The organism is Thermonema sp., from assembly GCF_026003375.1.
In the GTDB taxonomy this organism is placed as follows: Bacteria; Bacteroidota; Bacteroidia; order Cytophagales; family Thermonemataceae; genus Thermonema; species Thermonema rossianum.
In genome coordinates this window covers 248,186-361,729 of record NZ_BPHD01000003.1, presented here as the reverse complement: position 1 = coordinate 361,729, position 113,544 = coordinate 248,186, and the positions used below count along the sequence as shown (strand labels likewise).

Annotated in this window: 118 protein-coding genes and 2 tRNA genes (2 of these 120 only partly in view); 50 read left to right on the top strand and 70 right to left on the bottom strand. The window is 48.9% G+C overall.

What is annotated here, in order from left to right:
- Nucleotides 1-232: the 3' portion of an iron-sulfur cluster assembly accessory protein gene (locus QVE43_RS11260; protein WP_288007209.1), read on the top strand. It extends 77 nt beyond the left edge of the window; 232 of the gene's 309 nt are visible here — the last part of the coding sequence; its start codon lies beyond the left edge, outside the window; it ends in the stop codon at nt 230-232.
- Here the strand turns inward: QVE43_RS11260 and QVE43_RS11255 are convergent.
- Genes QVE43_RS11255 through QVE43_RS11245 form a run of 3 tightly spaced genes read right to left on the bottom strand, consistent with a single transcriptional unit; the run spans nt 229 to nt 3,055 of the window.
- A complete protein-coding gene (locus tag QVE43_RS11255; RefSeq protein WP_157630060.1) occupies nt 229-828 on the bottom strand; it encodes a DUF6913 domain-containing protein in 600 nt (199 codons plus the stop codon). The two genes, QVE43_RS11260 and QVE43_RS11255, sit on opposite strands and share 4 nt — an antisense overlap.
- Before the next feature lie 31 nt (nt 829-859).
- Nucleotides 860-2,146 carry a competence/damage-inducible protein A gene (locus tag QVE43_RS11250; protein ID WP_288007207.1) on the bottom strand — a complete coding sequence of 429 codons (1,287 nt, stop codon included), beginning with the start codon at nt 2,144-2,146 and terminating at the stop codon, nt 860-862.
- 9 nt (nt 2,147-2,155) lie between these two features.
- Entirely contained in the window at nt 2,156-3,055 is a 900-nt protein-coding gene (locus tag QVE43_RS11245) for a Ppx/GppA phosphatase family protein (protein WP_038030227.1), read from the bottom strand.
- Between the two features lie 112 nt (nt 3,056-3,167).
- Here QVE43_RS11245 and QVE43_RS11240 point away from each other — a divergent pair, with 112 nt between their 5' ends.
- The gene (locus QVE43_RS11240) at nt 3,168-4,508 is read left to right on the top strand and encodes a HAMP domain-containing sensor histidine kinase (RefSeq protein ID WP_288007204.1); all 1,341 of its coding nucleotides are present in this window, start codon (nt 3,168-3,170) and stop codon (nt 4,506-4,508) included.
- Nucleotides 4,486-5,709, top strand: coding sequence for a glycosyltransferase family 4 protein (locus tag QVE43_RS11235; RefSeq protein WP_288007202.1), 1,224 nt, complete (start codon nt 4,486-4,488; stop codon nt 5,707-5,709). Before QVE43_RS11240 ends, QVE43_RS11235 begins: the two co-directional genes overlap by 23 nt.
- On the opposite strand, the gene QVE43_RS11230 is transcribed toward QVE43_RS11235, so the two are convergent.
- Together QVE43_RS11230 and QVE43_RS11225 are read right to left on the bottom strand one after the other, a co-directional pair.
- On the bottom strand, nt 5,687-6,034 hold the full coding sequence (locus QVE43_RS11230) for a DUF6150 family protein (RefSeq protein WP_051633124.1): 348 nt from the start codon (nt 6,032-6,034) through the stop codon (nt 5,687-5,689). The two genes, QVE43_RS11235 and QVE43_RS11230, sit on opposite strands and share 23 nt — an antisense overlap.
- Before the next feature lie 139 nt (nt 6,035-6,173).
- The gene (locus tag QVE43_RS11225) at nt 6,174-7,448 is read right to left on the bottom strand and encodes an aspartyl protease family protein (protein ID WP_288007200.1); all 1,275 of its coding nucleotides are present in this window, start codon (nt 7,446-7,448) and stop codon (nt 6,174-6,176) included.
- A gap of 178 nt (nt 7,449-7,626) precedes the next feature.
- Between QVE43_RS11225 and QVE43_RS11220 the strand changes: the two genes are divergently transcribed.
- The 3 genes from QVE43_RS11220 to QVE43_RS11210 are packed head-to-tail and all read left to right on the top strand — an operon-like array spanning nt 7,627 to nt 10,831.
- Entirely contained in the window at nt 7,627-8,805 is a 1,179-nt protein-coding gene (locus tag QVE43_RS11220) for a 1-deoxy-D-xylulose-5-phosphate reductoisomerase (protein WP_038029976.1), read from the top strand.
- A gap of 51 nt (nt 8,806-8,856) precedes the next feature.
- Entirely contained in the window at nt 8,857-10,182 is a 1,326-nt protein-coding gene (gene rseP, locus QVE43_RS11215) for an RIP metalloprotease RseP (protein ID WP_288007198.1), read from the top strand.
- Nucleotides 10,183-10,198: 16 nt separating this feature from the next.
- A complete protein-coding gene (locus tag QVE43_RS11210; RefSeq protein WP_288007196.1) occupies nt 10,199-10,831 on the top strand; it encodes a phosphatase PAP2 family protein in 633 nt (210 codons plus the stop codon).
- On the opposite strand, the gene QVE43_RS11205 is transcribed toward QVE43_RS11210, so the two are convergent.
- The gene (locus tag QVE43_RS11205) at nt 10,820-11,719 is read right to left on the bottom strand and encodes a bile acid:sodium symporter family protein (RefSeq protein ID WP_038029981.1); all 900 of its coding nucleotides are present in this window, start codon (nt 11,717-11,719) and stop codon (nt 10,820-10,822) included. The two genes, QVE43_RS11210 and QVE43_RS11205, sit on opposite strands and share 12 nt — an antisense overlap.
- 111 nt (nt 11,720-11,830) lie before the next feature.
- On the opposite strand from QVE43_RS11205, the gene QVE43_RS11200 reads away from it, so the two are divergent.
- From QVE43_RS11200 to QVE43_RS11190, 3 genes are read left to right on the top strand one after another with little or no spacing between them, the layout of a single operon-like run.
- Nucleotides 11,831-13,078 carry an efflux RND transporter periplasmic adaptor subunit gene (locus QVE43_RS11200; RefSeq protein WP_288007194.1) on the top strand — a complete coding sequence of 416 codons (1,248 nt, stop codon included), beginning with the start codon at nt 11,831-11,833 and terminating at the stop codon, nt 13,076-13,078.
- Nucleotides 13,063-14,328, top strand: a complete 1,266-nt coding sequence (locus QVE43_RS11195; protein ID WP_288007193.1) for an ABC transporter permease — start codon at nt 13,063-13,065, stop codon at nt 14,326-14,328. Before QVE43_RS11200 ends, QVE43_RS11195 begins: the two co-directional genes overlap by 16 nt.
- A 50-nt stretch (nt 14,329-14,378) precedes the next feature.
- Entirely contained in the window at nt 14,379-16,505 is a 2,127-nt protein-coding gene (locus QVE43_RS11190) for a tetratricopeptide repeat protein (protein WP_288007191.1), read from the top strand.
- 7 nt (nt 16,506-16,512) lie between these two features.
- Here QVE43_RS11190 and QVE43_RS11185 read toward each other — a convergent pair whose 3' ends face one another.
- The 11 genes from QVE43_RS11185 to QVE43_RS11135 form a co-directional block, all read right to left on the bottom strand.
- Nucleotides 16,513-17,220, bottom strand: coding sequence for a M48 family metallopeptidase (locus QVE43_RS11185; protein WP_288007190.1), 708 nt, complete (start codon nt 17,218-17,220; stop codon nt 16,513-16,515).
- Nucleotides 17,221-17,349: 129 nt separating this feature from the next.
- Nucleotides 17,350-18,696 carry an acetyl-CoA carboxylase biotin carboxylase subunit gene (gene accC / locus QVE43_RS11180; RefSeq protein ID WP_288007188.1) on the bottom strand — a complete coding sequence of 449 codons (1,347 nt, stop codon included), beginning with the start codon at nt 18,694-18,696 and terminating at the stop codon, nt 17,350-17,352.
- An 18-nt stretch (nt 18,697-18,714) separates the two neighbouring features.
- A complete protein-coding gene (accB, locus tag QVE43_RS11175) occupies nt 18,715-19,206 on the bottom strand; it encodes an acetyl-CoA carboxylase biotin carboxyl carrier protein (RefSeq protein ID WP_288007186.1) in 492 nt (163 codons plus the stop codon).
- 52 nt (nt 19,207-19,258) lie between these two features.
- Nucleotides 19,259-20,260 carry a beta-ketoacyl-ACP synthase III gene (locus QVE43_RS11170; protein WP_288007184.1) on the bottom strand — a complete coding sequence of 334 codons (1,002 nt, stop codon included), beginning with the start codon at nt 20,258-20,260 and terminating at the stop codon, nt 19,259-19,261.
- Nucleotides 20,261-20,314: 54 nt separating this feature from the next.
- The gene (gene plsX, locus QVE43_RS11165; protein ID WP_288007660.1) at nt 20,315-21,256 is read right to left on the bottom strand and encodes a phosphate acyltransferase PlsX; all 942 of its coding nucleotides are present in this window, start codon (nt 21,254-21,256) and stop codon (nt 20,315-20,317) included.
- Nucleotides 21,257-21,326: 70 nt separating this feature from the next.
- Nucleotides 21,327-21,518, bottom strand: coding sequence for a 50S ribosomal protein L32 (rpmF, locus tag QVE43_RS11160; RefSeq protein WP_288007182.1), 192 nt, complete (start codon nt 21,516-21,518; stop codon nt 21,327-21,329).
- A 2-nt stretch (nt 21,519-21,520) separates the two neighbouring features.
- Entirely contained in the window at nt 21,521-22,129 is a 609-nt protein-coding gene (locus QVE43_RS11155) for a DUF177 domain-containing protein (RefSeq protein ID WP_288007180.1), read from the bottom strand.
- Between the two features lie 28 nt (nt 22,130-22,157).
- Entirely contained in the window at nt 22,158-23,207 is a 1,050-nt protein-coding gene (gene pdxA, locus QVE43_RS11150; protein ID WP_288007179.1) for a 4-hydroxythreonine-4-phosphate dehydrogenase PdxA, read from the bottom strand.
- A gap of 3 nt (nt 23,208-23,210) precedes the next feature.
- Complete coding sequence (gene murD / locus QVE43_RS11145; protein ID WP_288007177.1) at nt 23,211-24,587, bottom strand: UDP-N-acetylmuramoyl-L-alanine--D-glutamate ligase; 1,377 nt, start codon at nt 24,585-24,587, stop codon at nt 23,211-23,213.
- 61 nt (nt 24,588-24,648) lie between these two features.
- Entirely contained in the window at nt 24,649-25,359 is a 711-nt protein-coding gene (locus QVE43_RS11140; protein WP_288007175.1) for a YjjG family noncanonical pyrimidine nucleotidase, read from the bottom strand.
- A gap of 4 nt (nt 25,360-25,363) precedes the next feature.
- Nucleotides 25,364-25,774, bottom strand: coding sequence for a helix-turn-helix transcriptional regulator (locus QVE43_RS11135; protein WP_288007173.1), 411 nt, complete (start codon nt 25,772-25,774; stop codon nt 25,364-25,366).
- Nucleotides 25,775-25,861: 87 nt separating this feature from the next.
- Between QVE43_RS11135 and QVE43_RS11130 the strand changes: the two genes are divergently transcribed.
- The 4 genes from QVE43_RS11130 to QVE43_RS11115 all read left to right on the top strand — a co-directional run bounded on the left by QVE43_RS11130 (nt 25,862) and on the right by QVE43_RS11115 (nt 31,846).
- Nucleotides 25,862-26,290 carry a hypothetical protein gene (locus tag QVE43_RS11130; RefSeq protein ID WP_288007171.1) on the top strand — a complete coding sequence of 143 codons (429 nt, stop codon included), beginning with the start codon at nt 25,862-25,864 and terminating at the stop codon, nt 26,288-26,290.
- 139 nt (nt 26,291-26,429) lie between these two features.
- Entirely contained in the window at nt 26,430-28,349 is a 1,920-nt protein-coding gene (locus tag QVE43_RS11125; protein WP_288007169.1) for a tetratricopeptide repeat protein, read from the top strand.
- A gap of 108 nt (nt 28,350-28,457) precedes the next feature.
- Nucleotides 28,458-30,716 carry a DUF2339 domain-containing protein gene (locus QVE43_RS11120; RefSeq protein ID WP_288007167.1) on the top strand — a complete coding sequence of 753 codons (2,259 nt, stop codon included), beginning with the start codon at nt 28,458-28,460 and terminating at the stop codon, nt 30,714-30,716.
- A 2-nt stretch (nt 30,717-30,718) separates the two neighbouring features.
- Nucleotides 30,719-31,846: a hypothetical protein gene (locus tag QVE43_RS11115; protein WP_288007165.1), complete on the top strand. Its 1,128-nt coding sequence runs from the start codon at nt 30,719-30,721 to the stop codon at nt 31,844-31,846.
- Here the strand turns inward: QVE43_RS11115 and QVE43_RS11110 are convergent.
- The 3 genes from QVE43_RS11110 to QVE43_RS11100 all read right to left on the bottom strand — a co-directional run bounded on the left by QVE43_RS11110 (nt 31,843) and on the right by QVE43_RS11100 (nt 36,228).
- Nucleotides 31,843-32,394: a 2'-5' RNA ligase family protein gene (locus tag QVE43_RS11110; RefSeq protein ID WP_288007153.1), complete on the bottom strand. Its 552-nt coding sequence runs from the start codon at nt 32,392-32,394 to the stop codon at nt 31,843-31,845. The genes QVE43_RS11115 and QVE43_RS11110 overlap by 4 nt on opposite strands.
- A gap of 451 nt (nt 32,395-32,845) precedes the next feature.
- Nucleotides 32,846-34,999 carry a 3-hydroxyacyl-CoA dehydrogenase NAD-binding domain-containing protein gene (locus tag QVE43_RS11105; protein ID WP_288007152.1) on the bottom strand — a complete coding sequence of 718 codons (2,154 nt, stop codon included), beginning with the start codon at nt 34,997-34,999 and terminating at the stop codon, nt 32,846-32,848.
- 23 nt (nt 35,000-35,022) lie between these two features.
- Entirely contained in the window at nt 35,023-36,228 is a 1,206-nt protein-coding gene (locus tag QVE43_RS11100) for an acetyl-CoA C-acetyltransferase (RefSeq protein ID WP_288007150.1), read from the bottom strand.
- Nucleotides 36,229-36,599: 371 nt separating this feature from the next.
- On the opposite strand from QVE43_RS11100, the gene rplM reads away from it, so the two are divergent.
- From rplM to QVE43_RS11050, 10 genes are all read left to right on the top strand, one after another.
- Nucleotides 36,600-37,049 carry a 50S ribosomal protein L13 gene (gene rplM / locus QVE43_RS11095; protein WP_157630062.1) on the top strand — a complete coding sequence of 150 codons (450 nt, stop codon included), beginning with the start codon at nt 36,600-36,602 and terminating at the stop codon, nt 37,047-37,049.
- Between the two features lie 2 nt (nt 37,050-37,051).
- Entirely contained in the window at nt 37,052-37,438 is a 387-nt protein-coding gene (gene rpsI / locus QVE43_RS11090) for a 30S ribosomal protein S9 (protein ID WP_038030024.1), read from the top strand.
- A gap of 36 nt (nt 37,439-37,474) precedes the next feature.
- The gene (rpsB, locus tag QVE43_RS11085) at nt 37,475-38,272 is read left to right on the top strand and encodes a 30S ribosomal protein S2 (protein ID WP_038030026.1); all 798 of its coding nucleotides are present in this window, start codon (nt 37,475-37,477) and stop codon (nt 38,270-38,272) included.
- Nucleotides 38,273-38,410: 138 nt separating this feature from the next.
- A complete protein-coding gene (gene tsf / locus QVE43_RS11080; RefSeq protein WP_288007146.1) occupies nt 38,411-39,238 on the top strand; it encodes a translation elongation factor Ts in 828 nt (275 codons plus the stop codon).
- A 157-nt stretch (nt 39,239-39,395) separates the two neighbouring features.
- Entirely contained in the window at nt 39,396-42,167 is a 2,772-nt protein-coding gene (leuS, locus tag QVE43_RS11075) for a leucine--tRNA ligase (RefSeq protein ID WP_288007144.1), read from the top strand.
- 76 nt (nt 42,168-42,243) lie between these two features.
- Nucleotides 42,244-42,948 (top strand): polysaccharide deacetylase family protein, encoded by a 705-nt coding sequence (locus tag QVE43_RS11070; protein WP_288007142.1) that lies wholly within the window; start codon nt 42,244-42,246, stop codon nt 42,946-42,948.
- A 90-nt stretch (nt 42,949-43,038) separates the two neighbouring features.
- Entirely contained in the window at nt 43,039-44,538 is a 1,500-nt protein-coding gene (gene cysS, locus QVE43_RS11065; protein WP_288007140.1) for a cysteine--tRNA ligase, read from the top strand.
- 86 nt (nt 44,539-44,624) lie between these two features.
- Complete coding sequence (locus tag QVE43_RS11060) at nt 44,625-45,659, top strand: M28 family peptidase (protein WP_038030033.1); 1,035 nt, start codon at nt 44,625-44,627, stop codon at nt 45,657-45,659.
- Nucleotides 45,646-46,455 carry a DUF481 domain-containing protein gene (locus tag QVE43_RS11055; RefSeq protein ID WP_288007137.1) on the top strand — a complete coding sequence of 270 codons (810 nt, stop codon included), beginning with the start codon at nt 45,646-45,648 and terminating at the stop codon, nt 46,453-46,455. Before QVE43_RS11060 ends, QVE43_RS11055 begins: the two co-directional genes overlap by 14 nt.
- A 281-nt stretch (nt 46,456-46,736) precedes the next feature.
- Entirely contained in the window at nt 46,737-48,014 is a 1,278-nt protein-coding gene (locus QVE43_RS11050) for an amidohydrolase family protein (RefSeq protein ID WP_288007136.1), read from the top strand.
- Between the two features lie 868 nt (nt 48,015-48,882).
- On the opposite strand, the gene QVE43_RS11045 is transcribed toward QVE43_RS11050, so the two are convergent.
- Complete coding sequence (locus tag QVE43_RS11045) at nt 48,883-50,199, bottom strand: TldD/PmbA family protein (RefSeq protein ID WP_038030043.1); 1,317 nt, start codon at nt 50,197-50,199, stop codon at nt 48,883-48,885.
- A 19-nt stretch (nt 50,200-50,218) separates the two neighbouring features.
- Nucleotides 50,219-51,865, bottom strand: a complete 1,647-nt coding sequence (locus QVE43_RS11040) for a TldD/PmbA family protein (RefSeq protein WP_288007135.1) — start codon at nt 51,863-51,865, stop codon at nt 50,219-50,221.
- 206 nt (nt 51,866-52,071) lie between these two features.
- Between QVE43_RS11040 and QVE43_RS11035 the strand changes: the two genes are divergently transcribed.
- Complete coding sequence (locus tag QVE43_RS11035; protein ID WP_038030046.1) at nt 52,072-52,497, top strand: nucleoside-diphosphate kinase; 426 nt, start codon at nt 52,072-52,074, stop codon at nt 52,495-52,497.
- A 147-nt stretch (nt 52,498-52,644) separates the two neighbouring features.
- The gene (locus QVE43_RS11030; RefSeq protein WP_288007132.1) at nt 52,645-53,859 is read left to right on the top strand and encodes a hypothetical protein; all 1,215 of its coding nucleotides are present in this window, start codon (nt 52,645-52,647) and stop codon (nt 53,857-53,859) included.
- 66 nt (nt 53,860-53,925) lie between these two features.
- Here the strand turns inward: QVE43_RS11030 and QVE43_RS11025 are convergent, their stop codons facing one another.
- Nucleotides 53,926-56,208, bottom strand: a complete 2,283-nt coding sequence (locus QVE43_RS11025; RefSeq protein WP_288007130.1) for a bifunctional (p)ppGpp synthetase/guanosine-3',5'-bis(diphosphate) 3'-pyrophosphohydrolase — start codon at nt 56,206-56,208, stop codon at nt 53,926-53,928.
- A 104-nt stretch (nt 56,209-56,312) separates the two neighbouring features.
- Between QVE43_RS11025 and QVE43_RS11020 the strand changes: the two genes are divergently transcribed.
- Together QVE43_RS11020 and tig are read left to right on the top strand one after the other, a co-directional pair.
- Nucleotides 56,313-56,394: transfer RNA gene (locus tag QVE43_RS11020), tRNA-Leu, on the top strand.
- Nucleotides 56,395-56,530: 136 nt separating this feature from the next.
- Entirely contained in the window at nt 56,531-57,961 is a 1,431-nt protein-coding gene (tig, locus tag QVE43_RS11015) for a trigger factor (protein WP_288007128.1), read from the top strand.
- A 137-nt stretch (nt 57,962-58,098) separates the two neighbouring features.
- On the opposite strand, the gene QVE43_RS11010 is transcribed toward tig, so the two are convergent.
- On the bottom strand, nt 58,099-59,922 hold the full coding sequence (locus QVE43_RS11010) for an ABC transporter ATP-binding protein (protein ID WP_288007126.1): 1,824 nt from the start codon (nt 59,920-59,922) through the stop codon (nt 58,099-58,101).
- A gap of 123 nt (nt 59,923-60,045) precedes the next feature.
- Between QVE43_RS11010 and QVE43_RS11005 the strand changes: the two genes are divergently transcribed.
- From QVE43_RS11005 to QVE43_RS10985, 5 genes are all read left to right on the top strand, one after another.
- Nucleotides 60,046-61,890, top strand: a complete 1,845-nt coding sequence (locus QVE43_RS11005; protein ID WP_288007124.1) for an MBOAT family protein — start codon at nt 60,046-60,048, stop codon at nt 61,888-61,890.
- Nucleotides 61,891-61,901: 11 nt separating this feature from the next.
- Nucleotides 61,902-62,630, top strand: coding sequence for a hypothetical protein (locus QVE43_RS11000; protein ID WP_288007122.1), 729 nt, complete (start codon nt 61,902-61,904; stop codon nt 62,628-62,630).
- 159 nt (nt 62,631-62,789) lie between these two features.
- Nucleotides 62,790-62,880 (top strand) — tRNA-Ser (locus tag QVE43_RS10995).
- A gap of 522 nt (nt 62,881-63,402) precedes the next feature.
- Nucleotides 63,403-63,816 carry a hypothetical protein gene (locus QVE43_RS10990; protein WP_288007120.1) on the top strand — a complete coding sequence of 138 codons (414 nt, stop codon included), beginning with the start codon at nt 63,403-63,405 and terminating at the stop codon, nt 63,814-63,816.
- Nucleotides 63,761-64,639, top strand: coding sequence for an alpha/beta fold hydrolase (locus QVE43_RS10985; protein ID WP_288007118.1), 879 nt, complete (start codon nt 63,761-63,763; stop codon nt 64,637-64,639). Before QVE43_RS10990 ends, QVE43_RS10985 begins: the two co-directional genes overlap by 56 nt.
- On the opposite strand, the gene QVE43_RS10980 is transcribed toward QVE43_RS10985, so the two are convergent.
- Nucleotides 64,614-65,021 (bottom strand): DUF1987 domain-containing protein, encoded by a 408-nt coding sequence (locus QVE43_RS10980; protein WP_288007116.1) that lies wholly within the window; start codon nt 65,019-65,021, stop codon nt 64,614-64,616. The genes QVE43_RS10985 and QVE43_RS10980 overlap by 26 nt on opposite strands.
- A 65-nt stretch (nt 65,022-65,086) precedes the next feature.
- Nucleotides 65,087-66,466 carry an MATE family efflux transporter gene (locus tag QVE43_RS10975; RefSeq protein WP_288007114.1) on the bottom strand — a complete coding sequence of 460 codons (1,380 nt, stop codon included), beginning with the start codon at nt 66,464-66,466 and terminating at the stop codon, nt 65,087-65,089.
- A 205-nt stretch (nt 66,467-66,671) separates the two neighbouring features.
- Between QVE43_RS10975 and QVE43_RS10970 the strand changes: the two genes are divergently transcribed.
- Complete coding sequence (locus QVE43_RS10970; RefSeq protein WP_288007112.1) at nt 66,672-67,520, top strand: hypothetical protein; 849 nt, start codon at nt 66,672-66,674, stop codon at nt 67,518-67,520.
- An 86-nt stretch (nt 67,521-67,606) separates the two neighbouring features.
- Nucleotides 67,607-68,224: a peroxiredoxin-like family protein gene (locus QVE43_RS10965; protein WP_288007110.1), complete on the top strand. Its 618-nt coding sequence runs from the start codon at nt 67,607-67,609 to the stop codon at nt 68,222-68,224.
- Nucleotides 68,225-68,305: 81 nt separating this feature from the next.
- Here QVE43_RS10965 and hppD read toward each other — a convergent pair whose 3' ends face one another.
- Nucleotides 68,306-69,403, bottom strand: coding sequence for a 4-hydroxyphenylpyruvate dioxygenase (gene hppD / locus QVE43_RS10960; protein WP_038030064.1), 1,098 nt, complete (start codon nt 69,401-69,403; stop codon nt 68,306-68,308).
- A 179-nt stretch (nt 69,404-69,582) separates the two neighbouring features.
- Here hppD and QVE43_RS10955 point away from each other — a divergent pair, with 179 nt between their 5' ends.
- The gene (locus tag QVE43_RS10955) at nt 69,583-70,002 is read left to right on the top strand and encodes a hypothetical protein (protein WP_051633132.1); all 420 of its coding nucleotides are present in this window, start codon (nt 69,583-69,585) and stop codon (nt 70,000-70,002) included.
- Nucleotides 70,003-70,083: 81 nt separating this feature from the next.
- Here the strand turns inward: QVE43_RS10955 and QVE43_RS10950 are convergent, their stop codons facing one another.
- Nucleotides 70,084-70,596: a 3-hydroxyanthranilate 3,4-dioxygenase gene (locus QVE43_RS10950; RefSeq protein WP_288007107.1), complete on the bottom strand. Its 513-nt coding sequence runs from the start codon at nt 70,594-70,596 to the stop codon at nt 70,084-70,086.
- 145 nt (nt 70,597-70,741) lie between these two features.
- Between QVE43_RS10950 and QVE43_RS10945 the strand changes: the two genes are divergently transcribed.
- On the top strand, nt 70,742-72,922 hold the full coding sequence (locus tag QVE43_RS10945; protein WP_288007105.1) for a 7TM diverse intracellular signaling domain-containing protein: 2,181 nt from the start codon (nt 70,742-70,744) through the stop codon (nt 72,920-72,922).
- Between the two features lie 27 nt (nt 72,923-72,949).
- Nucleotides 72,950-73,738 (top strand): SDR family oxidoreductase, encoded by a 789-nt coding sequence (locus tag QVE43_RS10940; RefSeq protein WP_288007103.1) that lies wholly within the window; start codon nt 72,950-72,952, stop codon nt 73,736-73,738.
- Between the two features lie 69 nt (nt 73,739-73,807).
- Here QVE43_RS10940 and QVE43_RS10935 read toward each other — a convergent pair whose 3' ends face one another.
- Nucleotides 73,808-76,774, bottom strand: coding sequence for an AsmA-like C-terminal region-containing protein (locus QVE43_RS10935; protein ID WP_288007101.1), 2,967 nt, complete (start codon nt 76,772-76,774; stop codon nt 73,808-73,810).
- A 133-nt stretch (nt 76,775-76,907) separates the two neighbouring features.
- Between QVE43_RS10935 and rfbA the strand changes: the two genes are divergently transcribed.
- The 10 genes from rfbA to dapA all read left to right on the top strand — a co-directional run bounded on the left by rfbA (nt 76,908) and on the right by dapA (nt 83,426).
- Nucleotides 76,908-77,786, top strand: a complete 879-nt coding sequence (rfbA, locus tag QVE43_RS10930; protein ID WP_288007099.1) for a glucose-1-phosphate thymidylyltransferase RfbA — start codon at nt 76,908-76,910, stop codon at nt 77,784-77,786.
- A 58-nt stretch (nt 77,787-77,844) separates the two neighbouring features.
- Nucleotides 77,845-78,741, top strand: coding sequence for a M23 family metallopeptidase (locus tag QVE43_RS10925; protein ID WP_288007098.1), 897 nt, complete (start codon nt 77,845-77,847; stop codon nt 78,739-78,741).
- A gap of 33 nt (nt 78,742-78,774) precedes the next feature.
- Entirely contained in the window at nt 78,775-79,242 is a 468-nt protein-coding gene (locus QVE43_RS10920; protein WP_288007096.1) for a polymer-forming cytoskeletal protein, read from the top strand.
- An 11-nt stretch (nt 79,243-79,253) separates the two neighbouring features.
- Nucleotides 79,254-79,481, top strand: coding sequence for an AtpZ/AtpI family protein (locus tag QVE43_RS10915; protein ID WP_288007094.1), 228 nt, complete (start codon nt 79,254-79,256; stop codon nt 79,479-79,481).
- A complete protein-coding gene (locus QVE43_RS10910) occupies nt 79,478-79,852 on the top strand; it encodes a hypothetical protein (RefSeq protein ID WP_288007092.1) in 375 nt (124 codons plus the stop codon). The genes QVE43_RS10915 and QVE43_RS10910 overlap by 4 nt, the downstream gene beginning before the upstream one ends.
- A gap of 15 nt (nt 79,853-79,867) precedes the next feature.
- A complete protein-coding gene (gene atpB, locus QVE43_RS10905; protein WP_288007091.1) occupies nt 79,868-80,989 on the top strand; it encodes a F0F1 ATP synthase subunit A in 1,122 nt (373 codons plus the stop codon).
- A gap of 49 nt (nt 80,990-81,038) precedes the next feature.
- Nucleotides 81,039-81,287 carry an ATP synthase F0 subunit C gene (gene atpE, locus QVE43_RS10900; RefSeq protein ID WP_288007089.1) on the top strand — a complete coding sequence of 83 codons (249 nt, stop codon included), beginning with the start codon at nt 81,039-81,041 and terminating at the stop codon, nt 81,285-81,287.
- A gap of 119 nt (nt 81,288-81,406) precedes the next feature.
- Entirely contained in the window at nt 81,407-81,901 is a 495-nt protein-coding gene (locus QVE43_RS10895; protein ID WP_038030074.1) for a F0F1 ATP synthase subunit B, read from the top strand.
- A gap of 1 nt (nt 81,902) precedes the next feature.
- Entirely contained in the window at nt 81,903-82,445 is a 543-nt protein-coding gene (atpH, locus tag QVE43_RS10890) for an ATP synthase F1 subunit delta (RefSeq protein ID WP_288007086.1), read from the top strand.
- A gap of 99 nt (nt 82,446-82,544) precedes the next feature.
- Nucleotides 82,545-83,426: a 4-hydroxy-tetrahydrodipicolinate synthase gene (gene dapA, locus QVE43_RS10885; protein ID WP_288007084.1), complete on the top strand. Its 882-nt coding sequence runs from the start codon at nt 82,545-82,547 to the stop codon at nt 83,424-83,426.
- Here the strand turns inward: dapA and bshB1 are convergent.
- From bshB1 to atpA, 41 genes are all read right to left on the bottom strand, one after another.
- Nucleotides 83,406-84,164 (bottom strand): bacillithiol biosynthesis deacetylase BshB1, encoded by a 759-nt coding sequence (bshB1, locus tag QVE43_RS10880; protein WP_288007082.1) that lies wholly within the window; start codon nt 84,162-84,164, stop codon nt 83,406-83,408. The two genes, dapA and bshB1, sit on opposite strands and share 21 nt — an antisense overlap.
- A gap of 15 nt (nt 84,165-84,179) precedes the next feature.
- Nucleotides 84,180-85,196: a M23 family metallopeptidase gene (locus QVE43_RS10875; protein WP_288007080.1), complete on the bottom strand. Its 1,017-nt coding sequence runs from the start codon at nt 85,194-85,196 to the stop codon at nt 84,180-84,182.
- A 154-nt stretch (nt 85,197-85,350) separates the two neighbouring features.
- Nucleotides 85,351-86,301 (bottom strand): thioredoxin-disulfide reductase, encoded by a 951-nt coding sequence (gene trxB / locus QVE43_RS10870; RefSeq protein WP_288007078.1) that lies wholly within the window; start codon nt 86,299-86,301, stop codon nt 85,351-85,353.
- A 129-nt stretch (nt 86,302-86,430) separates the two neighbouring features.
- Nucleotides 86,431-87,294, bottom strand: a complete 864-nt coding sequence (locus QVE43_RS10865; protein ID WP_288007076.1) for an RNA polymerase sigma factor RpoD/SigA — start codon at nt 87,292-87,294, stop codon at nt 86,431-86,433.
- A gap of 209 nt (nt 87,295-87,503) precedes the next feature.
- Complete coding sequence (gene pnp, locus QVE43_RS10860; RefSeq protein WP_288007074.1) at nt 87,504-89,690, bottom strand: polyribonucleotide nucleotidyltransferase; 2,187 nt, start codon at nt 89,688-89,690, stop codon at nt 87,504-87,506.
- A 140-nt stretch (nt 89,691-89,830) separates the two neighbouring features.
- Nucleotides 89,831-90,100 carry a 30S ribosomal protein S15 gene (rpsO, locus tag QVE43_RS10855; protein ID WP_288007072.1) on the bottom strand — a complete coding sequence of 90 codons (270 nt, stop codon included), beginning with the start codon at nt 90,098-90,100 and terminating at the stop codon, nt 89,831-89,833.
- Nucleotides 90,101-90,242: 142 nt separating this feature from the next.
- Nucleotides 90,243-91,364, bottom strand: coding sequence for a glutamine-hydrolyzing carbamoyl-phosphate synthase small subunit (carA, locus tag QVE43_RS10850; RefSeq protein ID WP_288007070.1), 1,122 nt, complete (start codon nt 91,362-91,364; stop codon nt 90,243-90,245).
- 135 nt (nt 91,365-91,499) lie between these two features.
- Nucleotides 91,500-92,024 (bottom strand): 50S ribosomal protein L17, encoded by a 525-nt coding sequence (gene rplQ / locus QVE43_RS10845; protein ID WP_288007068.1) that lies wholly within the window; start codon nt 92,022-92,024, stop codon nt 91,500-91,502.
- Between the two features lie 34 nt (nt 92,025-92,058).
- Nucleotides 92,059-93,048 (bottom strand): DNA-directed RNA polymerase subunit alpha, encoded by a 990-nt coding sequence (locus QVE43_RS10840; RefSeq protein WP_288007066.1) that lies wholly within the window; start codon nt 93,046-93,048, stop codon nt 92,059-92,061.
- A gap of 178 nt (nt 93,049-93,226) precedes the next feature.
- Entirely contained in the window at nt 93,227-93,832 is a 606-nt protein-coding gene (gene rpsD, locus QVE43_RS10835; RefSeq protein WP_288007064.1) for a 30S ribosomal protein S4, read from the bottom strand.
- Nucleotides 93,833-93,847: 15 nt separating this feature from the next.
- Entirely contained in the window at nt 93,848-94,228 is a 381-nt protein-coding gene (gene rpsK / locus QVE43_RS10830; protein ID WP_288007062.1) for a 30S ribosomal protein S11, read from the bottom strand.
- A gap of 38 nt (nt 94,229-94,266) precedes the next feature.
- The gene (gene rpsM / locus QVE43_RS10825) at nt 94,267-94,644 is read right to left on the bottom strand and encodes a 30S ribosomal protein S13 (RefSeq protein ID WP_288007060.1); all 378 of its coding nucleotides are present in this window, start codon (nt 94,642-94,644) and stop codon (nt 94,267-94,269) included.
- Between the two features lie 3 nt (nt 94,645-94,647).
- Entirely contained in the window at nt 94,648-94,764 is a 117-nt protein-coding gene (gene ykgO, locus QVE43_RS10820) for a type B 50S ribosomal protein L36 (RefSeq protein ID WP_038030098.1), read from the bottom strand.
- A gap of 19 nt (nt 94,765-94,783) precedes the next feature.
- The gene (gene infA / locus QVE43_RS10815) at nt 94,784-95,005 is read right to left on the bottom strand and encodes a translation initiation factor IF-1 (RefSeq protein WP_288007058.1); all 222 of its coding nucleotides are present in this window, start codon (nt 95,003-95,005) and stop codon (nt 94,784-94,786) included.
- On the bottom strand, nt 94,983-95,780 hold the full coding sequence (map, locus tag QVE43_RS10810) for a type I methionyl aminopeptidase (RefSeq protein ID WP_288007056.1): 798 nt from the start codon (nt 95,778-95,780) through the stop codon (nt 94,983-94,985). Before map ends, infA begins: the two co-directional genes overlap by 23 nt.
- A 4-nt stretch (nt 95,781-95,784) precedes the next feature.
- Nucleotides 95,785-97,110, bottom strand: coding sequence for a preprotein translocase subunit SecY (gene secY, locus QVE43_RS10805; RefSeq protein WP_288007054.1), 1,326 nt, complete (start codon nt 97,108-97,110; stop codon nt 95,785-95,787).
- Between the two features lie 2 nt (nt 97,111-97,112).
- On the bottom strand, nt 97,113-97,565 hold the full coding sequence (rplO, locus tag QVE43_RS10800; protein ID WP_288007052.1) for a 50S ribosomal protein L15: 453 nt from the start codon (nt 97,563-97,565) through the stop codon (nt 97,113-97,115).
- A gap of 45 nt (nt 97,566-97,610) precedes the next feature.
- Complete coding sequence (gene rpmD, locus QVE43_RS10795; protein ID WP_288007050.1) at nt 97,611-97,793, bottom strand: 50S ribosomal protein L30; 183 nt, start codon at nt 97,791-97,793, stop codon at nt 97,611-97,613.
- 5 nt (nt 97,794-97,798) lie between these two features.
- Nucleotides 97,799-98,311 (bottom strand): 30S ribosomal protein S5, encoded by a 513-nt coding sequence (gene rpsE / locus QVE43_RS10790; protein WP_038030108.1) that lies wholly within the window; start codon nt 98,309-98,311, stop codon nt 97,799-97,801.
- 22 nt (nt 98,312-98,333) lie between these two features.
- Nucleotides 98,334-98,693 (bottom strand): 50S ribosomal protein L18, encoded by a 360-nt coding sequence (rplR, locus tag QVE43_RS10785; RefSeq protein WP_288007048.1) that lies wholly within the window; start codon nt 98,691-98,693, stop codon nt 98,334-98,336.
- Between the two features lie 5 nt (nt 98,694-98,698).
- On the bottom strand, nt 98,699-99,256 hold the full coding sequence (gene rplF / locus QVE43_RS10780; RefSeq protein WP_288007046.1) for a 50S ribosomal protein L6: 558 nt from the start codon (nt 99,254-99,256) through the stop codon (nt 98,699-98,701).
- A gap of 21 nt (nt 99,257-99,277) precedes the next feature.
- Complete coding sequence (rpsH, locus tag QVE43_RS10775; protein ID WP_288007044.1) at nt 99,278-99,676, bottom strand: 30S ribosomal protein S8; 399 nt, start codon at nt 99,674-99,676, stop codon at nt 99,278-99,280.
- Between the two features lie 80 nt (nt 99,677-99,756).
- Complete coding sequence (rpsN, locus tag QVE43_RS10770) at nt 99,757-100,026, bottom strand: 30S ribosomal protein S14 (protein WP_288007042.1); 270 nt, start codon at nt 100,024-100,026, stop codon at nt 99,757-99,759.
- Between the two features lie 8 nt (nt 100,027-100,034).
- Entirely contained in the window at nt 100,035-100,610 is a 576-nt protein-coding gene (gene rplE / locus QVE43_RS10765) for a 50S ribosomal protein L5 (protein WP_288007040.1), read from the bottom strand.
- Between the two features lies 1 nt (nt 100,611).
- Nucleotides 100,612-100,953 (bottom strand): 50S ribosomal protein L24, encoded by a 342-nt coding sequence (gene rplX, locus QVE43_RS10760; protein WP_288007038.1) that lies wholly within the window; start codon nt 100,951-100,953, stop codon nt 100,612-100,614.
- Between the two features lie 2 nt (nt 100,954-100,955).
- Complete coding sequence (gene rplN / locus QVE43_RS10755) at nt 100,956-101,324, bottom strand: 50S ribosomal protein L14 (protein WP_038030116.1); 369 nt, start codon at nt 101,322-101,324, stop codon at nt 100,956-100,958.
- 2 nt (nt 101,325-101,326) lie between these two features.
- Nucleotides 101,327-101,596 carry a 30S ribosomal protein S17 gene (rpsQ, locus tag QVE43_RS10750; RefSeq protein ID WP_038030119.1) on the bottom strand — a complete coding sequence of 90 codons (270 nt, stop codon included), beginning with the start codon at nt 101,594-101,596 and terminating at the stop codon, nt 101,327-101,329.
- A 5-nt stretch (nt 101,597-101,601) separates the two neighbouring features.
- Nucleotides 101,602-101,814 carry a 50S ribosomal protein L29 gene (rpmC, locus tag QVE43_RS10745; protein WP_288007035.1) on the bottom strand — a complete coding sequence of 71 codons (213 nt, stop codon included), beginning with the start codon at nt 101,812-101,814 and terminating at the stop codon, nt 101,602-101,604.
- 20 nt (nt 101,815-101,834) lie between these two features.
- On the bottom strand, nt 101,835-102,254 hold the full coding sequence (gene rplP / locus QVE43_RS10740; protein ID WP_288007033.1) for a 50S ribosomal protein L16: 420 nt from the start codon (nt 102,252-102,254) through the stop codon (nt 101,835-101,837).
- A 33-nt stretch (nt 102,255-102,287) separates the two neighbouring features.
- Nucleotides 102,288-103,022 (bottom strand): 30S ribosomal protein S3, encoded by a 735-nt coding sequence (gene rpsC / locus QVE43_RS10735; RefSeq protein WP_288007031.1) that lies wholly within the window; start codon nt 103,020-103,022, stop codon nt 102,288-102,290.
- Nucleotides 103,023-103,025: 3 nt separating this feature from the next.
- Nucleotides 103,026-103,418 (bottom strand): 50S ribosomal protein L22, encoded by a 393-nt coding sequence (gene rplV, locus QVE43_RS10730; protein WP_038030128.1) that lies wholly within the window; start codon nt 103,416-103,418, stop codon nt 103,026-103,028.
- Between the two features lie 43 nt (nt 103,419-103,461).
- Nucleotides 103,462-103,740, bottom strand: a complete 279-nt coding sequence (gene rpsS / locus QVE43_RS10725) for a 30S ribosomal protein S19 (protein ID WP_038030130.1) — start codon at nt 103,738-103,740, stop codon at nt 103,462-103,464.
- An 11-nt stretch (nt 103,741-103,751) separates the two neighbouring features.
- Nucleotides 103,752-104,576, bottom strand: a complete 825-nt coding sequence (gene rplB / locus QVE43_RS10720; protein WP_038030132.1) for a 50S ribosomal protein L2 — start codon at nt 104,574-104,576, stop codon at nt 103,752-103,754.
- Nucleotides 104,577-104,623: 47 nt separating this feature from the next.
- Nucleotides 104,624-104,920, bottom strand: coding sequence for a 50S ribosomal protein L23 (rplW, locus tag QVE43_RS10715; RefSeq protein ID WP_038030134.1), 297 nt, complete (start codon nt 104,918-104,920; stop codon nt 104,624-104,626).
- Nucleotides 104,921-105,019: 99 nt separating this feature from the next.
- Nucleotides 105,020-105,559, bottom strand: coding sequence for a 50S ribosomal protein L4 (gene rplD, locus QVE43_RS10710; RefSeq protein ID WP_374758351.1), 540 nt, complete (start codon nt 105,557-105,559; stop codon nt 105,020-105,022).
- Nucleotides 105,560-105,563: 4 nt separating this feature from the next.
- Complete coding sequence (gene rplC / locus QVE43_RS10705) at nt 105,564-106,184, bottom strand: 50S ribosomal protein L3 (RefSeq protein ID WP_038030138.1); 621 nt, start codon at nt 106,182-106,184, stop codon at nt 105,564-105,566.
- A 174-nt stretch (nt 106,185-106,358) separates the two neighbouring features.
- Complete coding sequence (locus QVE43_RS10700; protein WP_288007028.1) at nt 106,359-107,405, bottom strand: zinc dependent phospholipase C family protein; 1,047 nt, start codon at nt 107,403-107,405, stop codon at nt 106,359-106,361.
- 73 nt (nt 107,406-107,478) lie between these two features.
- Complete coding sequence (locus QVE43_RS10695; protein ID WP_211245220.1) at nt 107,479-107,904, bottom strand: HIRAN domain-containing protein; 426 nt, start codon at nt 107,902-107,904, stop codon at nt 107,479-107,481.
- 100 nt (nt 107,905-108,004) lie between these two features.
- Nucleotides 108,005-108,922 carry a phosphate/phosphite/phosphonate ABC transporter substrate-binding protein gene (locus QVE43_RS10690; RefSeq protein ID WP_288007025.1) on the bottom strand — a complete coding sequence of 306 codons (918 nt, stop codon included), beginning with the start codon at nt 108,920-108,922 and terminating at the stop codon, nt 108,005-108,007.
- 207 nt (nt 108,923-109,129) lie between these two features.
- A complete protein-coding gene (gene atpG / locus QVE43_RS10685; protein WP_288007024.1) occupies nt 109,130-110,026 on the bottom strand; it encodes an ATP synthase F1 subunit gamma in 897 nt (298 codons plus the stop codon).
- Between the two features lie 74 nt (nt 110,027-110,100).
- Nucleotides 110,101-111,684, bottom strand: a complete 1,584-nt coding sequence (gene atpA / locus QVE43_RS10680) for a F0F1 ATP synthase subunit alpha (protein WP_038030144.1) — start codon at nt 111,682-111,684, stop codon at nt 110,101-110,103.
- A gap of 181 nt (nt 111,685-111,865) precedes the next feature.
- On the opposite strand from atpA, the gene QVE43_RS10675 reads away from it, so the two are divergent.
- The 3 genes in view from QVE43_RS10675 to QVE43_RS10665 are tightly spaced (at most 36 nt apart) and all read left to right on the top strand, a layout consistent with a single transcriptional unit that may run on beyond the window.
- On the top strand, nt 111,866-112,513 hold the full coding sequence (locus QVE43_RS10675) for a carboxypeptidase-like regulatory domain-containing protein (RefSeq protein ID WP_051633135.1): 648 nt from the start codon (nt 111,866-111,868) through the stop codon (nt 112,511-112,513).
- Between the two features lie 36 nt (nt 112,514-112,549).
- Nucleotides 112,550-113,017 (top strand): MarR family winged helix-turn-helix transcriptional regulator, encoded by a 468-nt coding sequence (locus QVE43_RS10670; RefSeq protein ID WP_038030145.1) that lies wholly within the window; start codon nt 112,550-112,552, stop codon nt 113,015-113,017.
- Nucleotides 113,018-113,051: 34 nt separating this feature from the next.
- Nucleotides 113,052-113,544 carry the start of a penicillin acylase family protein gene (locus tag QVE43_RS10665; protein ID WP_288007021.1) on the top strand. Its footprint extends 2,015 nt past the window's final position, so 493 of the gene's 2,508 nt are visible here — the first part of the coding sequence; it begins with the start codon at nt 113,052-113,054; its stop codon lies beyond the right edge, outside the window.

The window sequence follows — 113,544 nt, the reverse complement described above, 5'->3', positions numbered from 1 at the left end:
ACCGTCAGACTATGGACTGCGTATTGGCGTAAAGGGCGGAGGCGGCTGTGGCGGTGCCCAATTCCTTTTAGGTTTCGACCATCCCAAAGAAGATGATGCCATTTATCAATTGGAAGGCATCGATATCTATATTTCCAAAAAACACTTTATCTATCTTTTGGATGTGCAAATAGACTACGAAGAAACCGAAGAAGGCGTAGGCTTCACCTTCACCAAGCTGCAAACAAGCTAAGAAGCAGAAGGCTGTTTTTTTGCATCTTTCAAGCCGGCATCAGGTTCAAAATAAGAAAGCGGGGGGTTTTTCACCAAGAGTCCTTTGGTGTAGTGCATCATCTGCAGGGTCAAGCTCACAACATCACGCTTTTGCCCTTCGGGAATAGCTATCATCAGCTCATAGGGGCGTTCGGTATCGTCTTCATAGAAAGCGCCGATGCGGCACTTGGCATGGGAGTAACGCATGATGTAATCGAACGGCTTGAAGTGTTGCAGGCTTACACAGTACAGATAGTCGAAGCGTTCCTGCATGAAAGCTTTGACTTCTTCGGTATGGACAGCCTCGCCTCTTTTCAGATCGTTCTTAGTGAAAAAATCAAACTTAAAATCATAAGGGTTGGAGTGCTTTTCTTCAAAATAGGCCATTGCCCGCACCTTTTTGCCATCTTGTTTCAGGATTTTCACCCAAAAGTTAAGCGCCCCGTGGCTGTCTTCGTCGGTACTGTTAAACAAAATACCCACCGTGCGCACTTCTTCATAATTGAGCGCATAACGCTGTACCTGTGGCAAAGGGGGGCAACGGTGCCTGCCCAATATTTTATCCCAAAAACTCATAACTGTTCCGCTCAATTGCATTGCTGTTGAATTATACGAAAAAATCTTCAAAGCGGCTTGCCCTGCCGCCCAGTTTCTTGCGCAGCCAGTCGAGCAGCAAAGCCGTTGTCACCTTGATATTGAAGAGGCGGTCATTGCCCAAGCGATAAAGCGCTGCCTTGGCACCTTCTGCATCGGCATAAGCCACCCAAATGGTGCCTACGGGCTTGTCAGGTGTGGCGCCCCCCGGTCCGGCAATGCCACTGGTAGCCAGCCCTATGTCGGCATGGAAGCGCCGGCGCACGGCATTGGCCATTTGCAGCACGGTGGCTTCGCTCACTGCCCCCTCCGTCTCGAGTGTTTGGGGCGATACGCCCAAAAGCTCTATTTTGGCACGATTGCTATAAGCAACCACTCCGCCCTGAAAATAAGCCGAGCTGCCGGGTATTTTGGTAAAACTATGCGCCAAATAGCCGCCGGTGCAGCTTTCTGCCACGGCAATGGTTTTGCCACTTTTCCGAAGTAAAGCTGCCACCACTTCTTCAAGTGTTTCTTGCTCAAAGCCAAATACGTATTTGTCAATCAAAGGCAGCAGGCGGGCAAGCTGCTCCTTGGTGTCTTGCCGGAGTTGTGAGGGGGCTTTCCCTTTGGCCGTCAGGCGCAACTTCACCTGCCCAAAAGAAGGCAAGTAAGCCAATTTGATATGTGAGGGCAAAGCCTCCTCCCATGCTGCAATTTGCTCTGCCAGCTGCGACTCACCAATACCCACTGTTTTCACATGAAAATGAAGCAGGGGTTCTATGGAAAAAGTCTGCAACAAGCGGGGCAGCACTTTTTCTCGCATCAAATGCTGCATTTCGTGTGGCACGCCGGGCATTGCTACTACCACACGTCCGGCCGCATCCTGCATCCAAATGCCGGGTGCAGTGCCTTTTTCATTTTGAAGATAAAGCCCCCCCGCAGGCAAGGCTGCCTGTTGCCGGTTTAGCTCAGACAGAGAGCGCCCCCGCAGCCCGAACATTTCTTCGAGGTGCGCCAATGCTTCGGGGTGCAGCTGCAGGCCGGTATTGAAATAACTACACAGCGCCAGCTTGGTGACGTCGTCTTTGGTGGGTCCCAGGCCCCCGGTCATCAGTACCACTTGTGCACGTTGCAGCGCTTCTTGCAGTGCTTGCACAATAGCCGCTTGTTCATCGGCTATGACCGTATGGCGAAGCACCCTGAAGCCGGCTTCGGTCAGGTATTCGCTCATCCATTGAGCGTTTGTGTTGGCTATGTTGCCATAAAGCAACTCATCGCCTATGTTGATGATTTCAACCGCAACTCTATTCAAGGACATAAGATAGTCTTAATCGTCAAACAACATTCTGTTTTTGCGGAAACCGTGTTTTTCGAGCAGCATTTCCAATAAGCCATCCCGCAGCCCCACACCGGGCACCAGTATTTCTTTGATGCCGGCCCAGCGCATCACCGAAAGGTAAATATGTGCTGCGGGCACAATCACGTCGGCGCGGTCGGGGTTCATTTCCAGCATGGCAATACGTTCTTCGTAGGTATAGCTTTCAATGCTCTCTTTGATTTTCGCCAATTCCTTAATAGTAATCGAGCGCCCTTTTTTCTTGGTGTAAGTGGCCAGCTTGTTGATGTTGCCCCCTACCCCTACGGCCGTCAGCTTATCGACTTTGCTGCAGTGTTTTTCTACCCACTTTTGCATTTCCTTCCATAGTGCGGGGTCGGCAGCGCCTTCCAGCAATCGAATGGAACCAATTTCAAAGGAACGGGAAGCCACAGCTTGCCGCTCCATGATAAGTGTCAGCTCGGTGCTTCCGCCCCCCACATCAATATGCAAATAGGGCTTGTGGTCTAAATGACGCAACAAAGCCACGTTGACATAATGGTTTTCTTCGTCGCCACTGATAACCCTCAGTTCAATGCCTGTTTCCCGGCGCACCCGCTCCACGATGGCTGCACTGTTGGCTGCTTCACGCATGGCAGAAGTAGCCACCGCCATGTAGTCGTGCACTTCGTGCAAATCCATCAATAAGCGATAGGCTTGCAACAGCTTCAAGATTTGCTCTTCCTTGTGGGGCGTGATATGTCCGTGCTTGAATACATCAATGCCTAAGCGCAAAGGGAAACGCACATATTCCACTCTTTTCAAAAAAACTCCATCCAGTTCATTATTGATAACGCTCGATATTTGCAAGCGGGCGGCATTTGACCCTATATCTATGGCTGCTAATTTCACAAGGTTCCGTAATTTTAAAGTCCAATTGCTTGTTACAAATATAGTCATTGCCTGCAAACCACACTTTATTTTTCCCCGTATGACTTGAATAGTCAGAAGAAAGTGTGTAAACTTGGAGAGTTTGACCTTTGCCGTCATGCCCAATAGCTCAAATATTATTTTTTATTCTCCCTCTGCACCAAGCGCTGAGCCTGCTCTCATTGGTGAGCTTAAAAGAGAAGCTCAAGAGCATAAAAGCGATTGGCACATAAGCATCTACACTCAAGAACATGAGTTGCTTCACGCAATAGAATCGCTCTCAGCACCGGCAGCGTTGTTTATTCCGGTGGTTTCGGATGAAAGCACGGCGCCCTTGTTTGTTCATAAGGTTACTCAACAGCTGCAGCTAAGCAAACAGGTAGTGCCTGTTTTTAGTGGTGGGCATGGCTTGAACATCGCCCTGCAAGAGCAACTGTATCAAAGCGGGGCTTGGTATGTCTTTGACTTCGAGCAACAGCCGCCTGTTATTATATATCAAGCCATAGAGCAAGCCATTCGAAGAATTGAAAAACTGCACCACACGCCTGCCCAAGTGCAAGAGTGGCAAGAGCGTTTTTATGCACTCTTTCAACGTTGCCGCCTGCTGGAGCAGGAATTGGAAGAAAGCAAGGAAGAGCTACTGGAGGCCTACAAAGAACTAAGTGAAACACTTGAGCAGCAAGTCGATTTAAAAAAAACGATTGCTAAACTGCAGGCCGACTTGGATAGTTTTCTTTACAAACTCTCGCACGACATACAAGGACCGGTGGCTTCGCTGCAGGGGCTGGGCAACTTAGCCCGCTTGGACATAAGCGACCCTACCGCCCTGGATTATGTGGAAAAGATGATGCAAAATATTGGCAAACTACAGAAGATAGTGCAGGGGCTGCAAAAAGTAGTCAATGCCCGCTATGCCAATCACGAAGTGGAACTCATAGACTTCCATCAGCTCTTGTTTCAGCTGCGTGGCGAGTTCAAAAGCCTTTGCAGCAAACTGAATGTGGAAATACGCAGCCAAATCAATGATAAACAACCTTTTTTTGCTTCCCGCAATCTCATTTATACCATCCTGCAGCACCTCATAGAAAATGCTTTGGTACATGGTTTAAGCCAAAGAGCCAACTTCGATGAAACCGCCTATGTCGATGTGGTGATAAGCACCAGCCGGCGGCAATGCCTTCTGTTGGTCATTGACGAAGGCAGCGGTATTCCTGAAGAAGCCCATGACCGCCTGTTCGATTTGTTTTTCAAATACAACCCTGACTCCAAAGGCACCGGCGTGGGACTATATGTGGTAAAAAGCTGCGTAGAACAACTGCGGGGCACCATAGAAGTAGAAAGTGAAGTAGGCAAAGGAACCACCTTCCGTATTGTGATTCCCAACCAAAAGATGGAAAAGCTACCACAAGACCATGAAATTATACTCAGCACCTAAAAGCCTCTATGTGGCATTTGACGTGTACCCGGCTGCCAAGGGCTCTGCCACGCATATCCGTCATTTTTATGCAGCCATGAAACAAAGCCTGTCGCCCTCTGTGCTTTATACTTTGGGCAACGAAACGCAAGCCGTGTATGAGCAGCGTACGGGTGAAGAAGTAGTTCGTTTTCGCTACCCTCAAGCCCCTTTTTTTGAACGCGTCGATGCCTTTCAGCAGCAACTGTTCGATTTGTTGCACCAAAGTGCGCATACGTTGGCAGTCTGTCACTTCCGGGATGTGTGGGGGGGCATGCCCGTGCTTCTACACCGCGCCCGTAGCCGTGCAGCTTACCGCACTGTTTTTGAAGTCAATGCCTTCATGAGCATAGAGCTCCCCTATCGTTTTCCCGAAATGTCCGAAGCGCTTTTAAAGCAAATCGAAACGCAAGAGCTATGGTGTTTGCAACAAAGCGACCATATCGTTACGCCTTCTTACCGGCTTAAAGAACAGTTGTTGCAAAAAGCTTCTATTTCGCCGGAAAAAATCAGCGTGATACAGAACGGCGCCGAGGTCAATATCCCCCCCATGCCACGCATGCCCGATGCACCCCTGCATTATTTCATTTATTTTGGCGCTACCCAGCCATGGCAGGGCATCGAAGAGCTGCTACGAGCCTTCGGCTATGTGCATGCCCGGTATCCCAACCTGCATTTGGTCATGTGTCTTTCATCGAAAGAAAAGAAAAACCGCCAATGGGTGAAATTAAGCCGGAAACTGGGCTTGGCAGAAGCGGTGGTGTGGCGCTATGAACTTCCTCAAAGCATCTTGTATCGCCATGTGCAGCATGCCATCGCCTCAATAGCTCCGCTGACTGCCTGCCGGCGCAATATGGAACAGGGCGCCTGCCCATTGAAAATCATAGAATCGATGGCCATGGGCGTACCGGTCATTGCCTCCGACTTGCCCATTGTCCGGGAAATCATGCAAGACGAACAAGAAGGGCTTTTGGTGCGTGCAGGGCGTCCGGCACTTTTGGCACGCCAAATGCAACGGCTCTACGAGTCCCCCTCGCTTCGCTTGCGCTTGGCACAACAAGCAAGGCACACCGCCACACAGCGTTTTAATTGGGAAGAAAAAAAGCAGGCGCTTCAAGCAGTGTATCAAAGGCTTTTGACTTCGTCCGCACAAGCCGTTTTTACTCCATCAGGTGCTTTTTAGAGCGGTTGCGCCACCCCGCTTGCGACTCATATTTGACAAAATAAATTTTTAAATCTGCCCGGGAAGCATAGTCAACAAAATAGATGCTTTTATCGGCTTGGGAAGCGTATTTTACGAAGTGCCATTTTCCCTCATTTCCACGCGCTTGGCTTGCATAGCTTACCTTATATACTTTCAAATCTGCCTGCGACTCATAGTTCACTACGTACACCTTCACATCGGCCCGGCTTGCATAGCGGGCTGCATATACTTTTTGTGCCCGGGCATTGCCTGCGCATACGGCGCTTATCGCCCCAAAAATAGCGTACTTCCATAATCCTTTCATGATAAATAGTTTTTAAAAAGTTGCTGCTTAAACATAAGATAAGCAATTCTTGAAAGAATAACCGTTGAATGCTGCCCGTTGCTTTCAAACTTTTTTGATTTACGGGGGGCTTTCTTTTACCCCACTCCAAAACAAGCTTTTAAATAAGCCGCTTGGCAGTAAAGCGGATAAACATAAGGTGATTGTTGCGGCGCACAAGCAAGGCTATATCTTTGCCTTCTACCTCCGTAATTTTATACAGGCGGTTCAGTGTCAGCTCCGATGCCGCAAACTCGTTGACCCCCAGTAGAATATCGCCGGGGCGCAAGCCTGCCTTCCACGCCTCGGACAAAGGATTGACATCGCTGACCATAAAGGTGCGGAAATCGGGCGGTAAAAGCACCCAGTCAATGCCGGTAAAGCTATATTCGAAAGGCTTACGGGCGTTTTTGTTGGGGCGCAGCCACACCCGGCGATTTTTGTAGTCAAACACCCAATGAAACCGTGACATCAACCCAAAGCCGACGGCCCCTTGCACCTCGATGCCGGCAGGCTTGCGAAACTCGTAATAAGAAGTATCGGGGAAACCGGTAATGACCTCATTCATTTGCCAACGGGCTATTTGAATCCGTGGCAAACGGGCTATGAAACCATACCAATCGCCGGCAAGCGTGGCGCCTATGCGTCCTTTGATGTGTTGAGCCGGCAGGCGCAAAGCAGAGTCGGCAGCTGTTTCAAGCAAAAGCGTATGCCCTGCCCCACTGTCCAGCAGCACATTGACCGGCCGGAAGTGGCGCTCGCCTGCTTGCTGTATCCATAAACGCATATAAGGTTTTTCGCCATGCAACAACAGCGTATCGGCATGATAGCCTTTCAGCTTGCGCAGCCACTGCCGGTGATGACGGCTATAAAAAACCAACTCTTTTTGCAGGTAATCTATTTTCACCACCAAATGACGAAACAAGTCAGAGCCCAAAAGCCCATGAATCGGCTTGCCTGCATAGGAAGACAGGTTGAATACAGAGTCTTCCATGACCATGACATTAGCGGCTTCATCGACCAGACTGCTGCCTACCCGCAAATGATTAAGCGAAGACACATGTGCCCAAAAGACGTCGGGCGAACCCAAGCCACGCACCGGAATGCGTGTGCTGTTGCCATAAGATGCAAACAAAGTGTCAAGCGCAGGGTTTAAAATAAGTGTGCCTTTCACGCCGGTGTCAACCGCAAAATTTAAAGTATCTTTGCCATGATTCACAAAAACAGGCACCACCACCAGGTTGCCATACAGCTCAAAAGGGACCACTGCCTTGGGGCGGTGTTTCTTGGCTATACGGAAGCCTATTTCCTGAATGGAAGAAACCAAAGAGCGGCTCGCGCATGCCCCCAAACAAAGAGCTATCAAACCATAGCCTACCAAACGAAAAATGAGCATAGAGCCGGCTTTTTATACTATTGAACGGAAACAAGTTTATTTTGTAAAATAAAAATTTTACGAAAATGTTGTGGAAAGCAATTCTTATATTTCTTGCCGCTTCGCTGTTTGCCGGCGTGGGCTATTACCTCGACTGGCGCGCCAAACACCCAAAGCGTAAAAAATAAATAGCTATACTATGAATGAAGCCATACAGCAGGAAAAGAGAAGAGTAGCCATTTTGGGCTCTACCGGTTCTATTGGCACCCAAGCCCTCGAAGTCATCCGCGAGCAAGCCGACTACTTGGAAGTAGAAGTACTTACCGCTCATAACAATGTGGATTTGCTCATAGAGCAAAGCATTGCTTTTCAGCCCAATGCCGTAGTGATAGGCAACCCCGCTCACTACGATAAACTAAAAGAAGCACTGGCACCCTACCCGGTCAAGGTGTATGCCGGCGAAAAAGCCCTGTGTCAGATAGTGGAGATGGACAGCATCGACATTGTGCTTACTGCCATGGTAGGTTTTGCAGGCTTACGCCCCACAATTCATGCCATCGAAGCCGGCAAGCCCATTGCCTTGGCCAATAAAGAAACGCTGGTAGTAGCCGGTGCCTACATCACACGCCTGGCACGCGAAAGGGGCGTGAACATTTACCCCGTCGATTCGGAGCACTCTGCCATCTTTCAATGCCTGGTGGGCGAGTTTCACAACCCCATAGAAAAAATCATACTGACGGCTTCGGGCGGACCTTTCCGCGGCTACAGCCGTGAGCAGCTGGCCGGCGTACGCAAAGAGCAAGCCCTTAAGCATCCCAACTGGAACATGGGCGCCAAAATCACCATCGATTCGGCCACCCTGATGAACAAGGGACTGGAAGTGATAGAAGCCAAGTGGCTATTTGGGCTTTCGCCCGAACAAATAGAAGTGGTAGTGCACCCGCAATCCATCATTCATTCGATGGTGCAGTTCGAAGACGGCTCTATCAAAGCCCAAATGGGCCTGCCCGACATGAAGCTGCCCATCCTTTTTGCCCTCAGTTATCCGCTGCGCTACCGCACCTCTTTCCCCCGTTTCGACTTTACGGCCTATCCGCAACTTACCTTCGAGCAACCCGACCTGCAGGCTTTTCCTTGCCTGCGTCTGGCATATGAAGCGCTTCGCCAAGGGGGCAATATGCCCTGTGTGCTCAACGCAGCCAATGAAGTGGCTGTAGCTGCCTTCCTGCAAGACCAAATCGACTTTTTAGACATTCCCGTATTGATAGAATCCTGTATGCAGCGTATGGACTACATTGCCGACCCTTCGCCCGAAGACTATTTTGCTACCGACCGGCAAACCCGCGAATATGCGAAAGAAGCCTTAAAACACGTTTAAGTTTTGTAATTTTGTTCAATCACCAATCACCCCAAAAAAACAAGATATTTCATGGGAGTTCTTATTATGATTTTACAGCTCATCTTGGGGCTGTCGGTTTTAGTAGCCGTGCACGAGTTTGGGCACTATATTGCCGCACGCGCCTTTGGCATGCGTGTCCATAAGTTTTTCATTTTTTTCGACGCCTGGGGCAAAAAGCTATGGAGTAAAAAAATAGGCGAAACAGAGTTCGGTATTGGCATCATTCCTTTCGGTGGCTATGTGCAAATAGCCGGCATGATAGACGAAACCCAAAATGCCGATGCCCTTTCCAAAGAGCCCGAGCCGTGGGAGTTCCGTGCCAAGCCGGCATGGCAACGCCTGATTGTGATGCTGGGCGGCATCATCATGAATGTTATCACCGGTATCTTGATCTTTTCCTTGATCAGCTATACCCAAGGTGAAAACTATATCCCCAACGAGCGCGTTCAGGGCATCATCGTGGGCGACATAGGCGAGTCGGTAGGTTTGCGCACCGGCGACAAAGTCATTGCCGTCAACGGAAAAGCCGTGGAGCGCTTCAACGACCTGTTCAGCTCTGATGTGCTGTTGGGCAGCGACGTGGTGTTTACTGTGGTGCGTGCAGGCGACACCCTGCAAATACATCTTCCGAACGATTTGGCAGACAAGGTCATTGACAATAAGGACGGCTTCATATTGCCCATTCCCTATCTGACGAACTACGAAATAGTAGAAATAGCCCCCAACTCGCCGGCAGAAAAAGCCGGCTTGCAAAAAGGCGACAAGATAGTAGGCGTAAACCAAGACAGCGTACGGCATTTCTACGAGCTGTCTGAACTCTTGGCAAAACACAAAAATGAAGAAGTAACCCTGAAAGTATTGCGCCGGGGGCAGCTTATAGAACTGACGGCCACCGTGGGCAAAGACGGCAAACTGGGCTTTCAACCTGCTTTCTTCAACCAACTGTATGAGCGCAAAGACCTAAGTCCGGGCGAAGCCTTTGTCAAAGGTACAAGCACCGCCTTCAATGTGATTTTCGATAATATCAAAGGGTTCAAGAAAATTTTCCGGGGCGAAGTGTCGGCTTCCAAGTCACTGGCCGGTCCCATAGGCATTGGTGCCATTTATGGTTCTGTGTGGGATTGGCTGCATTTCTGGACCATCACCGGTCTTTTGTCTATGGTGCTTGCCTTCATGAACCTGCTGCCCATCCCTGCCTTAGACGGCGGGCACGTGGTTTTCTTGTTGCTGGAAATATTGAGCGGGCGCCCCGTACCCGAAAAAATACTTGAAAAGGCACAGCAGGTAGGCATGGTTATATTGTTGGCATTGATGGTGTTTGCTGTCTTCAACGATTTGTTTAAGTTTTTCACTTAAAAAAAAAGCCGGTATTGTGAAAAAGCTTTTGCGGCGATATGAACCATACTATGACACCGTAGGGGCTATGCTGCTGTTTGGCGGCATAGCCTTGTTGCCTTTTTCGAAAGAGCAGGTGCAGCTATGGATAGATGCACATCACTTACCTTGGTTGGATGTTTTCTTTGCCTATCTGACACATTTAGGTGACGGCCTCACCTTTGTGGTAGTGATAGCAGGCATGGCACTATGGCGCAGCTACTACCACGCTACCGAAGGCTTGCTTTCGTTTGCCACCTCCGGTTTGTTTACCCAATTGCTGAAACGCACCGCCTTTGCCGATGCGTTGCGTCCCAAAGGCATACTGGGCGCTAAACTCCATTACATTGCAGGCGTGGACGTACATATAGCACACTCCTTCCCTTCGGGGCATACCACCACTGCTTTTGCTTTGGCTACCTTTCTGGCGCTACACAGCGCCCCCAAACGCGGCGTATATTGGGCATTGGCAGCCGGATTGATAGGCTTTTCACGCATTTATTTAAATCAACATTTTCTTACCGACGTGCTGGCAGGTGCCGTCATCGGTACCTTTTGGGCAAGCCTCATCCATTGGTGGTTACTGCCGCTTCGGGAAAAACCAAAGTGGCAAAAACGCTTACTCCCCTGAGTCTTTGCGCGGCAGCCGTTCTCTAAAAAACAGCCCCAAGCCTACGGCGGTAAAGAAAGTAAACAAAGCATACACCGAAGCGGGAATGGCTGCTTCCGGGCTGTTGAGCATGGTGGCGCTGGTAGCTACGGTAATAGCCAGCCCCGTATTTTGCAACCCCACCTCAATGGCTATGGTCAAGCAGTTTTTGCGCTTCAGGTGCACCGCCTTCGACACATAGTACCCCAACAGCATCCCGCCCAAGTTCAAGCCCAGCATGAAAGGCAAGATGCCCAAATAATCATACCACCGGAACGACAGACTGTTGTCTTGGTTAAAGTAAATGGTCAGTACCATGGCTATCCCCAGCAAACCGGGCAGCAGATACTTGAGCCAGCGTTGCCACTGCTCCACACGGCGTTTGCCCACACGATGCCGAACGTAAATGCCTAAGACGGCCGGGATAACCGTTATCAGCAGTATTTGCACAAAAGTATTCCAAAAAGGAAGGCTTAACTCACGCCGGTCCCCCATGAACACCCACAGTGCCAAGTTTACAATGGAAGGAATGGTAAAAATCGTCAATAAGCTATTGAAAGAAGTCAACAGAATAGATAAAGCCAAGTTGCCTTGCAGTAGGTAGGTAATTAAGTTGGACACCGTTCCGCCCGGGCAGGCGGCCACCAACACAATTCCCACTTTAATGGCCGGACTGAAAGGGGCTACCCATGCCAATAAAAACGCCAAAAAAGGTAAGCCTATCATCTGCAGGCCAAGCCCTACAAGCATGGATTTGGGATAACGTATGATGCGTTTAAAATCATTGAAGGTAAGAGACAAGCCCATGCCCAGCATAATGAGCGCCAAGACCAAGGGCAGGATATAGGTTGCTAATAGTTCTCCAAACATGTCGTTTTCTAAATTCGGCGCAAATTACTAATTTCAAGCTTAGCATTAAACACAATTCCGGGCACAACCAAGCCACTGCGCTCTTTGTTTTTTCATAAAGCCGTCAAATGCATGTTTACACACCCACTCAGAAAGAAACTGCTTTTTATAGCCTTTCCCCTGCTGACACTTTTTTTGGCATGGTGGCTGATGCCTTCATCCCCCACACAAGAAGGCTGGGCACGCGTGCAAAAAGGCAACCTTAGTGTGCAAGTGCTGGCAGCCGGCGAGCTCACTGCCCGCCAAGCTGTCGAAATCACAGCGCCTGCCATCTTGCGCAGCCTCGAAATTTACCAGGTCAAGATCGTGGACATGGTGCCCGAAGGCAGTCAGGTGAAAGCGGGCGACTACCTGGCCACCTTAGACAAACAAGAACTCAACGAGAAAATACAACAGCTGCGTATCGAAATAGAAAAGCTTGAAAACGAGCGCAGCCAAGCATTGGTCGATACCGCGCTGCTGCTGCGCCAAGCGCGCGAAGAGCTGCAAAACCTTGCTCTCGACCTGGAAATGAAAAAAATACAACTACAAGGCATAGAGTATGAGCCCCCTGCCGAACAAAGCAAAGCCAAACTGGCTTATGAGCGTGCCCTGAGCGCTTATGAGAGCGCCAAACAATCCTACCGGCTCAAACAAAAGCAAGCGCGCAGCAAACTGTTGGGCATTTATACGCTACTCAACGAAGCCAAACGCAAATACGAAGCAGCACAGGAAGCGCTGGAAGCACTCACTCTGTATGCGCCCACCGATGGCACCGTGATTTATCACAAAGACTGGAACGGGAACAAAAAAGAAGCCGGCAGCTTGGTCAGCAGTTGGGACCCCATTGTAGTAAAGCTTTCGGCACAACAAGAGTTGGTGTCCACAGCCCGTGTCAATGAGCTGGACATACATAAAATACAAGTAGGACAAAGCGCCGAAGTACGCATAGAAGCGCTGCCCAACCGCACCTTCCACGGCGAAGTTATCAACATATCGAGTACTGCCGAAAGCGATGGTTCCAAAGTGCGCTACTTTGCCGTAAACATACGTTTAAAAGAAAAAGACCTTGCCTTACGCCCTACCATGAGTACCCTCAACCGCATCGAGTGCAGTCGCCACGAAAATGTGCTGCTGGTTCCTTTGAGTGCCATCCATTATGCCGGCGCGGGCACCCCCTACGTAATAAAACGAACAGGCAGACGCACGGTAAGGCAGCAAGTAGAGCTGGGCGCTGCCGATGACCTCTTTGTTATTGTGAAAAAAGGGCTGAAAGCCGGCGACCAAGTCAGTTTATCGTTACCCAAAGAAGCAGAATCACTGCCATGGCAGGCATTATAAAAAAAATACTCTCGCATCATCGTGTGGCACAATGGAAAAAGGTGTTGTACTGCAGCTGGCAATTGGCACAGCAAAACCGGCGTGCACACCGCTGGCGCCTGTGGCTTTCCATGGTAGGCATCGTGGTAGGCACCGCCGCCCTGTTCAGTCTGCTGATACTCAACCGCGGCATGCATCGAAAACTGCAGGAGCGTCTCCATGCCTATGGGCTCAATACCCTGTATTGGCTGCCTCAAACCAACAGTCTGGCTGCCGACCAACTCAACGCTGCCGGTGAAGCGCTTTACTTAACTGTTGAGAAATTGAAACAATACGAAGATGTATTGACAAGCCCCGCTACCCCTATTTGGCATTTGAGTGCTGAGGTGCGTTGCCGCGACCGTCACCGGGCGCTCCCGCTGGTGGTTTCTTCGGCTGCCCTCCGGCAGCTGCTGCCCATTCGCTTGGAAAGCGGACGTTTCCTGCCCGGCACTGCTTCTGCCCCGGCTGTTTGTGTAGTGGGGCACCGTCTGGCGGCAGCCCTGTTGCCACCCGGGCACTCCCCCGTAGGGCAAACCATTTGCATAGGCACTACTTGCCTCACGGTGGTAGGCGTCATTTATTGCCCGGGCAGCGATAACCGTTTGTTACCGGACCTGAACAGTGCTGTCATCGTTAGCCCCGGTACTTTTTTATACCGCCTGTTGCCATTCATAGAAAAAACGAACCTGCCACACCCCTTCTGGCTGAGCCGCTACCGGCAACATGCAGCAGGCGTGCCCCTTCTGGCAAGTCTGCTGCATCAAACCTATCCGCTGAGCAGCTACGAAGCTTGGAATCCGGAAAGCTTGATAAGCGAAGAAAAGAAAACGCAACGCACCCTGCGCGTTACCCTCTGGAGCATCAGCGTGGTAGCTTTCCTGGTAGGCAGCATCGGCATGGTGAATATGATTTATAGCCATACGCTTGAGCGCAGCGTTGAAATAGGCATACAAAAAGCGGTAGGTGCCACCCCCCTGCTCATACAATGGCAGTTCATCCTGGAGACTTTGCTGCTGGGCTTTTATGGCTGGCTGGCCGGCATGTTGCTGGGCGGCGTGTTCAGTTATTTCATCAGTCAACAAGCAGATATCCCATGGAATATGCGCGTGCCCGACTGCCTTTCGGTAGCCGGCATAGCCCTTACTCTTTGTTTGCTTTCGGCATGGCTGCCTGCCCGGAAAGCGGCACTGCTTCCTCCTGCCCGGGCACTTATTCAGCACGAATCCTAAAAAATGATTACCTTAGTCCCAAAAGCTTGCACACTCTTTTTTGAAGACTTATGGCAAAACAATTACTGCTTGTTTTTTTACTCTTCCTGTCTTGTCCGGTCTTGCCTCTTTGGGCACAAGATGCAGAAAACAAAATAGCCCGCCTGGAGCAAGAATTGGCGCATACAGTGGGCACCCGTGAAGTGGACATCTGTGTAGAGCTTGCCAATGAGTATTTGTTCTATGACCTTGATCGTGCTTTTAAGTATGCTCACTTAGCCCTGCAAAAAGCAGAATCGAAGAACTACCTGCGTGGTGTTCTGGCAGCACGTGTTGCCTTAGGCAACTGCTACCTGTACCGTAGCGAACAGGAAGACCTTCTGAATGCTTTCGAACAATACACGCAGGTCATAGAAACCACCCTGCCACAAACACAAGAAGAAGAGTGTGCCTTGGTACTCGAAAAAGCCAAAGCCCTGAACGGCTTGGGCAGCTTATATCAAATCTGGGGCGATTTTAAAAAAGCCATTGAGCTGCACACCCGCTCCCTCGAAATACGTGAACGCTGCGGCGACCCAATAGGCATTGCCCGCTGCTATAATAGCATAGGGCTGGTATATGACAACATGGGGAATTATGATGAAGCCATCCGCTATTACTCGCGCGCACTCAATATTTATGAAAAACACCGCCGTATGCGTGATGTGGCCGGCGTATTGAACAACCTGGCTGCGGCCACTCACCTCAAACTGCTCAACAGCAACAGCGCCGAAAGCTACGAACAAGTATTTGATTATTACCGCCGCTCTTTGAAAATCAGCGAAGAGCTGAAAGACCGCCGTGGTATGGCACGCATCTACAACAACATGGGCATTCTATATGCCGAACAAGGGAAGTTCGACGAAGCACTTGACCTTTACTTCCGGGCTGCCATGATTGACGAAGAAGAAAATGACCCTGCCGAAGCTGCCGCCACTTTCAACAATATAGCCCGTCTTTTTGAGCAAAAAGAAGAATGGCTGGTTGCCTTGGATTACTATCAAAAAGCCTTGGAAGCTGCCGCCGCCGTAGAGTCCAAGTCTGCCTTGCTTAGCGCAGCCCAAGGGCTTAGCCGTGTATATGCACAATTGGGCGACTTCTATAAGGCTTTTCAGTATGCCCAAATGACCAACCGTCTGCAAAAAGAGCTGTATGACGTAGAAACAAGTCGCCGCATAGCACTCATCAGCAGCCAATACGAGATAGAGAAAAAGCAAAAACAAATAGAGCTGCTCGAACAAAAGCAAGCCTTGCAGGCGCTTGAAAACGAGCGCTCGCGTCAATATCTTTTCTTCGGCAGCATTCTGCTGGTGATGCTCATCGCCTTGGTACTGTTGCTTTTCAACCGCTACCGGTTCAAGTCAAAGCTGAACAAGCAGCTGCAAACCCTTTATCGTGAACTGGCCATACAGCACCGTCGCACCGAAGACAGCATACAGTATGCCAGCCGCATTCAACAGGCCATGATTCCCAAGGCGGAATCCTTGCTGAATCCTTTCCGTGAAGTAGGCATTTTTTACCGTCCCAAATCCATCGTTAGTGGTGACTTCTATTGGTGCAAGCAAGTAGGCAAAAAGAAAGTGATTGTAGTAGCCGACTGCACGGGGCATGGCGTGCCCGGCGCCTTGATGACGGTGCTCGCCATGAATATTCTCGACAAGCTGGTAGATGAGCTGCACGACCGCCTTCATCCGGACGAGCTGTTGCGGCACTTAGACCGCCGCATCCAGCAAGCACTCTCCGACGAAGAAGTGCAAGACGGTCTGGATGGTGCTGTTTTGGTGGTTGAGGGCAATCATCTCGAATATGCAGGGGCCAAGTTCCCACTCTACCTCTTCCATGACAATGAATTATTTGTGTTCAAAGCATCCCGTATTTCATTGGGCAATAAGTCCTACAAAAAAGAGAAGATATTTCAAAGGCACAACCTGCAGCTGGAACCCGGCGATAAACTTTATTTGCACTCCGATGGCTTTCCCGACCAATTCGATACCAACAACAAATACAAGTACATGAGCAAGCGGTTCAAAGAGCTGCTGCTACGTCATGCCGCACTTCCTATGGAAGAGCAAGCGCGGGCGTGGGAAAAAGAGTTTGACCGTTGGCGCGGCAATACTGACCAGATAGATGACGTGGTGGTGGTCGGTCTCATGTACTAAAACCTTTTCACAAAGTAAACTTATACCCCTCCTCTTTGAGCCGGTTGTGGTAAAGGCGGTAAGCAGGCATCTGTTTTGCCACCTCTTGCCAAAAGGCAGCACTGTGGTTGTGGTGTCTGAGATGTGCCAGTTCGTGCACTATCACATAGTCTATCATCTCCGGCGGTGCCATCATCAGGCGCCACGAAAAATTTAAATTGCCTTTGGTAGAACAAGACCCCCAGCGTTTGCGGGCACGGCTTACTTTCACTGCTGCATAACGCCCGCTTAAGCCTGCACGTTCAGCCCAAAAAGCGACTCTTTTAGGGAAAAAAGCCGCCGCCTGTTCCCTGTACCATGCTTCAAACAAGGCTTTGGCTTGTGGCTGCGCCTTGAAATACAAAACAAAGGCACTACCCGAAAAAGACAAAGCAGGCGACGGGCGCGTATCGAATTGTAAAGGATAAGCTTGCCCCAGATAATAAAACAGCTCCCCTTCAACAAAGCGGTGGCGGGGATAAAGCGCTTTGCGCTGCTGTGCTGCCTGCATATGTTTTTCTATCCAGGCCGCATGCTTGGCAATCACTCTGCGGATGTCGGCCTCGCCGGCACGATAAGGCACGCGCACCCATAGCTCGCCTTCTTCGGTAATTTGCAAAGCAATAGTCTTCCGCCGGCTGCGTATGATGCGCGCGATAGGGAATGGCGAAAAGTTGCTTTTTTTCATCTCATGCATATGCCTTGATATTTACCTATTGCAGACGCAAAGTTTCAAGTTTCTAATGGTTCCTGTCATAAAAAAAAAACGGGCAGCCGTTCGCAAACAGCCGCCCGGGGATATGCAAGAAGTTATAAATCCTTCGCCTTACGACAAGTCGGACATATCGAAGTTATCCAAAAAGCGGGTTGTGAAGTTACCGGCTTTGAACTGCTCGTTGTCCAGTATTTTGATAAGCAAGGGAATCGTCGTTTTCACCCCTTCAATCATAAACTCTTGAAGTGCCCGCTTGGTACGCACAATCAGCTCTTCACGGCTCTGCGCACGCACAATCAGCTTGGCTATCATAGAGTCATAAAAAGGCGGTATGGTATAGCCGGCGTAAATATGCGTATCTACACGTACGCCCATGCCCCCCGGAATATGCAGGTTGGTAATGCGCCCGGGCGACGGCATGAAGCCCTTGGCCGGGTCTTCGGCATTGATGCGGCACTCCATCGTATAGAGCTGTGGCTCGTAGTTGCGTCCCGAGATAGGCTCGCCGGCAGCCACTTTGATTTGCTCTTTGATGAGGTCGAAGAAAGTAGCTTCTTCGGTCACGGGATGCTCCACCTGAATACGGGTGTTCATCTCCATGAAATAGAAGTTGCCGTCTTTGTCCACTATGAACTCAATGGTGCCGGCACCTTCATAATTGATGGCCTGCGCCCCTTTGATGGCTGCTTCCCCCATTTTTTTACGCAATTCGGGGGTCATAAAAGGCGAAGGCGTTTCTTCTATAAGCTTTTGATGGCGGCGCTGAATGGAACAGTCGCGCTCTGACAGGTGGCATACTTTGCCGTACTGGTCGCCAAATACTTGTATTTCGATATGGCGGGGCTCTTCAATGAATTTCTCCATATATAGCCCGTCATTGCCGAAAGCCGCTGCTGCCTCTTGGCGCGCCGACTCCCACGCTTTTTCTAATTCTTCCTCGCTACGCACGATACGCATGCCCTTACCACCGCCCCCGGCCGTTGCTTTCATCATGACCGGGTAGCCTATTTCGGCTGCCGTTTTTTTGGCATGCTCCAAAGACTCCAGCAAGCCATCGGAACCGGGCACTACGGGCACGCCTGCCGCGCGCATAGTGGCTTTGGCGGTTGCCTTATCGCCCATCTTTTGAATCATCTCGGGCGTAGGACCAATGAATTTGATGTTGTGGTCAATACAAGCCTGTGCAAACTTGGCATTCTCCGACAAGAAACCATATCCGGGATGGATGGCGTCGGCATTGGTGATTTCGGCTGCGGCAATAATATTGGGGATGTTCAGGTAAGACTCCTTCCCTGCAGGCGGACCAATGCAAACGGCTTCATCGGCGAAGCGTACATGCAGGCTTTCCTTGTCGGCAGTAGAATACACGGCCACCGTTTTGATGCCCATTTCCCGGCAGGTGCGTATGATACGCAGGGCTATTTCGCCACGGTTGGCAATCAATATCTTTTTAAACATAAAAAAATCCGTTTTTGATTAAGAGAGAGGTTCTACAAGGAACAGCGGTTGGTCGTACTCCACAGGCGAAGCATTCTCTACCAACACCTCCACGATACGTCCTTCTACCTCGGACTCTATTTCATTGAAAAGCTTCATGGCTTCGATGATGCACACTACCTGCCCTTTCTTTACGATATCGCCCACTTTTACAAAAGGTTCAGCATCCGGATTGGGGGCACGGTAAAAGGTGCCAATCATGGGTGACTTGATTTCCAAAAGCTTCTTGTTGCTCTTTGGTTCGGCAGTCGGTGCTTCGGTAGCAGGCGCCTGGGTTTGAGGTGCAGGGTTGGGAACCGCTACTTGCGGCTGCGGTGCCGGCGGCAGAGGCACGGGCACAGATGACTGCACCACCGGCGCTTCTGAATGGCGTTTTACACTTATTTTAAACTCTTCGGTTTCAATATTTACTTCTGCCAAGCCCGACTGTGCAATAAAGTCGATGAGGTCTCTCAGTTCTTTCGCTTTCATGAGTCGTTTCGTTTGTTCGAGGTGGTAAAAATACAATTTTGTATTTAAAAAATTAAACTTGGGGGTCATAAGCCCATTTCACGAGGCTGGCGCCCCAAGTGAATCCTCCGCCAAATGCCGCCAATACCAACAGGTCGCCTTTTTTCAGCTGCGCTTCATAATCTCTCAAACACAAAGGAATGGTAGCATTGGTGGTGTTTCCATATTTATCAATGGTGAGCATCACCTTGTTTTCATCGAGCCCCATGCGCTGGGCAGTAGCGTCTATAATGCGTTTGTTGGCTTGGTGTGGTACCAACCACGCTATGTCTTTGCCGGTTAGTTGGTTGCGTTGCAGAATTTCATAAGAAGCTTCTGCCATGCCTACCACTGCATGTTTGAATACGTTGGCGCCTTCTTGGTAAATAAAGTGTTCGCGTGCTTCCACGGTCTCATGCGAAGCAGGGCGACGGCTTCCGCCGGCTTTCATGTGCAGATGCACCCATCCGGCGCCGTTGGTATAGTGTACATGGTCAAGCAGCCCATAGCCTTCGGTGTTGGACTCCAACAAAACAGCGCCTGCCCCATCACCAAAAAGCACGCAGGTATTGCGGTCTGTATAATCTACAATTGATGACATTTTGTCGGCGCCTACCAAAATCACCTTTTTGTAGCGTCCGCTTTGTATGTACTGAGCGGCTGTGGTCAAGCCATACAAAAAGCCGGAGCAAGCAGCCATCAAGTCAAAGCTGAAAGCATTGACAAGCCCTGCCTCGTGCTGAATAATGTTGGCAGTGGCCGGGAACATCATATCAGGAGTAGCTGTGGCACAAATCAAAAGGTCTATTTCTTCGGGGTGGGTGTTGGTTTTTTCGAGCAGCTGTTTTACTGCTTTTGCGCCCAAATAAGAAGAGCCCAGCCCTTCGCCTTTCAAGATGCGGCGTTCTTTGATGCCGGTGCGGGTGGTGATCCACTCATCGTTGGTGTCCACCATTTGTTCCAGTTCCTTATTGGTCAATATGTAATCGGGGGTATAAGCTGCTACGCCCGTGATGGCTGCGGTAATTGGTGCCATGGGTTTTTATTTTTGGTGAAAACATAAGAAGGGGGTAAGGCCCCCCGTCACAACTTAAATACTTTGCAACAATGCGCTTTTAATTTTTGAATTTAATTCGGCTTGTGCAAACTTTTCAGCGAGTAATATCATGTTGCAGATAGCCAATGGCGACGATATACCGTGTCCAATCACCACATTTCCGTTAATTCCCAAGATAGGGCTCCCGCCGATGGCTTCGTAGTTCATGCGGTCAAAAAATGTATCGTGCAGGTCGCGCTTATTCATGATTTCATAAATCGACTCTGCCATTTTCAGCACAATATTGCCAATAAAGCCGTCGCATACTATCACATCGGCTTTATCCAAAAAGATATCGCGCCCTTCAATATTTCCTACGAAGTTCAGGTGCTCTGCACCTTTTAATATCTTGTGTGCCGCCTGCACGGCAATATTTCCTTTTTGTTCTTCTTCACCTATACTCAACAAAGCCACGCGTGGCTCTTCGTGCTCCAGCACGTATTTGCAATAGAGATTGCCCAGCTGCGCAAATTGAGCCAACACTTCGGGCTTGCAATCGGCATTGGCGCCCACATCCAGAATAACACCGGTATTGCCGTTGACCATGGGCACATGACTGATGAGCGCCGGGCGCATGACGCCTTCAATGGCTTTGATACTAAACAAAGCGCCCACATACATGGCGCCGGTATTACCTGCACCGCAGAACACATCCACTTTGCCTTCTTTAAGCAGATGATAGCCTACGGCAATGCTCGAACGCATTTTTTGCTGCATGGCTTTGGTCGGATGCTCTGCCATGCCAATTACTTCGTCGGCATGCACAATTTGAATGTTGGCAGGCACTTCTTCGGGCAAGTGCGCCCGGATGGCGTCTTCTTGTCCGATCAATACGATTGCGATTTCATTTGCACGCTGCTGTGCTGCCATCAAGGCTCCCTTCACAGGAGATTCGGGGGCGAAATCGCCCCCCATAGCATCAATTGCGACTTTAATAGGCTGATTCATTAGCTATAAAGTTTAGGGAAAAAGAAATAAGTGACGGAGCTCACCGCCGGTAAATACCTTAGATGCGCTCGTAGTCCTCAATATACACTTTTCCCTTGTAATACAGCTTGCCATCTACCACATAAGCACGGTGACGCAAGTGGGGTTCACCGGTAGTAGGGCAAATAGAAAGCGCAGGCATAGATGCCTTGTAATGCGTTCTGCGCTTATCTCTGCGGGTCTTCGAGGTTTTACGCTTCGGATGTGCCATAGTTAATTTTCGTTTTGGTTATTTTTTAGCTTTTTTAAAATTGCCCAACGTGGGTCAATATCTTCGTCTTCACTTGACTTCTGCTCTTGCTTTTCGCCGGGGTGGGTAGTATAGAAAAGACGGCTGTTGTTGTGCAACACGTCATCTTCGCTCTCCTGCTCTTCTTCCTGCCGGTAGCGCGGGTGCAGCTTCTTTAGCGGCACGGCAAAACATATTTCTTCATAAATGTAGTGTGCCACGTTTACCGCAGTGGTTGACGAAGGCAGGATGGTCAACTCATCCGAAGCCGGGGCTTCGGTGTCGCTGAATTGTATGATATGATAGCGTTCCAGCTCAAACGGATGTTTGAATTCATCCAGGCTGCGGTCGCAAACAAGCTGCATGTCGCCCTTAATCCGGAATTGCAGATGCAGCATGTTGCGGTCTTTACGCAATTGCAATTGTGCAGCAAAATGCGCCTTCTCTACCAGGCTGTTTTCAAAGCAGGCAAAGAAGCGGTCATCATCCTCAAAATCGTAGGTATAAACCTGCTCTTTGAGGTGAAAGACCGGTATCTCATATTTCTTCAAGTAGTCACCCATTTCGCTCATGCACAAAATTGCGAGTGGCAAATTTACGTATTTTTTTAGCAACCGCAAACTAATCAGAGATTTCAATCAGGTGTTCGAAGCGCCTGATTTTGGCTATATCGCAAGCCCAAAAAAGTGCATGTAGCAGGGAAGTGGGGTCAGCTATCCCTTTGCCTGCAATCTCATAGGCGGTGCCGTGGTCGGGCGAGGTGCGCACAATGGGCAGGCCGGCAGTAAAATTCACGCCCTCAAAGCCGGCAATGCTTTTAAACGGAATAAGCCCTTGGTCATGATACATAGCCAACACAGCATCGAACTTTTTATAATGGTGCTGTGCAAAAAAACCATCTGCCGGATAGGGACCAAACACCAGGTGACCGTCGCGTTTAAACTCTTTCACCACCGGGCGGATGATTCGTATTTCTTCATCGCCAATCACGCCTTCGTCGCCGGCATGCGGATTTAGCCCCAGCACGGCAATGCGTGGTTTCAGTACGCCGAAGTCGGTACGCAGGCTCTCTATCATCAACTGCAACTTAGTGCGCAGCTTTTCTTCGTTCAACACCTGCGCCACTTCTTTGACAGGCACATGCCCCGTTGCCATGGCCACTTTTATTTGCTCATGTATCATAAACATGAGGCTTTCGCTTTTGCCTGTATTATCGGTGAAATACTCTGTATGCCCGGGGTATTGAAAATGCTCGTTTTGAATGTTTTTCTTATTGATAGGACAAGTAACGACGGCGTCGAGTCGTCCCCGCAAAAGGTCTTTGGTAGCTTGTTCCAGACATAAGAAAGCGGCTTCGCCGGCTGCCGGTGTGACTTTCCCGGGCTCTACTTCTTCTTTCAGGGAAAAGCAGTTAATGAGATTTACTTTTTTATGCGTGATTTCGTCGATGCTTTTGGCTTGGTGGATAAAGTATTCGGGCAGGTTCAACAAGCGACGATAGCGCGAAAGCACCTTCATGGAAGCATAAATGACCGGTGTGCATAGTTGCAAAATGCGGTTATCTTCCAATGCTTTTAATATGATTTCCGGACCTATGCCATTGTAATCCCCCATGGTGATGCCTATCACCGGCTTCCAATTGGTGTTTATCTTTTTACCAAGATTGCTCATAATTTATGCTTTTGATTGAAGAGGTTTCAGTAAAGCCTGCACTTGATGGCGAAACTGTTCCCCTCTGTCTTCGTAGTTTTTAAACAAATCAAAGCTGGCACAAGCCGGCGACAACAACACTACATCGCCCGGCTGTGCCATGCGAACAGCCAATGCAACTGCTTCTTCCATGCTGCGTGCTTCACTACAAGCCACCATGCCTTTGTAGTGCGCCTGCAATTTACGGTTATCGGTGCCCAAGCATATCAGGTGTTTTACACGGCTGCGCACCAGGTCGTCCAAAACGCTATAGTCATTGCCTTTGTCCACTCCACCGGCAATCCAGATAATATGAGGCGAAGCGGGGAATGCCTCCAAAGCAAAATATACGGACTCTACATTCGTGGCTTTCGAGTCATTGATAAATCGGACGCCTGCCACTTCGGCTATCAGCTCCATGCGATGGGGCACACCCGTGAAGGAAGCCAATCCTTCTTTAAGCCTTTCCGGTGGCACACCCACCAAGGCAGCGGCACTCAAAGCAGCCAAAGCGTTGGTCAGGTTGTGTTTGCCGGCAAGTTTCAAATATTTCCACTCTATGAGTGCAGGCGGTTGCCCGGGAAGCTCCAAATGTAAGCCGGCAGTAGTAGCCCATGCCCCAAAAGGCAAGCCCTCCTTTTTGGTATAAGCCACCGGAATGCGTACCGCCTCGATACGGTGCTTTGCCATGGCAAAGCGCAAATCCTTGCTTTCGTAGTTAAAAATAAGATAGTCGTCTGCTGTTTGTTTATTAAAAATACGCATTTTGGCTTCGGCGTATGCCTCATAAGAGCCGCCATAGCGGTCGAGGTGGTCGGGCGACAAGCCCGTTAATATGGCCACATGCGGATGCAGGTCGTAGCAGTGCTCCAGCTGGAAGCTGCTCAACTCCAGCACCCAATAATCGTGGTCGCCTTCTTCGAGCAGACCGCGCGCAAAGCTATGCCCCACGTTGCCCGCCAAGCCGGCATCCAAACCGGCACTTTTGAGCAGATGATGCAAGAGCAAAGTCGTAGTGGTTTTGCCATTGCTGCCGGTAATCGCCAACAAGCGGCCGCGTGTAAATCGCGCTGCAAATTCTATTTCCGAAATGAGCGGAATAGCACGCGCCAAGATACCTTGCACAACGGGCAGTTCATTAGGAATACCCGGACTTTTAATTACTTCATCGGCTGCATAAATCTTGTCCAAGTTATGTCCCCCTTCTTCATAAGGGATGCCGGCCTGCTCAAGGCTGGCCTTATGAGCGGCTTTGAGCTGCCCTACTTCTGACAAAAAGACTTCATAGCCCTTTTGTTTTGCCAAAAGGGCGGCGCCCACCCCACTTTCGCCACCACCTAATACTATGATTTTCTTTGCCATAGAGTTACCACTATAAAGCGCAAAATTATACGATTATCAAAGACTTAACAAGTGCGCGGCTTTAAGGGAGTGTCCGTTCTCTTAAAAACAGCTTCAATTCGCTAAAGCAGGTAATCTGCATGCTTTCTTCGGGAACGGGCAAACCCCGGGGATTATACCATATGCCGTGCATGCCTACTTGGCGTGCGCCCCACACGTCGGCTTCCCAGTTGTCGCCAACCATAAGGCAATGATGCGCAGGGCAGCCGGCTGCTTGTAAGAAATAGCGAAAAGCCCGGGCTTGTGGCTTGGCAGCACCTGCCACACAGGAAGTAACCACGGTGTGGAAAAAGCATTCGATGCCTGCCGCCTGCAGCTTGGTATATTGCACATCGGCAAAGCCGTTGGTGAGAATATGCAACAAATAGCCTTGTGCCCGTAGCTCATCCAATGCTTCCCGCACATAAGGCAAGGTGTAAGGCTTGTGAGGACAGCGTCGCACGTATTCTTCGCCAAAAGACGCTGCCCGGTGCAGCGGAATACCCAAACGCTCAAATATGTGCACGAAACGCACACGGCGCAAAGCCGCCTGTTCTATCTGCCCTTGGTTATATGCCTGCCATAGAAGGTGGTTTACCTGTTTGAATACAGAGAAAAAAGATTCAAAGTCCGGGCAGTAGCGGCCGAGTGCATATGCCTCGAAAAGCTCCCGCAGGGTTTCTTCCGAAGCGCGCTCATAGTCCCATAGCGTGTGATCTAAATCGAAAACGATATGGCGGATGTCAAGCTGCATAGATTCAGTGAACCAGTTTCATTTCTTCCAAAAAGAGTTGCTCGCGCTTGCGCGGCTCCACTTTCCATAAAGAGAGTTCACGGTTTGAAAACAAGGTCTTATACACTTTTTGGTCTTCCTGAAGCGTGGGGTCTTTTACCAGCTTCAGCAGTTGCTCCACTACGCCTTTCACTTCTTCTTTCATGGCATAAAACACCCATTGGTCAATACGGTTGGGGCGTACAATGCCTGCATTGCGCAGATAAGCCAGATGACGCGAGGTCTTGGTTTGCGAGTAATCAAGGATCAGTTCCAAGTCCGAGGGGGTCATCTTGCCGTTGCGCCACAACAAATGCATGATGCGTAAACGGGCTTCGTCAGAAAAAGCCTGAAATAGCTGAGCTGCCAAAGGCAATGAAAAATGTTTGATGCGCATAACTTGTATTCAGTTGATGAGTCTAACAACTTTTTACGTATCTTGAGAAAACCGTTTGGTTTTCAAGAAGCTTTAAAGAAATAAGCTATGCTGAATTTACAAAAAATTATTTTACCTGTTCTTTTTATGGTTTTATGCTCACTGCCGGGCACAGCACAAAAACTGATGCTTTACCGTGGTGCACAAGTCATCACTCCCTCGCAGTCGCTACTGGCACAAGAGGTATTTGAGGAAGATGAATTGCATTTGGTGGTAACACCGGACGAAGACTTCCAAAAAGCGCATCCCGATATTCAGCGCATTCGCCCTTTTAAAACGCTCATCACCCATCAACGAAAAGATGGCAAAATGCAAACCATGGTTCTGACCGGTAAGGACCGTTTCACCTTGGCGCCTTTTCGCCCAATAGAAGGGGAAATTTTTCTGATAGAGGTTGTCGAATGGATGGTTACCCGCACCGACGGCACACTGCAAAAACAGCCGGTGCAAGCTCAAGTGCTGAAATTGGTTTATTGAGTAGTCTGCTGGCTACTTTTTCAAAAAAAGCAGCACACAATCAGACATTTTATAAAATTATATTTTGCATTTCAGTGTTTTTTCAATAAAATATAACGCCAAAACAATCATTCTTAGGCAACCCCCAACCACTGACTTTATGCTAAGCCGGAAGATTCTTGACTTGGAGCGTGCATTACAAGAAGCCCAGGAAGAAAAACAACAAATAGACCTGCTGAATGAACTAAGCTGGTCGCTGCGAGACATAGATTTACGGCGTGCCATTCAGCTGGCACAACAAGCCAACCGCCTGTCGGTGCGCCTTTCGGACGGCAGCATTTACGACTTTGGGCTGGCCTGGAGTTCCATGCACCTGGGGTTTTACCATTTCTTGTTGGCGCAATATGAGGATGCCGTCAGCCGGCTGTCGCAAGCCAAGCGCTTGTTTCAAAGCATCGATTATCAAGAGGGGCTGGCACTGACCCTTGCCCGCCTGGCTCTTACTTATTGGCATACGGGCGAGTATGAAAAAGCATTGGCACATGTTTTTGAGGCATTGCATTTGTGCCGCAACATCCAATCTTTAAGTAGTGGCTGGACCCACTATGTGCTTGCCGGCTTTTACATGGAGCTTAAAGAACCGCGCCTGTCAGCTACTTATTACGAAAAGGCATTGGCTATTTTCGAGCAAAAGCAAGAAATCAATGGTGCTGCCCGCTGCTACAATGGTTTGGGACGGCTCTATTTGAAAGAAGGCGATTTGATGACCGCTTGGCGCATGCAAAATCAAGCCATTCAACTTCAAAAAAAAGCAGGTGACCAAAGCGGATATGCACGCTCACTTCATGATATTGCCGATATCCTCATAAAGCAAAAACAATATGACAAGGCACTGCAGCAGGCAGAACAAGCCCTGAACATACGACAGAAGCTGGGCGCCAAAGGCTCTATCATCAACAGTGCATTGCAAATAGCCCGTATATACTATCACAAAAAACAATACGCACGGGCATTAAAAGAGGCGCAATACGCACTTGAACTGGCTGCCGGCATTCGTGCCAAACCCAAGCTTTACCGCATTCATGAGTTGCTTGCCAAGCTTTACAAAGCTACCGGCGACCATGCCCAAGCCCTCCGGCATTTAGAGCAATATGTACAATTAAAAGACGAAGTCATTGGCGAAGACGCCAATAACCGCCTCAAACGGCTGCAAATCAGTTTTGCTCTGGAGCGTGCCGAAAGCGAAACGGAAATGTACCGCCTCAGCAACCTCAAGCTGCGCGAAGCGTATGAAGAAATTCAGCAAAAGAACAAACAAATTACCGAAAGCATACAATATGCCCGCCACCTGCAAGAAACCCTCCTGGCCGATAAAGAACTATTCAAAAGCGCTTTCCCTCAATCCTTTTTACTTTACCTGCCCAAAGATATCGTAAGCGGCGATTTGTACTGGATGAACTTGGTGCCCCGCTTTACCTCACAAACAAGCAGCGAAATATTGTTGGCTGTAGGCGACTGCACGGGGCATGGGGTGCCCGGCGCACTTATGACCGTGCTCTGTATTTCTATGCTCAACCAAATTGTGCAGGAAAGTAAAATATGTGCACCTGCTCAAATCCTCAACGTTCTGGATTTTCACTTGCAGCATACCATCAACCGGCGGGGAAAAACTCTCCAAAACCAAAGTGTGGACCTGGCTGTGTGCCGGCTCAATATGAAAGAAAAAAAACTGCTGTTTGCAGGTGCCCGCATGGACCTGTATTTGGTGCGCAACCAACGTATAAAAACCATCCGGGGCAGCCGTTTCCCCGTAGGTTTTCCAAATAGCAAGAATTTTAACGAAACGCATGTAGAGCTGCAACAGGGCGATATGCTTTACCTCTTTACGGATGGTTTTCCCGACCAATTCGGCATCGGCGAAAACCGTAAATTCATGCTCAAGCGCTTCCGCGAGCTGCTCAAGCAAATAGCCCCCCTTTCGCCCGGTGAACAACAAGAGCTTTTGCAAAGCACTTTCCAGCAATGGAAAGGAAGCCTCGAACAAACCGACGATGTGCTGGTACTGGGCATCCGCATATGACTTTTCGCTGAAAGGCATTGAAAATTAAAGCTCTGCTGCTGTGAGTTGCATTTGCAAAAGCAAAGGTTTTTGCGCAACTTCATAGGGTTATCATTCTCTTTGTTTTCTATGAAACCGGAACAGCTCCAAGCCTTAGAGCACAAGATACAAGACTACCGCCGGCAGCTCAAAGAGCTGCTGCAGGCAGAAAACCCTACGCCACAAGAAGAGCAGCGCATCAAAGCCATCACTCAAGAGTTGGCGCGTTTGCAAGAAAGCTATGAGCGCCTGCGCGCCTTGAGTGATTCATCAAAAAAAACGCACGATGCATCCCAAGCAGCGCCCCAGCCCCCTTCTGCCAAAGGGGAAGGCAGTTGGGATCAGCTGGTGGTGCGAAAGGTGTTTGCCTTTGCCGGCATCATACTGTTTGTGCTGGGCTTGCTGCTGTTGCTTGCCTATGCTATCGACCACGGCTGGCTTACGCCGCCGGTCCGTATTGCACTGGGCTATTTGGGGGCAGCCGCCATGTTGGGCACCGGCATTAAACAGCGCCCCCTGGGCACACGCTGGGCTTCGGTATGGGTGGCCGGTGCTGCCGTGCTCAGCTTTGTCACTTCACTTTATACCGTCAATCATTACGAACTCAACCATTGGGGCGGCATTGCTTTGCTTGTGGGCAACATGTTGATTTTCCTCGTATATGCCTACTATTACCGCGAAGAGCTCATCGGTATTTTGGGCTTTGTGGGGGGCTATCTGGTGCTTGTGCCGCTACGTGGATTGGATGCCGACAGCTTCCTTATCTTTACCTACATAGGGATACTCAATACCGGTATTTCGCTGCTGGCTTTGCGTTTCTTTTGGTGGCGCACCGTCCTGCTGTCTTTTCTGACCGCCGGGCTTTTTTTATTCATCTGGGTGATACTGGAAGCCGCCTTTGGCGCCAATGCTGCCACCACCAACCACCAAATGAGCATCATCACTTTGTGGTATGGCTTTTTATACCATGCGGTACTTTTGTTTTTGCTTTACCGGCATGCACGCGAAAAGTTGTCTGTCTTTTTGTGGTTTCTGCTTGCCAACATAGGGCTTACGTTCATTCTGATGCTCAATATATACGACGGCATTTGGGCAATTCCTGCTGCCTTTGCCTTGTTTGCGGGGCTGCACGAGCCGCTTAGGCGCCTGCTGCCACCGCCGCGTGATCTATCTTTCTCCATAACAGTTGTTTTTCGCCTGCTGGCTGCTTTATTCGCCATAGGCACTTTGCAAACCTTCATGCTGCCCAAATTTGAGTCCGGGGAAATCATAAGAATAGAAAATGATTTCGTACGTTTATTTCCCTGGTCCTCGATTTATTTGTTTGGTGTCGCAGCACTGTATTTCGCGCCACACCGGCACACTACTACCTATTGGAAAGTGATTTACTACATTACCGGTGGTGTGTTTTTCCTGCTGCCGGGGATGTGGAACATCATTCAATTCGAAGAGAGTGCGGTGCTCTGGTGGCAACTGCTCAGCCGCTGGCTGGTGCTTGTATGCATGGCGTGGCTCTATCGCCGCCTGCTGCAAACGGGCAGCCGAGAGCACAACATACTGACTGTGTTTTTCCTCTTCCTTTTTTGGTTCACAACCATAGAGTTCATCAATTACGCCTTTTTCGTTCACGAGTATGATTTGTTTACACTGCCGGCTGTTTTCTGTTTCAGTGTGGTGTATTATTTGGCTGCTACATACTGGGCAAAAAAGCAGAGCGGCCTGTCTTTGCCTGCTGCAGTGCGCTACGGTGTGGTGCCTGCACTGGCTGCTTTCTCTTTCATTGCCTGTCTTGCGAGTTTCGAGAGCATCATGTGGCATGTGTTTCTCAAAGGATATTCCCCCTATAGTTGGCTTTGGCGCTATGCCGTGTATGCCTGCCTGCTGGGCTTGCTTTACCATCAACGCCGGCAGCTGCAGCAAGGCAACAGCCCCAAGGTGTATGTGCGCGGCAACTTCTACGCCCGTCAAATCAGCTGGTTGCTTATATGTAGCATGGAAGCCATTGGCTTTTACATGATAGTCACCGCACCTCATGACAAAACAAGCTATCAGTTGCATCTCGACCTAAGCTTGCGCTTCGTTTTGAGTTTGTCCTGGTTGCTGCTTGCCGGCTTTTGGATTTACAGGGGCATCCGGCGGCAACACCTTGACCGCCGTCGCTTGGGCGTATTACTGGCTCTGCTTTCCATTCTGAAAATACTGATTATCGATGTGCAGGCTGAATCCCCGCTCAGCCGCATCATCTTATTCATCGTAGCAGGTGCCGTATTACTGGTGGCTTCTTATCTTTACCAACGATATAAGGATTTTCTAACGGACGAAAACAAACAAGCACCAAACGGGCAATAATCATGGACATGGACAAAAAATGGGACAACTATATTCAGGCGCTGACCCGCCTGCAACAAGAACGCGAGCGCCCCACAGAAGAAGACATGCGCGAAATTGCCCGCCGGCTGGGCTTCACCGACGATGACTTGCAGTATCTTGAACAACGCTACCAAGAGCTGCTCGAACAGGGCAAACAAGCCCTGCTCCATCAGCAGTTTGAAGAAGGCTATGACACTTTGCAGCAAGCCCATGCCCTGCGCCCCTTCGAAGCCGAGCCGGTGGTGCTCCTCACCGAGCTGTGTGCCGGAGCCTATTTGAGCACCCGGCAAGACCTATGGAAGCAGCGCGGCGAAGAGTATGCCCAAGAAGCCCTGCAGATAGCCCCTCACAACACACGCGTGATGGCTGCACTGGATGCACTACGCGCCCTTCCCTCCCGGAAGCAAGGCAAGTGGCGCAAGCTTCTTCTTTTCGGGGGAATAGCGGCGGGTCTGCTGATTATATTCACCTTTATGGCGCGGCATTGGGCAAGCGAATCCACACCCGGTGCGGTAGTTACTACTACCACCTTGCAAAGCAGGCAAAACAATACACCATCTGCCATTGAAAATACCGGCTGGCTGATAGATAACGTGCAAGAAAAAAATAGTTTCCGCCTGCGCATCATGCCTTCGGTGTGGATAGTAGAAAGCCCGCAAGGCATCTTGGAAGGTAAACATAAGAGCGACACCAAAGACAAATTCTATGACGAGGACGGCAAGCTGCAATATGAAGTGCGCCTCTACCCCGACGAGCCCAACAAATGGAAGCTGCGCGATGCCGGTAGCCGCCCGCTGTGGAAGATAAAAGAATACGGCAGCCGCCTGAAAATATACCGCGGTGAGGAAGAGGAAGCCTCGTTTGAAATCAAACAGCAACAACCAAATGCTGCCGTTCTGTTGGAAAAAGACAAGCCTGCCGCTTACATCAACTATTTGGGCGGGGTGCTTGAAGTGAAGACCGCCCAAGGTGTCCTGTTATACCGCTGCAAGAAAGAAAACATAAGCCCCGGCGAGTTGCTTGGTTTCGGTTTATTGGCGCTCCCCGGCACAGAGGAATCAGCCAAACAGGCACTCCTTGCCGAATATCTGCACCGTCTACAGCCTTAATTCTTTCCGCCAAAGGGAAAGAATACATGCTCTTTCCAACGCTTGTGCTCGTGCTTGAGCAGGTAAAAACCTTTTACCTCAAAGCCGGCAGAAAAAGGTTTGTCTTTATAGTAAGCCCACATCTCTTCGAACTGTGCGGGCGACACATCGCGGTGTGCCAACGTCATATGCGGATGAAAGGGGCGCTCCATGCGACGATCATGAATGCCGTGTGCCTCTTTCAGATAGGCGCAAAGCGAAGCCTGCAGGTGTTGTAAAGCCCTCGAAGGCGCTACATGCAAAAACAACACACGCGGACGGAAGCAATCAAAGCCGTCAATATGCAGGTGGAAGCGCCCAAAAGGGGCTGCAAAACGGCGTATCGATGCTACCAATTGCGTTTCTTCGCTTTCCTTCATGCGAAAAGGCATATACAAGGTAATATGCGCAGGTGAGCGCAAAGCCCACGAGCAGCCAAACAAATCCCGTATTTCCTCTTTCATGGCGCGCACCTCCGAATACAGAGGCTCCGGTGGTACCACCGCAAAAAAATATAAACGCTCTTGCATCTGTCTGCTCAGCTAAAGGTTGATTTGCATGGTAAAAGTAGGAAAAATAAAAAAGTGTAAAAGCAAACAGGCGTTAGAGTAAAACCACTGTCCAAAGGCATAGCGTTGCCCCCCTCTTTTTTATAATCCTGCCTCTTTACGTTCCAAGTGCCCTTTATTGTCATTTCATCATTCCGGGTGCTCCTCCCTTCTTGTCATTTTGAGTGCCCCCATTGTCATTTCGAGCGTAGCGAGAAATCTCTTTTCCTCTTGTAGCTTGATGAGCTTGAGATTTCTCACTCGCTTCGCTCGTTCGAGATGACACGCAGCTCAAAAACAAGGGTGTTTGTTTCAAGACAGCAAGCTATTGAATAAAGAAACGACCTTCCGCACAGGCAAAGCCCCTTACTGTCTATACGGAAGGTCGCCTGCTTACAAAAGCAGGCATACACACCTTATCATTTCCAACGGCTCACATAGCCTGCATAGTCGTTATTGGCAGCTGCCTCGCGCAAGCGCTTCGGTGGGGGCGAAAGCGCTCCCCGTAGGCGTTAGCCAAGCGCTCCAGCTCGGCTACAAAGCGTTGAATGCCTACGTAGTCAATAAACGAGAGGGCGCCTCCTGTATAAGGCGGAAATCCCCATGCCAGGATAGAACCTACATCTGCATCGCGGCGCGTGCGTACCACCCCTTCTTCAAAGCAGCGGGCTGCCTCCACTGCCTGACGGTACAACAGACGCTTTTTCAGCTCCTCTATGGGTGGTTGCTCTGCCTTGGGCGGGAACAGCTCTTTCAAGCCTGCCCACAAGCGTTTAGGCTCATTTTCCGGATATTCATAGAACCCTTTCTTGTCGCGCCGGCCGGTGCGCCCCAGCTCTTCCACAAATTTGATAATTACTTTTCCTTCAGGTAAAGAAGAAAATGAAAGGCCTGTGTCTTTTTCTGTTTGCTTGCCTACCTTGTAAATCAAATCCAAATTCACGGCATCGGCCACCTCCAATGGACCCACCGGCATGCCTGCCTGTTCGCCGGCATGTTCGATGAGCGCCGGCACTATTCCTTCCGAAAGCATGGTGATGCCTTCCGATGTATAGGTGCCAAAACAACGGGAAGTGTAGAAGCCCCGCGAGTCGTTCACCACAATGGGCGTTTTACGTATTTTCTGCACATAGGCGATGGCCGTTGCCAGGGCGTAGTCGTTGGTTTGCTTGCCTTTGATGATTTCCACCAGCATCATTTTATCTACCGGCGAGAAGAAGTGTAAGCCAATGAACTGCTCCGGACGGCGGCTTGCTTCTGCCAGCGAAGTAATGGGCAAGGTGGAAGTATTGGAAGCAAAAACAGCCCGTTCGTCAAGGAATGCTTCTGCCTCTTGCGTCACTTTATATTTCAGTTCGCGGTCTTCAAATACTGCTTCTATAACCAAATCGCAGCCTGCCAGATCAGCAGCATCGGCAGTAGGACGAATCAACGCCAGCACTTTTTCCGCCTGTTCTTGTGTCATCTTGCCGCGTGCCACCCGCTTTTTGAGCAGCTCACGCGAATAATCTTTCCCTTTCTCTGCCTTCTCTACCGAAACATCTTTGAGTACCACCTCAATGCCTGCCATGGCACTCACATAGGCAATGCCCGAGCCCATCATGCCGGCGCCCAAAATGCCCACTTTTTTCACCTCGCGTGGTTCTACTCCTTGGGGCGCGGCAGCGCCTTTGTTGGCTTCGTTCATGGCAAAAAACAAGGTGCGAATCATGTTTTTTGCCTCTTTGGTTTGGGCTATTTTGGCAAAATACTTCGCCTCTATGTCCAAGCCCAAGTCAATGGGCACTTGCAAGCCCTCATACATGCAGCGCAGGACGGCATGCGCAGCCGGGTAGTTGAAGTGCACTTTTTGTACCAGCAGGGCAGTGCCTGCCATAAAGGTTTGCACGCCTTTGGGGCTCTGCACATTGCCGCCGGGTATTTTATAGTTTTTCTTGCCTACGACCCTTCCTTTTTTGTCTATTTCGTCGTAGGGCTGCAACACCGAGGGGTTTGCCAGCGCCCAGTCGATGGCTTTGCGCAACAACTCTTCTCTTGTGTCTGCCAGCTCATCTACCAGCCCCGCTTTTAGCGCTTCTTCCGGATTCATGCGCTTGGCTTGCAAAATAAGCTGCATGGCAGGCTCAATGCCTATGAGCCGGGGCAAACGCTGCGTGCCTCCTCCGCCCGGAAACAAGCCTATTTGTGTCTCGGGCAAGCCTATCTGTATTTTTTCATGGTTGAGTGCTATGCGGCGGTGGCATGCCAAGGCCAACTCATAGCCCCCTCCCAGGGCAGTGCCATTGATGGCAGCTACCACAGGCTTGCGCCCTGTTTCCATGCGGCGAAAGATATCGTGCAAACGGCGAATCATCTGATAAGTCGTTTCTATATCCGCCGACTGCTGCAACATATTCAAATCTGCCCCGGCAACAAACTCTTTTCTTGAAGAAGTAATAACAATGCCCTTGGCTGCTTCATCGGCCAGGGCGCGCTCAATGGCTTCGCCCAGTGCTTTTATGGAATGCTCGTTGAGCACATTCATCGGGTAGCCCTCCATATTGATATCAAGCACGGCCACCCCTTCTTTTATTGTATATTGAATCATAATTACTTACTCTTTTTATAAGGTTATACCATTTCAACCAAAGTGGCAATGCCCATGCCGCCGCCAATGCAAAGCGTTACCAAGCCGGTGCCCAGTTGGCGTCGTTCGAGCTCATCGACCAAAGTATTCAGCAAGATGGCCCCGGTAGCCCCCAACGGATGCCCCATGGCAATGGCACCTCCATTCACGTTGACCTTGTCGTGCGGTATGTTGAAAGTATCCATGTAAAGCATGGGAACTACTGCAAAGGCTTCGTTCACTTCAAACAAATCGATATCGGAAATTTGCATGCCGGTACGCTTGAGCAGCTTCTCGGTAGCCGGTATAGGTCCCGTCAGCATGATGGTGGGCTCTGAACCGCAGGTGGTGAATGCCTTGATACGGGCACGTGGCTTCAATCCCAGCTTTTCGCCCATGGCTTTGTTGCCCAACAGCACCACTGCCGCCCCATCGACAATACCCGACGAGTTGCCGGCATGGTGCACATGCTCAATACGCTCAATTTCGGGATACTTCTCTATAGCCAAGGCATCCAAGCCTGCCATTTGGCCCATCATGGCAAAAGAAGGGGGCAAAGTACTCATGATTTCCAAAGAGGTGTCGGGGCGCACGGTTTCGTCTTTGTCAAGTACCACATGCCCCAAAATATCTTTCACGGGCACAACCGAACGCTTGAAATAGCCTTCTGCCCATGCTTTGGCTGCCCGCTTGTGCGATTCCACGGCAAAAGCATCCAGCTGCCGGCGGTCATAACCGTACTTGGTGGCGATCAGGTCTGCCGAAATACCTTGCGGCACAATCTGCAGCTCCCCTACTATCTCGGGGCTTGTAAACAGGGCGCCGCCGTCTGAGCCCATGGGCACCCGCGACATGGACTCCACCCCACCGGCTATCATCAGTTGTGCCTGCCCGGCAGCTATATAAGCCGCCGCCATATTGATGGCTTCCAAGCCCGAAGAGCAAAAGCGGTTGATTTGCACTCCCGTAACCGTTTCGGCATAGCCGGCTGCCAACACGGCGGTGCGGGCAATGTCTGCGCCCTGCTCGCCGATGGGCGTTACACAACCGGCAATGAAGTCGTCGATTTCAGCTGTGTTGAACTGCAAGCGCTCGCGCAGCTCGCGCAACAAGGTGGTGAGTAAATGCACGGGCTGTGTGGCATGCAAAGCACCGTCGGGTTTTCCTTTGCCCCGCGGCGTACGCAGGGCTTCATAAATATATACATCCATAAACAGTAGTATTTTTAAAACATTTTTTTGCACTTAAAGGCAATTTAAAAAATATTCGGCACACAGAATAAAGGTTTTACCATTTTTATTTTGGGAATTAGAATTCACATTCTAATTTATACTCCCCGGCACATGCCGAAACGGCTTCTTTCCGGTTCCGGCGGCACTTTCACGGTATGTCAATCAAGCAATGCAAAAAACTTAACGCATTCATAGTAACAATCTTAAAAGTTTTCGTAAATTTGCCCCCATGTTTGACCGGCATGCAAAAAAAGCCTTGAAAATTTGCATGTTAGTGTCAAATGTGTCTATATTTGTGTCCTTTTTTGGAAGGGTATAGCCTATAAATAAACTATAAAACGAGAAGAACCGTGAAGTACATGAGTTACAAAACCGTTTCGGCAAATAAAAATACGGTTAAGAAAGAGTGGCTCGTGGTGGACGCTACCGACGCCGTGGTAGGCCGCCTGGCAAGCCAAATTGTGCATCTCCTGCGTGGAAAGCACAAGCCTCTCTACACCCCTCACGTGGACTGTGGCGACCATGTGATTGTGATTAACTGCGACAAGGTGAAGTTCACCGGCAAAAAATGGGATGAAAAACTTTACATCCGCCACACAGGCTATCCGGGTGGTCAACGTGCTTTGACTGCCAAGCAAGTGAAAGCCAAATCTTCTACCCGCCTTATCGAGCATGCCGTGAAAGGCATGTTGCCCAAAAACCGCTTGGGTCGTCAGTTGTTCAAGAACTTGCATTTGTACGAAGGAGCAGAGCATCCGCATCAAGCACAACAACCTAAGGAATATAAACTGAAATACTAATCATGGAAGTTATCAATACTATAGGACGTAGAAAGACTGCTGTAGCGCGTATCTATATGAAGCCGGGCAGTGGTGTTATCACCATCAATGGGCGCCCCTTCGAGGAGTACTTCCCCACGGAAGTATTGCGCACAGTGGCAATGCAGGCACTGACCTTGGTCAACGAAGCCGGCAAATTTGACATCAAAGCGAACTTGGACGGAGGCGGAATCGCAGGTCAGGCTGAGGCTTTCCGTTTGGCTACTGCTCGTGCACTGGTAGAATACAACCCTGAGTATCGCGCAGCATTGAAAGAAGAAGGCTATTTGCGCCGCGACCCCCGTATGGTGGAACGCAAGAAGTATGGTCGTGCAAAAGCAAGAAAACGCTTCCAGTGGACCAAACGTTAATCCTGCAAACTGCTTACTTATAAATACTCTTGGAATATGGCAAAAAAATTGGAATATAAAGACTTATTGGCAGCCGGGGTGCATTTTGGTCACTTGAAACGCAAGTGGAACCCCAAAATGGCACCTTACATCTTCATGGAGAAGAACGGCATCCACTTGATTGATATCAACAAAACCTTGGCAGCCCTCGACGAGGCTTCCAAAGCGTTGAAAGGCATTGTGCGCAGCAACAAAAAAATCCTTTTTGTTGCTACTAAAAAGCAAGCACGCGAAATCGTGGAGCAAGTGGCAAAACGCACCGGCATGCCTTACGTAACCGAGCGTTGGTTGGGCGGCATGCTTACCAACTTCTCTACCATTCGCAAGTCTATCAAGAAGCTCAACAGCTTGGAAAAGCTCATGAAGAGCGAATCTTACGAAAACCTCACCAAGCGTGAGCGCTTGATGATGCAGCGTAAAAAAGAGAAGATGGAAAAAGTATTGGGCGGTATTTTGGAAATGAACCGTCTGCCCGGTGCGCTCTTCATCGTGGACATCCGCCGCGAACACATTGCTTTGGCAGAAGCCAAGCGCTTGGGTATTCCCGTATTCGCTATGGTGGACACCGACTCTGACCCCACCAGCGTGGACTACCCCATCCCTGCCAACGATGACGCCTACAAGTCTATTGACTTGATCGTGAACTATATTGGCGACATCATTGAAGAAGCGCAGCAAGAGCGCAAGCAAGAAAAAGAAGCGCAAAAGCTGCAAGCAGAAGAAAACAAAAAACGTGCGATGGATGAAGGTGCCGACGTAGAGAACGCACCCGAAAGCCATGACGAAGAAGAATAAGTCGGTTTTCTTCTTTTCACACCGCACACGTTCTTTTGCATATAAAAACATGGCTGCCCATCAATTTCACGTTGATGGGCTTGCCTTTTAAAATACAGTACCCGGTTTTTAACTATTTCATAAAAAACGCATAATACTATGGCAATCACAGCACAAGACGTAAACAAACTGCGCCAAATGACAGGCATGGGCATGATGGACTGCAAAAAAGCCCTGCAAGAAGCCGAAGGTGACTTCGACAAAGCCATTGAAATCCTTCGCAAAAAGGGTGAGAAAATATCCCTCAAGCGCGCCGATAACGAAACCAAAGAAGGGGTTGTATTTATCTACAACACCGGTACCGAAGCAGCTGCTTTCGCTTTCAGCTGCGAAACCGAGCCCGTAGCCAAAAACACCGAATTCCGCGGCTTGGGTGAGGCTATCCTCGAAGCAGTGAAAGCAAACAAACCTAAAACAAAAGAAGAAGTAGAAAACTTGACTTTGCCTTCAGGACAAACCGTAAAAGAAGCCATCACCGAGTTGATGGGTAAAATCGGCGAAAAGCTGACCATCAGCGACTATGTGTTCTACACCGGCGAGCAAATTGTTGAGTACTTGCACAGCAACGAAAAAGTAGGTGTATTGGTGGTGTTTGAAGGCGTGAATGGCGCCGATCTCAGCGAAACCGGCAAAGACATTGCCATGCAAATCGCTGCCATGAAGCCCATCGCCATCGATAAAGACGGTGTGGACCCGGCTATTGTAGAAAAAGAGTTGGAAGTAGCACGCGAGCAGGTACGTCAAGAAGGTAAGCCCGAAGAACTGGTTGACAAAATTGCTCAAGGCAAACTGAACAAGTTCTTCCAAGAGCATACTTTGTTGAATCAGAAATTCGTAAAAGACGACAAAAAAACGGTTGCTCAGGTATTGAAAGAAGCAGCCCCCAACGCCAAAGTAGTTGCCTTCAAGCGCTTGGCCATTGCTTAAGGCTGTTTTGGTTTAGGAAAACTATCCGGCGGTGCACCCCTCGTGCACCGCTTTTTTTAATTCTTTGCCCACCAAGACTTTCATCGCTGCGGGGCTTTGTTTCAGCCCCAATCTATTTGTAACTTTGCCCCCTGATTCATAGACCATCAAAACAGATATGAAAGGATATACACCCGCCGAGATAGAAAAAAAATGGCAACAGTACTGGGATGAGCAACAGGTTTACCGGGTCGATGAAATACCCGGTAAACAGAAATTTTATGTGCTCGATATGTTCCCCTACCCTTCCGGTGCCGGCTTGCATGTAGGCCACCCGTTGGGCTATATCGCCAGCGATATAGTAGCCCGCTACAAGCGGCACCAAGGTTACAATGTGCTGCACCCCATGGGATTCGACTCCTTTGGCTTGCCTGCCGAGCAGTATGCCATACAAACCGGACAGCACCCGGCCATCACCACCGAAAAAAATATTGCCCGCTATAAAGAGCAGCTGCGTGCCATTGGCTTCTCCTATGACTGGAGCCGCGAAGTGCGCACTTCCGACCCCAAATATTATAAATGGACCCAATGGATATTCCTCCAGCTCTTCGGTTCATGGTACAATAAACAAACCGACAAAGCCGAGCCCATCGAAACACTCATTGCCCACTTTGAAAAACAGGGCACCCAAGGGCTGAATGCCCACTGCAGCGAAGACACCCCGCAGTTTAGCGCCGAAGAATGGAAGGCTTTCGACGAGCGCAAAAAGCAAGAGATATTGTTGGACTACCGCCTGGCCTACCTCGATGACATGACCGTAAACTGGTGTCCGGCTTTGGGCATGGTGCTTTCCAACGATGAAGTAAAAGACGGCGTGTCGGAACGTGGCGGGCATCCCGTAGTAAAGAAAAAAATGCGGCAGTGGGCACTGCGCATTACCGCCTACGCTGAACGCCTGCTGGAAGGGCTCGAACGCATCGACTGGTCGGAGGCCATCAAAGAGATGCAACGCAACTGGATAGGCAAATCCTATGGCGCCGAAGTCAACTTTCCCATACAAGGGAAAGAAGACATGGCCATTAAAGTATTCACCACCCGCATCGATACTATTTTTGGTGTTACCTTCCTGGTATTGGCGCCCGAGCACGAACTGGTAGAGAGCATCACCACCGAAGCGCAGCGTGCCGAGGTGATGGCCTATGTAGAAGAAGCCAAAAACCGCTCGGAACGCGACCGCATGAGCGACGTCAAGCATGTGTCCGGTGTCTTCACCGGCGCCTATGTGGTGCATCCGTTCACCGGTAAGCCCATCCCCGTATGGATAGGCGACTATGTGCTGGCAGGTTACGGCACGGGGGCAGTAATGGCCGTGCCTTCATCTGACGACCGCGATTTCCGCTTCGCCAAACATTTTGGCCTGCCCATCGTTCCGGTTATTGAAGGCACCGAAACGCTCGAAAATCCCACCGAGATCAAACATGGGCGTCTTATCAACTCGGATTTCCTAAACGGACTCGACTGGCAGGAAGCCATCGAAAAAGCCATAGAAGAAGTTGAAAAACGTGGCTTGGGGCGCCGCCGCGTGCAATACAAGCTGCGTGATGCCGTCTTTGCCCGTCAGCGCTACTGGGGCGAACCCATTCCCATTGAATACCGCAACGGCATCCCCTATGCGCTGGATGAAAAATACTTACCGTTGGAATTGCCACCCATTGACAAATACCTGCCCACCGAAGACGGCGACCCGCCTTTGGGACGCGCCGAAAACTGGGTAAGTCCCAACGGCTACCCCTTGGAACTGAACACCATGCCCGGCTGGGCAGGCTCTTCGTGGTACTTCCTGCGCTATTGCGACCCCCACAACGAAGAGCGCTTCGCTTCGCCCGAAGCTATCGACTATTGGAAAAATGTGGACCTGTATATAGGCGGCACCGAACACGCCGTGGGGCACTTGCTTTATGCCCGCTTCTGGACCAAGTTCCTCTATGACCGCGGATGGATTCCCTTCGATGAGCCCTTCCAAAAGCTCGTGAATCAGGGCATGATTCAGGGGCGCTCAAACTTCGTGTATCGCATTAAAAACACCAATACCTTTGTGTCTTACGGTCTCAAAGACCAATACGACACCGTACCCATGCATGTGGATATCAGCTTGGTGCACAACGATGTGCTGGATACCGAAGCCTTCCGGCGCTGGCGCCCGGACCTTGCCGATGCCGAGTTTATTCTGGAAGACGGCAAATATATCTGTGGCTACGAAGTAGAGAAAATGTCAAAATCGCGCTACAACGTAGTAAACCCCGACGACATCGTAGCCGAATATGGTGCCGACACCCTGCGCCTGTACGAAATGTTCTTAGGCCCCTTGGAACATTCGAAGCCTTGGAACACCCATGGTATCGATGGCGTCTATCGCTTTTTACGCAAAGTATGGCACCTCTTCTTCGATGAAGAAGGGCAATTGATAGTAACCGATGAAACCCCGACCAAAGAAGAGTTGAAAGTGCTTCATCAAACCATCAAGCGGGTCAGCGAAGACATTGAGCGCCTTTCGCTCAACACACCGGTGAGTAGCTTCATGGTGCTTACCAATGAGTTGCAGCGGCTTGGCTGCCACAAACGTGCCATCTTAGAGCCTTTTGTGGTGTTGCTTTCGCCTTATGCTCCGCACCTTGCCGAAGAACTATGGCACGCCTTGGGGCACAACACCTCGGTGGTAGATGCCCCCTACCCCGCATATAACGAAAGCTATTTGGTAGAAGACAGCTTTGAATATCCGGTATCCATCAATGGCAAGATGCGCACCAAAATCACTTTGCCCTTGGACATGCCCAAAGAAGAGATAGAACAAGTGGTTTTGCAAAACGAAATCGTACAGAAATGGGTCGATGGCAAAACCCCGAAAAAAATAATCATCGTTCCCAAGCGCATCATCAACATTGTGGTATAAATCAAATTCGAAGTGGCGCAGTTTTTGCGTCACTTCTTTTGTTCCTTATGGTCGTACTGCTTTGAAAACCAATCCTATGCCCTTCTTTCGTACCCCTACTTTTTTGCGTCGCGCTTTCCCTTCTTGCTACTGGCAGGTGCCGTATAAACACACGCAACGCCCTACGCTTTATTTAACTTTCGATGACGGCCCCGTGCCCGAAGCAACCCCACAAGTGCTCCGCATCCTTGACCAATATAATATCCGGGCTTCCTTCTTTTGTGTGGGCGACAATGTGCGCAAGCATCCCTCCTTGTTCCGGGAAGTGCTACAAGCAGGCCATACCGTAGGCAATCATACCTTTCACCATGTAAAAGGATGGCATACGTCACTTACTGCTTACTTGAAAGAAGTGAGCCTGTGCCGTCAAATCATGGAAGAAACTGCCGGCACTGCCCTGCCGCGCCTGTTTCGTCCACCTTATGGGCGCATCAGTCCCAAGCAGCTGCGCGCACTGCGTCAGCATTATGCCGTGGTGATGTGGGATATTCTTACCCATGACTACGACCCACGCCTGCAAGCCGACGGGCTGCTGCCCCAACTGAAACCTCTGTTGCGCGATGGCAGCATTTGGGTCTTTCACGACAGCATCAAAGCATATCCACGGATGATACGCCTGCTGCCGGCCATCATAGAAGCAGGGCTGGAACGCGGCTTCTCTTTCGCCACCCTTGAAGAAGGTCTGGCACCGGCACTTACGGCATTGGCACTGCCTGCTGCCTATCGTTACGAACCCATGTAAAGCAGTCAAGGCATAGCACAGGCGCTTCCCTTACGAAGCGCCTTTTTTTTCTTAGTTTTGTCATTCAAAAATACGAAACCGCAAAAAACCATGAGTCAACCGCAGAAGCTATATTTTTTCAATACACTGACCAAGAAAAAAGAGTTGTTCGAGCCACTGAACCCTCCTTTCGTGGGCATGTATGTGTGCGGTCCTACGGTGTACAACGATGCCCACTTGGGCAATGCCCGCCCCGCGGTGGTTTTTGATGTACTCTACCGTCTGCTTCAGCATATGGGCTACAAAGTGCGTTATGTGCGCAACATTACCGACGTGGGGCACCTCACCGGCGACAGCGACCACGGCGAAGACAAGATAGCACAGCGTGCCAAGCTGGAACAGCTCGAGCCCATGGAAGTGGTTCAGCGCTATACGGTAAAGTATCACCGCGTGATGGACTGGCTCAATGTGTTGCGTCCAAGCATTGAACCCACGGCTACCGGTCACATACTGGAACAGATAGAAGCAGTACAGCGCATCATAGACAAAGGTTGGGCATACGAAGTGAACGGCTCGGTTTATTTCGATGTGCCCAAATATGCACAAAGCCACCCCTATGGCGAGCTTTCGGGACGTGACCCCGAAGAGCAAATGGCCAACAGCCGCGACAACCTCGAAGGGCAAGAAGAAAAGCGCCACCCTGCTGATTTTGCCCTTTGGAAAAAAGCCAACCCCGAGCATATTATGCGCTGGAACTCACCTTGGGGCGCCGGCTTCCCCGGTTGGCACCTTGAATGTACTGTCATGAGCACCAAATACTTGGGCGAAACCTTCGATATCCACGGGGGCGGCATGGACCTGGTGTTCCCCCACCATGAGTGTGAAATAGCCCAAGCCAAAGCAGCCAACGACGGCAAGCCGCCGGTGCGCTACTGGTTGCACAACAACCTCATTACCATTGAAGGAAAGAAAATGAGCAAGTCGCTGGGCAACTTCATCACACTTGAAGAGTTGTTCAGCGGCAACAGCCCTCTTATTTCCCAGCCCTATACCCCCATGACCGTGCGCTTGTTCTTACTGCTGGCACATTACCGCAGTACCCTCGACTTCTCGGACCAAGCGCTGCAAGCCGCACGCAAGGTGTATATCAAGCTGCTGAATGCCATCCGTGACTTGAAAAAAATGCACTATCCCGAAACGACGGGCGAACACAACGAAAAACTCGAAAAAGAAATCGCCCAAGGTTTGGACAAGGCGTGGGCTGCCCTTTATGATGATTTGAATACGGCACTCTGCCTTACCCATCTTCAAGCCTTGGTAAAAAAAGTGAATCAGTTCCGCACCAATCCACAAGCCATCGGGCAAGTAGCCCCCGAAATATTTGCCCGCTTGCAACAGGAAATGCCCCTGCTGTGGGAAGATATTTTGGGCATGAAAGAAGAGCGTCCCGAAGCTTTTGAGCCCTTGCTCGATATTATACTGAAGCACTACGCAGAAGCCAAAGCCCAAAAGCAATACGACAAAGTAGATGCCATCCGTGCCGATCTGAAGACCTTGGGCATTGCCGTGCGTGACAGCAAGCAAGGCATCGACTGGGCTTATGAAGAATAGAATAGAATAAAAACAAAGCCTGCCGGTGGAGCATGTCCATCCGCCGGCAGGCTGTTCAAGCAAAAAAATATAAATGTCTATTTGTCATGAAACGATATTTTTCCCTTTTCATTCTGCTTGGCTTATGCTGTGCTTTGTTCGCCGGCTGTGAGCAAAACAAGCAGCAAAGCCGCCAAGAGCAAAAAAAGCCATCCATCACCCTCAAACAAACCCCTTCTTTCAGTGCCGACTCCGCTTATGCCTACATCAAAGCACAAGTAGCGTTTGGTCCCCGTACGCCCGGCTCGGCCGCTCATGATGCCTGTGGGCGCTGGCTCTATGAAAAATTGCAAAATTTCGGGCTGCAAACACAAATGCAAGTATTCGAAGCAGAATCGTTTGACGGAAAGACCTACATAGGGCGTAATATCATTGCCAGCTATCGCCCCGACATACAACGCCGCATCTTGCTTATGGCACACTGGGATACCCGTGCTTTTGCAGACAAAGAGACGGCCGACTCTTTGTGGCGCAAGCCCATAGACGGCGCCAATGACGGGGGCAGTGGTGTGGCCGTATTGCTGGAAGTAGCCCGTCTGCTGGCAAGCCATCAACCGGCAGTAGGTGTTGATATTGTTCTTTTCGACATGGAAGACAACGGACTCCCCGAGTTCATAGATGAGTTCGAAGGCAACCCCTCTGTCTATTGGTGCCAAGGCTCGCAGTATTGGGCAAAAAACCCACATGTACCTAACTACAGTGCTTACTACGGAATTCTGCTGGATATGGTAGGTGCACAAAATGCGCGTTTTTACAAAGAACCATATTCCATGGAATATGCCCCTCAAATAGTGGAAAAAGTATGGCAGATAGCTCAAATGATGGGCTACGGGCATTATTTTGTCAATCAAAAAGCAAATATGAGCTTTGGCGGCATTTTGGACGACCATTTCTATGTGAACCGCGATGCCAAGATTCCAAGCATCGATATCATCGATTATCAAGACGGCTTTGGCGACTATCACCATACTTTAAAAGACAACCTGTCAATCATCGATAAAAACACATTGAAAGCAGTAGGCGATGTGGTGTTACAGGTGCTTTATCAAGAGATTGTACAAGAGAAAAATGCACAGCAATAAATTCCTCCTTTGTATTTTATTTTGCTTTTTGTGGGGCAGCTTCCCGGTGAACGCTCAAATACTGAATATAGAAAAAGAACGGCTGCTGCCCGACTCTGCCAATTACTGGTTGCTGAACCTGGGCACTTCTTTGGGTCTTTACAACCGTTCGGCACTCGACGACACCCCCTTGCGCTACACTTCGGTGCGGGGCAACCTGGACGTGTTGCGCGCAGGGCAAAAACATCTTTATTTGCTTTTGAACCAATACAGCTATCTGAAAATCAACGATGCCGAGTTTTTTAACTTTGGCTATACACACTTGCGCAGCAACCTCTTCTGGCAGCGCACATTGTCGTATGAGCTGTTTGCACAGTGGCAGGTAGATAAACTGCGCGGCCTGCAGGAACGTTACCTGGGCGGTGCCGGCATTCGTTGGCGCTTGCTCGACACCCCCCACCATCACATATTTGTGGGCATGGGCTTCATGGCAGAGCGCGAGCGCTGGCAACTCAGCGATGCAAGCACACGCTACGAAGCCAATCCTTTTTTCTGGAAGTCATCCAACTATATTCACTGGCGTGGACAAATCTCGCCTACCGTCAAAACGGTCATGGCGGTCTATTACCAAACAGGCTATGACGACTCGGTAAGCAATTTCCGCCACCGGCTTAGTGGCGAGCTGCACCTCAATTTTCCTATTTCTCAAAAGCTGAAATTCAACACTTCATTTACTGCTTCTTACGAAAGCCTGCCACTGATTCCCATCACTCCTTTTATTTATCAGTTCAGCCAAGGGCTCACTTTGAGTTTGTAAACCGGCATGCCATATCGAAATTTCTTCATATCACGGCGTCTTTGACAGGCGCCGTTTTTTTGTAGGCTGTCGTGCGCCTTCAGCAGACGTGTTTCCGGTTCAAATTGTACTTCTTCCATCAAAAAGAGCAGAAGTCCAATATTTTTCAATCGAGATCAAAGCCTGTGCAAAAATATATATCGTACATCTTTCGGCAGAATACACACTTCAGTTCAAAAATAAAAAAACAGTAAGCCGCTTTTTTTTTATCTTCATCTGGTAGAAACCAAACCCGTATAAACATGAAACAGCTGATTACCCTTTTACTCTTGTGCTGGGGGCTGGGCAGCGCCTTGGCTCAAACCACCCTGCTGCATTGTGGGCACCTGCTCGACGTCAAAAAAGGCAAGTGGCTCGAAGGCGTCACGGTGCGCATCGAAGGCAATACCATTCGCGGCATAGAAAAAGGCTATGTAGCCCCCAAGGCGGGCGAAAAGGTCATTGACCTGCGTAGCCGTTATGTGCTTCCCGGCTTGATGGACATGCACGTGCACCTCGAGTCGGAAACTAATCCGCACAATACGCTCGAGCGCTTCATACTGAACCCCGCCGATATCGCCTATCGTTCGGTAGGTTATGCCCGCAAAACGCTGATGGCAGGCTTCACCACCGTGCGCGACTTAGGTGGCACAGGCGTCAATATTTCACTACGCAATGCCATCAATGCAGGCCTGATAGACGGACCGCGCGTGTTTACCGCCGGCAAGTCCATTGCTACTACAGGCGGCCATGCCGACCCTACCAACGGTTACCGCAAAGACCTGATGGGCGATCCCGGTCCTTATGAAGGTGTGGCCAATGGTCCGGATGAGTGCCGCAAAGCCGTACGACAGCGCTATAAGAACGGCGCCGACCTCATAAAAATCACGGCTACCGGTGGTGTTTTAAGCCTTGCCAAAAGTGGCACAGCCCCGCAATTCACCGATGAAGAGCTGCGCGCCATTGTGGAAACTGCCCGCGATTACGGCATGAAAGTAGCCGTGCATGCCCATGGTGCCGAAGGTATGAAAAGAGCACTGCGCGCCGGCGTGCATTCTATTGAGCACGGCACCTATATGGACGACGAAGCCATTGAGCTCTTCAAGAAGACAGGCGCCTATTATGTGCCTACCATCTTGGCAGGACGCACCGTTGCCGACTCAGCCAAAGTGCCCGGCTACTATGCCCCCATAGTGGTGCCCAAAGCCTTGGCGGTAGGTCCGCAAATACAAAAGACTTTTGCCAAAGCCTATAAGGCCGGCGTAAAAATCGCTTTTGGCACTGATTCAGGCGTGTCGGTGCATGGGCTCAATGCTATAGAGTTTGAGTTGATGGTAGAAGCAGGCATGCCCCCTCTCGAAGCCATCCGTTCGGCTACACTGAATGCTGCCGACCTGTTGGGTGTCAACAACCTCGGCAGCATAGAAGCAGGCATGCTGGCCGATGTGATTGCCGTAGAAGACAACCCATTGGAAAACATTTCTACCTTGCGTAAGGTGGTTTTTGTGATGAAAGACGGCAAAGTGTATAAGCAAGAATAATCAGTGCACAGGGGCATGTCCCCTGTTTTTAATTACTTCTCCATGTCGATCCATGCTCTTTTTTCACCACACCTCTGTGGCACTCTGCGCCCTCTGTGGTGAGTGTTTCTTTTTCTTTACCACAGAGAACACAGAGGGGCACGGAGTATAACCCATTCCTCTGTGATACTCCGCGCCCCCTGTGGTGAGTATCCTTTTTCTTTACCACAGAGAACACAGAGGGGCACGGAGTATAACCCATTCCTCTGTGATGCTCTGTGCGCCCCTGTGGTGAGTATCCTTTTTCCTTACCACAGAGAACACAGAGGGGCACGGAGTATAACCCATTCCTCTGTGATACTCTGCGCCCCCTGTGGTGAGTATCCTTTTTCCTTACCACAGAGAACACAGAGGGGCACGGAGTATAACCCATTCCTCTGTGATACTCTGTGCGCCCCTGTGGTGAGTATCCTTTTTCCTTACCACAGAGAACACAGAGGGGCACGGAGTATAACCCATTCCTCTGTGATACTCTGTGCGCCCCTGTGGTGAGTATCCTTTTTCCTTACCACAGAGAACACAGAGGGGCACGGAGTATAACCCATTCCTCTGTGATACTCTGTGCGCCCCTGTGGTGAGTATCCTTTTTCCTTACCACAGAGAACACAGAGAGACGCAGAGACATCTCGCTCTCTTTCGTAAGAACTATTTTATAACGGCTTTATATTTCAATTTGGCACTCCACTCCTGCCGGATTTGCCCTTGATGATTTACCAAGCACAAAGCCTATATCCGGTTCTTTTCATGGCTTTTTCCAAAAACAAAAACCCGGCAAGGACGAATGCTTACCGGGCTTTGAAGGTGTCACACGGACTTGTGTTATTTGGGGCTATATAGCATCGGAAAGGCTGGTAAAGGTGAAGTCACGAATCTTCATAGGCGGCACCAGGCTGCCGTTGATGCGCTGAGGTTTGCCCAGCTCCTCCAGATTGTTGAGCATGATAACAGGGCTTTCGTTGAAACGGAAGTTCTTCACCGGGAACATGATTTTTCCGTTTTCTATGTAAAAAGTGCCGTCGCGTGTCAATCCCGTATAGAGCAAAGTTTGGGGATCGACCGTGCGGATATACCACAGGCGCGTTACCAAAATACCACGCTTGGTAGAGCGAATCATCTCTTCTATACTCTTGTCACCGCCCAGCATGATGCCGTTGGCAGGTGGCGGAATGGCTTTCACGCCTTTTTTGGCAGCCCAATAACGCGAATAAAACACGTTTTGCACTACACCGTTTTTCACCCAATATACTTTTTCCCGGGGGCGCCCGTCGCCTGCCCAAGGTGAAGCGGGCACTTCCGGATGCGCCGGGTCGGAATAGATGGTTACGCGCTCGTCGAAAAGCTTTTCCCCTACGCGTGTGCCACCGCCCGGCTTACTCAAGAAACTGCGCCCCTCGTCGGCACTGCGTGCATCCATGTTGGAAAGCATGTTTTGCAGCAGGTCCACGGCTGCCGCCGGCTCCAGAATCACGGTGTATTTGCCCGGCTCCAAAGCTTTCGGATTGCGCGAATCCAATGCCTTTTGAGCAGCAATGCGGGTGGCTGCCTCTATGTCGAACTTGGCTACATCGTTGAAGTCCTGTACCACATAGCCCGAGCCGGTGCCGTCGGTAGTGCGCACTGTCAGTGAAAAATCCACGCCTGTGGAACGGTTGTAGGCAAACAGGCCCTTCGAGTTCATGAGTGCCGAAAAGCCGGCATTATCTAAAAAGAAGCCGGCGGCAATCAGGTCTTTGTTTTTACAATAAGCAATGCTTTTGCCGGCCACGTCGGCGCGGTAGTCGGCAGTAATTTGTGCCGTGCGGTCCACGAAAGTGGGGGTTTCAATGTATTGCTGCGGCTCAAGCACCGGCATATGCTCGGGGTTCTCGGGTGCCAAACGGGCCAGCTCTTCGGCACGCCGCACCGCCTTGGCAATGGATTCGTCGTCGAACTCATTGAAGGTTACCGTGCCGGAGCGCTTGCCAAAGTAGGCAGTAAACGAAGCCCCCAGGTTTTCTACTTGCCCACTGGTGGTTACGGTATTGCGGGCATAGCGTATGTTGCCTTCCTGCCCACCGCTCAGGCTGGCTTCGCACTCATCGGCTTTCGAGTAGGATATGATTTTTTCAAGCAACTGCTTGGCTTCTTCTTTTGATAGAATTCTCATAGTCGTTTGCGGCTTTAAATTAAATCTTACGAGCTGTGTTGATGACATTCACGCCATTGAAGCGGGTGGTGGCGCTTCCGTGCGATACCGAACTAATTTGCGAAGGCTGTCCTTTGCCATCGAAGAACGAACCAAAGAGACGGTAGTCTCTTTCATCACAAATGGCTGCTACCGAATTCCAGAACTCCTGTGTATTGGACTGATAAGCCACATCATTCACTATGCCGGTAATTTTACCGCCCTTGATTTCGTAAAAGACCGTTCCGCCGAATTGGAAATTGTAGCGCTGCTGGTCTATAGAGTAAGAGCCGCGCCCGGCAATGTAAATGCCTTTGTCCACGTCGCGAATCATCTCATCCACGGAATAGGGCTTTTTGCCCGGCTCCAACGATACATTGGGCATGCGTTGAAATTGAACGGAACTCCAGCTGTCGGCATAGCAGCAGCCATGCGACTCTTTGTGCCCCAAGATATGTGCCTGGTCACGGATGGCCTGATAATCTACCAGAATGCCGTCTTTTACCAAATACCATTTCTTGGTTTTTACCCCCTCATCGTCATATCCCACGGTGCCCAAGGCATAAGGCTGGGTTTTGTCGGCATAAAGGTTGACCAGCTCATTGCCGTAATTGAAATTACCTGACTTCCATTTGTCGAGGGTGGCAAAGCTGGTGCCCGCATAGTTGGCTTCATAGCCCAGCACACGGTCAAGCTCGAGGGGGTGCCCCACCGACTCATGGATGGTAAGCCCCAAATGATTGGGTTCCAAGACCAAATCATATTTTCCCGGCTTAATGGAAGGTGCCTTCAACATTTCCTTGGCTTGAATAGCCGCCTGTGTGGCATCTTCTATCATGTCGTAGTATTGGTAGTACATGGTCATGCCGGTGCCTTCGGGTCCTTTGATTTTGCCTTCGGGGCGGGCAGACAAATACTCGTAGCCCATGCCCATGGGGGCACTCATTGCCTGGCGGCTCTTGAACTTACCTTCTTTGGGATCGATGGCCGTAACGTTGAAAGTAGGCCATATGCGGTGAATGTCCTGGTCCACGTAGTTGCCGTCGGTAGAAGCAAAATATTTTTGCTCATTGACTATAAAAAGTGCCGAGTTCACAAAGTTGGCGCCGTTTTTCATAGCAGCGGCATTGGCACTCAATAGTAGTTCCACTTTTTCGGAAATAGGCACCTCCAAGGCATTCTTTTCGATGGGAGTTTTCCACGACACTTCGCCGTAAGTAGGCACAGGTGCCAACTGCACGGGCTCGGTCTGATAACGTGAATTGGCTTTGGCTATGGCCACGGCACGCTCTGCCGCCCGCTTCACGCCATCGGGGGTGACCTCATCAGTAGCGGCAAAGCCCCAAGTGCCATTCACTATCACACGAATGCCCACGCCAAACGACTCGGTGTTCACGATGTTTTGCACCTGCGCCTCACGTGTGAAGATGTACTGGTTCAGCGAGCGCTGAATGCGCACATCGGCATAGGTGGCTCCGCCTGCCTTGGCAGTGTTGAGCACAATATCAGCCAATTTTCTTTTGTCGGCTCTGCTCATGCGTGGCATCAACAGAGCTTCCAAGGGCACAGGTGTTCCCATCAGTGGGATGGACAACAAGGAAGCACCTAAGCCCATTCCTGCCAGTTGTATAAATTCTCTCCGTTTCAAGGTAGTATTTAGTTTGGTTTACACTCAATTTAAAAAAACTTCATTTCATGTAACGAAACGGGCTCAACATTTAGTATGCCGGTAAGGCAATATGGTGTGCCCGGTATCTCTCTTGCTCATACAACTTTATGATTAAGTTTATTATAGTTCTGTTTTGAAATGCCTGTTGAAATGTGCACTTTTGCAAGCGAAAAAAAAGAAAAGAAATGGCTGGAAAACGTACATTCTCTATGATTAAGCCCGATGCCGTAGCAGCCGGCAACAGTGGGGCTATTTTGAAAATGATTGAAGAAGCTGGTTTCCGCATCGTAGCAATGAAGATGACCCGCCTTACTCTTGAGCAAGCCGGTGCTTTTTATGCAGTGCACAAAGAGCGCCCCTTCTATCAAGACCTTTGCCAATACATGTCTTCGGGTCCTATCATTGCCTTGGTGCTTGAAAAAGAAAATGCAGTCGAAGACTTCCGCAAGTTGATTGGGGCTACCGACCCTGCCAAAGCAGAAGAAGGCACCATCCGCAAGTTGTTTGCCAAGTCAATTGAAGCCAACGCCATCCACGGCTCTGACTCCGACGAAAATGCAGCCATCGAAAGCGCTTTCTTCTTCTCTAAACTTGAAGAAGTGAACGCCTAAGGGCTTGTACATACAAGTAGCTTACACCTTATAAGCCGTACTGCCATGGTACGGCTTTCTTTTTTCATTGATGCTCATCATTGGAAAGCCTTCGCAAACTTTCTTTATTTACTTTTTGAGTAAAACCATTGCATCAAAAAAAGCCCCATGGATTTTTTTCAGAAAGCGTGGCGCCTAAGCGGTGGCATTTTGGTGGTGGCAGCCCTCATAGGGGTGGTGCTTCGGTTATATCCCTTCTATTCATTTGATTTTGTGTACAAACATTTGCTGCATGCCCACTCTCATGTGGCAGTGCTGGGGTGGCTGTTTGCCGGTTTTTACTTGTTTATGGTTTGGCTGTTTGTGCCCGAAACCGCGCAGGTTCCCTTCCGCCGCTTGTTTTACGCTATGCAGTTGGCTGTTGCCGGCATGCTTTTCACTTTCCCGGTACAAGGATATGGCCCGCTGTCCATTCCTTTTTCCACGCTGCATATACTGCTTTCTTATGTAGCCATTTACCGCTTGGTGCCTTTTATACGCACAGCCAAGCAGGCGGCGGTGCTGCGCTACGGCAGCCTGTTGGCACTGGCTTTTCACTTTTTGGCTACGCTGGGCACCTGGGCGCTGGCAATAGTGATGGCCAAAAAGCTCAAGCAAACACCTGCTTATGACCTGTCCATCAAGTGGTATTTGCACCTCGAGTTTCAAGGATGGTTTTTTATGGCTGCTTTTGTGGTAGCTGCTTACTTTTTATTGCGTCAAAAAACCAAGCTGCATGGCTGGCGCATAGCCCTGTCGCTTTGGGCACTGGCTGTTTTGGGCAGCTACAGCCTTTATCCTGCATGGCACGGCATTGCCATCGAACCATTGATGTTGGTTCACCGGTTCAGTGTTGCTGCCGAAATGATTGCAAGCATCTGGTGGTTCCGCCAAATATGGCGCAGCAGGACTTACCTCCGCGCCCGCACACCTTCCCGGCTGTTGATGGCTATTGCCTTGCTTGCGTTTGCCGCACGGCAGTGCATAGTGGCTATGTTGTGGCACGAGCCGCTGGCTTTACAAAGCATGGGCTACCGAAGTGCCATCATCGGTTTTTTACACCTGATGCACCTGGGCATATTTACACATGTGCTGTGGGGATGGGCAAGCAGCCTTTTTGCGGTCAAGCGGCTGCCTTTTTACATAGGCTTGGGCTGTTTTCACTTGGGCTTTGGCTTGCAAGAGTTCTTGTTGTTCGCACAAGCGCTGCCGCTTATCGGGCAACAAGGGCTTTTTTTATCGCCCCGGTGGTTGGCCGGTGCTGCCCTTCTGTTGGCTTTGGGCAGTGCCCTGCTTATTGCCTCTTTTTCGAAAACCAATCATAAAAAGCTCCAAACTATTTAGCCCCACCGGGCTTTGAAAAGCCTTGGTGGGGCCGGTTCTTTGCTGTTGAGCAGGCATTTGTTCTAACTAATAATCCAAGCGTTTCACCTCTTCCACGCCGGGTATGGCCTTCAGCTTTTCTATCAGCTGTTTCAGGGCTTCGGTATTGGCCACCATCACCGTACAGGTGCCTTCAAACAGGGTGTCGCTGGTGTCAATGGCAATGGAACGCATGTTTACCTTCAGGTCGTTGGATATTACTTTCGACACATCGTTGACGATGCCCACGCGGTCGGTGCCTTTGATGTATAAGCCCACCAAAAACGATTCTTCTGCTACCGACGCCCACGTGGCTTTTATTACACGGTTGCCATGCTTCGAAAGCAATTCCGTGGCATTGGGGCAGGTAGTCCGGTGAATTTTGATGCCTTCGTTGGCAGTAGCAAAGCCAAAGATTTCATCCCCGGGAATGGGGTTACAGCATTTTGCCAAGGTATAAGGCACATGCATGTAGTCATCGCCAATGAGAATGCTGTCGCTTGGCTGTTTTTTCTTGGGCGGCTCCGGTTGCTCTACGCCGTCTTTGTTTTCTTTTTTTACAGGCATCTGCTGCACCTGCCCTTTCCGTGCCCCCTTGGTCTCCAATATTTCTTTGAAGCGCTTGAGCTCCGTAATGGGCAGCTCGCCGCTTCCTATATCATAAAACAGGTCGGCTACGGTCTTCTCATTAAAGAAAGCACGCATTTGCTCATAGGTGCGATCGTTGCACGGAACGCCCCACTGTTGCAGTTTTTTATTGGCCATCTCCCGCCCCAACTTCATGAAAGCCCGCTTTTCCTCGCGCAGGGCTTCCTTGATTTTATGCTTGGCTTTCGAAGTCTTTACAAAACTTAGCCAATCGATACTGGGTTTTTGTTTGGCAGAAGTGAGAATTTCTACCTGATCGCCGTTTTTTAGTTCGTAGTTGATAGACACCAACTTGTTGTTCACCTTCGCCCCAATGCAGGTTTTGCCTATGTCGGTATGTATTTCGAAAGCAAAATCGAGAGCAGTTGCGCCTTGTGGCAATACTTTCAGGTCGCCTTTGGGGGTAAAGACATAGATTTCATCGCTGAAAAAGTTGCTCCGGAAGTCGTCGATAAACTCAATGGCACCGGTGCCATTTTTTTCGAGCAGCTCACGCACACGGTTGAGCCACATTTCCAGCCCGGTTTCAAGCGACTGCTTCCCCCCTTTTTTCACCTGCACACCCGATTCTTTGTAGCGCCAATGCGCGGCGTAGCCCCGCTCGGCGATGTCATCCATGCGGCGTGTCCGTATTTGCACTTCTACCCACTGCCCGGTGCGGCTCATGACCGTCGTGTGCAAAGACTCATAACCATTGGCACGGGGCGTGCTTATCCAGTCGCGCAGGCGGTCCGGGTTGGGCAGGTAAAAATCCGTGACTATGGAATACACCTTCCAACAGGCCGCTTTTTCTTGCTGGGGCGGCACGTCATCAAGAATGATGCGAATGGCGAAAAGGTCATAGACCTGTTCGAAAGGTATTTTCTGTTTTTGCATCTTTTGATAAATGGAAAAGACGGACTTCATCCGCCCTTTGATTTCAAACTTATAGCCTTCTTCCTTCAGTGCTTTGCGAATGGGGCGTATAAAATCACGGATAAACTTATCCCGGCTGGCTTTGGTTTGTTCTATCTTTTCCACTATTTCGTTATACACCGAAGGACTGGTATAACGCAAATACAGGTCTTCCAACTCCGATTTGATAGAATACAAACCCAAGCGGTGCGCCAAGGGCGCGTAAATATAGATGGTCTCCGAAGCTATTTTCAATTGCTTGTGCTTGGCCATGCTTTCAAGCGTGCGCATATTGTGCAGGCGGTCGGCTATTTTGATAAGAATCACGCGCACGTCTTCGGCAAGTGTGAGTATTACCTTTTTGAAGTTTTCGGCTTGGGAAGAGGTAACACTATCTTCCACATCGGTAATTTTGGTGAGGCCGTCAATGATGCGGGCTATTTTACTGCCAAACTCCCGCTCTATTTCTTCCAAGGTAATGTCTGTGTCTTCCACCACATCGTGCAGCAAAGCGGCGGCAATAGAGGTAGCCCCCAAGCCCATCTCTTCCACACATATTTGGGCTACTGCCAAAGGGTGAAAAATATAAGGCTCGCCGCTCTTACGGCGCATGTCTTTATGCGCCTCGGCAGCCATTTTAAAAGCCCGCTTAATCAAGCCGGCATCCCCTTCTTTCAAATAGGGCTTGGCAATGCGCATCAGCTTACGATAGCGCTTCAAAATTTCACGGCGTTCTGCTTCTTCATCTATGCCGTTCAAGTTAGGTTTATTGGTTTCGATAGGCTTCATATGGAATAGAAAAAAATTTAGTGCATACCTATTGCAATATAAAAATTTTGCCTAAATTTGCAATCCAATCGACAGAAAACAGCCCTGTGGTTGAGCAAGGGAAGGCGGGTGTGGCGGAATTGGTAGACGCACTAGACTTAGGATCTAGCGCCGCAAGGCGTGGGGGTTCGAGTCCCTCCACCCGCACAAGCAAGCGTAAGGCGCAAACAATGGTTTGCCCTTATGAAACGAAAGTAACAATACACAGCGAAGCCCTCGCCGGTTTGTACGGTTGAGGGCTTTTAACTATGGAATCAATGGTTGTACCAAAATAAGTAGCGCCTTGGAAATCAAATTTGAAAAACAAAATCCTACCTTAGGGCACCTGAGCGTAGTCTTGGAAAAAGACGATTACATGCCCGCAGTAGAGCAAAAGATTAAAGAGTACAGCAAAACGGCTGTTATCAAGGGTTTTCGGAAGGGCAAAGTGCCTGCATCGCTCATCAAAAAGCTCTACGGTAAAAGTATCTTGGCTGAGGAGGTATATCGCAAGGCAGTGCAAAGCATGTATGACTACATACGCGAACAGCAGCTGCCTATGGTAGGCGAGCCTCTGCCCAAAGAAGACGCCGACTTAAGCCTGGACCTCGACAACCCGGGCACCTTCACCTTCGACTATGAGGTGGGCTTGCACACCGAAATCAACTACAAAGACGTAGTAAACAAAGACACCCAACTGGATGCCTACAAGGTGGAGGCTACAGACAAAGACATAGAGGAAGTCATTGAGAACCTGCGCAAACAATTTGCTCAGACCGAGCACCCGGAAAGCAGCCAAGAAGGTGACTTCCTGTATGGCAAGATAGAAAGCATCGTGGAAGAGGGCAGCGAAATAGAGCCTATCGTGATGGACAACACCGCGCTGCCGCTCAATCAGGTAAAAGAAGAAGCGCGCGCGCAATTTGTCGGCTTGAAAAAAGGCGATGAAATTACCTTTAAGCCGGATGTGCTTGCCGACGACAAGATGGCAGGCTACCTGCTGGGCATCTTCGAAGAAGGGCGCGTAGAGCAATACAAGGACGTTGAGTTCCGCTTTACCATCACCGACATTGTGCGCCAGGTACCGGCCGAACTGAACGAAGAGTTGTTCAAAAAAGCACTGCCCAACCGCGACGACATTAAGGACGAAGCAGCTTTCCGCGCCGCTATCAAGGAAGAAATCGAAAAGATTTACGAGAAAAATACCAACGACCTGCTGGCTGACAGCATTGCCGAAACACTGCTCGAAAAAATAAAGATTGACCTGCCGCACGACTTCCTCAAACGCTGGCTCAAAGCCAACAACGAAAGCTTGAGCGAAGAGCAAATCGAGCAGGAATATCCTCGCTTTGAAGAGTTTTTGCGCTGGTCGCTCATCAAGCAAGCCATTGCCAAAGACGAAAACATAGAAATAAGCGAAGAAGAAATCTTCGAGGAAGCCAAAGCGCGCTTACAGCGCATGTTCGAGCAGCAAGGCTTGCCGCTGCATATGATGAATATTGACTTAGATGCCATCACCCGCCGCTATCTCATGGACGGCGAGGGCAAAAACTATCGCGAAGTGCGCGACGAAGTCATGCAGCGTAAACTGATTGAGCGCATCAAAGACAAAATATCTTTGAATGTGAAAACCATCAGCACCGACGAATACAAAGCGTTGGTGGATGAAATCAACGCCAAGCAAGAAGAAAAAGCCAAGAAGCTGGCTGAAAAAGCCGCTCAAAGCGCTGAATAATCACACATCCATCAAGCATCACACACAGCCCTTTGCACGATGCGCAAAGGGCTGTTTTTTTTTTTTGGCTTAGCCGGCGTTGCGAAGATGTTCCCGGAAAACCGGGCAGTGCTGCGGGGCAAAACTGCCCGCAGGGCTTACAGTGCCTGCATCTCTACCAAGCGCTTATAAAGCCCTTCGGGCTGCTGTATCAGGCTTTCATGCGTACCGCGTTCCACAATGCGCCCCTGCTGAATCACCAAAATTTCGTCGGCTTCTTGAATGGTGCTCAAGCGATGCGCAATCACCAAGGCCGTGCGGTGCTTCATCAGCTTATTGAGTGCTTCTTGCACCAAGCGCTCCGACTCCGTATCCAAAGCTGAAGTGGCTTCATCCAAAATCAGAATATCCGGATTGCGCAGCACTGCCCGCGCAATGCTGATGCGCTGGCGCTGTCCTCCCGAAAGCTTTACGCCGCGGTCGCCTACTACTGTTTGGTATCCTTCGGGCAACGCCACAATAAAATCATGTGCATTGGCAATGCGTGCTGCTTCCTCTACCTGCTCGGGCGTTACGTTCATTCCAAAAGCTATATTGTTGAAAATGGTATCGTTGAAAAGAATAGACTCTTGCGTAACGATGCCCATTTTGGCACGCAGGCTTTTGAGCGTATAATCCCGCAAGTCGACACCGTCCAGGGTAATCCGTCCGCCCGTGGGGTCATAGAAGCGTGGAATCAGGTCGGCAATGGTTGACTTCCCCCCGCCTGACGGACCTACCAAAGCAATGATTTTACCTTTGGGAATGCTAAAGTTCAGGTTCTGGAGCACAGGCACGCCTTCTTCATAGGCGAAAGACACCTGCTCGAAGCGTATTTCTTTTTCAAACACCTTCAACTCCTTGGCACCGGCTTTGTCTTTCACAGCCGGCTCGGTGTCTATCAGCTCAAAAATACGCTCTGCCGAGGCCATTCCACGTTGTACGGCACTCACGGCATTGCCTATCTCTTTGATAGGCTTGGTAACCTGGGAAAGCACAGCCAAGTAACCCAAAAATAGCGGGGCAGAAATGGATTGCTCTACCAAAATGAGGCTTCCGCCATACAACAACACACCGCACATGACCGCTACCCCCATGAACTCGGAAACCGAAGGTGCCAATTCGCGACGGAAGGCGATTTTCCGTACAAAATGACGATACTGCCAGTTTTCTTTGTGAAACTTCTGCTGCATATAGTCTTCGGCATTGAAGCCTTTGACGATGCGAATCCCACCAAATGCCTCATCAATCACGCTGGTCAAGTTGCTCAGTACAGCCTGCAGGCTCATAGCCGAATGGCGCAACCGCTTGATGATGCTTCCTATCATCAAGCCCGACACAGGAATAAACAGCAAAACAAAGAGGGTCAGCTTCACAGAAATAGAGAACAGTACGGTAAAAGAAATAATCAAGATAAAAGGCTCTTTAAGAAATGCCTTCAAAGAGTTAGCCACGGCATACTCCACCTCTATCACATCGGAAGTGATGCGTGTAATCAAATTTCCTTTTCTTTGGTTGGAAAAGAAGTCCAAATGCAGGCGTACCACATTGCGAAACACATCGTCACGCAAACGCGCCACCAAATCGGCACGCATGCCTTCCAAAATACGCTGTGTGAAGTAACGGAAGGTATTGGATAAAAACACAGATACCAACACGGCACCACACACAAACTGCAGGGCACTTAGTTTGCCCTTGGCTTGCAAGAAATGCGACAAATAATAATTGAACAAGTCGGCAAAATACTGCGTAGATAATTCGAAAGCCGGCAGTTGCTCTACCACATTCAAAGGTTTGTCGTAAAAGAGCACTTCCAGCAGCGGAATCACGAAGGTAAAATTGATGACACCAAAAAGGCTTCCAAAAAATGAGCTCAGGAAGAAAGGAACAACGTAACGGCTTACAGGGCGCAAATAGCCCAATAATCTCCAATAGGTTTTCATGATGGTTTTGCTTCATTTGAATGCACAAAGCTACAAAAAGGCTATTGAAGATGTCGCTTTTTTTAGTAGCTTGCATGCGTTTTTCACTTATTGTAGCTCATCCGGTTTAGACTTATTACAATTATGTTGGATTGGACAAACCTCATCAGCCAAGCATTTGTATATAACCCGCAAAAGCCCCTGATTTTTACCACCGCTTTATTTTGGATTTTTTTTGGTTTTGTCTTGCTTACCTATCAATTTATTTACAAAAGCCGGAAACTAAAGATTGTATTTCTCACACTGTTCAGCTTGTTTTTTTACTATAAATCCAGTGGCTTTTATTTTCTGCTGCTTATTTTCAGCACCTTGGTAGATTACAGCATAGGCGAGCGTATTTACCGCAGCCGTAATCAAACACTGCGTACCTTCCTGCTGGTGGTAAGTTTGGTTGTAAATTTAGGCTTGCTGGCTTATTACAAATACGCTTACCTGCTCACCGACTTTATCAACTACTTGTTTCAAACAGACTTTAAAGCCATAGACTACCTGGCCCTAACTATCAACCGGCTGACAGGTACCGACTTGGATTATACCTCTATTTTTCTGCCGGTCGGCATTTCGTTTTTTACCTTTCAGACCATCAGTTACTCGGTTGATATTTATCGCGGCAAATTGGAACCGGTCAAGAGCATCGTCGATTTTGCTTTTTATGTGTCCTTCTTTCCACAATTGGTTGCCGGTCCCATTGTGCGTGCTTCGGAGTTTGTACCTCAAATATACCGGCCCTACCGGCTCAGCAAAGAGCAATATGGGCACGCCTTGTTTTTAATACTGAACGGCTTGGTAAAAAAGATGCTTATCTCTGACTACATTTCCATCAACTTTGTGGACCGGGTGTTCGAAAGCCCTGCCAGTTATACAGGCTTGGAAAATCTGCTGGCGGTTTACGGCTATGCCCTTCAAATTTACTGTGACTTTTCCGGATATACCGATATCGCCATAGGCGTAGCTTTATTGCTGGGATTCCAACTGCCGTTGAACTTCAATTCCCCCTACAAAGCACAAAGCATTACCGACTTTTGGCGGCGCTGGCATATTTCCTTGTCTTCGTGGCTGCGCGACTACTTGTACATACCGCTGGGCGGCAACCGCAGCGCCTCGCTGTTCACTTATATGAGCGTGCCCTTGAGCCTGTCGCTGCTCATGCTTGCCGAGCGTATGCCTTGGGAAAGTTTTATGTGGTTGTTTACCTGCCTCTTGCTGTGGCTGGCTTGGTATAAGAGCGGCGTGGCTTGGCTGGGCTATATAGGTACCCACCTGGTGTTACTCCTGGGTATTTATGCTTTTTATCTGCAGGTCTGGAGTAGTGGTGTCTTGTGCGTTGCCATTGTGGTGGGGTGGTGCCTGGTGCTGCTTCGCCCTGAAAAAAGCCGTGCTATTGCCAACTATTTAAACCTGATGCTTACCATGGTATTGGGGGGCATTTGGCACGGAGCACACCTTCGCTTTTTAATATGGGGCTTCTTGCATGGCTTGGCCTTGGCTATCCACAAACTTTGGATGGAAATACGCCAAGGCGACAGCAAAGAGCGGCCTGCACATGGGCTTTATCGCTTCTTTGCGCAGTTTCTTACCTTTCACTTTGTGTGCCTCTGCTGGATTTACTTCCGCGTCAATGATATTCCCGTAAATGAAATGCTCACTTTGTCGGCTATGGATATTGCCCGGCAAATGCTGCATCAAATCGCCTTTAACTTTCAAGCTCAATTGTTGCCCGAAGTCATTCAGAGCTACCGCCCGGTTATGCTGCTCATGTTATTGGGTTATGCCGTGCACTGGCTGCCGGCGCAATGGAAGCAGCAGGTAGAAACGCGCTTTATTGCCTTGCCTGAGATTGCCAAAGCCGTTGTTTTCGTGCTGGCAGCCCTCAGTATTTACCAAGCCAGCACCGCCGATGTACAGCCGTTTATTTATTTTCAATTCTAAATCATACATTTATGCTTCGACACACTCGTCTTCTTTTTTTACTACTTCCTTGGTTAATTGCCGGATGTAGTCTATTCAAAAAAGCAATTATAGACGCTCCGCCTGATGGACATTACTTGGTCGTGCAAATGGGTAAGCAAAAAGCAGAGCAAAAGCATATGTACGTCAAGTCCGAGCAGGAAACAATTAAAATGTACGGTTTGAATCAGAAGCAAACTACTTGGGAAATAGACACCACCTCTGTATCGCGGATATCCTTACCGGAAGAGCTCCCCGATAACAGCCACCAAACCTGGATGCTCAAACAAAATCACTTAGACATCGATCTATTGAGTCATCCTATCAAGCTAAGGCCGGCTCAAAGTAGTCTCCCCGCCCAATTAAATGCAGAAGTAAATGCTGCCATTTATATAGGATATCGAAGCGATAGATATCTGCTTACTTATAAACCTACTCTATTCAACAATTATAAACGCCACCTTCACCACTGGGCATATTCTATAGGTATGTTTTCCGGATTAGGAAATGCCTTTATATCACCGACTACCACCCATTTTCTTTTACCACAAGAATATGATGGCATTGTGTGGAGCAATGGCATCACGCTGCTGTTTGCAGTAGATAATTTCACTTGTGGCATCTCTTTTGCGACAGATCATCTGCTGGATTTGAACAGAAGCATATGGGTATACCAAGGCAAATTGTGGGCAGGGCTTGCATTGGGTCTTAATCTTAACTAGCCTCTTTTTATAGGCCTATTCAATAAAGTATAAAAAACAATTTGTAAGACAATATCGCTTTCTAAGACAATATCGCTTTCAAAGTCTGTAAAAATATTGCTTGCAAATGTTGACTCTTTCAAAAAAAGCATCTACATTTGCATCACCATTCGAAAGCACGGAGGGTTGGCAGAGCGGTCGAATGCGGCGGTCTTGAAAACCGTTGTGGGTGATGAGCCCACCGGGGGTTCGAATCCCTCACCCTCCGCCAAGCCAAAAGGACAGTCACAGCGGCTGTCCTTTTTTGTTTTTCACGGCCTCTATTTAGGTCACCTCTCAAACACAAGTGACAAGGATACACAGCTTAGCAGCCCCAAAGTAGCCTTGTTGCGCCTCACATTTCAAGCTGCCTTTGGTATAGTATTTGCCCATTCCTGACAACGGAAAAAGGAAAAAAATAAAGTTACCTTTATTCCTATTGCCGTATTTAATAGTAGAAAAGGTAAAAAAACATCAGAATACCCAATCAAAATTTGGCAATTTCATTAAAATTTATTACATTTGTTAACATAACAAAAAGCAAAGGAGGGCATTATTATGAAAGCTCCATTTGGAAATCCGTTCGCTTCACCCTTTGGTTCGCCTTTTGGCAGCCCATTTGGGAATCGCCTGTAATCAAAGGGATGATACCCACAAAGGCACCTCATAAGGGTGCCTTTTCTTTTTTAAAAGCAAAACTAAGTCTTCTACTTTTTCGTTTGTAAGTAATAGTAAAGCAATTCAGCATACATTCATGACGCGGCTATTTTTTATTCTGCTTTGGCTTTTATTGGTTTCTGCTTCTTGCGTACAAGCTCAAAAGGTGTATCCTCATCAATTGTGGGGCAGTTGGGAAGAAATAACAACAGCGGCACAAGCAGCCAGCGACTTGCAAAGCATAGTGAGTTTTCAAAAGGATGGCACTTACCGCCTGCAAGTAGGCAACGTAGTAGGCGAAGGCAAGTGGCGCTTGATACGCCGCAAGCAACGCATCAAAGTGAAGCGTTTTCATTACATTGGCACACACACCCAAAATCAAGAGCCGCCTTATGATTTTGAGCTCGGTGTGCAGATGCCCAACGACTCCACCTTAGTGCTTACAAGGAAACGCCATGGCAAAACGTATCAAGCAACTTACAGGCGCCGCCGGCCTGCTACTATTGATTAGTGTGTTTTTTCTCGAAAGCTGTATGCAATTTAGAGTACCGGACAAAGAACTCAAGCGTCAATTCAGTAAGCGGGGCATTCCGCTGCAAATCAACTATACGCAAGCCGGTGAATACCTCTTGCGCAGTGTTGTTGTAGGTGACACCTCCCTCCCGCCTGTCTTCTGCGTGCATGGCTCGCCCGGCTCTTCCCGCGACTTTTTGTCTTATACGCAAGACACTGCTTTGCTTGACAAAGTATGCTTTGTATTGATAGACCGCCCCGGTTATGGTTACTCTTCTTTTCATCTGCCCCCACCCTCTATTGACTACCAAGCCCGCCTGTTACTTCCCCTCTTACAACAAGCTGCCCAAAAACACAAAGCCCTTGTGGTAGGCTATTCCTATGGCGGACCTATTGCTGCCCGGCTGGCTATGCTTGCCCCCACGCACGTGCAGGCACTGATATTGGCAGCACCTGCCCTGGATCCCGACAATGAGAAGTTTTTTTGGTTTAACCGCCCGCTGGAACATATCCGCCGGATACTGCCCACGGCACTCGAGCATGCACAAATAGAAAAAATGCGACATGTGGAAGACCTGTGGCAAATACAAGACGGATGGCAGGCTATTCAATGCCCGGTCACTCTGATTCACGGTAAAGCGGACAAGATAGTACCGGACAACAGCCGGTTCGTTAAGGAAAAATTGGGGCATGTGCCCCTACAACTCATCACGCCCGACGATATAGGGCATCTGTTTGTGTTTAAAAAACCGGTGTACCTGAAAAATGCCATTTTGCATTACGTAACCTCCCCGGCTACTCCACCGGCGGAATCGGAATGATGGAAAACTGCAGTTGACTGATACGGCGAAAGTCTTCCCCTAAAAGACGCATGTCTTCGTCGTCTTCTTCATAATACCAATTCACCGATACATCAAATCCTGCTTGATTAATCTTGCGCAGCCGCCGCAACATCTCGGCAATGTACATCGATGAGCTGGTGTTGCAATAGGTAATGTTAAAAGAAGCAATGGTTTTTGGACGTGGCTGTTTGCTGTACTCATCTATCCACTGCAACAAAGGCGCAAAAAACTCATGAGTGTTCTCAGGAATAGCCACCCCTTCTATTTCTATTTTTCCTAAGCCGGCATCCAACAACACCCGAGGTGTCAGTTCCGTGCTATCTATTTGCAGTTTACTCACCGTATGTTTATTTACATCCATAAAATCCTTTTCATTAAGCAAGCATGATTAAATATAAGAAAGATTCAGAAATAAAAGTATAAGGATTAAACTTTATTTGCTCTTTTCTTCCGCACGGCCAATAAAAGATAGAACCTAACACACAAAAAAACAGCAGCCAAGGTAAGCCCTACAAGCAGGCCTATCCACACGCCCCATGCCCCCATTTGCTTGTAAATACCCAAGTAATAAGCCACAGGAAGCGCTACCACCCAATAGGCAATAAGTGTGGCTATGGTTGGATAGAGCACATCTTGCAAACCACGTAAAATACCCAGACTCACCGCCTGAATGCCATCGGAGAGCTGGAAAAAAGCGGCAATTAAAAGTAAATCCACAGCTACAGCCAGCACTTCGACTTCACGCGTATAAAGTGAGGCTAAAAAGTCCGGGAACAGCCAAAAGAGCACGCCCCCGCCGGTCATCACCACAATGGCTGTCAACAGGGCTGCCGTACCGGCACGTGCCACACGGTGCCATTGGCGACGCCCCAGGGCATTGCCCACACGTATAGCACCGGCAGCGGCAATACCCGTAGAAATCATATAGGTTATGCTGGCCATATTCAAGGCAATCTGATGGGCAGCCAGCTGTGTGTCGTTGACCCATCCTATCATAATGGCTGCCAAAGCGAAGGTAGCTACTTCGAAGAAATGTTGCAGGCCTGTACCTAAGCCCTTGGTCACGATACGCAAACACGCTTGGCGGCAGGCTTTCATCTGCACCTGATGGCGCTTAAGAAAGGCAAAGGCAGGCAGGCGCAGCAAAAAGAAGAACAAGATAAAGGTCATAGCCCAGCGCACCCCCCAGGTAGCCCAAGCAGCCCCGGCAAGCCCCAATGCAGGCAACCCCCAATGGCCAAATATCAACAGGTAATTCAAAAAAATATTCAACAGCAAGCCCACCAAAGTAGCATACATCGACAAATGAGGCATAGCCATGCCGTCAGTAAAATGGCGCAGGCATAAAAACCAGTACATGGGGAATAAAGAACTCAACAAAATGGTCATGTATTCGCGCGATAAGGCAGTCACTTCCGGCGATTGCCCCAGCTTGTCAAAATGCCAAATCACTACCCCCATGACACTGCCCAGCACCAACGCACAGGCAGTGGCAGCCCAAAAGCCCCCCACCAACAATGCTTTCAGGTTTTGTGGTATGCGCCGGGCTTGTGCTTCGGCTATCATGGGCGACAAGATATTGAGCAGGCCAATACCCAGGATGGCTATTAAAAAAAAGACGGCATTGCTTACTCCTCCTGCTGCCAGAGCTTCTTTACCCACCCGGCCAATCATGGCGGTATCGACCACCCCCATCAATACGATGCCCAGCTGCCCCACAATAATAGGAATGCTTAAACGCACCGTAGCGATAAAGTCAAAATAAAGAATATGGTTTGGGCGTTTGTCTTTTGTTCCGCTTGCCATACAGTCTCCTGCTTAACTATTTCAGGCTCGCAAGTTAGTGGTAAAATTCCTTTTGAAGGCAGTAAGGCTGCCTTTTTCTTGCCGTGCGCCTGCATATGGCTTTGAAATAACGACCTATTGCTTCTTGCTGCACAAGTATTTGTTTTGACAGTGCATATTTATTTTTTATGATTGTAGAAAAACTTTTGAAATTGGCTTTCCTTATATGACTCCCCACTTCGAAATCATAGAATCTGTGCCGCCCGCCGCGCTTCATACGCTGTTGCCCGGCATACAGCCCCTGAAAGACATTCCATCACAAGGCAACTTCTCGTTAATTTTAGCTCAAAACGCCGAACACCAAACTGTGGCTTTCAGCTTGTTGCATCACTTGTCTGCTGCCGGAGGCAAAGCGCGCATTTTACGCCTACATGCACATGAACAATATTATTCGCTTTTTCCTGCACTGATAGAACAAAGTGAATGGTTGGCTAAGAAGCACCGACATAACAAACTACTGTTTCTGCTTTCTGATGCAATCCCGGAATTTTCGCTCATCAAACAAGCGCTTCTTCATCGTCTGTGGACGCTTCCCGCCCGCGCTTTGAGCTGGGGCATTGTACCTAAAAAACAGCTGTTGCAAGCTTCCTGGATGCAAAGGAAGCCACATGGCACAAACCCGCTGCGTTTACAACTATGGAACGAGCTTCCGCAAGACATCCGGGATAAAATCAACACACTTAGCAGTAAGGTTTTGGCACTGGCACCGCCACTTCCTATTGACCCTGCACACAGTTTTGCCATCTACCACCATGACACCCCCTTCGGCTGGTGCCTCACTCAGCGCCTGCGCGACAATACACTCCTGATAATATCGCTTCGTGTCAAGCGAGCCCATCCTTTTTTGTTTTCCTTATTGGCACAACATCTGCACGAAAGCCACGACATAGAAGAAGTGGCGTACTATTACCCTCTATCCGGTGCTCCAAGCATTCGTTTCTTTGAAAAACGCTTACGCCCCATTTCGCGTGAGGCTCACCGTTTGTACTTGAGTATGAAATCCCTGCATGCCTGAACATGGTTTCTGCCAATGTCAGCATGCTGACATTACAATTGCCGGCAAAGTGTGTTCTTTAAGGTGAAATTAAACCCAAAGAAACCATGATGGAAAAAGTATTTCTATTTGGCAGCCTGCTGCTTTTCATAGCAGCCGTTCAAGGATGGGCACAAGCCGGCAAAGCCGATGAGGTATGCCCCATTTTAGTAGGCGAAACCATTCCCGACGTAAAAGTACACACCGTAGAAGGCAATGCCGTACGCCTTTTGGACTTGGTCAAGGAAAAGCCTGCCGTTATCATCTTCTACCGCGGCGGATGGTGCCCTTATTGCAACCGCCATTTGGCTGAACTGCGCAAAGTAGAAGACGCTTTACTCAAAAAAGGCTATCAAATTTTGGCTATCAGCCCCGATTCACCGGCATCCATCAAACAAACATTGGAAAAGCAGAAACTCAACTACACCCTGCTTTCAGACAGTAAGCTGGAAGCCATTCATGCTTTCGGTCTGTCGTTCCGCCTCGACCCCGAAACACTTAAAAAATATGCCACCTACGGCATTGACTTGGTAGAAGCATCCGGCGGCACCAATGAAGACATACTACCCACCCCTGCTGCTTTTGTGGTAGATAAAAAAGGCGTGGTACGCTTTGCGTATGTCAACCCAAACTACAAAGAGCGTATCAAAGCCGAAACGCTCATGGCGGTCATAGATACCTTGTAAACATAGTTCGTCCATGCAAAAAAGCTGCCCTTTTCATTCAGGGCAGCTTTTTTATTAACTGTTGTTCCGGCAAAAGTTCGCTTACAAATTACCACGGCGCGCCTGCTCTCGCTCAATGGCTTCAAACAAAGCTTTAAAGTTGCCTTTACCAAAGGAAGTAGCCCCCTTGCGTTGAATAATCTCGTAGAACAAAGTGGGGCGGTCTTCCACCGGCTTGGTGAATATCTGCAACAGGTACCCTTCGTCGTCGCGGTCAACCAGGATATTCAACTCCTTCAGCTTTTCCACATCTTCATCTATGTTGCCCACACGCTCTTTCAAATCCTCGTAATAGGTTTCGGGCACATAGAGAAACTCTACCCCACGGCGGCGCAGCTCACTGACAGTATGCACGATGTCGTCAGTAGCTACGGCAATATGTTGCACACCCGGACCATGATAAAATTCCAGATATTCTTCTATTTGCGACTTGCGCTTTCCTTCTGCCGGTTCGTTTATAGGGAATTTGATATAACCGGTTCCATTAGAAACCACCTTTGACATCAAAGCCGAATATTCGGTAGAAATATCCTTGTCGTCGAAGGTAACCAGCAGTTTAAAGCCCATCACGTCTTGATAGAAGCGCACCCATTCGTTCATTTTGCCCAGCTCTACATTACCCACACAGTGATCTACATATTTCAAGCCGATGGGCTCCGACTTCACGGGGCTTTCCCATTTCTGATAGCCGGGCATGAAGGGACCGCGATAGTTTTTGCGCTCTACGAAGGTGTGTATGGTGTCACCATAGGTATGAATAGAAGCCACCTTCACTTCGCCGTATTCGTCGGTCAGTGTTTTAGGCTCACCGGCAGAACGCGCCCCCCGTTTCATCGTTTCATAATAAGCCATCTCGGCGTCATCGACCCACAAAGCCAAGACCTTCACGCCGTCGCCATGCAATTTCACATGCTCGCTGATTTCAGAAAAAGGATCTAAGGAAGCCGTCAGAACAAGGCGTATTTTTCCCTGCTCCAACACATAAGAGGCGCGGTCACGCACACCGGTTTCGGGACCGGCATAAGCCACCAGCTGAAAGCCGAAGGCTACCTGATAAAAGTAGGCGGCTTGCTTGGCATTGCCTACGTAGAACTCAATATGATCGGTACCGTTGATAGGAAGAAAATCTTGCTCTGCCATAGTTTTTTCCGTTTTGAATATGGTGATGAAATGCTTTCTTTTTCATACAAATTTACACATACGCCCCGGTAAAACAAAAAAGATTCTTAGCAAAGTGTAATTCTATAAACCTCAAATTGTTCGTATCTTTGCAACATCGCTCAATTAGTTATTTTTTAAACCCAAACAGAGGCCTCCCTATGTCTATCGATTATTCAGCCATAAATCAATTACTCATACACATCATTGAGCAACGCAGGAAGCTAAGCACACTTAACTACGACGACCCCAAATATGACGACCTGGAGGAAGAACTTCATGATATGGAAGATGAGTTCACCGAAGAATATGGGGACTTCCTGGAAGATATTTTGGTAGATGTGCACGAAGAGGTTTGTCCGGAAGTGGAAGTGTTTGCCCCGGTTTCATATATTCCCCGTGAGGTATTGGTAGAAAAGAAAGGCAAACAGCAGCACTTCATCAGCCCCTACGGACAAGGCGTGTGGATTGAGCGTGACCATGAGGGGAAAGAAGCTTATTTGGTTATGCTGCCCAACCCCTTGCGCATTGAGCTGGTGCACTCACCCGATGAACGCCGCACGGTGTGGCAAGAAAAATAATTTACTTGTTTTATAATATTTCCCACCTATGGCAAGCCGGATGAAGCTTAATATTTCATCCGGCTTTTGATTACGGCGCCATCAAGGCAGCTCCAATACTGAACCGCAATTGCGGCATTTGTGTAGCTCCTTGTTTTCTTTAAATGCCTTGAAGACTTCCGGCAGTTGTTTTTCTATGTCTTCAAGTTTCAGGTACACCTCATGCAGCTTTTCATGGCAGTTATCACAGTACCAAATGAAGCCATCGGTTTGCTCCGGGCGGCGGCGCTCTTCGATGACCAAGCCCACCGTGCCGGCCGGGCGCTGCGGTGAATGCGGAGTACGGCGGTTGAGCATGTAAATCTCCCCTTCCCGGATGGGGATGTCGCGAAACTCGCCATCTTCAACGACCTTCAACACAATATCGCCCTTAATCTGATAGAAAAATTCCGGACCTTCGTTGAAGTGGTAGTCTTTGCGGGCATTGGGACCTGCCACCACCATTACAATGAAGTCGCCATCAGGATAAATCTCTTTATTACCCACCGGCGGCTTCAATACCTCCTTGTGGGCTTCTACCCATTGCATCAGATTGACAACGTTCATCTTTGCCATAGCTAATTGCTTTTAGTTTTAAAACGCTTCAAGTTATACCTTTTATAGTTTTTTTTTCATAAATTCAATACTTTTCCTACATAAACACAATTTCATCGCAATTAATTTCTATATTTTGAAAGCTTGGCAACTCTAAAATATGCTTATGATGCAACGCACTTTACTCTTCTCCCTGCTTTTCTTTACATTTTGCTTCGGGAGTCACGCCCGGCAAGAAACAGTGGCTACCCTCCGGGATGACAGCCGCACCATGGATGTCAGCAGTTACTTTTCTTATTGGATAGACGAAAGCGGACACGCCTCTTTAGAGGATGTTATGCAAGCCAACCAAAAGGGGCAATTTCAAAAACATACAAAAAAGGTTATCAACTTGGGCTTTCTAAACAAGCCCGTATGGCTTAAACTGCAATTGAGCAACCAAGCACAACGCACCAAGGAGTGGCTGCTGGAGTTGAACTATCCGCTGTTGGACAGCGTCACGCTTTACCGGCAGGACGAAGCCGGACGTTGGTTGTCCGAAACCATTGGTGACCAAGTCCCCTTCGCCCGGCGTGAAATACATTTTCGCAATCCCACTTTTCCCTTGTATTTATACGACAACAGCCGTGTCTATACCATTTATATCCGTGTGAAAACCAGCAGCTCGGTGCAGCTACCTGCTAAAATATACACTTCCAATGCATTCCAAGAATACACCATTAAAAGCGACTTGGCATTCGGCTTTTTCTATGGTTGCATGTTGGTCATGCTTTTTTATAACCTGTTACTTTTCGCGGCATTACGCAACCTCAACTATGCCTACTATTGTGTGTATGTCATTGGTTACACGCTGGCACAAGCAGGCTTGCAAGGGCATGGTTTTCAATACCTTTGGCCCAATAGTTTGTTTTGGACGAACGTATCCATTCCCGTATTGATTTCTTTGGGGCTAATAGGAGCAGTACTTTTTGCCAATCGCTTTCTTTACACCAAACGCTATGCCCCACGCATGAGAATCGTGCTCTGGGTGCTCTTTGGCATCAATGTATTGGACATTCCCCTCAGCTTTTTCTTGCCCTACCAAACTATGATTAAACCGGTGGTTTTAAGTATCATTGTGGACTCCGTGATCATTATCGCCGCCGGTATTGCGGTTTATCGCGCAGGAAACAAAGCCGCGCAGTATTTTATTATTGCTTGGTTGGCTTTCTTGCTGGGGCTTATCGCTACGGCATCGGAGGCTTTTGGTTTGCTGCCACGTACTTTCATCTTCCACTACGGGCACCTGTTTGGGGCAGTCATAGAAGTGGTGTTCTTGTCACTTGCCTTGGCTGACCGCATCAACGTCATTCGCAAACAACGCGAAGAAGCACAGGCGCGTGCTTTGGCTATGGCTCAAGAAAATGAGCGCATCATACGAGAACAAAATATCATATTGGAACAGAAGGTGCGTGAGCGAACGGCCGAACTCCAACAAAAACAAGAGGAAATACTCACTCAAAACGAAGAACTGCAACAACAAAGGGAAGAGATTCTTGCGCAAAGGGACTTTATCGAACGGCAAAACCAAGAGTTGCAGGCTATCAATGAGCACCTGAACAAAAGCATTCAATATGGCGACCGTATTCAGCGTGCCATGTTGCCTTCCAAAGAAGAAATCCTTCAATATGTACGTGACTTCTTTGTTATTTATTTGCCGCGCGACGTGGTGTCCGGCGATTTTTACTGGTTCAACGAACAAGAAGGACATCTGTTTTTTGCCGCCGTTGACTGTACGGGACACGGGGTGCCCGGTGCCTTCATGTCTATGATAGGCAACACACTGCTCGACGAAATCATCAATGAAAAACATCTTTACAATCCCGCCTTCATATTGGAGGCTTTAAATGATGCCGTTTTTAAAGCGCTGCGACAAGATGAAACGGGCAATGCCGACGGCATGGATGTGGCACTCTGCCGTATAGACAAAATAGATGAAGAGACTTTTGAACTGACCTTTGCCGGCGCACGCCGCCCGGCTTATGTGGTCAAAGATGGTACCTTGGTAGAACTGAAGGGCAACCGCCGCGGGATTGGTGGCACCATGAGCCAAAAGCTGGAGCAGTTCGAAAACCATCAGTTGATACTTCATGCCAACGATTGCATTTACATTGGCAGCGACGGCTTCACCGATGCAGCCAACCCCGAACGGGAGAAGTTCGGCACCAAACGTTTAAAAACACTGCTGCAGCTCTACTACAAAGAGTCCATGGAGCGGCAGCGCCAATACTTGATAGAAGAGTTGGAAAACTTCACCAAGGGCACGCCCATGCGCGACGATGTGCTGCTGATGGGCATCAGGCTGTAAATTTTTCTACTTTTGAAAGAAAAAAACATGCTCAACATTGATCTACAAGGGCGAACGGCACTCATTGGTGGCGCAAGCCGGGGAATTGGGCGTGCCTGTGCCGAAGTGTTGGCACAAGCAGGCGCACGCCTCATTTTACTGTCACGCAACCCAACCGACCTGCAAGCCTTGAAAGCAAGCCTGCCCCATGCCGGGCAGCACCATATTCTGGCAGTGGACTTATCCGATGCAGCGCAAAGCAGCCAAGCGCTGCAAACACTGCTTCAAACAGAAAAGCTGGATGTGCACATATGGGTAAACAACAGCGGAGGACCTGCCCCGGGACCTGCTCATACTGCCTCTGCTGATGCTTATCGCCAAGCCTTCGAGCAACATGTGGTGGCTTCTCAAATGATACTGCAGGTGCTACTGCCTTCCATGCGCAAACACCAATACGGGCGCATTATCAATATTATCTCGACCTCGGTCAGAGAGCCCATTCCTAACCTGGGCGTATCGAACACCATACGTGCGGCCGTAGCCAACTGGGCAAAGACACTCTCACGCGAGCTGGCACCTTGGGGCATTACTGTCAATAACATTTTGCCCGGCTTTACACAAACCGAGCGTTTGGCACAAATCATTCAAAAACGCGCCGAGCAGGCAGGCTGCACTTTCGACGAAATGGCACGGCAGCTAAGTGCACAGGTACCGGCCGGCCGCTTTGCCCGCCCCGAAGAGATCGCCTATGCCGTGGCTTTTCTTGCATCGCCACTGGCTTCTTATATCAACGGTGTATACTTGGCAATAGACGGCGGACGTCTGCATTCTGCATAAGCTGAAAAAACTCAAGGGGCGCCAATGATGGGTGCCCCCTTAGCTTTTCTGCACACAGGCAATCAAGTTCTATGGGAACTTAATGGGCAACTTGTCCTTCACTTTATCTTTCAACTTATCTTTTGCCTTGTCGGCTTCTTCTTTTACCTTTTCTTTCACTTCTTCCTTCACCTTCTCAGCTTCTTCTTTTACTTGCTGCTCCACTTCTTCTTTTTTCTCTTCTACTGCCTGTTGGATGGCTTCTTTCTGCTTTTGCAATTCTTCTTTAGCCACTTCTTTCACCTCTTCCTTGGCTGTGCCGCGCGGTTTTACTTTTATCTTCGGTTTGTCGTAAGTGCCTTCTATTTCCACGTCGAACAGCAGACGATCGCCACTTAGCGCATTGGTGCCCGTCAGCTGATTGACAGCCCCTTGAACGGCTTGCCCTGCGGCGCCTGCCGGCACATCCATTGCCAGGGTAAAGTCGAGACTACCATCAAAACCGTTGCTGCCACTCACCGTTATCACGCGGTCGCCACTTTTCACTACAAAAGGCTCATAATTGACGCGCCCCTTGTCTATTTTGATTTTCATGATGACATCCTGCAGGCTCATGGGGGCTAAGTCTTTCATTTTGGTCAGGCTGCTGATTTTAGACAGCACCGGTGTATCCTGCAGTGCGGCTTGCACTATGGCTATCAAGCCGCCCCCACTCAATGTTTCAAATTTGGGCATAAGATCGCTGCCCAACACGCCGGCCAGGCGCAAGTCAGAAGAGAAGGTCCCCTGCATGGCAGCAGCCAAGGGCGCCATGCGCTGCACCGTTACAATGCTTTTGTATGCTTCGGGGATTTGTATGTTGGCTACTTTCATTGCAAAATCAAAAAATGGCTTATAAGGGTCGGAAGTATCGTACACACCACTCAGCAGCAATTGCCCACCCAAGGTATGGGTACTTACATTTTCGAACACCACCTTGCCTTCACGCATAATGATTTTGCCTACCAGGTCTTTCAAAAGCAAGTTATCATAAACCACTTCTTGTATTTTGGCATCGAACACAAAATCGAGGTTTTTAGGAATGGCAATGGCTGCCAAATCTACCGTATCGGCTCCGGCAGCTGCAGCCGTGCCGGTTGTTTCTGCTGCTTCTTCTTCCGTCATCCACTCGTTCACATCAAAATGCTTGGATTCCATATGCATCTTGCCACGCAACACAGCATCGTGAAAGGTGTAAGCCATATAATTGGCAATGGTACCTACCAATCGGAAGTCGGACTTGCCGGCGCTGCCGGTCATTTGCTCTACAATAATTTCGCGGGGCGAAATGCGGGCTGCCGCCTGTTGTATGCGTACCTCCGGCATGTCGCTTGTCATATAGCGAAAGTCTGTCATGCGTGCATAGCCCGAAAAATCGAGTTGGTCATATTTTTCTTGTTCAATCAAAGCCATATTGCCTTTTGCATGCAGGTCGGCGTCTATTTTACCGGCCAGCTGCATGCCTTCCAAGGGGTAGAGGCGTGTTAACTTTTCAAGGTCGGCTTTGCCTTTGGCATTGACGTCAAAGTTCACTTTATCGAAATCTTGAATGAGGGCACTCACTTCTATTGGCTCACCATCGAAGAGCATGGTAAACTGCCGGAGGTGGAAAGTAGAGCCGGGCAATGAGCCATCGCTTTGCAGGGTGGCAGTCAAGTTCAGCTTTTCCAAAGGCTTAGGCACTTCGGCAGTCTTTATATAACCGTCTGCAAGGCTCATCTGCGCATTTACCACGGGCATTTGCCGGTCATTGTAGGTGCCTTCTACCTTGGCATCCAGCGAAAAGGAGCCTTTCAACTGCATGCCCTCCATGGGAAATATAGTTGCCATATCGGCTAAGTTCAAACGAGCCTTTGCATCTACATACATGTCTATGGATTCGAGCCCCCGGAAATTGGCGCGCATGTCTATGGGGTTTTTGCCCAAATCCATATGGAAGCGCTTCAGGTCGAGCAGCGTATTCTCAAGATTTCCATCCGGGTTTTCCAGCTCTACATTCAGCTGCACGTTCTTCACTTCCGCAGGCATACCGGGGTACTGAAAATGGCCGTCTTTCACTTCCAATCGCAAGCCAAACCCCGGCATCTGCACCGCATTGTATGTGCCTTTTACCACGCCTTCGAACTGAACACTACCCGATGCCTTCAAGTCATTGAAAGAAGAGGAATAAACACCCGGCACCAACGAAAGCAGCTGTTTGAAGTCCGTTTCCGGAGCGTTGTATTTTAAATCCAACACAATATTGGTATCGGGCATGACAATGCTTCCCTCAAAATGCAAAGGGAACTCGTTTATTTTCAGAATATTGTCTTTGAAAGTGTAGCGGCTTTGCGCCAAATCCATACCCATGGTGATGTTGGCACTTACTTTCTTATTGCTTATATACTCCACACCGTCATAGGCAACGGAAGTAGCCGCTATTTCGGTTTGTGTAATCATATCGAACACATCGGCCTGCAAGTTGCCCGAACCGGTATGATTGACCCCCGTCAAACGCACATATACCGGCAGGCTGCGGTCGTCATAAACGATATAGCCGTTTTCGATGCGCCATTCGTCAATAGCCAAAGAAAGAGGTGCTGCCTCTTCCTCTTGAAGCGTATCGGCCGGCTGTTCCAGGAAAATATCCCAATTGGCTTGGCCTTCTGCGTTGACCAGGGCGTGAATGCGTGGTTCAATGAGTTGCACCGAGCGTATTTTCATTTCATCGCCAAAGAGCACACTCCACAGATCAAGGCTTAAGCGAAACGAACGCACCGATAAGAGCGTATCGCCGGCAAAGGGGGCACGGTTCACTACCCCAAAGTCATCCAAACGGGCATTCAGGTGCGGGAAATCCCGCAACAGACTCACCGAAAAATTATCGGTATCGAAAAACACATCAGCAGCCACATATTGTGCTATCTGCTTACGCACGGCTGCTTGTATGTTGTCTTTAAAGACCAGCGGAATCAGTGCTATGCAAAGTGCCAACACAAGCAACAAAGCACCGGCGGCAATGAGGATTTTCTTTTTCATAAGTACCGTGATTTAGAAAGTGATTTTGTTAAGCTAAAGTAATACATTTTTTTGAGCTTAAAGCGGTTTGCGTTATATTTACCTGTCTAAAAAGCAAAAGGGCACCATTTTACACACATGTAAGTAGTATCCCATGAAAGGAATCATTTTAGCCGGCGGTTCAGGTACCCGCCTCTACCCTATTACACAAGGCATTAGCAAACAACTGATGCCCATTTACGATAAACCAATGATCTACTACCCGCTTTCTACTTTGATGATGGCGGGCATTCGCGATATATTGATTATTTCCACCCCTCAGGACCTGCCCCGCTTCGAACAGCTGCTGGGCGACGGCAGCCGCATCGGTTGCCATTTTCAATATGCCGTGCAAGAGCGCCCCGAAGGCTTGGCGCAAGCTTTCATCATTGGCGAGTCCTTCATAGGCAACGATAAAGTAGCCCTTATTTTGGGCGACAACATATTCTATGGTTCGGGCTTGTCACAAACGCTTAAGTCTTGCAATGACCCGGAAGGGGGCATCATCTTTGCCTACCACGTGCAAGACCCCGAACGTTACGGCGTGGTTACTTTCGACAAAGACATGCGCGTGCTTTCCATTGAAGAGAAGCCCCAAAAGCCCAAGTCCAACTACGCCGTGCCCGGTATCTATTTTTACGACAACCGGGTGATAGACATAGCCAAGGCGCTCAAGCCCTCGCCCCGTGGCGAATACGAAATTACGGACGTAAACAAAGCCTACCTTGAAATGGGCGCCCTGACAGTGAAGGTAATGAACCGTGGCACGGCTTGGCTCGATACAGGCACCTTCCAATCGCTTATGCAAGCCTCTTTGTTTGTGCAGGTGATAGAAGAGCGCCAAGGGCTCAAGATAGGATGCATCGAAGAGGTGGCTTACCGCAATGGCTTTATCGATGCCGAACAACTGGAGCGTATAGCCCAGCCGTTACTAAAAAGCGGATATGGACAGTATTTGTTGCAAATCTTACAACAAGAAAAAATCCACCAATAAACCCGCCTCCGGGCTTTTCGTATAAAAAGCAAGGCGGTTGCGAGACGGATACAAACGCATGAGAAAGAAAAAAGAAACACTTTACACTTGGCTGACCCACCCCTATCGCCTGGTGATGCGGGATGAAGAGCGACTGGCTGATTATAAATCCTATCCCATCACGCGGGCGAAGATACTGGCCATTACGGTGCCACTCATACTATTGGTGTTTGTGGGAGGCTTTTGGCTGTCTTCCTATCTGCACGAGCATGGCAGCTTTGGCAAGCAGGAAACCCAAACCGTCAAGCGTGAGCTTATTCAGCTTTATCAAACCATCGACTCTTTGGAGATGGCACTTCAGTACAATGAGCAGTACATACAAACCCTTCACCAAGTCATCCGTGGCGACGTAGCACCCTGGAAAGAAGAAGCAGAAAAAGCCCGGGCCGGTAAGAGCGAAGAGGTAAAGATAGCGCAGACCGACAGCATAGACTTGGATTATGTTTCCGAAGCAGAGCTGGCATTGCGTAGCGAATATGAACAAGAAGCCGATCAAGCAAACGCTACTACTTATTATCAAGTGGCAAACCAAGCAGGCAGTGCCTCTATAGGTATTTTGTTTCCCCCCTTGCAAGGCATCGTTTCCGGACGTTTCAGCATGGAACAAAAGCATTATGGCATTGACATAGTGGCCACAGCCAATGCCCCCATTCATAGCATTGCCGACGGGACTGTCATCTTCGCCGGATGGACCGACGAAACGGGCAACGTCATTGCCATACAACACAGTGGCAACTTGATTTCTGTTTATAAACACAATGCCAAATTGCTCAAGCAGGTAGGCGACATCGTAAGCTCCGGCGAAGCCATTGCCATTATCGGTAATACAGGAAAGTATAGCACAGGACCACATCTCCATTTTGAGCTCTGGCTCAAGGGAAATCCTGTAAATCCTGAACAGTTGATTGCATTTTAGTTGTAAGTGGAAAAATATTAAACAGGAAGAATTATGTTCATGGCCGTATTTAGTAGCACTCCCAGCAAAGGGAACGAACCGCAAGACCTTCATGCCAACACCCATATTGGTGCCGGCACACATTTTACCGGCAATGTAGAGGCTTCGGGCAACATACGTATTGACGGGCGCGTAACCGGCGACGTCATCAGCAAAGCGAAGATAGTAACCGGTACCAAGTCCATTGTGCAGGGCAATGTGGTTGCCGAAAATATGGAGGTAGAAGGCGAAATTATTGGCAAGGTAGTAGTCGCTGATACACTGGTGCTCAAAAGCACCGCACAAATTACCGGTGACATCTACACGCGCAAGCTCATCATAGAAGCGGGCGCCGTCTTTACCGGTACCTGCTCCATGGGCGATGAAAAGATCATCAAAGAAGCACGCAGCAGCATTGTAAAAGATATGCCCAAAGACAACACCTCTTTGCCTAAAGAGCAAGTTAAGGTAGAAACTAAATAAGCCCCAACGCTTTGTCAAAGAACGAAAAAAAACCCCGCTCCAAGCCACTGCACGATTATATACGCTATAGTGGCTTGGGCATTCAAATGCTGGCAACCATAGGCATCTTTTTGTGGATAGGTATGCAAATAGACCGGAAGCTCTCATGGGAGTTCCCGGTATTTACCATTATCTTTGTGCTGATAGGAATCATCGGTTCTATCATCTCTCTGATAAAAAACCTCTCCCAAGACTCATGAAACAATCGTGGAAAACTTCTCTGGCATTAAGTCTTTTTGCTGCCGCCTTTTTCCTGCTGGGCGAGCACTATCAATGGAGCTGGTTACCTGCCGAAAAATGGTGGATTTTGATTTTTATACTGGCTATTTCACTGCTTAGCGCTCTTTTACACAGCTTAGGCGTAAAAGAAAGCGACCCCCATACTTTACAAAAGGCCTTTTTCACCAGTCTCACCCTGCGCATGTTCTTGTCGCTTGCTTTCATAGGCATTTTTCTGTGGCAAGGTGTCAGCCGGCCCTTCCACTTCGTAGTCCTCTTCTTTGTCTTATACTTTCTATTCGTTGGATTTGAAATTTACCATCTATTGACTAACTTGCGAGCCGATTCTTAAATATACGGATAAACCATGAAATCAATCAAGGCTATACTTCTGATTTTCATTGCTTTGTTGGGCTTGCAGCTGTCTGCCTATGCCAATCCGCAACCGGAAGAAGAGTTCAATGCAGGTGAGACCATCTTCCACCACTTAAGCAACTCTCATGAATGGCACCTCTTCTCCATTGGCGACACACACGTAAGCATCCCTTTGCCTGTTATCTTATATACCCCCAATGGTTTAGACGTATTTCTGTCGAGTGAGTTCCATCATGGGAAAGTTACCGAAGAAGGCATTATGCTGGAAAGAGGAAAAAACACTTATATTATAGAGCATGACCATATCAAATTAGCCGGTCACGCAGAAGCTGCAGTCTATGATTTTTCTATTACCAAGAACGTAGCCTCCATGTTCTTGAGCGTGGTGCTGCTCTTTATTATCTTTGGAAAGGTGGCAAAGTCTTACCAAACCGACAAGCCGCAAGCGCCCAAAGGACTTGCCGGGCTTGTAGAGCCGGTGATTCTCTTCGTACGCGATGAGATTGCCGTTCCTGCCATCGGCAAAGATAAGTATGAGCGTTTCATGCCTTACTTGCTGACTGTCTTTTTCTATATCTGGATTAACAACCTGCTTGGCTTGTTGCCCGGTGCTGCCAACCTGACCGGCAACATCACCATCACAGCCACTCTTGCCGGCTTCACTTTGGTGATGATTCTTTTCAATGGCAACAAAAACTACTGGGGACACATATTTGCGCCTCCGGTGCCTACTTGGCTCTACCCTATCATGGTTCCCATTGAGATAGTAGGTATTTTCACCAAACCCTTTGCCTTGGCTATCCGTTTGTTTGCCAACATTACCGCCGGCCATATCGTTATCTTGAGCCTCCTTTCTCTTATCTTCATATTCAAAAGCTTTGCCGTAGCGCCTATCAGTGTGGGCTTTGCCCTCTTTATCAATGGCTTGGAGTTGCTGGTGGCGTTTATTCAGGCATTCGTATTTACGCTGCTTAGTGCCCTCTTTATCGGGCAAGCCGTAGAAGAGCATCACCACGAAGAGCACGAAGCGCACCACCCTGCACATGAAGAAGCCAATCATGCAGAGAAGCCCGCACAGGCAGAAATAAAAGAAGAGGTGGCTGTAACGGCTTAATGCCATAAAACTAAAACAAAGGCTTTCATTCACTTAAACAATAAAAACTATGTTAGCAACTCTGATTGTATTCTTGTTGGAAGGTCTGGTAGGTTTGGGCGCCGGCTTGGGTGCCGGTGTAGTAGCCTTGGGCGCCGGTTTGGGTATCGGTCGCATTGGTGGTCAAGCTATGGACGCCATTGCACGTCAGCCCGAAGCCGCAGCTAAGGTGCAAACCGCTATGATTATTTCTGCTGCTCTTATCGAGGGTGTAGCCCTCTTTGGTGCAGTAGTGTGCTTGTTGCTGGCACTTTCCTAGTTATCAGGTATGGCAAAGCTCCCTGAACCGCGCTTGGCGGCAGGGGCTTTGCCTCCTTTCTTGCTTAGTCTAACAGATTTTAGATATACCCTGATTACCATTTAAAACACAAACGAACTATGCAACTGCTTACCCCTGAACTCGGTTTGTTTTTCTGGCAGCTCGTCACTTTCCTCTTGGTGGTATTCCTGCTTACCAAATATGCATGGAAGCCCATCTTACAAGGCATCAAGAAGCGTGAAGAGGAAATCACTCACGCCTTGGCTGCTGCCGAAAAAGCACGCGAAGAGATGCAGCGTATCTCTGCCGAGAACGAAAAGCTGCTTCAAGAAGCACGTATTGAAAAAGACCAAATCCTGAAAAAAGCACAAGAGACTGCCCGTCAGTTGGTGGATGAAGCAAAAGAAAACGCCAAGAAAGAAGCTAACCGCATGATTGAAGATGCCCGCCGCATCATTGAATCAGAGAAAAATGCGGCATTGAGCGAAATCAAAGCTCAAATAGCTACGCTTTCTGTACAAGTAGCCGAACGTATTCTTAAAAATCAACTCTCAGAAGAAGCCAAGCAAAAGGCTTATATCGAAGAGTTATTGAAAGATATTAAACTAAACTAAGATGTCTGCACAACGAGTCGCCAAACGCTATGCCCAAGCGCTGCTGGATTTGGCAGTGGAACACAACGCGCTGGAAGCTGTCTATCACGACATGGAAGCCGTTGAGCAGTTCCTCAAGCAAAATCCTAAGGTAGAAGCCATTTTAAACAACCCCATTATTTATAGCTACAAGAAACTGGCTATATTAAAAGCCCTTTTCGAGAAACATGTGCACCCGCTTACGCTTAGATTCATAGAGGCACTCTCGAAGCGCAACCGCGAAAACATTCTTTTCGAGGTAGCCATTGCCTTTGAAAGCTTATATGAAGAGCGGCAAGGAATTCAGCGGGCACATGTGCAATCGGCAGTAGCTCTGGACAACAGCCTGAAAGCGGCTATAACCGACCTGGTAGCCAAAGCATCCAACAAAAAACAAGTGCGTTTGTTCGAGCAGATCAACCCCGAGCTTATCGGTGGTTTTGTGTTGCGTATCGATGACACACAGCTGGATGCTTCGGTACGTAGCAAGCTACGCCAAATAGAAATGGAATTGACCCACGCCTAATCTAAGGCTTCACATACTTTGATTTTTTTAATTAAATTGCCATATGCAACACCCGCTTGCATATGGTTTTTTTGTTTGAACCCCTAAAAAATATTTCCTATGAAAACACTTCACGGTGTTGGTGTGGCATTGGTCACGCCCATGCATGCCGATGGCAGCATTGATTGGAACGCTTATCAGCGTCTTTTAGACCATACCCACCAAATAGGTGTTGACTACTGGGTGGTACAAGGCACAACCGGCGAATCGCCCACCATCACTACCGAAGAAAAAGCACGTTTGCTTCAAATAGCGAAAGAACACCCCGCCCAAAAGCCTGTTGTATTTGGCATAGGCGGCAACAACACACGGGCGGTCATTCAGCAAATAAAGAATACTGACCTAAGTGGCGTCAGTGCCATACTGTCGGTATGCCCTTATTACAATAAGCCTTCACAAGAAGGTTTGTATCGCCATTTTATGGAAATAGCAGAACAGAGCCCTGTACCGGTGATTCTTTACAACGTACCGGGGCGCACCGGATGCAACCTGCAAGCAGCAACCACCCTGCGACTGGCACAGCATCCCAATATTGTGGCTATCAAAGAAGCTTCGGGGGACTTGATGCAAATCATGCAAATAGCCGTAGAACGTCCCAAAGGCTTTTTACTTCTTTCCGGCGATGACTTGCTCACCCCTGCCATGATAGCCGTAGGTGCCGAAGGGGTTATTTCCGTCATGGCCAATGCCTTTGCCCTATTCAACGATATGATTCACGCAGCACTTCAAGGGGAAAGAGAGAAAGTACAGCACGCTTTGCGTCCATTGTTGGGCATCAATGACTTGCTTTATAAAGAAGGGAACCCCGTAGGAATAAAGTGCGTGCTTAAACACATGGGCATTTGTGAAGAGCATGTGCGCCTGCCATTGGCTGCCGCGTCCGAGGGGCTGTCAAAAGCAATAAAAGAAGCCTTACAGAAACTAAGCCTTCCGGCGAAGTAAGAGAGGCAGCGAAGACACGGCAAGAGGCTTGGAAGCAACCAACCCTTCGCCATAATCTACCCCAATAAAGTGCCCCATTTCCTTGCCTCTTGCTTCTATCCGCTCCATAAACCAAGGGGTAGAGATATAAGTTTCCGGCTCGTCGTCTCCTTGCCGTTCCGATATGCCGGGCACATAAAACTGCGAAGCAAAAGCAGCAATAGCCCGTTTTTTTATTTCCCAAAAACCGGATACATCCACAACCAAAGCCGGTTGTATAAACTCATCTTGTATTACGTGAAACACTTCTTTGGGGCGCCATGCTTCTTGCTGCTGTCCTTCCCGGTAAGTAACAATACGCCGCAAGCCGGCATAAAAACAGGCTTCTTTGACCAACTGGGCTGCTCTGCCATGATCCGGATGGCGGTCATGCAAGGCATTGGTAATGACAAGCTCGGGCTTGTAATGGCGAACGACTTCTATAACCCGCAATGTGGCCATATAGTCCAAACGGAAGAAAGCATCGGCCAGGCGCAGATTTTCCCTTGCCACCACGCCCAAGATGCGGGCTGCCTGCCCGGCTTCCTTTATGCGCAGGTCGGCATTGCCGCGTGACCCCATCTCGCCGGCAGTGAGGTCTACCATTGCCACACGGTAGCCTTGTGCCACATGGGCCGCAATGATGCCGCCACACGACAACTCGGCATCATCGGGATGTGCCATAATCACCAATATATCGACTTTCTGAATGCTTCCCATACTCATTTTCATGTGTTATCGAATGCGCAAGCGCTGCCCCGGGCGTATAATGCTTCTTGGTCCTAAGCCATTTATTTTCATCAAATAAGAAACAGACACGCCATAGCGGCGGGCAATATGACTGAGTGTATCGCCGGAGCGGACTATATACCAAACCTGCTGCTTGACAGTAGCACCCAAATGGCGAAAATGCTGGGGGAGCAGATAAAACCATTCCCCTTTGATAGACTTGCTCGGCGAAGTATGAAAGTCAAAGATCTCCTCCGGATTGAAAGAGTTGCCGGCATAACGAAACTCAAAATGCAAATGTGGACCGGTACTTCGCCCTGTGGAACCACCCAGCCCTATCACATCGCCTGCTTTTACTTCTTGCCCTACCTTGCATAGTATTTTACTCATATGCCCGTAGAGTGTTTCCAAACCATTATAATGGCGCAATACCACATGGTATCCATAGCCCCTGTCATAGCGGGCAATACGCACAATTCCGTCGAAGGTGGCATAAATAGGGTCACCCACACGCAGAGCCAAGTCGGTGCCATGATGAAAACGCCCCCATCGATACCCAAAGGAAGAGGTCTTCCAGTAGGAATCCAAAGGCGGAAACCAATAGTGCTGCCGGGTACTGTCGTATAAGTGAATGGGGATAGTATCCTTAAAAGTAGAGGGGTCTATTTTATAAGGGTTGATATACTCCGAGCTCCAAATAGAATAATACTCAGCTGCTTTTACCCATACACAATCTATCTTTAAAAACTCTGATACCTGCACCAAAGCCGGCTCTTCATATTTCAATGAATTGGTATCTTCATTCACCACCGACAAGGCACGTGACGGCACAAAGCTGGTATCTTTGCTTGCAGCCTTATCGTCGGCAGGCTGTTCATTTTTATTTACTTTCGAAGAATCCTGTTTTTGATTTACCGGCGGCTTCACCGTCAATTTGTCTTGTTTTACCGGCTCTTCTTGTGCCCATACCGTCCCACACAGCCCAAAGCTCAAACAAAACAACCAAACGATACGTAACAGCATGTTTTTGCTTTTATTTTGAAAAATTGAGTGCCCCCCTTTACACTCTTTCATTCAATGCATAAAAAAGACAGGAGAGCATGCAACTGCAAAGGTAGCTAAAAAGATGCAGTATTGCACCTCTCCTATCGGACAGCTTATGTGATAAAAGGTTGTTTTATTTGCTTTCTGCCATCACCTCTTTTTCAGCCAAATAACGTTCGGCATCCAAAGCAGCCATGCAGCCGGTGCCGGCAGCAGTCACCGCCTGGCGATAGATTTTATCTTGTACATCACCACAAGCAAAGACACCGGGTATATTGGTTCGTGTGCTCCCTTTTTCTGTGATAAGATAGCCGGCCTCATCCATATCCAACTGTCCTACAAACAAGTCGGTATTGGGTTTGTGCCCAATAGCCACAAAAAAGCCTTGTATTTTCAGCTCTTTCGTTTCGCCCGTTTTGGTGTTGCGCAAACGAACGCCTTCTACTTCTTGCTCGCCCAAAATTTCCTCCGTCACATGGTTCCACAAAATCTCGATATTGGGTGTATTCAACACTCTTTGCTGCATGATTTTGGATGCGCGCATTTCATCGCGGCGCACAATCATATACACTTTGTTGCATATTTTAGACAAATAACTTGCCTCTTCACAGGCGGTATCGCCCCCACCTACTACTGCCACATCCATGCCGCGGAAAAAGAAACCATCACAAACGGCACAAGCAGATACCCCCTTACCATTGAGGCGTTGCTCCGATTCCAGCCCCAACCACTTGGCAGAAGCACCGGTGGCAATAATGACGGTATCGGCTTCCCACTCGGTGCCGTCTTCGGCTTTGGCATAGTGCTTTCCGCCTTCTTTATTAAAACGCACTTCCACTATCATGCCGGTGCGAATATCTGTGTTGAAACGCGCGGCTTGGCGTTCAAAATCCATCATCATTTGAGGTCCTTGCACACCATCAGGATAGCCCGGGTAGTTTTCCACTTCGGTAGTGATGGTCAGCTGGCCGCCGGGCTGTGAACCTTTATATAAAACGGGCTTCATGCCGGCACGTGCGGCATAAATAGCGGCTGTATAACCGGCAGGTCCTGAGCCAATGATAAGACACTTGGTGTATTCCATACGTTTCTTCTTTTTGATTTATTTGAAAAACTCTTTTTCATAACACAAAAAAAATCAAAAAAGGTCAGGCATAAAAAAACAATGACACTGCAAGAAGCAGTGCCATTGTTCCGGGTTAAAAAGGAGGAATTAACCTAAATAGGGTTTCAGCGCTTTGCTGCGCGAAGCGTGACGCAAACGGCGAATGGCTTTTTCCTTGATTTGGCGCACACGCTCACGCGTCAGGTTAAAGCGTTCGCCTATTTCTTCAAGTGTCAACGGATGTTCACCGTTCAAACCGAAATATAAGGTAATTACGTCTGCTTCACGTTCGGAAAGTGTAGAGAGGGCACGCTGTATTTCGCGGCGCAACGACTCGTTGACCAAACCGGTATCGGGCGACTCTTCCGAATCGTTTTCCAATACATCGAGCAGGCTGTTCTCTTCGCCTTGCACAAAAGGCGCATCTACCGATACGTGACGCCCCGATATTTTCAAGGTATCGATCACTTCATCGGGCGATACATCCAACTCTTCTGCCAACTCCTCGGGCGAGGGCTCACGCTCGTAGCGCTGCTCCAGCTCTGAATAGGTCTTTGAAATTTTGTTGAGAGAACCCACACGGTTCAAAGGCAGGCGCACAATACGTGACTGCTCTGCCAAAGCTTGCAAGATGGATTGGCGAATCCACCATACAGCGTAAGAGATGAATTTAAAACCACGGGTTTCATCGAAGCGCTGTGCCGCCTTGATCAAGCCCAAGTTACCCTCGTTGATGAGGTCACCCAAGGAAAGCCCTTGGTTTTGATACTGCTTTGCCACCGACACTACGAAACGCAGGTTCGCCTTGGTGAGTTTTTCCAGTGCCACCTGGTCACCCTCACGAATACGCTTAGCAAGCTCTACTTCTTCTTCAGGTGTGAGAAGGTCCACCTTCCCAATTTCCTGCAAGTACTTGTCTAATGACTGACTTTCACGATTGGTAATCTGCTTGCTAATTTTCAGCTGTCTCATCCGGCTTTTTATTTTAGTTATTGATTGAGTTTCAATGGTATGAAGACCATAAAGCAAACGAAAACAAGGCTTTAAGAGTTCAAAAAATGAAGCTCAAAAGCCTTGTCGAGAGAATGTTCGCTTATTTGACTAAATACATATGTTTTCCTGCCATTGCTTTAGTAGAACGCAACTCACTATCAGAAAGTTCTGCTTTCAAAGCTGTTTTTTTATGAGCGGCGTCCTCCGGAGCGACGGTTGTTGTTGTTTTTATTCTTGGGACGCTCTTTGTAGCCCTCGGGCTTCGGCAGCAAAACCTTGCGCGACAGACGGTATTTGCCCGTACGTTCATCTACTTCGATAAGCTGCACCATCACCTCCTCACCGGGTTCAATTACGTCCTCTATGTTTTCTACACGCTCCCATTTGATTTCAGAGATGTGCAACAAACCTTGCTTTCCGGGCATAAACTCCACTACCGCACCAAAGGGCAATACTTCTTTGACCACACCGGTGTAGGTCTCGCCTACTTCGGGCACGGCAATGATATTGCGCACGGCTTCAATGGCTGCATCCATTGCTTCTTTGTCGGAAGCAAAGATGTTGACCACACCAAATTCGCCTTTATCTTCCAGCACTACGGTAGCACCGGTATTGCGCTGAATTTCTTGCACCACTTTTCCGCCGGGTCCAATCACGGCGCCAATCATGTCCCGATCAATGGTAAGGGTAGCTACACGCGGGGCATGCGGCTTCAATTCGGGGCGGGGCTCGCTGATAACCTCATTCATGATGCTCAATATATGCAAGCGCCCTTCTTTTGCTTGGTGCAAAGCTTTGCGCAATACTTCAAAGTCAAGGCTTTTCACTTTAATATCCATCTGCACGGCTGTGATACCGGCAGAAGTACCGGCTACTTTAAAGTCCATGTCGCCCAAGTGGTCTTCATCGCCCAGGATATCGGAGAGCACCACATAGCGGCCGGTTTCTTCGTCAGAAATCATGCCCATGGCAATGCCCGAGACTGCAGCACGCACGGGCACCCCGGCATCCATCAAAGCCAAAGAGCCGGCGCAAACCGTAGCCATAGAGGAAGAGCCATTGGACTCTAAAATATCGGATACCACACGCACTACATAGGGATATTCTTCTTCATCGGGCATCACGGCTTTCAGAGCACGTTGCGCCAGGTTGCCATGCCCTATTTCGCGCCGGCTGGGACCACGGTTGGGTTTGATTTCACCGGTTGAGAAAGCGGGGAAGTTGTAGTGCAACATGAATTTATCCACACCGGTAATGATGGCGCCGTCGATGATTTTTTCATCCAGCTTATTGCCCAGTGTAACGGTAGTCAACGACTGCGTCTCACCACGGGTAAACACTGCCGAACCGTGCACCGCAGGCAAATAATCCACTTCGCACCAGATGGGGCGAATGTCGGTAGGTTTGCGGCCATCCAAGCGTATGCCTTCATCCAAAGCAAGGTTCCGGCAAGCCATACGCTGCATTTCATCGAAGTATTTGCTTGCGAGGTTTACATCCACGGTAGTGTCTTCGGGAAGGCTGTTGAGGTATTCTTCTTTGATGGCTTTAAATGCCTCTTTACGCTCATGTTTATTTTGAATGGCGCTTTTGGCTACTGCATACATGCGCTCATAGTAGGCATCCCATAGTTGCTTGCGCAGCTCCTCGTCTCCTGCCGGAGGTGTAAAGGGGCGTTTTTCCTCCTTGCCTGCTTTCTTGGTCAGCTCATTCAGGCCGGCACACAAGTTCTTTATTTCCTCATGGGCAAAAGCCAAAGCTTCGAGCAGTTCGTCCTCACTCACTTCGCTCATTTCGCCTTCCACCATCACGATACTTTCGGCCGAGCCCCCCACGATGATATCCAGCGTAGCACGCTCTAAGTCAGAAGCCAAGGGGTTTACTTGCAGTTGGCCGTCAATTTTTGCCACACGCACTTCGGCAATGGGTCCATTGAAAGGAATGTCAGAAACAGCCAAAGCAGCACCGGCAGCCAAGCCGGCCAAGGCATCGGGCAGAATTTCAGTATCTGCCGAAATCAAGTAAATATTGATTTGTGTTTCTGCCAGGTATCCTTCGGGGAACATGGGGCGCAAGGCGCGGTCCACCAGCCGGCTAATGAGCACTTCGTAATCGGACAGGCGCCCTTCTCTTTTAAGAAAACCACCGGGAATGCGTCCGGCAGCTGCAAATTTTTCTTGATAGTCAACAGAGAGGGGGAAAAAGGCAGCGTCTTCTTTAATTTCTTTGGCAGAGACAACCGTAGCCAGCAGCATGGTTTTGCCCATGCGCACTACTGCGGCTCCGTCGGCTTGGCGAGCCAGCTTGCCGGTTTCAATGGTTATTTCTCGTCCGTCGCGTAAGGTAATAGTATGGACGACAGCTTGATTCATCATAGTTCTTTAATTCTTTTAATCTTTCATTGTTGAAATGCACTGCAACAAAGCAGAGGGTATTCGTTTGAACAGGTGCATAAGATATGAAAAATCAAGGGAATTCACATGGAATTCCCTTGATTAAATGACTGTTTTGTAGCTTACTTACGAATACCTAATTCTGCAATCAGGCTACGGTAACGCTCTAAGTCCTTCTTTTTCAAATAGTCAAGCAGGCGCTTACGCTGACCTACCATACGAAGCAACCCCAAACGAGTAGAAAAGTCCTTCTTGTGGATTTTCAAGTGTTCAGTCAAGTGGTTGATCCGGTAAGTTAATAAAGCGATTTGCGCTTCGGGAGAACCGGTGTCGTTCTTCCCTTTGCCATACTTTTCAAATAATTCTTGCTTCTTTTCGCTCGTCAAGTACATGCTTTTATCAATTTTAATTGATATACCCTCTGTTTTAAACAGAATGCAATATTAAGACTTTTTATTTGAATATCAAATTTGTAGCTATGCTTTTTTGCGAAGTGGGCAAGCAAGCCTTCCTTCGCCTCACGAGCAAGGTGTCTTATGAGGCATACAAAACGCCATTTTTTATCAGGTTCATAAACTCATCGAAGAGATAGGTGGCATCATGCGGACCGGGCGAGGCTTCGGGGTGGTACTGCACGGAGAAGGCAGGGCAGTCCTTGCGGCGAATGCCTTCTATGCTGCCGTCATTCAGGTTGACATGCGTAATTTCCACTATTTTGCTTTTCTCTATATCCTCACGATTGACGCCAAAGCCATGATTTTGGGAGGTCACTTCACAGCGCCCGGTCATCAGATTTTTCACGGGGTGGTTAAGCCCTCTGTGTCCATTGTGCATTTTGTGGGTGCCTATACCGCTGGCCAAAGCCAAGATTTGATGCCCCAAGCAAATGCCGAAAAGAGGTTTGCCCGTTTCAAGCATCTTTTGCACAGTAGCCACTGCATAAGGCATGGCCGCAGGGTCGCCGGGTCCATTGGAGATGAAATAGGCATCGGGGTGCCAGGCTTCTATTTCTTCAAAAGATGTTTTGGCAGGAAACACCTGCACTACTGCCCCTCTTTTTTCTAAATGCCGCAGTATGTTGCGTTTTACGCCCAAGTCCAAGGCTGCTATCTTGGGACCTGTATTTCCTTCGCCTACAAAGTAAGGGCTTGGAGTGGTTACCTTGGAAGACAATTCCAAGCCTTTCATGGAAGGTGTTTCGGCAAGGTATTGCTTTAGCTTTTCTATGTCGAACTCTTCGGATGAAATGATGGCATTCATGGCACCTTTATGGCGTATGTGTGTAACCAGCGCACGGGTATCTACGCCGGCAATGGCTACCACACCATGTTTTTCGAGGTATTCCTGCAAGCCGGCATCTGCCAATTTGCGCGAATAGAACTCGGAAAAGGCATTGCACACCATGCCGCTGATTTGTGGTGCGGCCGATTCCTCGTCTTCGGCAATCACTCCATAGTTACCGATATGAGCCGTTGTATTTACAATGATTTGCCCGTAGTAAGAGGGGTCCGTATAAATCTCTTGATAGCCGGTCATGCCGGTATTGAAGCATATCTCTCCGGTGGTAGTGCCTATTTTGCCTACGGCATAGCCACGCCACAGGGTTCCATCTTCAAGAAGCAGAATAGCCGGGTGCTCAAGCGCTCTGTTTTTCATTGTTGAATGGGAGTTTGGAAATTGAAAAAAGCGGTGAATACAAAAAGGGTATAAAAAAAAGGAATAGCAAATGCTATTCCTTCGCTTAGATGCAATTTCTTGCCTCTATGCTGAGTATGAAAAAAGAAGGTGTTTTTATTCTTCTTCTGAGCTTGCCTCATTGTTGCCGGCGGCTTCTTCTTTTGTTTCTTTGGTTTCTACCTCGGCAGCTGCTTCGGTCGTTTTTTTGCTTTTACGACGCGTGCGTTTCTTCTTGGCAGTGCTCTCTTGCAAGAGGGTTTCGTTGAAGTCAACCAGCTCAATCAGGCACATTTCAGCGGCGTCGCCATAGCGCTGCCCCAGTTTAATGATGCGGGTATATCCGCCGGGACGATCGCCTACTTTTTCGGCTACGGTGCTAAAGAGCTCTTTCACACCTTCCTTGTTGCGCAGGTAAGAGAACACCACACGGCGGTTGTGTGTTGATTTTTCGATGGTGGTGTTGTTTTCTGCCTTAGCGCGGGTAATCAACGGCTCTACATATTTTTTCAAAGCCTTGGCTTTGGCTACGGTCGTCTTGATACGCTTATGTAAGATGAGCGAAGTAGCCATGTTTGCCAACATCGCTTTGCGATGCGAAGCAGTCCGCCCCAAATGATTTACTTTTTTTCCGTGTCTCATTGCTTTTCGGTTTAAAGTATTGCCTCACGGCAAATTAGTCTTCGTCTAATCGATATTTAGATACATCCATACCAAAGGTAAGCCCCTTAGAAGAGATAAGCTCTTCAATTTCGGTCAATGATTTTTTACCGAAATTGCGGAATTTCATCATATCGGAAATTTCGAGGCGCACCAGGTCTCCGAGGGTTTTGATGTTTGCCGAGCGGAGACAGTTGTAGGCTCGCACCGAGAGGTCGAGCTCAGAAAGCGGGGTTTTGAGCAGTTTGCGCATGCGCAATACTTCCTCATCCACCACGGCGGTTTCTTCTTCTTGTACCGCCTCGAAGGTCATGGTTTGATCAGAGAAGAGCATGAAGTGTTGAATCAAGATATGGGCAGCCCCCTTCAAAGCTTCCTCGGGATGGATGGAACCGTCGGTTTCCACTTCCAGCAAAAGCTTCTCGTAGTCTGTTTTTTGTTCCACACGGGTGTTTTCCACCTGATATTTCACATTGCGTATGGGGGTAAAGATAGAATCCACAGCAATGTAATCCACCGAGCGATCACCCAAGTCATGCTCTTCGGCGGGCACATAACCGCGCCCTTTGGTAATGATGAGGTCAACGGTCAGCTCTTTGCCGGGGTCGAGCTCACAAATAATCAAATCAGGATTCAATACCTGGAAGTTGGAAGATACCTCGGTAATGTCGCCGGCTTTAAAAGCTTCTTTGCCTTTGATTTTAACGGTTACGTGCTCTTCTGTTTCTTCACCGATGCGCTTAAAGCGTACTTTCTTGAGGTTCAACACAATGCCCACCATGTCTTGCACAACCCCTTCAATAGGAGAGAACTCATGAAGCACGCCGGGGATGCGCACCGCTTTGATGGCATAGCCCTCTAATGAAGAAAGGAGCACACGACGCAGTGCATTCCCAATCGTTACTCCATACCCGGGTTCGAGTGGTTTGAATTCGAAAAGGCCGACAAAGTCGTCGGATTTTTCAACCACTACTTTTTCGGGCATTTGAAAGGTTAAAATAGACATAACGTATGTGTTTTATTAGGGTTTACGCTGCCAAATAAACAGGTGCCCTTTCATCAAGGGCTTGGTCTTTTGCCACAAAGACAAAAGCGCACTGTTGACAATGCAAATATACAATATTTTGTGCTGCAAACCCATAAGCCGGAGCCTACGGGTTCTACAGCACAAAGAAAGGTTTTTATTACTTAGAGTACAATTCTACGATGAGCTGCTCTTGTATATTCTCGGGGATTTCCTCACGAGCCGGCAGGTTCATAAATTTACCGGTCATAGAGGCTTTGTCCCACTCGAGCCAGCTATAGCGCGATACGCTTGATTTGGCCAAGCTGTCGGTAATCAATTCCAAAGACTTGGATTTTTCGCGTACGGCTACTTGGTCTCCGGGGCGCAGCGTATAAGAAGGGATGTTCACCACTTCGCCATTCACCAAGATGTGTTTGTGCAATACCAACTGACGGGCAGCACGGCGCGAGGGGGCTATTCCCAAACGATACACCACGTTGTCCAAGCGTGCTTCCAACAATTGCAAGAGGATTTCACCGGTAACCCCTTGCCTGCGCGAAGCTTTCTCGAACAAGTTGCGGAACTGACGCTCGGTCAATCCGTAGATATATTTTGCTTTTTGCTTAGCAGCCAACTGTACGGCGTATTCCGACTGTTTGCGGCGACGGTTACGGCCGTGTTGTCCGGGAGGATAGTTCTTTTTTTGTACGTACTTGGCTGCGCCTAAGATAGCTTCACCGAATTTTCTTCCGATTTTAGCTCTGGGTCCTCTATATCTTGCCATAATTCTTTATCTGTTTTAGACTCTTCTACGTTTGGGGGGACGACAACCGTTGTGAGGAAGCGGAGTTACGTCTTTGATAGAAGTAACCTCGATACCGGAATTGTAGATGGTACGAATAGCCGCCTCACGGCCGGACCCCGGTCCTTTCACAAACACTTCTGCTTTGCGCATGCCAAGGTCGTACGCTTTTTTAGCACAGTCTGCAGCAGCCACTTGCGCGGCGTATGGGGTGTTCTTTTTTGATCCTTTGAATCCCATTTTTCCTGCAGACGCCCAGGTAATCACTTCCCCATTTTTGTTGGTGATGGTGATGATGATGTTGTTGAAGGTGGCTTGGATATGCACCTGCCCTTCAGCATCTACGTGTACTTTCTTCTTTGTATCTTTCTTAGCCATGATTCGTCGATTTAATAGCTACTGTCACTCAGCAGTTCTTACTTAGTAGCTTTCTTCTTGTTTGCTACGGTCTTACGTTTACCTTTACGAGTACGAGCATTGGTGCGGGTTCTTTGCCCACGCACAGGCAAGCCCTTACGATGGCGCAGCCCACGGTAGCAGCCGATGTCCATCAAGCGCTTGATGTTGAGCTGCACTTCCGATTTCAGCTCACCTTCTACCTTGTAGTTGCTCGTAATCTCGTTACGAATGGCTACAGACTCTTCGTCTGTCCAGTCCTTCACCTTTTTGGAGGGGTCCACGCCCACTTTTTCTAAGATTTTGAGGGCAGATGAGCGCCCAATCCCGTAGATATAAGTGAGCGCAATACGTCCTTGTTTGTTGTCGGGGATGTCAACACCTAAAATCCTTGCCATAGATTATCCTTGTCTTTGTTTGTACTTTGGATTCTTTTTGTTGATTACATATACGCGCCCTTTGCGGCGAACGATTTTGCAATCAGCACTACGTTTTTTTACCGAAGCTCTTACTTTCATAACTCGTTCGTTTAAGACCTTATGATTTGTAACGATATACGATTCTGCCCTTGGTCAGGTCATACGGCGACATTTCGAGTTTGACCTTATCGCCGGGCAGAATTTTAATATAGTTCATGCGCATTTTTCCGGAGATATGAGCAATCACTTCATGTCCGTTTTCCAACTGCACACGAAACATGGCGTTGGAAAGGGCTTCGGTGACTGTTCCGTCTAATTCAATGGATGGTTGTTTCGCCATGGTTTTGATTTATGATTTGTTCAATGTATTCAAAGGTAGTTAATGGCTCTGCATTTCCTTTTCTAACCACTACCGTATGCTCATAATGAGCCGAGGGTAAGCGGTCTGCCGTGCGGATGGTCCAGCCGTCACCTTCTTCCACAATGTGGTGTTTGCCCATATTCACCATGGGCTCGATGGCCAAGACCATGCCTTCTTTGAGCTTGATGCCTTTGCCTCGCTTGCCATAGTTGGGCACTTCCGGTTCTTCGTGCAAAGAGCGACCGATGCCATGTCCTACCAATTGACGCACTATAGAGAAGCCATGGGCTTGCGCATAGTGCTGAATGGCAAAGCCTATATCTCCAATGCGATTACCTTCGACAGCCTGTTCTATGCCTTTATAAAGGGCTTCTTTCGTTACTTGCAACAGGCGCCGGACTTCCTCGCTCACCTCGCCCACGGCATAAGTGTAGGCGCTGTCGCTATGGAAGCCATTTTTAAACACCCCGCAGTCGATGGACACGATATCGCCTTCTTTGAGGGTGTAGTTGCCCGGAATACCATGCACCACTTGTTCGTTTACAGAAATGCAAAGCGATGCAGGGAATCCGTTGTAATTTTTAAAGGAAGGGATAGCACCATGATCACGAATGAAGGCTTCGGCGATGGCGTCCAATTGCGCTGTAGTAACCCCGGGTTTCACATGCTTGGCTACTTCGGCATGTGCTTTAGCCAGGATTTGCGCGCTTTGACGCATCAACTCAATTTCCTCTTCTGTTTTCAAGTAAATCATAGTGCTATGCCACATCTATTGTGCCGCCGACCGGAGACGAAAGCTGTCCGGATTTCATCAGCGACTCATAACGTTTTTGAATCAAGTAAGCATCTACTTGCTGCACGGTATCGGCTACCACACCTACCATAATCAGCAGGGAGGTGCCACCATAGAACTGTGCAAAATCACTTGACACGCCAAAATACTGCACAATGGCAGGAATGATGGCCACAATAGCCAGGAAAATAGAGCCGGGCAAAGTGATTTTCGACAAGATGCTGTCAATATAATGAGCAGTTGGCTCGCCGGGTTTTACACCGGGAATGAAGCCACCGCTTCGTTTCAAGTCTTCTGCTATCTGACGCGGGTCGATAGTAATGGCTGTATAGAAAAAGGTAAAGAGAATGATAAGAATACCAAACACCAGGTTGTATTGCCAGGTGAAAGGATTCGAGAACATACCAATGGTAACAGCCAAATCACTATCAGGGCTTGCAAACAAGCCGGCAAGCATAGCAGGCAAGAACATCAACGACTGCGCGAAGATGATAGGCATCACACCGGCAGCGTTCAGGCGCAAGGGCAAGGTTTGACGACGCCCGCCCCACACCTTATTGCCTACGACTTGCTTGGCATATTGCACCGGCACATTGCGCACAGCCTGCGTGAGCATGACAATACCCATCACCACTAAAATCAAGGCAACGGCTTCCAGCAAAAGTTTCAACTCGCCCCCTACACCAACCAAAGAGGTTTCTATCTCTTGATAAATGGCTTGCGGGAAGCGGGAGATGATACCAATCATGATAAGCAGCGAAATGCCGTTTCCAATCCCTCTTTCTGTGATGCGCTCACCCAGCCACATACAGAAGATGGTGCCGGTGGTCAACAAAATAACAGAAGAGAAGGTAAAGAAAGAGCGGCTCACCACCAATGCATCGCTGTTGATGGTAGCCAAGAAGGCAAACGACTGCACCAAGGTGATGGCAATAGTCAGGAGGCGTGTGATGCGCGTCAGCTTTTTGCGTCCGGCTTCTCCTTCTTTGCGCTGCATCTTTTGGAACTCGGGCAGTGCCACTGTCAGCAACTGCACCACAATAGATGCGGAGATATAGGGCATGATGCCCAAGGCAAAGATGGAGGCACGCCCGAAAGCCCCACCCAAGAAAGTATCGAGCAAGCCCCGTATGTCATCAAAAGAAGACTGGAGCTTGGTGGGGTCTATCCCGGGTAGTACCACATAAGAACCTAAACGGAACACCATCAACAACACGATGGTGTTGATGATGCGCCGCTTAAGTTCCGGGATAGAGAATATATCCTTAAATGTATTGATAAGCTTCTTCATGATTATGATTCAATAAGCGTAGCTGTTCCACCCAAGTTTTCGATAGCGGCTTTTGCCGAAGCAGAGAAAGCATGTGCTGTCACATTCAGTTTGGCTTTCAGCTCGCCACGCCCCAAGATCTTCACCAAGTCTTTCTTGGAAGCCAAACCATGCTCTCTGAGTGTATTCACATCGATGGTGTCCAGGTTGTAGGTTTCAGCCAAGGTTTGCAGTGTGTCCAAGTTGATGGGCTTGTATTCTACACGGAAGGGGTTTTTGAAGCCAAACTTGGGCACACGGCGCTGAAGGGGCATTTGACCGCCTTCGAAGCTCAGTTTTTGCGAATATCCTGAACGTGACTGGTGTCCTTTATGACCACGTGTAGAGGTTCCACCACGTCCTGAGCCGGGACCACGCCCGATGCGCTTTCTTTTCTTAACGGCGCCTTTTGCAGGTTTTAGAGTATGTAATTTCATATTTTCTTCTGTTTAACTCGCTTTCGCTGAACGCTAAAAACGATATTAAGACAAATGTTCTACTTCAATTAAGTGAGCTACTTTACGAATCATTCCTTCAATGGCAGGGTTCAATTCGTGCTCAACAGTTTTGTTGATTTTACCCAACCCCAAAGCTGCTATGGTTTGGCGCTGCTTTTTGGGGTGGTTAATCAAGCTTCTTACTTGTTTGATTCTAACTCTTGCCATTTCTTTTATCCGTTAAATACTTTGTCTAAAGTTACGCCACGGTGCATAGCTACCACATGAGGTGCACGCAGCTTCAACAAGGCATCAAAAGTAGCCTTGATGGCGTTGTGGGGGTTGGTAGAGCCCAACGATTTAGCCAATACGTTGTGGATGCCGGCACTTTCAAGCACGGCACGCATAGCACCACCGGCAATGACTCCGGTACCGTCTGATGCGGGACGCAGCATCACGCGGCTGCCATCGTATTTACCATATACATCATGCGGGATGGTACCTTTAATCACAGGCACCTCGATGAGGTTTTTCTTGGCATCTTCAATGCCTTTGGTGATGGCATCGGTTACTTCCGAGGCTTTGCCCAAACCGTAACCCACAATGCCGTTTTCGTTACCCACTACTACGATAGCAGCAAAGCTGAAACGACGACCTCCTTTTACCACCTTGGCAACGCGTTTGATAGCCACCACGCGATGCTTCAGGTCATCGTTGCTTATACGTATAGTTTTTTTATTAGCCATTGTCCTTTCTATCTGTTTTAGGTTAGAATTCTAAACCTCCTTCACGCGCACCTTCAGCCAAGGCTTTCACACGCCCGTGGTACAGGTAGCCGTTGCGGTCAAAAACCACTTTTTTAATACCGTTGGCCACGGCACGCTCGGCTATCAACTTGCCCACTTGCTTTGCTACCTCTACGTTTAAGGAGTCGCTTTTGAGGTCATAAGAAGAGGCGGCTGCCAAAGTAACGCCTTGCTCATCGTTAATGATTTGTGCGTAGATGCGTCTGTTTGAACGGAATACACACAGGCGAGGGCGTTCGGCAGTACCACGGATGCGTTTGCGCAAGCCTCTCTTGATGCGCGCACGACGATCTATTTTCTTAAGTTGCTCTTTTGTAGCCATAATGATTATTTTTTAGCTGCAGTCTTACCTGCTTTTCTTCTGACATACTCACCCACGAAACGGATACCCTTTCCTTTGTAAGGCTCAGGCTTACGGAAGGAGCGTATTTTGGCTGCAATGTGCCCCAAAAGCTGTTTGTCGATACCTGTTAGGATCAGCTTAGGGTTTTGTCCTTTTTCGGCGGTCGCTTCTGCCTTTACCTCGGGAGGCAACACAAAGAAAATAGGATGTGAATACCCCAAAGCCAACTCTATTACGTTGCCGTTTACAGTGGCACGGTAACCCACCCCTACCAGTTCCATTTCTTTCTTGTATCCTTCGGTGACACCAATCACCATATTATTCAAAAGTGAGCGATACAAGCCATGGTAGGCACGCATCTGCTTTTCGTCGTTGGGGCGCTTGAGCACGATGGTGTTGTCCACCACCTCTACGGTGATGGCAGGGTTCACATGCTGCGACAGCTCTCCTTTGGGTCCCTTAATGGTGACTACGTTTTCAGGCGAAACGCTTACAGTCACCTTGTCAGGTATTACGATTGGTTTTTTGCCTATTCTTGACATCTTCTTTCTTTACATTTGAGATTAGTACACGTAGCAAAGCACTTCGCCACCTACATTGAGCTTGCGTGCTTCTTTGTCAGACATTACACCTTTCGAAGTAGAAAGGATGGCAATACCTAAGCCATTCAATACACGCGGCAGCTCCGATGCTTTGGCATACTTGCGCAAACCGGGCTTACTTACGCGTTTAATATCCACGATAGCCGGTTCTTTGGTCATCGGGTGGTACTTCAAGGCTATTTTAATGGTGCCTTGGGGAGTGCTATCATCGAATTTATAATTCAAGATATAGCCTTTATCGAAGAGCACCTTGGTGATTTCCTTCTTCAAGTTGGAAGCGGGTATCTCCACGATGCGGTGCCCTGCTCTTACCGCGTTACGAATACGCGTTAGGTAATCGGCAATTGGATCGGTATGCATATTGCTTGCTTTTTTCTCTTTTTTCAAAATTGGCTTGCAAATATATGAAATGCCATTGAAAAATCCAATAAATCATTGGATTACCAACTGGCTTTGGTTACTCCGGGTATTTTGCCTTCTGAAGCCAATTTGCGGAACATGTTACGGCAAAGGCCGAATTTGCGCATATATCCGCGGGGGCGCCCGGTAATAGAGCAACGGTTGTGTAAACGTACCGGTGAAGAGTTGCGGGGCAACTTGTCGAGTGCTTCCCAGTTGCCTTCTTCTTTCAGGCGCTTACGCTTTTCGGCGTAGCGGGCTACCAACTTTTCTCTTTTTCTTTCTCTGGCCTTAATGGATTCTTTTGCCATAATCTATTTTATTTTTTGTGAGCGTTTGCGAAAGGCATTCCTAATTCTTTGAGGAGCTCGTAAGCTTCTTCGTCGGTTTCGGCGGTGGTTACAAAGGTTACATCCATACCTGAGATTTTGTTCACCTTGTCGATGCTAATCTCAGGGAAGATGATTTGTTCTTTAACCCCCAAGGTGTAGTTGCCACGCCCGTCGAAACCGCGGTCGTTCACACCTTCGAAGTCACGCACACGGGGCAGCGCCACCATAATCAAACGCTCGAGGAACTCGTACATACGGTCGCCACGCAAGGTTACTTTGGCACCGATAGGCATGCCTTCGCGCAGTTTAAAGTTCGATACCGATTTTTTGGCAATGGTGGGTACTGCACGCTGCCCGGTAATCATGGTCAACTCTTCGATGCCTTGATCTATGAGTTTTTTATCGGCTACAGCGGCCCCAATCCCCTTGTTGATGACGATTTTCACCAAACGGGGAGCTTGCATCACTGACTTATAGTTGAATTTCTTCATCAGTGTGGGCACTACATGCTCTTTGTAGTGCTTCTTCAAGTTGGGCGTGTAATTTGCAACTTTATTTCCCATCTTAGTCTATGAATTCGTTAGTTTTCTTTGAATATCTTCTCAGCTTACCGTTTTCGTCACGACGACGACCTACGCGGGTAGGTTCCCCTGTTTTGGGGTCAATCAGCATTACATTGCTGATGTGGATGGGGGCTTCCACCTCAATGATGCCGCCTTGCGGGTTTTGCGCCGACGGCTTCACGTGTTTTTTCACGATATTGAGCCCTTCCACAATCACACGCTGCTCTTTACGGAGCACTTTTTTTACTACACCCGTTTTGCCACGCTCATCGCCGGCAATCACTTTTACCCGGTCGCCGGTTTTGATATTGAGCTTAGGTTGTTTATTATATTTTCTTTCCATAATTACAATACTTCAGGAGCCAATGAAACGATTTTCATGAATTGCTTTTCACGCAGTTCGCGTGCTACGGGTCCGAAGATACGGGTGCCGCGCATTTCTCCTTGGTTGTTGAGAAGCACTACGGCGTTGTCTTCGAAACGGATATAGGAGCCGTCTTTACGACGTACTTCTTTCTTGGTGCGCACAATCACCGCTCTGGATACCATTCCTTTTTTGGCGGTACCATTGGGGGTGGCTGACTTTACGGTGACCACGATTTGGTCGCCTACGGTAGCATATTTTTTTCCACTGCCACCCAATACACGAATGCACAGTACTTCTTTGGCACCGGTATTATCGGCTACTTTGAGTCTTGACTCTTGTCTTATCATGATTACTTAGCCTTTTCAATGATTTCAACTAATCTCCAGCGTTTTCTTTTGCTCAAAGGGCGGCATTCCATGATGCGCACGGTGTCACCAATGCCGCATTCGTTTTTCTCGTCGTGGGCCATGAATTTAGTGGTTTTGAGCATAAATTTACCGTAGATAGGGTGTTTTACTTTACGCTCAACGGCCACCACAATCGACTTATCCATTTTGTTGGATACGACTTTGCCCACACGTTCTTTGCGTCTATTTCTTACGACTTTTGTTGTTTCCATAGGTCTTATTCAGCTTTTGAAGGTGCGATGCCCAATTCGCGTGCACGCAGTTCGGTCAGGATGCGCGCGATGAGCTTTTTGGTTTCACGGATTCTCATAGGGTTCTCTATAGGCGAGATAGCATTGGCAAAGCGCAGTTTTTGCAGGTTGCGCTTTTCCTCTTTCAGCTTAGCTTGCAGCTCTTCTGTGCTCAATGCCCGTATTTCTTGCATTTTCATAGTACTTGTTCTTTTAGAAATTAACCTACATAATCACGGCGTACGACGAACTTGGTACGGATAGGCAGCTTCTGAGCTGCTAAGCGTAAGGCTTCTTGTGCCAATTCCGGTTTTACGCCATCAATTTCGAACAAGATAGTTCCGGCTTTCACAGGAGCTACCCAGTATTCGGGGTTCCCTTTCCCCTTACCCATACGCACCTCAGCGGGCTTCTTGGTGATGGGCTTATCGGGGAAGATGCGAATCCACACGCGACCTTCACGCTTCATGGCACGGGTCATGGCAATACGAGCCGCTTCGATTTGGCGGGCGGTAATCCACCCGGGCTCAAGTGCCTTGATGGCGAAGTCGCCGAAGGCGATATTGAAACCGCGCGTAGCGACTCCTTTGGTACGCCCTTTCTGCTGTTTTCTATATATGGTTCTCTTAGGCTGTAACATGATTCTTTCGTTTTAATTCGAGTAATCCGTCGCTTAGTTGTTGCGTTTTCTTCTACGAGGACGGCGCGCACGTCCGTCACCGGCTTTTCCTCCTCTTCTACGCTGCTTCTTGTCTTCGTCCAGGTTGTAGAAGTCGGGTTTTTCGTACACCTCGCCTTTGAATATCCATACTTTCACGCCAATGATACCGTAGGTAGTCAAAGCTTCGGCAAGGGCGTAGTCGATATCGGCACGGAGGGTATGCAAGGGCACGCGTCCATCTTTGTATTCTTCGCTGCGGGCCATTTCAGCACCACCCAAACGACCGGAGAGACGGATTTTGATACCTTCGGCACCCACACGCATGGCGGCTTCGATGGCCTGCTTCATGGCACGGCGGTAAGATACACGCGCACGCAGCTGCTGTGCGATGGATTCGGCCACCAGGCGGGCATCCAACTCGGGGCGTTTGATTTCGAAGATGTTGAGTTGGATTTCTTTACCGGTCAGTTTTTTCAGTTCTTCGCGCAGCTTATCTACTTCTGCACCTCCTTTACCGATGATAACACCGGGGCGGGCAGTATGGATAGTGATGGTTACACGCTTGAGCGTGCGCTCGATCACAATCTTCGAAATGCCACCTTTGGGCACACGCGCTTCGATGTATTGACGGATCTGATAGTCTTCGTATAATTTATCCTTGAAGTCGCGTTTATCGGCGTACCAGTTGGACTCCCAACCTTTTACGATACCGAGTCGTAAGCCTATTGGATTAACCTTTTGTCCCATGTTTTATGCTTCAGTTTCGTTGTTTACCTCTTCTGCAGGGCTGTCTTGGGCTTGTTCGCGTGCAGCCACTACAATAGTTACATGATTTGAACGCTTACGGATACGGTAAGCACGTCCTTGCGGAGCCGGTCTGAGACGCTTGAGGATGCGCCCGCCATCTACACGGATTTCTTTTACATACAGGCCGGCTTCTTCGATATCAGCCTCGGGGTATTTTTGTTCCCAGTTGGCGATGGCTGACAACAAGAGTTTTTCGAGTCTGCGTGCGGCATGCTTGGGGCTGTATTTGAGCACAGCCAAGGCATGAGTCACCTCCATTCCTCTGATGAGGTCAGCCACCAAACGCATCTTGCGAGGCGAGGAAGGTTCGTTTTTCAGTTTTGCGATTGCTTCCATAGTCAATTCTTTTCCGAGTAATAGGTAATGCTACTCGTTCGTTTTACTTTTTCTTTTTGTCTTTCTTGTCAGCGTGCCCTCTGAAGTTACGGGTAGGGGCAAATTCACCCAGCTTATGTCCTACCATTTGTTCGGTGACATAAACAGGGATGTGTTTGTTTCCGTTATGCACGGCGAAGGTATGTCCAATAAACTCGGGGGAGATGGTAGAACGACGCGACCAGGTTTTGATAACGGTTTTCTTCCCCGATGCATTTATTTTTTCAATCTTTTTCAAAAGACGAAAATCAACGTATGGTCCTTTTTTTAGAGAACGTGCCATAGGTACTTAGCTTATTTTTTTCTTCTACTGATGATTAGGCGGCTTGAAGCCTTCTTCGGATTGCGGGTTTTCTTACCTTTCGCATACAAGCCGGTGCGAGAGCGCGGATGTCCACCGGAAGCACGCCCTTCACCACCACCCATTGGGTGATCGATGGGGTTCATAGCCACACCACGGGTGCGCGGACGGCGTCCCAACCAGCGAGAGCGGCCTGCTTTACCCAGTGTTACGTTCATATGGTCGGGGTTGGATACAGCCCCTACGGTAGCCATGCAGGCAGCCAAGACCATGCGCATTTCACCGGAAGGCAGCTTCAAAGTGGCATATTTGCCTTCTTTTGCCACCAGCTGAGCATAAGTACCGGCACTACGTGCCATGACGCCACCTTTGCCGGGTTTCAGTTCGATGTTGTGCACGATGGTACCCAGCGGTATGTTTTTCAAAGGCAAAGCATTGCCTACTTCGGGGGCTACATTTTCACCTGCCACGATGGTTTGGCCTACTTGCAGCCCTTGGGGGGCAATGATGTAGCGCTTTTCGCCATCTTTATACACCACCAATGCAATGCGTGCACTGCGGTTGGGGTCGTATTCGATGGTTTTCACCGTAGCGGGGATATCCCATTTGTCGCGCTTGAAGTCGATGACACGATACATGCGCTTATGACCACCACCGATATAACGGGCACTGCGGCGGCCTTGGTTGTTACGGCCACCGGTTTTCTTCAAGGGCTTGATCAAGCTCTTTTCCGGGGTGTCGGTGGTGATATCGTCGAAGACAGGCGCAATACGGTGGCGCTGTCCGGGAGTTATCGGTTTTAATTTTTTTACTGCCATTGTTTCTTCTTTATCAGTGAAGCACTATAGGTTTTCTACAGGCTGTGTTATACTTCGTAGATGTCGATAAAATCACCTTCTGCCACTTGCACCAGCGCTTTCTTGAAAGCAGGCGTGCGGCCTGTCAATACTTGCGATTTGGTGTAGCGAGTTTTCAATTTACCTTGATAACGCAGGGTGCGCACCGACTTCACGGTCACGCCGTACATTGCTTCTACGGCTTTTTTGATTTCCACCTTGTTGGCTTTATCGCTGACGATGAAGGTGTACACACCTTTTTCGTGCAGCTCGGTAGCCTTTTCAGAGAGGTGGGGTCTTATGATAATATCAGTTAGCTCTTTCATGACTCATCTTAGGCATTTAAGGTGTTCTCGATTTTTTCGATGGCGCCTTCGCAAATCACCAGCTTCTCGGCATTCAAGATGGCATAGGTGTTGACTTGCTCAGCGGGCAACACTTGTGCTTTGGGCAGGTTGCGAGCAGAGAGGTAAACCACCTTGTCCAAACCGGGCAGCACCACCAACGTCTTGCTGTTGTCCAAGCCCAACTTTTGCAAGATGGCCAAGAACTGCTTGGTTTTGGGCTGCTCGAACTGAATGTTTTCCAAGCACGACGATGTTGCCCTCTTGTGCCTTGTAAGCCAACGCAGACTTACGCGCCAAGCGAGTTTCTTTTTTGTTCAGCTTGAAGCCATAGTCACGCGGTCTGGGACCGAACACGCGGCCACCACCGCGCAACAAAGGCGACTTGATATCGCCAATACGGGCAAAACCGGTGCCCTTTTGTCTTCTCAGCTTGCGGGTAGAACCGGCGATTTCGTTGCGTTCTTTGGCTTTGTGAGTACCTTGGCGTTGGTTTGCCAAGTAACGTTTTACATCCAAGTAGATGAGGTGGTCGTTGGGTTGAATACCGAAGACCTCATCAGACAGGGTCACTTTGCGCCCTGTGTCTTCCCCATTGATATTGTATACTGTTAACTCCATGATGTTACTTCTCTAATATGACAAACGAATTTTTAGCACCGGGTACAGACCCACTCACCAGGATGAGGTTTTTCTCAGGGTAGATTTTCAAGACGCGCAGGTTTTGGATGGTCACGCGGTCGTTACCTGTGCGGCCGGCCATGCGTTTCCCTTTGAATACACGAGAAGGGAACGAAGAAGCACCGATAGAACCGGGAGCACGCACGCGGTTGTGCTGACCGTGAGTAGTTTCACCCACACCGGCAAAGCCATGGCGTTTTACAACCCCTTGGAAGCCTTTACCCTTAGAAGTACCTACTACGTCCACGTACTCGCCTTCCTCGAAGACGTCTTCGACACGTACTACATCACCCAACTTAAACTCTTTTTCGAACTCCTTGAACTCAACGAGTTTCATTTTGGGGGTAGTACCTGCTTTTTGAAAATGACCCAATAAAGGCTTGGGGGTATTTTTCTCTTTGCGCTCCCCAAAACCCAGCTGAACGGCTTCATAGCCGTCCTTCTCGATAGTCTTCACTTGCGTTACCACGCAAGGACCAGCTTCTATCACTGTGCATGGGATTACCTCCCCATTGGCACCGTAGATGCTAGTCATGCCGATTTTTTTTCCAATAATTCCTGGCATCTGTTTGGTTTTTATACAACATAGTTAAGGCTTGCACGCACTCCGTGCAAACGAGGTGCAAATTTAGACATTTTTTTCATCTTTGCAAACCCTTTTTGCGGCTTATTGCCTTTTTTTCAGGAGGCTAAGAGAAAGAAAACAAACAGAAGCCAAAGAAAAGGGGGGCTGGCGGTCTTAGAAGAGTGCATTGTGAGGACAAGCGTGCGCATAGGCAGGCATGCCGGAAGGGGCAGCTTGCCGGTAGGCTTCGTGTGGGCGAACAGGCACTTTCGGAGCTTTCTCCCACTCTTCTTCTTCTTTTTTCATTTGCTCCAGTTCTTCAGGCGTGAATTCAAAGTCAAGCAATTCGCGCAAGTCGGGCTGCCCGGCATCGACCCAGCAGGTAAACCAAAAATCGGCCACCATTTTGATGGAAGCCCGCAAGCGGCGCTCTACCTGCCCGGCGAGCAAACGGTGAAACAGCTCGCAGAAGTCGTAAGAGTAAGTGCGCACGGTGATGCCATTCCGCTCTATGAAAGAATATTTTTTATCGGGGGGAAGCATTTCGGTGGCTTTGCGCTCGAAGGTAAATACGGAATCGACCGCCTCATGGGCAAGCACCACCCCCTGCCATATGTGCAGTTGCGGTTTGTCTATATATTCTGCTTTTCCCACCCAAAGGTCGTAGTCTTCGAAAAAGAGCTCCGGCAGGCGGCTTTCCCACAACCCATGAATTCCCCGCTGCCCGGTGAGTTGTCCGTTATAGTTTTCGGTAGTATGCAGGGGCACATTGGCATCGGCAATGTAGTGTCCTATATCGGCCGAAAGGCGCAGTATTTCGCGTGCGTCTTTGCGGCGAAAAGCATCCGTCAGGCGATAGCGCATGCGCTCTACATGCCAGGGCACGATGCCGTATGCCTGCAGGGTGTCTTCGCTAAACATAGCCACGGCTTCGCTCCAGAAGCGCGGCATTTTATAAACGGCGCTGTCGTTAAAGTATTTGTCATACACATCCACATCTATGTAGTGACGCGGCGCCTCGCCCTCCACGGCATAGCGGCGTTTGTCGGGGTTTACCGCTTTTTCAGTAATGTAAACAATGTGCTTTTTGAAGAAAACAATCATTTCGGGCGGCAGGGAAAAAACAGCCTGCCGGTTGATGCGCTGGTGCGCAAAAAAGCCCCAAGAGTAGGCCGCCGTAATTGAAAGTGTGAACAAGAAAAGCGCTAAGCGATACTTCATAATTCGGCAATAGTACGCTTTAAAGATACAAGAAAAATAAGAAATGATGCATAAAAATATGCGCCGTTTAGTCTTAAGCAGTGCGCAGCCATACACGAATGGCGATGCGCTTCCATGGGTTGGATGACTCACGCAGACGGCTCACTTCTGCCTCTATGGTTTCGCCCCGGTCCAGCAACTGGGCAAGCACGCTGTTGTCCACGCGGGGTATATAGCCCAATTTGTGTTTTTTCCAGAATACCTCTATGGCCTTTTCGTCGTAAGGATTGGAAGGTTCACGACGCAATGTCAGTGCATCCCCTTCTTTGAGTTGATGCCATACCCTCTCCCCTTCATAGTAAGAAAAGCCGGCAAGCACGCTATCGAGCAGCAATATCCGGCGGCGGGTGGCCGGTGTTTCTGTTTTGGCAAACGGAGTTGTAAAGGGCAATAAAGCTGCAAAAAGACCGCGAAAGAAATGACGCCGTTTCATGATTTCAAAGATTTGATGCTCACGCATTTAGTGTTTTTTCATGAAAAAAGGTAGCGGTTAGTAAACAAAAAAAGCGCTCCGGTTGAGCGCTCCTTCTTCCAAAATGCAAGAGATTTTTACGACAAGCTCAGTTGGCATACAAAGACACCAACAAAGCCAGCTCTTCCATGGAGGAAGCTATTTCGCGGATATAATCATACAGTTGGTCGTTGGCACGTATGTAACGCACCGTTTGCCCTTGTGTGTTGTGCCAAAGGTGCACCACTTTTTCATGCAAAGCAGGATTTTTTTCCGGCATTGTTTCAAAGGCAAGGGCTATTTTTTCCTTTATTGCCGGAGACAGGGAAGCCCGCACGGCCACCGGTCCGTTGATAATGGGCTCTGATTTCCACAGTATTTTCACTTGTGAAGAATCTATTTCGCCGGCTGCTATCATGGCTTCCAAGTCGGTAAACGAGCAGGCGCCTACCAAAAACTTGCCTTCTGCTATGAGGCGGGCAGTACTTTTATGGTCGCCGCCAAAAGCGATGTCTTGGAAAACAAACTCCGGTTCCAAACCTAAGCGTTTCAGTTGAAGGCGCGGAATAAGGTGCCCGGAAGTGGAGCCCGGATTGACAAACAAAAACACCAGCCCGCTGCCTTTGGCTGCGAGCTCATCGACAGCGTGTATATTGCTTTGTGCATGAGCCAACAGACAGCTACGGTAGCCGATGGGCTCACCGCCGGCGCCGGCTACTACCAAGAGCGGCTCTATATCCAATTGATACTTTGCCAGCACATAGCCAAAGGTATTGACCAAGCCGATATCTATTTGTTGGGTACGGCAAGCCTCTACAAAAGCCCCTGCCCCTTTGGTCATCACCGGATAAACCGGCAGCTGCAACTCCTCGGCCAGGTAAGTACACAAACCGGCTACCAGTGACTTGGTTTGTTCCGATTGGTCAATGTTCGAGCCAAAAGCAATGTAAAGGGTGTCTTGTGCTTTGGCAAATAAGGTAAAGAGCGTAAGAGCAAGCCATAGTAAAAGAAATGCCAGACGTTTCATAATTCAGTGTGTTGAGTGTTTGTGTTTTGTTGGTTCAAAGTTAGCACTCGCCACACGCTATTGTCTTACGGGAAAGTTAAATTTTGCCTATATAAAGATGAATTTTTGCCGTGTTTCCGCTGCTTCATCTTCACACAAAAAAGAAAGCAGGGCTCCACCACATAGTGAAACCCTGCTGTTGTTTTATTGAGAGCCAAAAGCCGGATGTTAGGCTTCTTCGAGTGCACTGGCACCGCTCACAATCTCGATAATTTCTTTGGTAATCACCGCCTGACGGGTACGGTTGTAGGTAAGGCGCAGTTCGCGCAGCAATTCGCCGGCGTTTTCGGTTGCCTTATCCATAGCCATCATGCGGGCGCCCTGCTCGGCAGCATTCGACTCGAGCAGCGCTTTGTAGAATTGTATTTTGATGATTTTGGGAATCAAGTCGGTGACAATCGCTTCGGCCGAAGGCTCGAGGATGTACTCCATGGAAGCTTCGGCGCTGCTTGTGTCTTCGGCCATGTCGGCAGAAGCAGGCAAGAGCTGCTCTTGTCGCGGAATTTGCGTAGCTACGTTTTTAAACTCGTTGTAGAAGATATCGATGCGGTCGTACACCCCTTGCTCGTACCAGCTCAACAACTGCTCGCCTACGGTCAATACGTGGTCGAAATCCAAGCGGGTAAAAAGGTCGGTATGCTCCGGATGCACTACCGAATACCCCCGGCGCTCAAAGTACTCGTATCCTTTTTTACCGATACAAAGCAGGTCGAGTTTGCCGGCTTGGTACTGCGCTTCGTATTGCTGATGGATGGCCTGTTGAGCGGCTTTTGCCAAGTTGTTGTTGAAAGCACCACACAAACCACGGTCAGAGGTGACTACAATCAAAAGCACACGCTCTACAGGACGCTCCTCCAAGTAAGGGCTTTGTATTTGTGAAGCGTCTAAGTTTGCCGAAAGATTTTGTAAGATACCTTTCAAAGACTGAGCATAAGGGCGCATCCGCAGGATACGGTCCTGAGCACGGCGCAGCTTGGCAGCCGCCACCATTTTCATGGCTTTGGTGATTTGCTGCGTCGAGATGACCGAACGGATTCTATTTCGTATCTCTTTTAAACTCGCCATAATATTCTGTCTTTCCGGTTTGGGAAAAAGAGAGAGAGCGCTGCCTCTCTCTGTGTGTATAGGTTAAAATGCCCTTAGGCTGCAAACTGTTTCGCCAAGCGACGCGCCAACTCTTCCATTTTCTGCGTGTCGGCGTCTTCGAGTTTACCGGCTTTTAAGTTTGCCAGGATGTCTTTGTGCTCGGCGCGCATCAATTGCAAGAATTCTTTTTCAAATTCGCGCACTTTGGGTACCGGCACTTCATCCAGGCAGCCTTTGTTTGCCACATAGATAATGGCTACTTGCTCTTCTACGGGCACCGGCGAGTACTGAGGCTGTTTCAATATTTCGAGGTTGCGGCGTCCACGCTCAATGATAAGCTTGGTAGCGGCATCCAGGTCAGAGCCGAACTTGGCAAAAGCTTCCAGTTCGCGGAACTGCGCTTGGTCCAGCTTCAAGGTACCGGCTACCTTTTTCATTGATTTAATTTGAGCCGAACCACCTACGCGCGATACCGAGATACCTACGTTAATAGCAGGACGGATACCGGCGTTGAACAAGTTCGATTCAAGGAATATCTGACCGTCGGTAATAGAAATCACGTTGGTCGGGATATAAGCCGACACGTCACCGGCTTGGGTTTCAATGATAGGCAGCGCCGTCAGTGAGCCGCCCCCTTTCACCTTGCCTTTCAAAGATTCGGGCAGGTCGTTCATTTGGGCAGCAATTTCATCCGATTCGATGATTTTAGCCGCACGTTCCAAGAGGCGCGAGTGCAGGTAGAAGATATCACCGGGATAAGCTTCACGTCCGGGAGGACGGCGCAGCAAGAGCGATACTTCACGGTAAGCCACCGCTTGCTTCGACAAGTCATCGTACACTACCAAGGCATGACGGCCGGTGTCGCGGAAGTACTCACCAATAGCCGCACCGGTGAAGGGCGCAAAGAACTGCATGGGCGCGGGGAAAGAAGCAGGCGCAGCCACCACGATGGTGTAAGGCATGGCGCCGTATTTTTCAAGCGTAGCCACTACCTGTGCAATGGTACTTGCTTTCTGTCCGCAAGCCACGTAAATACAGTACACAGGCTCGCCACGCTCATAGTATTCTTTTTGGTTGATGATGGTATCGAGCGCTACGGCAGTTTTACCGGTCTGACGGTCGCCAATAATCAACTCGCGCTGCCCACGACCGATGGGAATCATGGCGTCAATTGCCTTGATACCGGTTTGCAAAGGCTGCTTTACCGGCTGACGATAGATAACCCCCGGGGCTTTGCGCTCGAGAGGCATTTCTACCAGCTCACCTTCGATAGGTCCTTTGCCGTCGATAGGCTCACCCAAGGTGTTTACCACGCGCCCGAGCATGCCCTCGCCTACTTTCACGCTGGCAATACGCTTGGTGCGTTTTACTGTGTCGCCTTCTTTTACGGTGCCTTCTCCCAACAATACAGCCCCCACATTGTCCTCTTCCAAGTTCAATGCTAAGGCTTTGATTCCATTCTCAAATTCGAGCAATTCACCGGCTTGAACTTTGGTCAGTCCATAAATGCGGGCTACACCATCGCCTACTTGAAGGACGGTACCTACCTCTTCGAGTTCAGCCTCTGTTTTTACATTCGAGAGCTGTTCACGCAAAATGGCAGAAATCTCGTCCGGTCTTAATGTTATGCTTGCCATAAGTAATTTATTTACTATGAACGATATACTGTTTTGTATTCATTACCGGGTGCAAAGGTACTAAGTTTTTTAAAAAATGCTTCACTTACACTCAAATAAATTCAGAAGAACATATGGGTGTACAACAAACTTTCGTTTTTAGAATGCTTTTTTGTATTTTTAAGCACAAAAATAAGCAGTTATGAAAAAAATCATTGGGGCACTGTTTGTGTTGATGGGGTGCGCCCTGCTTCAAGGGCAAGCGCAAGGCATTTCTTTTCCACTGACAGGTTATGTGATAGACAAAGAAACCGAAAAGCCCCTGGTGGGCACAACCATCTTGATACCGTCTGCCAAAACGGGCACGGTTAGCGATACGGAGGGGCGCTTTCAAATCAACGTGATGCCGGGCGACACGCTCTATCTCTCTCATATTGGCTATGAACGCTCTTTTTACGTAGTGCCACAAGACAAAAAAGAGCCCTATACCGTGCGCTTGGCGCTGGATGTGGAAGTATATCAGTTGGAAGCGGTTGAAATCTTTCCTTATGGCACCGAGCTTCAATTCAAAGAAGCTTTTTTAAAGTTGGAGATGGAAGACGAGCGCACCAAATTGCTAAAAGAAAACCTGCGCGCCAGCTTTGTGGCACGTGCTGCCTTTCAGATGGAAATGGATGGCTCCATCAACTACCGCAATTACATGAACCAGCAGGTCTATCAGCTGCATAATCAAACGTTTCTACCAAGCCTTTCGCTTTTGAACCCCTTTGCCTGGTCGCGCTTCATTAAAGACATCAAGCAAGGAAAGTACAAAAAAGAAAATATGAAAGCCTACGAGGAAGCGCCCTAAGGCTTATTTTTGCATTTCAAACGACCTGCCCCTACTATGAGCATAGAAAAAGCCATATCGCAAACCAAGAACTTCAAGAGCCCCTACCAGCGAATGGTGGTGAACCTGCTATATACGAGTTCTTGGATGAACCTTAAACAAATCCAGTTATTGCGCCCTTATAATTTGAGCGTGTCGCAGTACAATGTGTTGCGCATCTTGCGGGGCGCCTATCCTACGCCCGTGAGTACTTCCTACATAGCCGAGCGCATGATTGACCGCACTTCCAACGCTTCCCGTATCGTGGACCGTCTGCTACGCAAGGAGTTGGTAATAAAAGAACCTTCTGCTGTGGACAGGCGTATTGTCAATATCTTGATTACTGAAAAAGGGCTGGATTTGTTGGCAAAAATAGACGTAGAGCAGGACCATTTTGAAGCCCGGTTGCACAGCCTGACCGAAGAAAAAGCCAACTTATTGAGCGACTTACTTGACGAGTTGCGTGCTTGTTTTCAAGAAGAATAACCAATATATCTTCCTTATTAAAAGCCCCCTGCCTATGTTTCGATGGATTTTTACGCTTATTCTTAACTTCTTGACCTTTGCCCTTGTTTACTCTTTGCACCATCGTTTAAGCGAGGTGCCTGTGTTGAAAGAGTATGTTCCCCAAGAGCTGCAAGCCTTGCCCCCGGTAGGGAAGTTTTTTGACCCTTTCAAAGGGTTTTGGGCAAATGCCGAGCCGCCTGTGGCTTCAAAAGAGGTTCAGCAGCTGGCGCTCCCCGGTCTGTTGGACGAGGTGCATATTCTGTTCGACGACCGTCTGGTACCCCATATCTTTGCAAAAAATGATCATGACCTTTATTACGCTCAAGGCTATGTAACCGCCATGCACCGGCTTTGGCAAATGGACTTCCAAACACGGGCTGCAGCCGGGCGTTTGTCCGAGATAGTGGGCGAACGAGCCTTGGACTTCGACCGCTTCCAACGCCGCATAGGGATGGTATATGCCGCCGAACAAGCTCTTGAAGCCCACATGGCCGACTCCGTAAGCC

Coding starts and splice junctions, on each gene's coding strand:
- QVE43_RS11255 (WP_157630060.1), bottom strand. CDS start 828: ATGAGTTTTTGGGATAAAATATTGGGCAGGCACCGTTGCCCCCCTTTG.
- QVE43_RS11250 (WP_288007207.1), bottom strand. CDS start 2,146: ATGTCCTTGAATAGAGTTGCGGTTGAAATCATCAACATAGGCGATGAG.
- QVE43_RS11235 (WP_288007202.1), top strand. CDS start 4,486: ATGAAATTATACTCAGCACCTAAAAGCCTCTATGTGGCATTTGACGTG.
- QVE43_RS11230 (WP_051633124.1), bottom strand. CDS start 6,034: ATGAAAGGATTATGGAAGTACGCTATTTTTGGGGCGATAAGCGCCGTA.
- QVE43_RS11225 (WP_288007200.1), bottom strand. CDS start 7,448: ATGCTCATTTTTCGTTTGGTAGGCTATGGTTTGATAGCTCTTTGTTTG.
- QVE43_RS11220 (WP_038029976.1), top strand. CDS start 7,627: ATGAATGAAGCCATACAGCAGGAAAAGAGAAGAGTAGCCATTTTGGGC.
- rseP (WP_288007198.1), top strand. CDS start 8,857: ATGGGAGTTCTTATTATGATTTTACAGCTCATCTTGGGGCTGTCGGTT.
- QVE43_RS11205 (WP_038029981.1), bottom strand. CDS start 11,719: ATGTTTGGAGAACTATTAGCAACCTATATCCTGCCCTTGGTCTTGGCG.
- QVE43_RS11200 (WP_288007194.1), top strand. CDS start 11,831: ATGTTTACACACCCACTCAGAAAGAAACTGCTTTTTATAGCCTTTCCC.
- QVE43_RS11195 (WP_288007193.1), top strand. CDS start 13,063: ATGGCAGGCATTATAAAAAAAATACTCTCGCATCATCGTGTGGCACAA.
- QVE43_RS11190 (WP_288007191.1), top strand. CDS start 14,379: ATGGCAAAACAATTACTGCTTGTTTTTTTACTCTTCCTGTCTTGTCCG.
- QVE43_RS11185 (WP_288007190.1), bottom strand. CDS start 17,220: ATGCATGAGATGAAAAAAAGCAACTTTTCGCCATTCCCTATCGCGCGC.
- accC (WP_288007188.1), bottom strand. CDS start 18,696: ATGTTTAAAAAGATATTGATTGCCAACCGTGGCGAAATAGCCCTGCGT.
- accB (WP_288007186.1), bottom strand. CDS start 19,206: ATGAAAGCGAAAGAACTGAGAGACCTCATCGACTTTATTGCACAGTCG.
- QVE43_RS11170 (WP_288007184.1), bottom strand. CDS start 20,260: ATGGCACCAATTACCGCAGCCATCACGGGCGTAGCAGCTTATACCCCC.
- rpmF (WP_288007182.1), bottom strand. CDS start 21,518: ATGGCACATCCGAAGCGTAAAACCTCGAAGACCCGCAGAGATAAGCGC.
- pdxA (WP_288007179.1), bottom strand. CDS start 23,207: ATGAGCAATCTTGGTAAAAAGATAAACACCAATTGGAAGCCGGTGATA.
- murD (WP_288007177.1), bottom strand. CDS start 24,587: ATGGCAAAGAAAATCATAGTATTAGGTGGTGGCGAAAGTGGGGTGGGC.
- QVE43_RS11140 (WP_288007175.1), bottom strand. CDS start 25,359: ATGCAGCTTGACATCCGCCATATCGTTTTCGATTTAGATCACACGCTA.
- QVE43_RS11135 (WP_288007173.1), bottom strand. CDS start 25,774: ATGCGCATCAAACATTTTTCATTGCCTTTGGCAGCTCAGCTATTTCAG.
- QVE43_RS11130 (WP_288007171.1), top strand. CDS start 25,862: ATGCTGAATTTACAAAAAATTATTTTACCTGTTCTTTTTATGGTTTTA.
- QVE43_RS11125 (WP_288007169.1), top strand. CDS start 26,430: ATGCTAAGCCGGAAGATTCTTGACTTGGAGCGTGCATTACAAGAAGCC.
- QVE43_RS11120 (WP_288007167.1), top strand. CDS start 28,458: ATGAAACCGGAACAGCTCCAAGCCTTAGAGCACAAGATACAAGACTAC.
- QVE43_RS11115 (WP_288007165.1), top strand. CDS start 30,719: ATGGACATGGACAAAAAATGGGACAACTATATTCAGGCGCTGACCCGC.
- QVE43_RS11110 (WP_288007153.1), bottom strand. CDS start 32,394: ATGCAAGAGCGTTTATATTTTTTTGCGGTGGTACCACCGGAGCCTCTG.
- QVE43_RS11105 (WP_288007152.1), bottom strand. CDS start 34,999: ATGATTCAATATACAATAAAAGAAGGGGTGGCCGTGCTTGATATCAAT.
- QVE43_RS11100 (WP_288007150.1), bottom strand. CDS start 36,228: ATGGATGTATATATTTATGAAGCCCTGCGTACGCCGCGGGGCAAAGGA.
- rpsI (WP_038030024.1), top strand. CDS start 37,052: ATGGAAGTTATCAATACTATAGGACGTAGAAAGACTGCTGTAGCGCGT.
- rpsB (WP_038030026.1), top strand. CDS start 37,475: ATGGCAAAAAAATTGGAATATAAAGACTTATTGGCAGCCGGGGTGCAT.
- tsf (WP_288007146.1), top strand. CDS start 38,411: ATGGCAATCACAGCACAAGACGTAAACAAACTGCGCCAAATGACAGGC.
- leuS (WP_288007144.1), top strand. CDS start 39,396: ATGAAAGGATATACACCCGCCGAGATAGAAAAAAAATGGCAACAGTAC.
- QVE43_RS11070 (WP_288007142.1), top strand. CDS start 42,244: ATGCCCTTCTTTCGTACCCCTACTTTTTTGCGTCGCGCTTTCCCTTCT.
- cysS (WP_288007140.1), top strand. CDS start 43,039: ATGAGTCAACCGCAGAAGCTATATTTTTTCAATACACTGACCAAGAAA.
- QVE43_RS11060 (WP_038030033.1), top strand. CDS start 44,625: ATGAAACGATATTTTTCCCTTTTCATTCTGCTTGGCTTATGCTGTGCT.
- QVE43_RS11055 (WP_288007137.1), top strand. CDS start 45,646: ATGCACAGCAATAAATTCCTCCTTTGTATTTTATTTTGCTTTTTGTGG.
- QVE43_RS11050 (WP_288007136.1), top strand. CDS start 46,737: ATGAAACAGCTGATTACCCTTTTACTCTTGTGCTGGGGGCTGGGCAGC.
- QVE43_RS11045 (WP_038030043.1), bottom strand. CDS start 50,199: ATGAGAATTCTATCAAAAGAAGAAGCCAAGCAGTTGCTTGAAAAAATC.
- QVE43_RS11035 (WP_038030046.1), top strand. CDS start 52,072: ATGGCTGGAAAACGTACATTCTCTATGATTAAGCCCGATGCCGTAGCA.
- QVE43_RS11030 (WP_288007132.1), top strand. CDS start 52,645: ATGGATTTTTTTCAGAAAGCGTGGCGCCTAAGCGGTGGCATTTTGGTG.
- QVE43_RS11025 (WP_288007130.1), bottom strand. CDS start 56,208: ATGAAGCCTATCGAAACCAATAAACCTAACTTGAACGGCATAGATGAA.
- QVE43_RS11010 (WP_288007126.1), bottom strand. CDS start 59,922: ATGAAAACCTATTGGAGATTATTGGGCTATTTGCGCCCTGTAAGCCGT.
- QVE43_RS11005 (WP_288007124.1), top strand. CDS start 60,046: ATGTTGGATTGGACAAACCTCATCAGCCAAGCATTTGTATATAACCCG.
- QVE43_RS11000 (WP_288007122.1), top strand. CDS start 61,902: ATGCTTCGACACACTCGTCTTCTTTTTTTACTACTTCCTTGGTTAATT.
- QVE43_RS10990 (WP_288007120.1), top strand. CDS start 63,403: ATGACGCGGCTATTTTTTATTCTGCTTTGGCTTTTATTGGTTTCTGCT.
- QVE43_RS10985 (WP_288007118.1), top strand. CDS start 63,761: ATGGCAAAACGTATCAAGCAACTTACAGGCGCCGCCGGCCTGCTACTA.
- QVE43_RS10980 (WP_288007116.1), bottom strand. CDS start 65,021: ATGGATGTAAATAAACATACGGTGAGTAAACTGCAAATAGATAGCACG.
- QVE43_RS10975 (WP_288007114.1), bottom strand. CDS start 66,466: ATGGCAAGCGGAACAAAAGACAAACGCCCAAACCATATTCTTTATTTT.
- QVE43_RS10970 (WP_288007112.1), top strand. CDS start 66,672: ATGACTCCCCACTTCGAAATCATAGAATCTGTGCCGCCCGCCGCGCTT.
- QVE43_RS10965 (WP_288007110.1), top strand. CDS start 67,607: ATGATGGAAAAAGTATTTCTATTTGGCAGCCTGCTGCTTTTCATAGCA.
- hppD (WP_038030064.1), bottom strand. CDS start 69,403: ATGGCAGAGCAAGATTTTCTTCCTATCAACGGTACCGATCATATTGAG.
- QVE43_RS10955 (WP_051633132.1), top strand. CDS start 69,583: ATGTCTATCGATTATTCAGCCATAAATCAATTACTCATACACATCATT.
- QVE43_RS10950 (WP_288007107.1), bottom strand. CDS start 70,596: ATGGCAAAGATGAACGTTGTCAATCTGATGCAATGGGTAGAAGCCCAC.
- QVE43_RS10945 (WP_288007105.1), top strand. CDS start 70,742: ATGATGCAACGCACTTTACTCTTCTCCCTGCTTTTCTTTACATTTTGC.
- QVE43_RS10940 (WP_288007103.1), top strand. CDS start 72,950: ATGCTCAACATTGATCTACAAGGGCGAACGGCACTCATTGGTGGCGCA.
- QVE43_RS10935 (WP_288007101.1), bottom strand. CDS start 76,774: ATGAAAAAGAAAATCCTCATTGCCGCCGGTGCTTTGTTGCTTGTGTTG.
- rfbA (WP_288007099.1), top strand. CDS start 76,908: ATGAAAGGAATCATTTTAGCCGGCGGTTCAGGTACCCGCCTCTACCCT.
- QVE43_RS10925 (WP_288007098.1), top strand. CDS start 77,845: ATGAGAAAGAAAAAAGAAACACTTTACACTTGGCTGACCCACCCCTAT.
- QVE43_RS10920 (WP_288007096.1), top strand. CDS start 78,775: ATGTTCATGGCCGTATTTAGTAGCACTCCCAGCAAAGGGAACGAACCG.
- QVE43_RS10910 (WP_288007092.1), top strand. CDS start 79,478: ATGAAACAATCGTGGAAAACTTCTCTGGCATTAAGTCTTTTTGCTGCC.
- atpB (WP_288007091.1), top strand. CDS start 79,868: ATGAAATCAATCAAGGCTATACTTCTGATTTTCATTGCTTTGTTGGGC.
- atpE (WP_288007089.1), top strand. CDS start 81,039: ATGTTAGCAACTCTGATTGTATTCTTGTTGGAAGGTCTGGTAGGTTTG.
- QVE43_RS10895 (WP_038030074.1), top strand. CDS start 81,407: ATGCAACTGCTTACCCCTGAACTCGGTTTGTTTTTCTGGCAGCTCGTC.
- atpH (WP_288007086.1), top strand. CDS start 81,903: ATGTCTGCACAACGAGTCGCCAAACGCTATGCCCAAGCGCTGCTGGAT.
- dapA (WP_288007084.1), top strand. CDS start 82,545: ATGAAAACACTTCACGGTGTTGGTGTGGCATTGGTCACGCCCATGCAT.
- bshB1 (WP_288007082.1), bottom strand. CDS start 84,164: ATGGGAAGCATTCAGAAAGTCGATATATTGGTGATTATGGCACATCCC.
- QVE43_RS10875 (WP_288007080.1), bottom strand. CDS start 85,196: ATGCTGTTACGTATCGTTTGGTTGTTTTGTTTGAGCTTTGGGCTGTGT.
- trxB (WP_288007078.1), bottom strand. CDS start 86,301: ATGGAATACACCAAGTGTCTTATCATTGGCTCAGGACCTGCCGGTTAT.
- QVE43_RS10865 (WP_288007076.1), bottom strand. CDS start 87,294: ATGAGACAGCTGAAAATTAGCAAGCAGATTACCAATCGTGAAAGTCAG.
- pnp (WP_288007074.1), bottom strand. CDS start 89,690: ATGATGAATCAAGCTGTCGTCCATACTATTACCTTACGCGACGGACGA.
- rpsO (WP_288007072.1), bottom strand. CDS start 90,100: ATGTACTTGACGAGCGAAAAGAAGCAAGAATTATTTGAAAAGTATGGC.
- carA (WP_288007070.1), bottom strand. CDS start 91,364: ATGAAAAACAGAGCGCTTGAGCACCCGGCTATTCTGCTTCTTGAAGAT.
- rplQ (WP_288007068.1), bottom strand. CDS start 92,024: ATGAGACACGGAAAAAAAGTAAATCATTTGGGGCGGACTGCTTCGCAT.
- QVE43_RS10840 (WP_288007066.1), bottom strand. CDS start 93,048: ATGTCTATTTTAACCTTTCAAATGCCCGAAAAAGTAGTGGTTGAAAAA.
- rpsD (WP_288007064.1), bottom strand. CDS start 93,832: ATGGCAAGATATAGAGGACCCAGAGCTAAAATCGGAAGAAAATTCGGT.
- rpsK (WP_288007062.1), bottom strand. CDS start 94,228: ATGGCTAAGAAAGATACAAAGAAGAAAGTACACGTAGATGCTGAAGGG.
- rpsM (WP_288007060.1), bottom strand. CDS start 94,644: ATGGCAAGGATTTTAGGTGTTGACATCCCCGACAACAAACAAGGACGT.
- ykgO (WP_038030098.1), bottom strand. CDS start 94,764: ATGAAAGTAAGAGCTTCGGTAAAAAAACGTAGTGCTGATTGCAAAATC.
- infA (WP_288007058.1), bottom strand. CDS start 95,005: ATGGCGAAACAACCATCCATTGAATTAGACGGAACAGTCACCGAAGCC.
- map (WP_288007056.1), bottom strand. CDS start 95,780: ATGATTTACTTGAAAACAGAAGAGGAAATTGAGTTGATGCGTCAAAGC.
- secY (WP_288007054.1), bottom strand. CDS start 97,110: ATGAAGAAGCTTATCAATACATTTAAGGATATATTCTCTATCCCGGAA.
- rplO (WP_288007052.1), bottom strand. CDS start 97,565: ATGAAATTACATACTCTAAAACCTGCAAAAGGCGCCGTTAAGAAAAGA.
- rpmD (WP_288007050.1), bottom strand. CDS start 97,793: ATGGCAAGAGTTAGAATCAAACAAGTAAGAAGCTTGATTAACCACCCC.
- rpsE (WP_038030108.1), bottom strand. CDS start 98,311: ATGGCTAATAAAAAAACTATACGTATAAGCAACGATGACCTGAAGCAT.
- rplR (WP_288007048.1), bottom strand. CDS start 98,693: ATGGCTACAAAAGAGCAACTTAAGAAAATAGATCGTCGTGCGCGCATC.
- rplF (WP_288007046.1), bottom strand. CDS start 99,256: ATGTCAAGAATAGGCAAAAAACCAATCGTAATACCTGACAAGGTGACT.
- rpsH (WP_288007044.1), bottom strand. CDS start 99,676: ATGCATACCGATCCAATTGCCGATTACCTAACGCGTATTCGTAACGCG.
- rpsN (WP_288007042.1), bottom strand. CDS start 100,026: ATGGCAAAAGAATCCATTAAGGCCAGAGAAAGAAAAAGAGAAAAGTTG.
- rplE (WP_288007040.1), bottom strand. CDS start 100,610: ATGGGAAATAAAGTTGCAAATTACACGCCCAACTTGAAGAAGCACTAC.
- rplX (WP_288007038.1), bottom strand. CDS start 100,953: ATGGAAAGAAAATATAATAAACAACCTAAGCTCAATATCAAAACCGGC.
- rplN (WP_038030116.1), bottom strand. CDS start 101,324: ATGATAAGACAAGAGTCAAGACTCAAAGTAGCCGATAATACCGGTGCC.
- rpsQ (WP_038030119.1), bottom strand. CDS start 101,596: ATGGAAACAACAAAAGTCGTAAGAAATAGACGCAAAGAACGTGTGGGC.
- rpmC (WP_288007035.1), bottom strand. CDS start 101,814: ATGAAAATGCAAGAAATACGGGCATTGAGCACAGAAGAGCTGCAAGCT.
- rplP (WP_288007033.1), bottom strand. CDS start 102,254: ATGTTACAGCCTAAGAGAACCATATATAGAAAACAGCAGAAAGGGCGT.
- rpsC (WP_288007031.1), bottom strand. CDS start 103,022: ATGGGACAAAAGGTTAATCCAATAGGCTTACGACTCGGTATCGTAAAA.
- rplV (WP_038030128.1), bottom strand. CDS start 103,418: ATGGAAGCAATCGCAAAACTGAAAAACGAACCTTCCTCGCCTCGCAAG.
- rpsS (WP_038030130.1), bottom strand. CDS start 103,740: ATGGCACGTTCTCTAAAAAAAGGACCATACGTTGATTTTCGTCTTTTG.
- rplB (WP_038030132.1), bottom strand. CDS start 104,576: ATGGCAGTAAAAAAATTAAAACCGATAACTCCCGGACAGCGCCACCGT.
- rplW (WP_038030134.1), bottom strand. CDS start 104,920: ATGAAAGAGCTAACTGATATTATCATAAGACCCCACCTCTCTGAAAAG.
- rplD (WP_374758351.1), bottom strand. CDS start 105,559: ATGGAGTTAACAGTATACAATATCAATGGGGAAGACACAGGGCGCAAA.
- rplC (WP_038030138.1), bottom strand. CDS start 106,184: ATGCCAGGAATTATTGGAAAAAAAATCGGCATGACTAGCATCTACGGT.
- QVE43_RS10700 (WP_288007028.1), bottom strand. CDS start 107,405: ATGAAGTATCGCTTAGCGCTTTTCTTGTTCACACTTTCAATTACGGCG.
- QVE43_RS10695 (WP_211245220.1), bottom strand. CDS start 107,904: ATGCGTGAGCATCAAATCTTTGAAATCATGAAACGGCGTCATTTCTTT.
- QVE43_RS10690 (WP_288007025.1), bottom strand. CDS start 108,922: ATGAAACGTCTGGCATTTCTTTTACTATGGCTTGCTCTTACGCTCTTT.
- atpG (WP_288007024.1), bottom strand. CDS start 110,026: ATGGCGAGTTTAAAAGAGATACGAAATAGAATCCGTTCGGTCATCTCG.
- atpA (WP_038030144.1), bottom strand. CDS start 111,684: ATGGCAAGCATAACATTAAGACCGGACGAGATTTCTGCCATTTTGCGT.
- QVE43_RS10675 (WP_051633135.1), top strand. CDS start 111,866: ATGAAAAAAATCATTGGGGCACTGTTTGTGTTGATGGGGTGCGCCCTG.
- QVE43_RS10670 (WP_038030145.1), top strand. CDS start 112,550: ATGAGCATAGAAAAAGCCATATCGCAAACCAAGAACTTCAAGAGCCCC.